The 115,343-nt window shown below is 44.6% G+C and carries 103 protein-coding genes, 1 tRNA gene, 1 other RNA gene and 2 pseudogenes (2 of these 107 only partly in view); 62 read left to right on the forward strand and 45 right to left on the reverse strand.

Annotated features, from left to right (window positions below; genetic code table 11):
• Positions 1-31: the beginning of a TetR/AcrR family transcriptional regulator gene (locus ACYRYY_RS11830; RefSeq protein ID WP_460215813.1), read on the reverse strand. It extends 569 nt beyond the left edge of the window; the window shows 31 of its 600 coding nt (coding positions 1-31); its start codon is at positions 29-31; its stop codon lies off the left edge, out of view.
• Between the two features lie 292 nt (positions 32-323).
• On the opposite strand from ACYRYY_RS11830, the gene ACYRYY_RS11835 reads away from it, so the two are divergent.
• The 5 genes from ACYRYY_RS11835 to ACYRYY_RS11855 are packed head-to-tail and all read left to right on the forward strand — an operon-like array spanning position 324 to position 6,804.
• Positions 324-1,763 carry a hypothetical protein gene (locus tag ACYRYY_RS11835; RefSeq protein ID WP_460215814.1) on the forward strand — a complete coding sequence of 480 codons (1,440 nt, stop codon included), beginning with the start codon at positions 324-326 and terminating at the stop codon, positions 1,761-1,763.
• Between the two features lie 11 nt (positions 1,764-1,774).
• Positions 1,775-2,239, forward strand: a complete 465-nt coding sequence (locus tag ACYRYY_RS11840) for a hypothetical protein (RefSeq protein ID WP_460215815.1) — start codon at positions 1,775-1,777, stop codon at positions 2,237-2,239.
• Positions 2,240-2,252: 13 nt separating this feature from the next.
• Entirely contained in the window at positions 2,253-5,372 is a 3,120-nt protein-coding gene (locus ACYRYY_RS11845; RefSeq protein WP_460215816.1) for a molybdopterin-containing oxidoreductase family protein, read from the forward strand.
• On the forward strand, positions 5,369-6,103 hold the full coding sequence (locus ACYRYY_RS11850; RefSeq protein ID WP_460215817.1) for a 4Fe-4S dicluster domain-containing protein: 735 nt from the start codon (positions 5,369-5,371) through the stop codon (positions 6,101-6,103). The genes ACYRYY_RS11845 and ACYRYY_RS11850 overlap by 4 nt, the downstream gene beginning before the upstream one ends.
• Positions 6,104-6,114: 11 nt before the next feature.
• Positions 6,115-6,804, forward strand: a complete 690-nt coding sequence (locus ACYRYY_RS11855; RefSeq protein ID WP_460215818.1) for a TorD/DmsD family molecular chaperone — start codon at positions 6,115-6,117, stop codon at positions 6,802-6,804.
• Between the two features lie 6 nt (positions 6,805-6,810).
• Here ACYRYY_RS11855 and ACYRYY_RS11860 read toward each other — a convergent pair whose 3' ends face one another.
• The gene (locus tag ACYRYY_RS11860) at positions 6,811-6,969 is read right to left on the reverse strand and encodes a hypothetical protein (protein WP_460216512.1); all 159 of its coding nucleotides are present in this window, start codon (positions 6,967-6,969) and stop codon (positions 6,811-6,813) included.
• On the opposite strand from ACYRYY_RS11860, the pseudogene ACYRYY_RS11865 reads away from it, so the two are divergent.
• The 8 genes and pseudogenes from ACYRYY_RS11865 to ACYRYY_RS11900 all read left to right on the forward strand — a co-directional run.
• Positions 6,929-7,078, forward strand: a pseudogene (locus ACYRYY_RS11865) (4Fe-4S dicluster domain-containing protein); the annotation flags it as partial. The gene ACYRYY_RS11860 and the pseudogene ACYRYY_RS11865 overlap by 41 nt on opposite strands.
• 153 nt (positions 7,079-7,231) lie before the next feature.
• On the forward strand, positions 7,232-7,873 hold the full coding sequence (locus ACYRYY_RS11870) for a 4Fe-4S dicluster domain-containing protein (protein WP_460216493.1): 642 nt from the start codon (positions 7,232-7,234) through the stop codon (positions 7,871-7,873).
• 737 nt (positions 7,874-8,610) lie between these two features.
• Entirely contained in the window at positions 8,611-9,498 is an 888-nt protein-coding gene (locus ACYRYY_RS11875) for an ABC transporter substrate-binding protein (protein ID WP_460215819.1), read from the forward strand.
• Positions 9,495-10,517: a FecCD family ABC transporter permease gene (locus tag ACYRYY_RS11880; RefSeq protein ID WP_460215820.1), complete on the forward strand. Its 1,023-nt coding sequence runs from the start codon at positions 9,495-9,497 to the stop codon at positions 10,515-10,517. The genes ACYRYY_RS11875 and ACYRYY_RS11880 overlap by 4 nt, the downstream gene beginning before the upstream one ends.
• Positions 10,514-11,275, forward strand: coding sequence for an ABC transporter ATP-binding protein (locus ACYRYY_RS11885; RefSeq protein ID WP_460215821.1), 762 nt, complete (start codon positions 10,514-10,516; stop codon positions 11,273-11,275). Before ACYRYY_RS11880 ends, ACYRYY_RS11885 begins: the two co-directional genes overlap by 4 nt.
• 24 nt (positions 11,276-11,299) lie before the next feature.
• Positions 11,300-13,492: a TonB-dependent receptor gene (locus ACYRYY_RS11890; protein WP_460215822.1), complete on the forward strand. Its 2,193-nt coding sequence runs from the start codon at positions 11,300-11,302 to the stop codon at positions 13,490-13,492.
• Between the two features lie 9 nt (positions 13,493-13,501).
• Positions 13,502-17,371, forward strand: a complete 3,870-nt coding sequence (gene cobN, locus ACYRYY_RS11895; RefSeq protein ID WP_460215823.1) for a cobaltochelatase subunit CobN — start codon at positions 13,502-13,504, stop codon at positions 17,369-17,371.
• Positions 17,368-18,900, forward strand: coding sequence for an ATP-binding protein (locus ACYRYY_RS11900; RefSeq protein ID WP_460215824.1), 1,533 nt, complete (start codon positions 17,368-17,370; stop codon positions 18,898-18,900). The genes cobN and ACYRYY_RS11900 overlap by 4 nt, the downstream gene beginning before the upstream one ends.
• A gap of 524 nt (positions 18,901-19,424) precedes the next feature.
• On the opposite strand, the pseudogene ACYRYY_RS11905 reads toward ACYRYY_RS11900, so the two are convergent.
• The 3 genes and pseudogenes from ACYRYY_RS11905 to ACYRYY_RS11915 form a co-directional block, all read right to left on the reverse strand.
• Positions 19,425-20,396, reverse strand: a pseudogene (locus tag ACYRYY_RS11905) (recombinase family protein); the annotation flags it as partial.
• Positions 20,393-20,563 carry a hypothetical protein gene (locus tag ACYRYY_RS11910; RefSeq protein WP_460215825.1) on the reverse strand — a complete coding sequence of 57 codons (171 nt, stop codon included), beginning with the start codon at positions 20,561-20,563 and terminating at the stop codon, positions 20,393-20,395. The pseudogene ACYRYY_RS11905 and the gene ACYRYY_RS11910, both read right to left, overlap by 4 nt.
• Positions 20,564-20,580: 17 nt before the next feature.
• Positions 20,581-20,865: a hypothetical protein gene (locus tag ACYRYY_RS11915; protein ID WP_460215826.1), complete on the reverse strand. Its 285-nt coding sequence runs from the start codon at positions 20,863-20,865 to the stop codon at positions 20,581-20,583.
• Positions 20,866-21,061: 196 nt separating this feature from the next.
• Between ACYRYY_RS11915 and ACYRYY_RS11920 the strand changes: the two genes are divergently transcribed.
• The 7 genes from ACYRYY_RS11920 (at position 21,062) to ACYRYY_RS11950 (ending at position 26,905) form a co-directional block, all read left to right on the forward strand.
• On the forward strand, positions 21,062-21,538 hold the full coding sequence (locus ACYRYY_RS11920) for a helix-turn-helix domain-containing protein (protein WP_460215827.1): 477 nt from the start codon (positions 21,062-21,064) through the stop codon (positions 21,536-21,538).
• A 2-nt stretch (positions 21,539-21,540) separates the two neighbouring features.
• Positions 21,541-21,897, forward strand: a complete 357-nt coding sequence (locus ACYRYY_RS11925; protein WP_460215828.1) for a hypothetical protein — start codon at positions 21,541-21,543, stop codon at positions 21,895-21,897.
• Positions 21,898-22,009: 112 nt separating this feature from the next.
• Entirely contained in the window at positions 22,010-22,831 is an 822-nt protein-coding gene (locus tag ACYRYY_RS11930) for a DUF488 domain-containing protein (RefSeq protein ID WP_460215829.1), read from the forward strand.
• Entirely contained in the window at positions 22,828-23,604 is a 777-nt protein-coding gene (locus ACYRYY_RS11935) for a hypothetical protein (RefSeq protein ID WP_460215830.1), read from the forward strand. The genes ACYRYY_RS11930 and ACYRYY_RS11935 overlap by 4 nt, the downstream gene beginning before the upstream one ends.
• Before the next feature lie 1,387 nt (positions 23,605-24,991).
• A complete protein-coding gene (locus tag ACYRYY_RS11940; protein ID WP_460215831.1) occupies positions 24,992-25,681 on the forward strand; it encodes a hypothetical protein in 690 nt (229 codons plus the stop codon).
• 186 nt (positions 25,682-25,867) lie between these two features.
• Positions 25,868-26,389 (forward strand): hypothetical protein, encoded by a 522-nt coding sequence (locus ACYRYY_RS11945; RefSeq protein WP_460215832.1) that lies wholly within the window; start codon positions 25,868-25,870, stop codon positions 26,387-26,389.
• A gap of 12 nt (positions 26,390-26,401) precedes the next feature.
• Positions 26,402-26,905: a hypothetical protein gene (locus ACYRYY_RS11950; protein ID WP_460215833.1), complete on the forward strand. Its 504-nt coding sequence runs from the start codon at positions 26,402-26,404 to the stop codon at positions 26,903-26,905.
• On the opposite strand, the gene ACYRYY_RS11955 is transcribed toward ACYRYY_RS11950, so the two are convergent.
• Both ACYRYY_RS11955 and ACYRYY_RS11960 read right to left on the reverse strand, forming a co-directional pair.
• The gene (locus ACYRYY_RS11955) at positions 26,897-27,547 is read right to left on the reverse strand and encodes a hypothetical protein (protein ID WP_460215834.1); all 651 of its coding nucleotides are present in this window, start codon (positions 27,545-27,547) and stop codon (positions 26,897-26,899) included. The two genes, ACYRYY_RS11950 and ACYRYY_RS11955, sit on opposite strands and share 9 nt — an antisense overlap.
• 210 nt (positions 27,548-27,757) lie before the next feature.
• Complete coding sequence (locus ACYRYY_RS11960; RefSeq protein WP_460215835.1) at positions 27,758-28,045, reverse strand: hypothetical protein; 288 nt, start codon at positions 28,043-28,045, stop codon at positions 27,758-27,760.
• 277 nt (positions 28,046-28,322) lie between these two features.
• On the opposite strand from ACYRYY_RS11960, the gene ACYRYY_RS11965 reads away from it, so the two are divergent.
• On the forward strand, positions 28,323-28,754 hold the full coding sequence (locus ACYRYY_RS11965) for a helix-turn-helix domain-containing protein (protein WP_460215836.1): 432 nt from the start codon (positions 28,323-28,325) through the stop codon (positions 28,752-28,754).
• Between the two features lie 136 nt (positions 28,755-28,890).
• Here the strand turns inward: ACYRYY_RS11965 and msrB are convergent, their stop codons facing one another.
• The 5 genes from msrB to ACYRYY_RS11990 are packed head-to-tail and all read right to left on the reverse strand — an operon-like array spanning position 28,891 to position 33,521.
• Positions 28,891-29,988 (reverse strand): peptide-methionine (R)-S-oxide reductase MsrB, encoded by a 1,098-nt coding sequence (gene msrB / locus ACYRYY_RS11970; protein WP_460215837.1) that lies wholly within the window; start codon positions 29,986-29,988, stop codon positions 28,891-28,893.
• Positions 29,989-29,991: 3 nt separating this feature from the next.
• A complete protein-coding gene (locus tag ACYRYY_RS11975; protein ID WP_460215838.1) occupies positions 29,992-31,134 on the reverse strand; it encodes a cytochrome c biogenesis protein CcdA in 1,143 nt (380 codons plus the stop codon).
• A gap of 59 nt (positions 31,135-31,193) precedes the next feature.
• On the reverse strand, positions 31,194-32,528 hold the full coding sequence (locus ACYRYY_RS11980) for an ATP-binding protein (RefSeq protein WP_460215839.1): 1,335 nt from the start codon (positions 32,526-32,528) through the stop codon (positions 31,194-31,196).
• Positions 32,525-33,196 (reverse strand): response regulator transcription factor, encoded by a 672-nt coding sequence (locus ACYRYY_RS11985; protein ID WP_460215840.1) that lies wholly within the window; start codon positions 33,194-33,196, stop codon positions 32,525-32,527. The genes ACYRYY_RS11980 and ACYRYY_RS11985 overlap by 4 nt, the downstream gene beginning before the upstream one ends.
• Positions 33,197-33,203: 7 nt before the next feature.
• Positions 33,204-33,521, reverse strand: a complete 318-nt coding sequence (locus ACYRYY_RS11990) for a pentapeptide MXKDX repeat protein (protein ID WP_460215841.1) — start codon at positions 33,519-33,521, stop codon at positions 33,204-33,206.
• A 213-nt stretch (positions 33,522-33,734) separates the two neighbouring features.
• Between ACYRYY_RS11990 and ACYRYY_RS11995 the strand changes: the two genes are divergently transcribed.
• From ACYRYY_RS11995 to ACYRYY_RS12015, 5 genes are read left to right on the forward strand one after another with little or no spacing between them, the layout of a single operon-like run.
• Positions 33,735-34,058: a vWA domain-containing protein gene (locus ACYRYY_RS11995; protein ID WP_460215842.1), complete on the forward strand. Its 324-nt coding sequence runs from the start codon at positions 33,735-33,737 to the stop codon at positions 34,056-34,058.
• Positions 34,051-35,040, forward strand: coding sequence for an ATP-binding protein (locus tag ACYRYY_RS12000; protein WP_460215843.1), 990 nt, complete (start codon positions 34,051-34,053; stop codon positions 35,038-35,040). The genes ACYRYY_RS11995 and ACYRYY_RS12000 overlap by 8 nt, the downstream gene beginning before the upstream one ends.
• Complete coding sequence (exbB, locus tag ACYRYY_RS12005; protein WP_460215844.1) at positions 35,037-35,471, forward strand: TonB-system energizer ExbB; 435 nt, start codon at positions 35,037-35,039, stop codon at positions 35,469-35,471. Before ACYRYY_RS12000 ends, exbB begins: the two co-directional genes overlap by 4 nt.
• Entirely contained in the window at positions 35,452-35,829 is a 378-nt protein-coding gene (locus ACYRYY_RS12010) for an ExbD/TolR family protein (RefSeq protein WP_460215845.1), read from the forward strand. The genes exbB and ACYRYY_RS12010 overlap by 20 nt, the downstream gene beginning before the upstream one ends.
• Position 35,830: 1 nt before the next feature.
• Positions 35,831-36,595 carry an energy transducer TonB gene (locus ACYRYY_RS12015; RefSeq protein ID WP_460215846.1) on the forward strand — a complete coding sequence of 255 codons (765 nt, stop codon included), beginning with the start codon at positions 35,831-35,833 and terminating at the stop codon, positions 36,593-36,595.
• A 10-nt stretch (positions 36,596-36,605) separates the two neighbouring features.
• Here ACYRYY_RS12015 and ACYRYY_RS12020 read toward each other — a convergent pair whose 3' ends face one another.
• Positions 36,606-37,154: a DNA-3-methyladenine glycosylase I gene (locus tag ACYRYY_RS12020; protein ID WP_460215847.1), complete on the reverse strand. Its 549-nt coding sequence runs from the start codon at positions 37,152-37,154 to the stop codon at positions 36,606-36,608.
• Positions 37,155-37,306: 152 nt separating this feature from the next.
• Here ACYRYY_RS12020 and ACYRYY_RS12025 point away from each other — a divergent pair, with 152 nt between their 5' ends.
• The gene (locus ACYRYY_RS12025; RefSeq protein WP_460215848.1) at positions 37,307-37,696 is read left to right on the forward strand and encodes a hemerythrin domain-containing protein; all 390 of its coding nucleotides are present in this window, start codon (positions 37,307-37,309) and stop codon (positions 37,694-37,696) included.
• 45 nt (positions 37,697-37,741) lie between these two features.
• Here the strand turns inward: ACYRYY_RS12025 and ACYRYY_RS12030 are convergent, their stop codons facing one another.
• Positions 37,742-38,389, reverse strand: coding sequence for a flavodoxin family protein (locus tag ACYRYY_RS12030; RefSeq protein WP_460215849.1), 648 nt, complete (start codon positions 38,387-38,389; stop codon positions 37,742-37,744).
• Positions 38,390-38,443: 54 nt separating this feature from the next.
• Positions 38,444-38,860, reverse strand: a complete 417-nt coding sequence (locus tag ACYRYY_RS12035; protein ID WP_460215850.1) for an Rrf2 family transcriptional regulator — start codon at positions 38,858-38,860, stop codon at positions 38,444-38,446.
• A 110-nt stretch (positions 38,861-38,970) separates the two neighbouring features.
• On the opposite strand from ACYRYY_RS12035, the gene ACYRYY_RS12040 reads away from it, so the two are divergent.
• From ACYRYY_RS12040 to ACYRYY_RS12060, 5 genes are read left to right on the forward strand one after another with little or no spacing between them, the layout of a single operon-like run.
• Positions 38,971-39,651, forward strand: coding sequence for a CerR family C-terminal domain-containing protein (locus ACYRYY_RS12040; RefSeq protein WP_460215851.1), 681 nt, complete (start codon positions 38,971-38,973; stop codon positions 39,649-39,651).
• Entirely contained in the window at positions 39,648-40,628 is a 981-nt protein-coding gene (gene hlyD / locus ACYRYY_RS12045; protein ID WP_460215852.1) for a secretion protein HlyD, read from the forward strand. The genes ACYRYY_RS12040 and hlyD overlap by 4 nt, the downstream gene beginning before the upstream one ends.
• A gap of 4 nt (positions 40,629-40,632) precedes the next feature.
• Positions 40,633-42,351, forward strand: a complete 1,719-nt coding sequence (locus ACYRYY_RS12050) for an ATP-binding cassette domain-containing protein (RefSeq protein WP_460215853.1) — start codon at positions 40,633-40,635, stop codon at positions 42,349-42,351.
• Positions 42,348-43,466: an ABC transporter permease gene (locus tag ACYRYY_RS12055; RefSeq protein WP_460215854.1), complete on the forward strand. Its 1,119-nt coding sequence runs from the start codon at positions 42,348-42,350 to the stop codon at positions 43,464-43,466. Before ACYRYY_RS12050 ends, ACYRYY_RS12055 begins: the two co-directional genes overlap by 4 nt.
• Before the next feature lie 15 nt (positions 43,467-43,481).
• Positions 43,482-44,597 (forward strand): ABC transporter permease, encoded by a 1,116-nt coding sequence (locus ACYRYY_RS12060; RefSeq protein WP_460215855.1) that lies wholly within the window; start codon positions 43,482-43,484, stop codon positions 44,595-44,597.
• A gap of 2 nt (positions 44,598-44,599) precedes the next feature.
• On the opposite strand, the gene ACYRYY_RS12065 is transcribed toward ACYRYY_RS12060, so the two are convergent.
• From ACYRYY_RS12065 to gdhA, 4 genes are all read right to left on the reverse strand, one after another.
• Complete coding sequence (locus ACYRYY_RS12065) at positions 44,600-45,721, reverse strand: PAS domain-containing sensor histidine kinase (protein WP_460215856.1); 1,122 nt, start codon at positions 45,719-45,721, stop codon at positions 44,600-44,602.
• Positions 45,722-46,013: 292 nt separating this feature from the next.
• The gene (locus ACYRYY_RS12070; RefSeq protein WP_460215857.1) at positions 46,014-46,481 is read right to left on the reverse strand and encodes a MarR family winged helix-turn-helix transcriptional regulator; all 468 of its coding nucleotides are present in this window, start codon (positions 46,479-46,481) and stop codon (positions 46,014-46,016) included.
• A 94-nt stretch (positions 46,482-46,575) separates the two neighbouring features.
• Positions 46,576-49,152, reverse strand: a complete 2,577-nt coding sequence (locus ACYRYY_RS12075) for a PEP/pyruvate-binding domain-containing protein (protein ID WP_460215858.1) — start codon at positions 49,150-49,152, stop codon at positions 46,576-46,578.
• A gap of 54 nt (positions 49,153-49,206) precedes the next feature.
• Complete coding sequence (gdhA, locus tag ACYRYY_RS12080) at positions 49,207-50,556, reverse strand: NADP-specific glutamate dehydrogenase (protein ID WP_460215859.1); 1,350 nt, start codon at positions 50,554-50,556, stop codon at positions 49,207-49,209.
• A 294-nt stretch (positions 50,557-50,850) separates the two neighbouring features.
• Here gdhA and ACYRYY_RS12085 point away from each other — a divergent pair, with 294 nt between their 5' ends.
• From ACYRYY_RS12085 to ACYRYY_RS12100, 4 genes are all read left to right on the forward strand, one after another.
• Entirely contained in the window at positions 50,851-53,322 is a 2,472-nt protein-coding gene (locus tag ACYRYY_RS12085) for an ATP-binding protein (RefSeq protein WP_460215860.1), read from the forward strand.
• A gap of 79 nt (positions 53,323-53,401) precedes the next feature.
• Positions 53,402-54,787, forward strand: coding sequence for a sigma-54-dependent transcriptional regulator (locus tag ACYRYY_RS12090; RefSeq protein ID WP_460215861.1), 1,386 nt, complete (start codon positions 53,402-53,404; stop codon positions 54,785-54,787).
• A gap of 382 nt (positions 54,788-55,169) precedes the next feature.
• Positions 55,170-56,924 (forward strand): SLC13 family permease, encoded by a 1,755-nt coding sequence (locus tag ACYRYY_RS12095; protein WP_460215862.1) that lies wholly within the window; start codon positions 55,170-55,172, stop codon positions 56,922-56,924.
• Positions 56,925-57,468: 544 nt separating this feature from the next.
• On the forward strand, positions 57,469-59,217 hold the full coding sequence (locus ACYRYY_RS12100; protein ID WP_460215863.1) for an SLC13 family permease: 1,749 nt from the start codon (positions 57,469-57,471) through the stop codon (positions 59,215-59,217).
• Positions 59,218-59,317: 100 nt separating this feature from the next.
• On the opposite strand, the gene ACYRYY_RS12105 is transcribed toward ACYRYY_RS12100, so the two are convergent.
• A tRNA-Gly gene (locus ACYRYY_RS12105) sits at positions 59,318-59,390 on the reverse strand.
• A gap of 175 nt (positions 59,391-59,565) precedes the next feature.
• Between ACYRYY_RS12105 and ACYRYY_RS12110 the strand changes: the two genes are divergently transcribed.
• A complete protein-coding gene (locus ACYRYY_RS12110) occupies positions 59,566-60,438 on the forward strand; it encodes a DMT family transporter (protein ID WP_460215864.1) in 873 nt (290 codons plus the stop codon).
• 36 nt (positions 60,439-60,474) lie between these two features.
• Here ACYRYY_RS12110 and modC read toward each other — a convergent pair whose 3' ends face one another.
• From modC to modA, 3 genes are read right to left on the reverse strand one after another with little or no spacing between them, the layout of a single operon-like run.
• Positions 60,475-61,557 (reverse strand): molybdenum ABC transporter ATP-binding protein, encoded by a 1,083-nt coding sequence (gene modC / locus ACYRYY_RS12115; RefSeq protein ID WP_460215865.1) that lies wholly within the window; start codon positions 61,555-61,557, stop codon positions 60,475-60,477.
• Positions 61,550-62,254, reverse strand: coding sequence for a molybdate ABC transporter permease subunit (gene modB / locus ACYRYY_RS12120; protein ID WP_460215866.1), 705 nt, complete (start codon positions 62,252-62,254; stop codon positions 61,550-61,552). Before modB ends, modC begins: the two co-directional genes overlap by 8 nt.
• A gap of 2 nt (positions 62,255-62,256) precedes the next feature.
• A complete protein-coding gene (gene modA, locus ACYRYY_RS12125) occupies positions 62,257-63,006 on the reverse strand; it encodes a molybdate ABC transporter substrate-binding protein (protein ID WP_460215867.1) in 750 nt (249 codons plus the stop codon).
• Between the two features lie 163 nt (positions 63,007-63,169).
• Between modA and ACYRYY_RS12130 the strand changes: the two genes are divergently transcribed.
• Entirely contained in the window at positions 63,170-64,351 is a 1,182-nt protein-coding gene (locus ACYRYY_RS12130) for a multidrug effflux MFS transporter (RefSeq protein ID WP_460215868.1), read from the forward strand.
• Here ACYRYY_RS12130 and extS read toward each other — a convergent pair.
• From extS to ACYRYY_RS12160, 6 genes are all read right to left on the reverse strand, one after another.
• Complete coding sequence (gene extS, locus ACYRYY_RS12135; protein WP_460215869.1) at positions 64,348-65,121, reverse strand: selenite/tellurite reduction operon c-type cytochrome lipoprotein ExtS; 774 nt, start codon at positions 65,119-65,121, stop codon at positions 64,348-64,350. The two genes, ACYRYY_RS12130 and extS, sit on opposite strands and share 4 nt — an antisense overlap.
• On the reverse strand, positions 65,094-66,119 hold the full coding sequence (locus ACYRYY_RS12140; RefSeq protein WP_460215870.1) for a cytochrome b N-terminal domain-containing protein: 1,026 nt from the start codon (positions 66,117-66,119) through the stop codon (positions 65,094-65,096). Before ACYRYY_RS12140 ends, extS begins: the two co-directional genes overlap by 28 nt.
• Entirely contained in the window at positions 66,116-66,532 is a 417-nt protein-coding gene (locus ACYRYY_RS12145) for a QcrA and Rieske domain-containing protein (protein WP_460215871.1), read from the reverse strand. Before ACYRYY_RS12145 ends, ACYRYY_RS12140 begins: the two co-directional genes overlap by 4 nt.
• 84 nt (positions 66,533-66,616) lie before the next feature.
• Positions 66,617-67,552: an NrfD/PsrC family molybdoenzyme membrane anchor subunit gene (nrfD, locus tag ACYRYY_RS12150; protein ID WP_460215872.1), complete on the reverse strand. Its 936-nt coding sequence runs from the start codon at positions 67,550-67,552 to the stop codon at positions 66,617-66,619.
• Positions 67,553-67,561: 9 nt separating this feature from the next.
• Entirely contained in the window at positions 67,562-68,137 is a 576-nt protein-coding gene (locus ACYRYY_RS12155; RefSeq protein ID WP_460215873.1) for a 4Fe-4S dicluster domain-containing protein, read from the reverse strand.
• A gap of 13 nt (positions 68,138-68,150) precedes the next feature.
• A complete protein-coding gene (locus ACYRYY_RS12160) occupies positions 68,151-70,355 on the reverse strand; it encodes a molybdopterin-containing oxidoreductase family protein (protein WP_460215874.1) in 2,205 nt (734 codons plus the stop codon).
• Positions 70,356-70,581: 226 nt separating this feature from the next.
• Between ACYRYY_RS12160 and ACYRYY_RS12165 the strand changes: the two genes are divergently transcribed.
• Together ACYRYY_RS12165 and ACYRYY_RS12170 are read left to right on the forward strand one after the other, a co-directional pair.
• Complete coding sequence (locus tag ACYRYY_RS12165; RefSeq protein WP_460215875.1) at positions 70,582-70,896, forward strand: ArsR/SmtB family transcription factor; 315 nt, start codon at positions 70,582-70,584, stop codon at positions 70,894-70,896.
• 601 nt (positions 70,897-71,497) lie between these two features.
• Positions 71,498-72,016 (forward strand): nitroreductase family protein, encoded by a 519-nt coding sequence (locus tag ACYRYY_RS12170; RefSeq protein WP_460215876.1) that lies wholly within the window; start codon positions 71,498-71,500, stop codon positions 72,014-72,016.
• 43 nt (positions 72,017-72,059) lie between these two features.
• Here ACYRYY_RS12170 and ACYRYY_RS12175 read toward each other — a convergent pair whose 3' ends face one another.
• Complete coding sequence (locus tag ACYRYY_RS12175; protein ID WP_460215877.1) at positions 72,060-72,260, reverse strand: 2-hydroxymuconate tautomerase family protein; 201 nt, start codon at positions 72,258-72,260, stop codon at positions 72,060-72,062.
• Positions 72,248-73,405 carry a YbfB/YjiJ family MFS transporter gene (locus ACYRYY_RS12180; RefSeq protein WP_460215878.1) on the reverse strand — a complete coding sequence of 386 codons (1,158 nt, stop codon included), beginning with the start codon at positions 73,403-73,405 and terminating at the stop codon, positions 72,248-72,250. Before ACYRYY_RS12180 ends, ACYRYY_RS12175 begins: the two co-directional genes overlap by 13 nt.
• 423 nt (positions 73,406-73,828) lie before the next feature.
• Between ACYRYY_RS12180 and ACYRYY_RS12185 the strand changes: the two genes are divergently transcribed.
• Positions 73,829-74,677: a LysR family transcriptional regulator gene (locus ACYRYY_RS12185; RefSeq protein WP_460215879.1), complete on the forward strand. Its 849-nt coding sequence runs from the start codon at positions 73,829-73,831 to the stop codon at positions 74,675-74,677.
• A 40-nt stretch (positions 74,678-74,717) separates the two neighbouring features.
• The gene (locus ACYRYY_RS12190) at positions 74,718-76,556 is read left to right on the forward strand and encodes a UbiD family decarboxylase (RefSeq protein WP_460215880.1); all 1,839 of its coding nucleotides are present in this window, start codon (positions 74,718-74,720) and stop codon (positions 76,554-76,556) included.
• 9 nt (positions 76,557-76,565) lie between these two features.
• Here ACYRYY_RS12190 and ACYRYY_RS12195 read toward each other — a convergent pair whose 3' ends face one another.
• The gene (locus ACYRYY_RS12195; RefSeq protein WP_460215881.1) at positions 76,566-77,606 is read right to left on the reverse strand and encodes an HD domain-containing phosphohydrolase; all 1,041 of its coding nucleotides are present in this window, start codon (positions 77,604-77,606) and stop codon (positions 76,566-76,568) included.
• A 124-nt stretch (positions 77,607-77,730) separates the two neighbouring features.
• On the opposite strand from ACYRYY_RS12195, the gene ACYRYY_RS12200 reads away from it, so the two are divergent.
• From ACYRYY_RS12200 to ACYRYY_RS12225, 6 genes are all read left to right on the forward strand, one after another.
• Positions 77,731-80,829 carry an FIST N-terminal domain-containing protein gene (locus ACYRYY_RS12200; RefSeq protein WP_460215882.1) on the forward strand — a complete coding sequence of 1,033 codons (3,099 nt, stop codon included), beginning with the start codon at positions 77,731-77,733 and terminating at the stop codon, positions 80,827-80,829.
• Between the two features lie 586 nt (positions 80,830-81,415).
• Positions 81,416-82,519, forward strand: a complete 1,104-nt coding sequence (locus ACYRYY_RS12205) for a hydrogenase small subunit (protein ID WP_460215883.1) — start codon at positions 81,416-81,418, stop codon at positions 82,517-82,519.
• Positions 82,497-83,426 carry a hydrogenase 2 operon protein HybA gene (hybA, locus tag ACYRYY_RS12210; RefSeq protein WP_460215884.1) on the forward strand — a complete coding sequence of 310 codons (930 nt, stop codon included), beginning with the start codon at positions 82,497-82,499 and terminating at the stop codon, positions 83,424-83,426. Before ACYRYY_RS12205 ends, hybA begins: the two co-directional genes overlap by 23 nt.
• Positions 83,410-84,609 carry a Ni/Fe-hydrogenase cytochrome b subunit gene (gene hybB, locus ACYRYY_RS12215; protein WP_460215885.1) on the forward strand — a complete coding sequence of 400 codons (1,200 nt, stop codon included), beginning with the start codon at positions 83,410-83,412 and terminating at the stop codon, positions 84,607-84,609. Before hybA ends, hybB begins: the two co-directional genes overlap by 17 nt.
• 20 nt (positions 84,610-84,629) lie before the next feature.
• Positions 84,630-86,312, forward strand: coding sequence for a nickel-dependent hydrogenase large subunit (locus ACYRYY_RS12220; protein WP_460215886.1), 1,683 nt, complete (start codon positions 84,630-84,632; stop codon positions 86,310-86,312).
• A gap of 83 nt (positions 86,313-86,395) precedes the next feature.
• The gene (locus tag ACYRYY_RS12225; protein WP_460215887.1) at positions 86,396-86,875 is read left to right on the forward strand and encodes a HyaD/HybD family hydrogenase maturation endopeptidase; all 480 of its coding nucleotides are present in this window, start codon (positions 86,396-86,398) and stop codon (positions 86,873-86,875) included.
• A gap of 64 nt (positions 86,876-86,939) precedes the next feature.
• Here the strand turns inward: ACYRYY_RS12225 and ACYRYY_RS12230 are convergent, their stop codons facing one another.
• Together ACYRYY_RS12230 and ACYRYY_RS12235 are read right to left on the reverse strand one after the other, a co-directional pair.
• The gene (locus ACYRYY_RS12230) at positions 86,940-87,680 is read right to left on the reverse strand and encodes a hypothetical protein (protein WP_460215888.1); all 741 of its coding nucleotides are present in this window, start codon (positions 87,678-87,680) and stop codon (positions 86,940-86,942) included.
• A 95-nt stretch (positions 87,681-87,775) separates the two neighbouring features.
• Positions 87,776-89,455 (reverse strand): type II secretion system protein, encoded by a 1,680-nt coding sequence (locus tag ACYRYY_RS12235; RefSeq protein ID WP_460215889.1) that lies wholly within the window; start codon positions 89,453-89,455, stop codon positions 87,776-87,778.
• An 88-nt stretch (positions 89,456-89,543) separates the two neighbouring features.
• Between ACYRYY_RS12235 and ACYRYY_RS12240 the strand changes: the two genes are divergently transcribed.
• Together ACYRYY_RS12240 and ACYRYY_RS12245 are read left to right on the forward strand one after the other, a co-directional pair.
• A complete protein-coding gene (locus ACYRYY_RS12240; protein WP_460215890.1) occupies positions 89,544-90,503 on the forward strand; it encodes a type II secretion system protein in 960 nt (319 codons plus the stop codon).
• A gap of 93 nt (positions 90,504-90,596) precedes the next feature.
• Positions 90,597-91,589 carry an NAD(P)H-quinone oxidoreductase gene (locus ACYRYY_RS12245; protein WP_460215891.1) on the forward strand — a complete coding sequence of 331 codons (993 nt, stop codon included), beginning with the start codon at positions 90,597-90,599 and terminating at the stop codon, positions 91,587-91,589.
• 264 nt (positions 91,590-91,853) lie between these two features.
• Here the strand turns inward: ACYRYY_RS12245 and ACYRYY_RS12250 are convergent, their stop codons facing one another.
• The 3 genes from ACYRYY_RS12250 to ACYRYY_RS12260 all read right to left on the reverse strand — a co-directional run bounded on the left by ACYRYY_RS12250 (position 91,854) and on the right by ACYRYY_RS12260 (position 95,927).
• Complete coding sequence (locus ACYRYY_RS12250) at positions 91,854-93,602, reverse strand: PAS domain-containing sensor histidine kinase (protein ID WP_460215892.1); 1,749 nt, start codon at positions 93,600-93,602, stop codon at positions 91,854-91,856.
• A gap of 121 nt (positions 93,603-93,723) precedes the next feature.
• Complete coding sequence (locus tag ACYRYY_RS12255; RefSeq protein WP_460215893.1) at positions 93,724-94,905, reverse strand: molybdopterin molybdotransferase MoeA; 1,182 nt, start codon at positions 94,903-94,905, stop codon at positions 93,724-93,726.
• A complete protein-coding gene (locus ACYRYY_RS12260; RefSeq protein WP_460215894.1) occupies positions 94,902-95,927 on the reverse strand; it encodes a molybdopterin-binding protein in 1,026 nt (341 codons plus the stop codon). Before ACYRYY_RS12260 ends, ACYRYY_RS12255 begins: the two co-directional genes overlap by 4 nt.
• 177 nt (positions 95,928-96,104) lie before the next feature.
• Here ACYRYY_RS12260 and ACYRYY_RS12265 point away from each other — a divergent pair, with 177 nt between their 5' ends.
• The gene (locus tag ACYRYY_RS12265) at positions 96,105-96,794 is read left to right on the forward strand and encodes a DUF2231 domain-containing protein (protein WP_460215895.1); all 690 of its coding nucleotides are present in this window, start codon (positions 96,105-96,107) and stop codon (positions 96,792-96,794) included.
• 42 nt (positions 96,795-96,836) lie between these two features.
• Here ACYRYY_RS12265 and ACYRYY_RS12270 read toward each other — a convergent pair whose 3' ends face one another.
• Positions 96,837-97,991 (reverse strand): DNA recombination protein RmuC, encoded by a 1,155-nt coding sequence (locus ACYRYY_RS12270; protein ID WP_460215896.1) that lies wholly within the window; start codon positions 97,989-97,991, stop codon positions 96,837-96,839.
• A gap of 95 nt (positions 97,992-98,086) precedes the next feature.
• On the opposite strand from ACYRYY_RS12270, the gene ACYRYY_RS12275 reads away from it, so the two are divergent.
• A complete protein-coding gene (locus ACYRYY_RS12275) occupies positions 98,087-99,277 on the forward strand; it encodes a type 1 glutamine amidotransferase family protein (RefSeq protein WP_460215897.1) in 1,191 nt (396 codons plus the stop codon).
• 21 nt (positions 99,278-99,298) lie between these two features.
• Positions 99,299-99,706 carry a precorrin-2 dehydrogenase/sirohydrochlorin ferrochelatase family protein gene (locus ACYRYY_RS12280; protein WP_460215898.1) on the forward strand — a complete coding sequence of 136 codons (408 nt, stop codon included), beginning with the start codon at positions 99,299-99,301 and terminating at the stop codon, positions 99,704-99,706.
• Here the strand turns inward: ACYRYY_RS12280 and ACYRYY_RS12285 are convergent.
• From ACYRYY_RS12285 to ACYRYY_RS12295, 3 genes are all read right to left on the reverse strand, one after another.
• Positions 99,703-100,062, reverse strand: coding sequence for a YbaN family protein (locus ACYRYY_RS12285; RefSeq protein WP_460215899.1), 360 nt, complete (start codon positions 100,060-100,062; stop codon positions 99,703-99,705). The two genes, ACYRYY_RS12280 and ACYRYY_RS12285, sit on opposite strands and share 4 nt — an antisense overlap.
• A gap of 93 nt (positions 100,063-100,155) precedes the next feature.
• Positions 100,156-102,120, reverse strand: a complete 1,965-nt coding sequence (locus ACYRYY_RS12290; RefSeq protein WP_460215900.1) for a methyl-accepting chemotaxis protein — start codon at positions 102,118-102,120, stop codon at positions 100,156-100,158.
• A gap of 385 nt (positions 102,121-102,505) precedes the next feature.
• Positions 102,506-103,810 (reverse strand): citrate (Si)-synthase, encoded by a 1,305-nt coding sequence (locus ACYRYY_RS12295; protein ID WP_460215901.1) that lies wholly within the window; start codon positions 103,808-103,810, stop codon positions 102,506-102,508.
• A 389-nt stretch (positions 103,811-104,199) separates the two neighbouring features.
• On the opposite strand from ACYRYY_RS12295, the gene ACYRYY_RS12300 reads away from it, so the two are divergent.
• Positions 104,200-105,084, forward strand: coding sequence for a DMT family transporter (locus ACYRYY_RS12300; RefSeq protein ID WP_460216494.1), 885 nt, complete (start codon positions 104,200-104,202; stop codon positions 105,082-105,084).
• A 241-nt stretch (positions 105,085-105,325) separates the two neighbouring features.
• On the opposite strand, the gene ACYRYY_RS12305 is transcribed toward ACYRYY_RS12300, so the two are convergent.
• Complete coding sequence (locus ACYRYY_RS12305; protein WP_460215902.1) at positions 105,326-105,679, reverse strand: hypothetical protein; 354 nt, start codon at positions 105,677-105,679, stop codon at positions 105,326-105,328.
• 93 nt (positions 105,680-105,772) lie between these two features.
• On the opposite strand from ACYRYY_RS12305, the gene rnpB reads away from it, so the two are divergent.
• Positions 105,773-106,149, forward strand: an RNA gene (gene rnpB, locus ACYRYY_RS12310) — RNase P RNA component class A.
• A 3-nt stretch (positions 106,150-106,152) separates the two neighbouring features.
• Here rnpB and ACYRYY_RS12315 read toward each other — a convergent pair.
• A complete protein-coding gene (locus ACYRYY_RS12315) occupies positions 106,153-106,842 on the reverse strand; it encodes an HAD family hydrolase (protein WP_460215903.1) in 690 nt (229 codons plus the stop codon).
• A 295-nt stretch (positions 106,843-107,137) separates the two neighbouring features.
• Between ACYRYY_RS12315 and ACYRYY_RS12320 the strand changes: the two genes are divergently transcribed.
• The 7 genes from ACYRYY_RS12320 to purF all read left to right on the forward strand — a co-directional run bounded on the left by ACYRYY_RS12320 (position 107,138) and on the right by purF (position 113,820).
• Entirely contained in the window at positions 107,138-107,803 is a 666-nt protein-coding gene (locus tag ACYRYY_RS12320; RefSeq protein WP_460215904.1) for a GntR family transcriptional regulator, read from the forward strand.
• 48 nt (positions 107,804-107,851) lie between these two features.
• On the forward strand, positions 107,852-108,502 hold the full coding sequence (locus ACYRYY_RS12325; RefSeq protein ID WP_460215905.1) for a GntR family transcriptional regulator: 651 nt from the start codon (positions 107,852-107,854) through the stop codon (positions 108,500-108,502).
• A gap of 20 nt (positions 108,503-108,522) precedes the next feature.
• Positions 108,523-109,107 (forward strand): YrbL family protein, encoded by a 585-nt coding sequence (locus tag ACYRYY_RS12330; RefSeq protein ID WP_460215906.1) that lies wholly within the window; start codon positions 108,523-108,525, stop codon positions 109,105-109,107.
• Between the two features lie 165 nt (positions 109,108-109,272).
• Positions 109,273-109,515 carry a phosphoribosylformylglycinamidine synthase subunit PurS gene (gene purS / locus ACYRYY_RS12335; protein WP_460215907.1) on the forward strand — a complete coding sequence of 81 codons (243 nt, stop codon included), beginning with the start codon at positions 109,273-109,275 and terminating at the stop codon, positions 109,513-109,515.
• Entirely contained in the window at positions 109,515-110,213 is a 699-nt protein-coding gene (purQ, locus tag ACYRYY_RS12340) for a phosphoribosylformylglycinamidine synthase subunit PurQ (protein WP_460215908.1), read from the forward strand. The genes purS and purQ overlap by 1 nt, the downstream gene beginning before the upstream one ends.
• Entirely contained in the window at positions 110,210-112,432 is a 2,223-nt protein-coding gene (gene purL, locus ACYRYY_RS12345; protein ID WP_460215909.1) for a phosphoribosylformylglycinamidine synthase subunit PurL, read from the forward strand. The genes purQ and purL overlap by 4 nt, the downstream gene beginning before the upstream one ends.
• Positions 112,429-113,820 carry an amidophosphoribosyltransferase gene (gene purF / locus ACYRYY_RS12350; protein ID WP_460215910.1) on the forward strand — a complete coding sequence of 464 codons (1,392 nt, stop codon included), beginning with the start codon at positions 112,429-112,431 and terminating at the stop codon, positions 113,818-113,820. Before purL ends, purF begins: the two co-directional genes overlap by 4 nt.
• A gap of 71 nt (positions 113,821-113,891) precedes the next feature.
• Here purF and ACYRYY_RS12355 read toward each other — a convergent pair whose 3' ends face one another.
• On the reverse strand, positions 113,892-114,521 hold the full coding sequence (locus ACYRYY_RS12355) for a LysE family translocator (protein WP_460215911.1): 630 nt from the start codon (positions 114,519-114,521) through the stop codon (positions 113,892-113,894).
• Between the two features lie 117 nt (positions 114,522-114,638).
• Positions 114,639-115,343 carry the 3' portion of a SurA N-terminal domain-containing protein gene (locus ACYRYY_RS12360; RefSeq protein ID WP_460215912.1) on the reverse strand. 1,191 nt of this gene lie beyond the right edge of the window, so 705 of the gene's 1,896 nt are visible here — the last part of the coding sequence; the start codon falls outside the window, past its right edge — the gene reads right to left on this strand; the stop codon is at positions 114,639-114,641.

Genomic DNA, 115,343 nt, shown 5'->3' on the forward strand with positions numbered 1-115,343 from the left:
TGATTTCTGACTTTGTTTTGCTCTTTTTCATTCTTCTAACTAACACATATTTTCTGTTTAGTCGATTGGATTTCTTTTTGATGAATAATAAACCGACCATTCGGTTTATTATTGACATCCGGCAGAGGTGGCAGTAATGTTGCCTAATAAACCGAACGGTCGGTTTATTGCTTGTGAGAATTTTTTAATAAACAAATTTTATTAATCTGATTTTTTTTGTTTAAGTGCCATGTACTTATACAAAAAAAATTGGTGGATACAGCAGAACGTAAGTTTTTCTGTTCTATCAGCATATAACAATTTATTTCCACAAAGGAGGAAGTATGCGCTACCTGTCGGTTATGTGTATGCTCTTCTGTTTTTTATTGTCCACGCTGACAATGAAGGCGGAAGCATTTGAGAACGGCGCGTCAAACACGCCGGACAGCTGGACGCAGCAGGTCTCTCCCGGACAGTTTAAGGAGAGCTACGAAGGTATAGGTCTTACAGATGACACTAAGGTCTACCTCACGCTGACGTCACGCTACAGACTGCGTACGAATGACTACGCAGACGATCAGGACTTTTATCAGTATCTGAGAGTCCACACAGATTCAGTTAAGCTTGGAGACGGAACGGTAAGATTTGCCGCTTTTGCAAGATTCGCTGATGACATTGACGGAGACCACAAGAAGAGCTGGGGCGATGATTACTACTATTATCACCGTGACGCTCTTGATACCCAGCTTGGTTACGATGACTGGGCTCCGAGACTTTACCACGGCTACGCTCAGTTCGACGGCGTAATCAAGAACACAGTCCTCAACGTAGGACGCTTCTATCTTTCCCACCAGAACACCTTCCAGCTTGACGGAGCAGATGCTTCAGTGAAACTCGGTGATATGGTTGAGGTCTATGCCTTCGGAGGCAAGCCCGTAAGCTACTATTACGATATTGATGACGACACTGTTTTCGGCGGCGGAATCAATGTAAAGGTGATGGAAACAACTAAGATAGGCGCCGAGTATGTCCGTCTTGATGTAACAGACATAGAAGACGACTACACTAAGCTGAGAGTTGATCAGGCTATCCCTAACGGTAATGTTGTTCTTGAGTACACACTTCTGAACGATGCAGCCACAGTGAACGCCGAAGGCGTGTATGAAGTAGCTGCCACAGGCACTATCGTCACCCTGAAGTATGAGGGTCTTCTTGACGAGGTTGACTATGATAACTCTTACGTAGTGAACCCTCTGACGAACACACTTCTTGCTGCAAGCAAGTACAACAAGTATGAAGCGGCAGTTTATCAGTCATTTCTTCAGAACTTCGCAGCGGGTCTGGCCTATGAGGCTAAGGCAGTGGGCGGTAAAGAGAACTTCGACAACCGTGATTATTCGAGAATCAAAGGTAAATTCGACATTTTCGGACTCCCCTCAGAGAACACTTACATATCGTTCAGTGTAGACTACTGGGACATCAAGAACACAGCGGACTCAGACGACAACGAGCGTCTTCAGTACGGTGTGCAGATAAGCCAGAAAGTAGGACGCACTATGGATGTCTGGGCAGGAACCTCCTTCAACCGTTACGAGTATGACTACGTAAACGACAAGAGGAAGGATTCCGTGAGAAGCTACTATGTCGGCGGACAGTATCAGCCTGTGCAGTACTTAAGCCTTATGGCTGACTTGAGCATGGAAGACACAGAGTTCTATGATGATGTTGATTCCAGCCTTGACAAGAACTACACGGCAGAGCTGTGGGCTAACATTATTTTCTAGGGAGGAGATTTATGAAAGCGAAGATAACTGTACTCTCTATGGTAATGGGTATGCTGCTTATAGCGATGTATGCCTTTGCCGTGGAATCCAATAAACCCTCCAGCCATGACATGTCCTGGATGAACAGACACGGTTCAGCGAGTAAGGTAAACAAGCAGGAATGCCTTGAATGCCATACAGATCAGGTGAGCTGTATCCAGTGTCATCAGGAGGTATCTCCGAGAAACCATACGCCTTCGTGGACGAAGAAAGGTCACGGACTTGAGGCGAGATGGGACAGAAGTTCATGTACGACCTGTCATAAGGAAGACAGCTGTATAGAGTGTCACAGCGTAACTCCCCCTGCGGATCACAGACCCGGCTGGGGCGGTTCGGGAGCGGGCCTTCAGAGACACTGTAACAACTGCCACTACCCTGTGCAGGACAACACATGCTTTGTATGCCACAAAACGGCGCATGCGCCCAATGCATACTAGTAAGGAGGATAATATGAGTCTTAAAGATAAATTAACAGAACAGAAACTGACAAGGCGAAGCGTACTCAAGGCGATGAGCGCTACTGTTGCTGCGGCCACTCTTGCAGGTTGCGGAGGAAGTGGTGATGGAGGGGAATCGTATCAGGTAGTTAGCCCTTCTGATGAGCTTGTGTATGATAAAGATGTAAAAATATACCACACCACTGGTGCATATAACTGCGGTTCACGCTGCCAGCATTATGCACATGTGAAAAACGGCAAAGTTGTCAAAATGACTTCTATTGGGGATAAAAAACGTGGAGCAGCAGCCGATGCAGAAGCTGAGTATGACAGTTCCGAGCTCGGAAAACAGATGGAACTTAGAGCATGTGTGCGCTGTTATGGCGGTTATCAGGGGATATTATATCAGCCTGACAGACTGAAATATCCATTGATGAGGATTGATCCCAATAAACCGAAAGGGGACATAAACAACTTCAAACGAGTGTCATGGGATGAAGCTTTGAGTGCAGTTGCTGAAAAGATAAAAGCAGCTTACGACAGAGCAGCTCAGGACAATCTTTCATATGTTCCGATTATGACAAGATATTGGTTCTGGCTTATGATGTCATATTATATGGGGCAGCAACCGTGCGTACGAATGAACGGAAACGAATCCACAGGGGGAGCTGACCTCGGTAGCTTTGACACAGTCGGTTCCACTGTTTATGTCAACAGCCGAACAGACAGATATAACACGAAGTTTATGATTACTTGGGCGATGGATGTTACCAGAGGAACGTACTGGAATGTACACACTCATTTTATGAACACAAAAATGAAAGAAAAAGTCCACGGCGATATCCCGATGGTGGTGATTTCTTCAACTTATTCAGACGCCGCTGCGATGCTTACCACAGGAATACAGGGGTACCAGTATACAGTGGACGGTCACTCAAAAGTTGTTGATATCCCCGGCTGGATAGCATGTCGCCCGACAACTGATGCAGCTTTAGCTATAGGTATGATGTATGTCATATACAAAAACGGTAGAATGGATACTGATTTCATGCAGCAGACTGCACCTACAACCGTGGCTCAGGCTGATAGAAAATGCTTCGGATTCTGGAAAGGAGACACAGTCAAAAGTCAGGCTTCTTCAACGGGAGTAAGCCGAAGCGGTTATAAGATGATTGCTTATGCTGACATTCCTTCAGATGCTCCTTATAACGCAAGCGGAACAGCCATACCAAAAGGAACTTTCCTTAGTGGTTATGATTTTCAGGTTCCTGACGGAGAATCATTCGAGGAATATCTTTTGAGCAGAGAAGTTGAGTGGGGCGGAGCTGCTTCGTCACTTTCAACAGATATTAAATTCCGTGTACCGGATACTTCAGCCACACCGGGTGATGAGATCTATTATAAGGTTCTTGATTATATCGGAGCCTTAACAGGTGTTAATCCTGATGTTATCGAAGCACTTGCAATGAAATATTCTGAATATGCCGGACACCCGACAGATGCTGCGTTTATTGAAACGGGCGGCGGAGCACAGAGGGCATGGAATGCCGATGAATGGGTTTGGTCACTTGTCGGTTTGTCTGCTATGTGCGGTTACGTAAATAAAAAAGGCGGCGGTACAGCCGGCTTGTCCATGAGCCGTTTCTCTGAAAACTTATCATTCAATACCACAGGAAGCACTGATGCTCCTATTAGCGGAAGTAACGCTGCCGAGCCTACTTCATCATTTGGAATTGATGTCGAAGTAAGCGGATGGCAGAATACGATTTTAACGGGAAAAGATCACCGTAAAAGAGCAAACCTTATTGATGATATTAAGTATCAGACAGGCGGAAGAGTAGATTTATCAACTGCCGGAGAAAAACTTATTGATGTTGATGTTATCATCCATACGAACCTGAACAACATCAACACTCACCCGAATACTAATAAAAATATTCTGGCTGCACGTAAAGTTCCAACATTAATTGTTATGGATCAGGTGATGACACCCACAGCGCTGATGGCAGATATAATTCTTCCTGCTGCAACTCACTTTGAGAGTGAATCTTTTGCTGTGCCAGCTTATACCTCAATAAGCCACTTCTTCCATAGAGAAAAGGCAATAGACGTTATGTACGACACTCTTCCAGAGCACGAGCTTCAGCAGCGTCTCGGTGAAAAACTTACTGAAAATGGGCTCATTGGTACTCCATATGTATTTGCTCCTTTTGATACTTTCACTGAAGACGCATACAATAATGTCAAAATAACTGATTACTACAAACAGAAAGTTAGTTCTGATACCGCTTTGCCCTCTGCTGATGAGATGAGAGAAATCGGAGCTTTTACTCTTGAAGTGCCGAAAGACACACCTCTTGTTCCCATGATGGGAGATCTTATCCCTTCCGGTACACTTGACACCAGCACAGGGTTCCTGAACTTCTATTCTCTATTCAGAGCTATGCGCCCTGCGGAAAAGGTAACTGATCCGTATATCAGCGGAGATATTGATCCTCTTAATCCTGTACCTGCTGTTTACTACCCCGGCGGCTGGAGAAACGCTACTCTCTGCTATCAGCCTAACCTGCACGGGAGAGAAACATATTTTGACAACAGAAACCCGCTTACAGGAAAATACACCGGCTTCGTATCACCGCTTAGCGGACGTACTTACAAAATGACTTATATGACCAATAAGTCTCGTAACCGTGGTCATACAGTTTTTGACAGTGTTGCATCTATTAAAGATATGTTCCCGCAGGTAGCAAAGATGAACCCTGCAACAGCCGCAGAAAGAGGCATAACAGAGGGGGCTATGGTTTATGTATACAATGACCGTGGCTGCATGAAGATTCCTGCCCACCTTACACATGAAATCTTACCAGGAATCGTGAGCATAGAGCACGGTGCATGGTACAGGGCGCATCCCACTGAAAGAGTGAAAGTATGGATACAGGACGGTAGCGACCTTGCGAATCTTGAGGCATACCATGAAAGATCTGTTCCTGTGGATGTGGGCGGAGCTGACAATATTCTCACAAATGACTTTTTTGGAGAGGATACGATGATGTGTACAGGCGCTGTTCCTGCACAGTCAGGACCGTGTGAGGTAAGTCTTGTTAAACCTGAGAATGGAGGTACTGAAATATGAGCCAGTGGGGTTTTTATTTTAATCAGGACAGGTGTGTCGGTTGCCAGACATGCTCTTCAGCATGCAAAAACTGGAATGAGGAACGTCGCGGTGATGCAAAGATAAACGTAAGAGAAAACGCCGAAGAATATATGTCTGCAGTGGGCGAACAGGACAATGGAGAAAATTATATTAATCCCGATACCGGTGCTAATAATTACGAACTTTTCCGTAAATATTACATGAAAGAAAACTGGAGAAGAGTCAGCACTATTCTGGATGGTTCTGTTTCCGAAAGCAATACTGGTATTTTTGAATATAACGTGGATAAGCGTTTTCTCTCCATAAGCTGTAATCATTGTGAAGAACCCGCTTGTATCAAAGCCTGCCCTATGGGGATCATCACTAAAGATTCTGAAACTGGTTTGGTTCTTGTGGACAATTCAACATGTATTTCATGCGGAAGATGCCAGGGAGCCTGCCCGTGGGGAGCACCTCAGTTCTATGATTCCAAGTACAAGGAATATGCCATAGATAATCCTGCTAGACCAAAGATGACAAAATGTACGGGCTGTCTTGACAGGATAAAAGAGGGGTTACGCCCGGCTTGTGTAGCTGCTTGCTGGAACAGGGCACTTGATTTCGGTCCCATAGAGGAACTTAAGGCAAAGTATCCTTCGGCGCTGGAAAGTATCGTTGATTTTGATCGCAGCGGAATAGGCCCTAACATAATTTTTAAAGCAAAAAGCTGAAAGGTTATCATATGAAGACACTCTCGCAATATATGAGATTGAGGGCAGATCTGTATAATATTCTTTCTGCTCCTTTTAATGTGGAGTTCAAAGAATCAGACTTTGCCAGATTAAAAAAGTATGTCGCTGTAATGTCAGAAATGGCAAAGGAAAACGGTGATTCTTCTTTTGCAGCAGATGTTTCGGGACTAGGTAGATGTATTGAAAACCGAGTGGATGAGGACGTAATAGCTGGAGAGTTTGCGAAGCTCTTTTTAGGTGTGAACAAAGCTTCTTACACCGGCCACACTATCACTCCGCACGAGTCCGTTTATATGTCCGAGTCTCGGCTGGTTATGCAGGAACCGTGGGAGAATATATATGAAATATATTATAAACACGGCATTGGTAAGAATAAGGAGTTTAAAGAGCCTGAAGACCATATTACTGCAGAAATGAGCTTTATGGCTTTTTTGTCCCGTCAATGTATTGAATTTGCGGAGATAGGCAAATCTGAGGAGCTTACTGAGAATTTAGAAACGCAAGAGCTATTCCTTGATAAACACTTATGCAAATGGATACCTAAATTGGCTGAAGATGTTGTAAAGAACACATCGCTTGAATTTTACAAGTATCTTTCACTTGTTGTTCAGGGATTCATTAAGGCTGATTTTAAGTATATCTGCCAACTCAAGGAAGAACTCTCTGAAACTACTTGTTAACTCATTTTAACTGGCGGTGGGGTTATCCCCACCGCTTTCATTCTTTTTAACGGAGTCAATAATGCAGTATGGAATCAGTCTTTCTTCTGTACCGGTGAAAGTAGGCTCGGTGTTCTGCATTAATATGTACCACAAGAATGCCGGATGCCGTGACTGTCTCGACATATGCCCTGCGGCGGCAGTGCGCATAGGTAGACCGGGCACTGCATTGAGCATAGATCCTGAATTATGCATAGGGTGTGAAAGATGTGTTTCGGCCTGTCGTTACGGAGCCTTTCAATACAAAGGTTTATCTGAAATACAGTGGCTTGATTCACTCGCAGAAAAAGCAGAGAAAGGGAAACTTATCCTGTCGTGCGGTAAATCATCATACGGCGCAATAAGGCTGAACTGCCTGAGTCAGCTTAATGCAGTCGGTTTGCTGTATTTGGGTATAAAAGATGTCAGAGAAGTGATGCTGTACAGCGGGAATTGTACCGAATGTGCTTTTGGAGACGGAAAGAATTTTCTGCGTCTTCAGCTAAAGAGTTTAAAAAGGTTCAGCGGCAGCCTTAAGGGTTGCACTATTTCAACAGGCAGCAGTGAACATATTGTAATTAGATTTAGTTCCTTTCCACGTTTAAGCAGTATAGAAAAAAAGCAGATCAATGTCAGCAGACGAGGTTTTTTCAGTCTTTTCGGCCGGGAACTGGCTTCGGGTGCGTTTTCTGCTGTTGACGTACTGGTGGAGCAGAGCAGAGAGAGTGTGAATATTGGTGATTCAAAAAAGAAATCACAGAGAAAAGTATTATTTGAAAAAACAATTTCAATGCTTTCACCTTATATCAAAAAGCCGCTTCTTTTTGACAGAAATATCCCTTTCGGGACTATTCGCTATTCTGAAGAAAATTGTGATAAATGTAAACTTTGCATAACTCTTTGTCCTTCAACAGCTTTAACAAAGACAGAGGATGGAGTTATTGTACATGATTCTTTAAGTTGTACAGGATGCGGCGTTTGTATTAAAGCCTGCACCAACGGATGTTTACAAATTGAGCCGGAATCTGAATATCCGCAAAAATTAAAGTAAATAAAACAAGCAATCATCCTCCGGTTGTTTGTTTTAATGGGGGCACAGCGGATAAGTGTAAAAACATGTCCGCTGTGTTAATAGAATAATTAATGTCGTATTTTGACACAGAAGGCAGTATGTTGCCTCCGTAAGTCACTAATATGATTTGCTGAACAGATAGAATCTTTAAAAGGCGGGCACAAATGGAAATTAAGTTGAAAGGCATTAAACGAAAGAGATTCTCCAGTAATTTAATGCCTTTTTTATCGTGCCAAAATCGTGCCATTTTTTAATGAACATGAGTGATTATGGGTGATGAACAAGTTTTGCAAAACTTTGATTTTAAGCGTCTTTTATCACCTGTTGACATATTCCGAAAGCGGTTCGAAACCGCCCGTGCCTATTTAAAATCACCAGAAAAGCCAGTGGGTTAACCACTGGCTTTTTTATTCCGTGCCAAAATAAAAAAGTCAGCAGTTGGTTTTTCTAAACATAAGCAGCGGTCAATTTTTTAATTATCTATTCATATGTTTATATCAGTATTGCAGTAACACATAATCATGTTTTCGTGTGATAAAAACCTTGCATATTGTTTTTCGTGATGCTAGTGTTACGAAAATTTAATGTCGTGGCATGCTCCGTGCTTTATTTTGGGTAATACTGTGAGATTTGATAAGTATCTTAAGATTCTTGTATTAATAAGTTTTTTGGTTAATTTACACAGCGCGGCATATGCCAGGCAGCTGCGGATTGTTGTGCTTAACAGTGATGGATTTGAGATTATCCGTGCCCTTGGTGCAGAGGATATGGTCGTTGGTGTGGGTGATGTTATTGCCGAGGAGCCGGATTTCTGGGGGGAATATTCCAGACTTCCCGTTGCCGGCGGATGGCGGATGCCTGATTATGAAATGATTGTGAAACTAAGACCTGATGCGGTTTTGGGTTACAGGCGTTCACCTGATGATGAATCAGAAAAGAGACTGGCAAAGCTTGGTGTAAAGCTGTTTCGCTATGATTTCTACCGCATATCAAATTTTGAAAAAGAGGTCAGGGAGTTTGCGGCTTTTATAGGTAAAAGCAAAGAGGCGGAAGAGCTTCTTTCGTGGTGGAAGCCCCTTTACAGCCTTATAGAGAAGCTATCTTCAACAGTTAACAAACCTAAAGTATATATAGAAGGGTTCGGTAAATACAGGAGTGCAGGACCCGGTTCAGGCATTCATGAGATGGTAACTCTGGCAGGGGGAGATAACCTCGCCAAGGGCGCTTCTATTCCTTATCTTGAGGTCAATTCCGAATGGGTATTCAGCGGAAACCCTGACTTTATTGTAAAAACCGTTTCCCTGAGAGACTGCTATGGAGGAGGCTGTGAAAATTATCTGAAACAGGCTGTGGATGAGTTTGAAAACCGTCCGGGTATGAAAAGCCTTAAAGCTGTCAGAAACAAAGCAATACTCTCCATGTCTCCTGATATAGGTCCCGGTCCCAGAGGTATTATCGGTGTTATCGAGATAGCAAAGCGTCTGCATCCTGAACAGTTTGCAGATATTGATCCTATTAGAATTCATTCGGATTATCTGAAAAAATTTCATAACCTGGATTATAAAGGCATATATATTTATGAGCCACTGAGTGTCAGCCAATGAGCAGCGGACTGATTACTGCATATATCAAATACGAACGAAGAAGAGCAGCATATGTGGTGTTGCTTTTTATGCTGTGTATTCTTGCTTTTACAATTTCTCTTTCTTTCGGCTCATCAGGGTTGAGCTTAAAAGACTCGTACTCTGCTGTCTTCGGCGGAGATGAAACCAGCAGGCTGATAATATGGGAACTGCGGATACCAAGGCTCCTTATGGCTGTTTTGGTCGGCTGGGGGCTTGCCGTAGGTGGAACCGCCAGTCAGGTTGCGCTTAGAAATCCCCTTGCATCACCTTTTACACTTGGTGTGTCATCAGGTGCTGCGTTCGGTGCGGTTGTGGTCATAATGTCCGGCATGACATCATCATGGCTAATTGCGGCTGCTGCATTCAGCGGTGCAATTATAACCACGCTCATAGTCCTCGGAATAGGCAGGCTGAAAGGAGCATCTCCCGAATCTCTTGTTTTGGCAGGTGTTGCGCTGATGTTTCTTTTTTCCGCAATGACTTCACTCCTGCAATATACGGCTACCATGCAGCAGGTTCAGGCTGTTGTGTTCTGGATGTTCGGGAGTCTGGCAAATTCGGGGTGGCATCAGCTTGCTGTTACGTTCCCTCTCACGATTCTGCCGACATTGTGGCTGATTAAACATTCTCTCGATTTCAATCTCATGACTGACAGCGATGAAACAGCGAAGGCTTTCGGTATAAATACAGGCAGGCTGAGGATAACCGCTATGCTCTGCGCTGCGCTCATGTGTGCATCGTCAATATGTTTTACAGGGGTTATAGGTTTTATCGGGCTTGTTTCTCCGCATATAGCAAGGCTGCTTCTCGGCAGCGACCACCGATGTATTTTCCCTGCTTCGGCTCTTATCGGAGCATCAATAGTTACAGCAGCAGACACCTTCGGGAGGACTCTCTGGCAGCCGCAGGTTATACCTCTGGGTATAATGACCTCTTTCATAGGTGTTCCGTTTTTTATATGGCTTCTTCTCCGTAAAAAGATAGGAGGCCATCCGTGATACAGGCCGATTCATTGTCTTTTTCATACGGCAGGACAGCGATACTGAAGGATATTTCCTTTCATGTGGCAAAGGGCGAAACAGTGGCCCTGCTTGGTCCTAACGGTTCCGGCAAGACCACGCTGCAAAGGCTTGTGTTGAACATACTTAAGCCGTCATCAGGCAGTGTTTCCATAAACGGTGAAAGTGTCCCCAGCATAAAAAGGGAGCTTTTCTCCCGTTATGCTGCCTATGTTCCCCAGCATATTTCAAACAGGTTTCCCATGAAAGTTTTCGATGCCGTGCTTATGGGGCGGAGATCATATATGTACTGGTCAGCATCAGAAAACGATCTTGCCGTTGCTGAAAAAGTTATTACGGAGCTTGGGCTTGGGGATATAGCCATGCGTGATTTGACAACTCTCAGCGGAGGGCAGAGGCAGAAAGCAGCTCTTGCCCGTGCGGTGGCGCAGGAAGCTGATTTTATAATAATGGACGAACCTACAAGCAGTCTGGATCTGAGGCATCAGCTTGAGACAATGGAAACAGTGAAAAGGCTGCGGAATGAAGGTAAGGGCATACTGATAGCTATGCACGATCTCCAGCTTGCGGCACGCAATGCAGACAGGGTGTATGTGATAAACGGCGGTGCGCTTTATTCACAGGGCTGTCCCGCAGAAGTAATAAATGAAACCATGCTCCGTGATGTTTACGGGGTATGTGCAGAGATAGAAAACACCGGATGTTTTACTATAAATGTAAAGGGATTAAGCGCTTGATCCGTTTATCGGGAGGAAGTTTTAATGAAATTCTGTAAAGGATTTGCGGTTATATCAGCCGCTGTTCTCCTTGCTTTCGGTGCGGAAGCACAGGAGAAGGATATTTTTACCCTTGAGGAGACTGCCATAACAGCCACAAGAACGGAAATTGCGGTGGAAGATGCACCTGCAAGCGTTAGTGTTGTTACGCAGGAAGAGATAAAAAGTCTTGGTGCTACCACCCTTGATGAAGTGCTTCGGCATGAAGCAGGTGTTATTCTCCGCCGTGACAAGGGGATTGCAATGGCAACACCCCGTGTGAGTCTCAGAGGACTCGGAGGAGACAGCAGAACGCTCGTGATGCTTGACGGTATGCCTCTTAATGACGGCTACAGCTCAGGAGTTACATGGACTCAACTCGGTATAGAAAACGTTGAACGCATAGAGATAACAAGAGGTCCGGGTTCTGCCCTTTACGGAGGCAATGCTCTGGGCGGAGTTATCAACATTATTACCAAAAAACCTTCCGGAAGGGAGATAAAAGCCACAGTGGGCGCAGGCAGCGATAATACTCGTAAATACAGCGCCTCATACGGCGATATGTTTACAGATAAATTCGGAATGCGTATAGGCTTTGAACACGAAAAGAGTGACGGATATCCCGCCACAACCACAAGACGCTCGATTACCACTACTCAGCCGTCCACAGATGAACTCACCGGAGGATATCCGGGCAAGAGCGCATCCGGTTCAGACACTTATATTGTCGGTGATGCAGGCGATAACTGGGGTGAACGCAACAATGTAAACCTTCAGTCATATTTCACTCCGGACGCATCAAGTATGATAACTTTTAATGCCCAGTGGGGAAGGCATGAATATGGATATGACAGACCCCATACTTATCTGACAGATTCTAACGGAAATCCTTCATACAGCGGTTACGTTGATCTTGGTAACGGCAGATACGCTTCCGTCAGTCCTAATAATTTTATCTATTATATGGGTAACGGAGATGAGGAATACACAAGCCTTGCCCTTATGTATGACAAAGAGTTTGAAAACATTGTACTGAATGCTAAGGTCGGTTACAGCTATAAAACAAAATGGTACACAACTGCCGGCAGCTCAGGCACTTATGATAATGCTGCTGGTTCCCTTACGGATTCTGATCTCTACACATGGTATACTGATGTTCAGCTTTCAGGTAATATCGGGCAAAAACACAAGCTCACAGGCGGGATGACATACCGTACAAACGATTTTGAACAGGCAGGATACAGCCTTTCATTTTATCGTGATGAAGACAGCAAAACTTCCAAAAATGAAATAACCGAAGGAAAAGATCAGTACTACGGGGTGTATATTCAGGATGAATGGACACTTCCCGCCTCTTTTACCCTTTTCACAGGAATACGCTATGACTACTGGAGCGCATCTGACGGCAAGGCAGGACAGATAGGCAGTGAGGAAACTTTCTCCGAACCCCATGACGATGCCTTCAGCCCCAAGGTTGCTCTTGTATGGAACCCCATTGAGGATACTGTGCTTAGAACCTCATACGGAACTGCCTTTCGTGCGCCTAACATCTACGATATGTACCGTTCATGGAGATCAGGCACAACAAATTATCACTCAAACCCCAACCTGAAGCCTGAAAAACTGGAAAGCTGGGAAATAGGTGCTGATCAGTTTTTCTTTAATAAAAAGCTTAAAGTATCTGCAACTTACTACAACAGTGAAATAAAGGATGCAATAGAGAGAACCAACAGCGGATCTGACAGATATACTGATAACGTGGGTAAGGCAAGTATAGACGGTTTTGAACTTGCCCTTGAAGCACAGCCTGTAAAAGGGCTCAAGCTCTGGGCTAACGGCTCATGGGTTAACAGCGAAGTTCTTGAAAACAAAAACAAACCGGAAATTGAAGGCAAGGAACTTACTGATGTACCTGATGTTATGTATAACATCGGCGGAATTTATAAGTGGAAATTCCTGAGCATTGCTCTGGACGGAAACTATCAGGGACGCATTTATACCAGCGATATGAATGATGACATTAACGGTGTTTATGCTTCATATGACGAACGCTGGATATGGAATACAAGGATAACTGCGGAAGTCGGAAAACATGTTGAGGTTTCCGGTGCGGTTACCAACATCTTTGATAAGGAATATTTTGATTATTATGTGGGGCGTGAACGCTCATACATGTTGGAACTTACTGCCAAATTTTAGGGAGAGCAAATGCGGATAACAGCAATAGTATGGAGCAGTCATGCTCAGGCAATAGAAAAAGGCGCATCTTCGCTGCCGTTTATAGAAATGACTATGTTTGCCTCAAAAGAGATAGCACGTAATGAAGACCTGCTCAAAGAGGCGTTCAGGGATGCGGAAGGAGCAGACCTTGTTCTGCTTTACCGCTCTGCGGATGTTTTCTGGAACGAGGTTGAGGCGCACTTTAAAGAGAACAGACCCGAAAATATAGTCTGCCTGAGTCATGATCCTTCATACTGGACGCTTTCTTCCGTTTCGCCGTCTGTTCTGCAAAGGTGCATGGACTATCTGAGGATGGGCGGAGAGGAAAATGCAGGGCGTATGCTCCGCTTCCTCGCAAGTGAGACCAAAAAGGCGGACTGCGAAGTTCTTCCTCCTTACGAATACCCGTGGCAGGGGATTTATCACCCCGCTGCCCCTGTATCATACTACGAATCAAACCTAACTTACCTCGGCTGGTACGGCAGCTATGCGGAAAACAAAGGCATAGCCGCCGCACCGGCGGTGGGTGTTCTCTTCAGCAGACACTACTGGGTAAACGGACAGGCAGAACTTGAAAACAAACTTATATATGCACTTGAGGATGCAGGCATGCGGGTCATACCTGTTTTTTCAAACGGCACAAAGGACAGTGAAACCGGCTCAATAGGAAGCGGAGCCGCCTCCGAGCTTTTTTTTACCGAAGGCGGTAAAGTGCTGATTGATGCCTTTGTAAAGCTCCAGACCTTTTATCTTAACTACACACGGGGTTCTCAGCTTGCTGATACGGGTAACGCAAAAGGGGGCGTTGAGCTTCTGAAAATGCTGAATGTACCTGTATTTCAGCCTTTTGTGTCGTCATACAAAACAACAGACGAATGGATGAACGACCCTCTCGGTGCAGGTTCTGATGTAGCATGGTCTGTTGCCATGCCGGAGTTTGAGGGAGTTATAGAGCCCTTTATTATAGGAGCGCTCAAAAAGGATGAAAGCGGAATCATAAATGACCGTGAGCCCATTCCTTCCCGGTGTGCTGAACTGGCTGCACGGGTTGCGGAGCGTGTGAAGCTTAGAAATGTTCCCGCCGGGGAGAAAAAGATCGTGTTCATGCTCCATAATGCTCCTTGTTCGTCTGTGGAGGCAACAGTCGGTTCCGGTGCCGGGCTTGACTGCCCGGAAAGCGTGGTTCGTCTCATGAGGCTTATGAGTGAGCATGGCTACAATATAAACCGCATACCTGAAAGCGGAGAGGAACTCGCTCAGGAGATCCTTGCAAAAAAAGCGATCAGTGAATTCCGCTGGACGACAGTGAATGAAATAGTTAACAAAGGGGGCACGCTTGCCCTTGTTGAAAATGATAAATACCTTGAATGGTGGGATGAACTGCCGGAAAAGGTGAAAAACAGAATGGCTGAGAGCTGGGGGAATCCTCCCGGTGAAGCTGTCGGCGGAATGCCCCCCGCAATGGTTTATGACGGAAAAATTGCCGTGACAGGGCTGGATTTCGGCAATGTCCTTGTTTGTGTTCAGCCTAAGAGAGGCTGTGCAGGTGCAAGGTGCGATGGTGAGGTCTGTAAAATACTCCATGATCCCGATGTTCCGCCTCCGCACCAGTATCTTGCGACTTACAGATGGATAGAGAAAGTCTACGGCGCACATGCCGTAATCCATGTGGGAACCCACGGAACCTTAGAATTTCTGCCCGGAAAGGGTGTCGGTCTTTCCGGTGAATGTCTTCCAGAAATAGTGATAAATAAGCTTCCTCATCTATATATCTACAATGCGGACAATTCACCGGAAGGAATAATAGCCAAAAGACGCAGCTATGCTACGCTGGTGAACCATATGCAGTCTCCGATGATGCAGGGCGGACTGTACGGCGATTATGAAGAGCTGGACCGAACCATAGGGGAATGGGAACAGGCAAAAAACAATGACCCGGGCAGGGCGCACATGATTGAGCATCTCATAACGGGTCTGCTGGAAAAAATGAAAATGCAGGATGAGCTTGGCTTTGAGGATTTCAACTCAGCACCGTTCGCCGAAGTCAAGGAAGCTGCACATAATATGCTCAGTCGTATGCGCAATACATGGGTTCAGGACGGCATGCACATATACGGGTTTCTTCCTGAAACAGAGGAAAAAGAAGCCGGTTATGTTTACGGTATCCTCCGCTATGACAGCGGGGATGATATAAATCCAAGAAGACTTGCGGCATCACTTCTGGGATTTGAACTGGAACATATGCTTGCTAATCAGAAGCTTACAGATACTGAAAGCGGAAAAAGCTTTGGCGCACTCCTTGAAAAAGTTGAACAGAAGGCTCTGGAACTTGTTGAGCTGCACCTTTCAGGAGGCAGTGAACCGGAGCTTGCGGGAGATTTGAGCGCAAGATTCCGCAGCAGAGTGACCGATTTAAGAAACAGGCTGCGGGAATCAAGGGAAGACCTTGCATTAATGAACGCCGCTGACGGCGGTTACACTCCCGCAGGTGCATCAGGGCTCATTTACAGAGGAAAGGACGATGTTCTCCCCACCGGTCGGAATATGTTTTCTCTCGATCCAGAAAGCGTGCCCACAAAGGCGGCTGCGGTTCTGGGCAATGCTCTTGCTGTGAAGCTTGTGGAAAAATATCTGAATGAGGAAGGACGCCTGCCGGAAAATGTGGCAATTTACTGGATGTGTGCAGACATTATGTGGTCTGACGGTGAAGGCATGGCACAGATAATGTCCCTTCTTGGTGTACGCCCTGTATGGAAAAGAAACGGCAGAGTACATGACTTTGAGATAATTCCCATCAATGAACTGGGAAGACCGAGAATAGATGTAATCATAAGGGTATCAGGAATAACAAGGGATAATTTCCCTGACCGTATAGCCCTTGTGGACAGAGCCGTTCAGGCGGTGGCGGCGCTGGATGAGCCTGTGGAGCTTAACTATGTTCGCAAGCATACTCTGGCGTCCCTTGCTTCGGACGGCATCGAAAAACAGGACAAAGATGCTTTCCGCAAAGCGGCAAGGCGTGTCTTTTCCGCCGCTCCGGGTTCATACAGAGCAGGGGTAAATCTTGCTGTTTACGCTTCGGCTTGGAAAGAGGCAGGAGATCTGGCAGACATATTTGTAGCATGGAACGGTTTTGCCTACGGAGACGGATACGGCGGAGAGCCCGCATTTAAAGAGCTTGCACGTTCTCTTGCAACTGTTGATGTAACATTCAATAAAATCATGGATGACTCTCACGACCTTTTGGGCTGCTGCGGGTACTTTGGCAGCCATGGCGGTCTGAGCGTTGCCTCAAGCCACATCAGGGGTGAAAAGGTACGCAACTATTACGGCGATACAAGGGAAAAGAGTTCTGTCGAAGTCCGCACCCTTGCCGATGAACTCCGCCGCATTGCCCGCACGAAACTCCTCAACCCCAAATGGATAGAAGGGATGAAACGTCACGGCTACAAAGGCGCAGGCGATATTTCAAAAAGGGTAGGAAGGCTCTACGGATGGGAGGCTTCCACCGGAGAGGTTGACGATAAAATATTTGACGACATCACAAGAGCCTTTGTGGAGGACAGGGAAAACCGTGACTTTTTCGAGAAACATAATCCGTGGGCTCTTGAGGAAATGGCAAGAAGACTTCTTGAGGCGGAGAAAAGAGGGCTCTGGAATGCTGAACCTGAACTCCTTGAAACACTTAAGGATACTTACCTTGACATAGAAGGCTGGCTAGAAGAACGCACCGGAGACATAGAAGGCGAGTTTCAGGGCGGAACAATAGATATAATAGGTGCTGACGATGTTCAGGGCTGGAAGGACAAAATAGACGGAATCCGTAAAACTGTTGCATCAATCAGGGAAGGCAGATGAAAACGGTTCATCAGCCGGTTTTTCCTTTTACAGCGATAACAGGGCAGGAGGATATGAAGCTTGCCCTTATTATAAATGCAGTCAATCCCAGAGCGGGCGGCGTTCTTCTCCGTGGAGAGAAAGGAACTGCAAAATCCAGCGCTGTGAGGGCTCTGGGTGCGCTGCTGGATAAGCCGTTTGTTGAGCTGCCGCTGAATATCAGCGAGGACAGATTCCTTGGCGGGATAGATATTCAGGCGGCAGTAAAGCACGGCAGAAATTCCGTGAAAAAAGGTATAGCCGCCGATGCCCACAGAGGGTTTCTGTATGTGGATGAGGTGAATCTTCTGGATGATCATATAGTTGACCTCCTCCTTCATACGGCATCAAACGGCCTTGTTCAGCTCCAGAGAGAAGGTGTTTCCGCTGAATATCCGGCAGAGTTTGTTCTCTGCGGTTCCATGAACCCTGAAGAGGGTGAGCTTCGTCCGCAGTTTCTGGACAGGTTCGGTCTTGCGGTGCAGGTTTCCTCTTCCGGCTCTGTTGCAGACAGAGTGATGCTGATGGAGAATAGAGAGCTTTTTGATAATGAACCGGAATCTTTCATAAAAGCACATGAAGACAAAGAAAACAGCCTTAAAAAAAGGATAGCTGATGCCGGAGAGCTTCTGCCCTTTGTTTCTGTCAGTCAGGAAATAAAAACTCATATTGCCGAAACAGTGCTGGCTGCAAACGCCGCAGGACACAGGGCGGACATCATAATAACAGAGGCGGCAAAAGCCATAGCCGCATTTGACAAAAGAACGGAAGTTACAAAAGAAGATGCTGACAAAGCAGCAGAATTTGCCCTTCTGCATAGACGAAACGAAATGCAGGGTTCATCGCCCGAAGGCGGGGAAAATTCTGACAGCGGCGAAGATAAAGACAAAAAAGAACAGAGTGAACACAACGAACAGAAGAGTAAAGGCTCAAAAAACGAAAACAGCAGTGAGGCGGATGCCTCTCCCGAACAGAAACAAAACGAAGGCTCTGAAACCGAAACCGTTTTTGCTGCCGGTGAGCCTTTCAGGGTGCGCCGCATAGAAGCTCCAAAAGACAGAAGAATCAGACGCGGCAGCGGGCGCCGTACAAGATCCAGAACATCACTCAAACACGGGCGCTACGTACGCTCAAGTGATAACAGACGCTCAGATGACATCGCAATAGATGCCACACTGCGTGCCGCCGCACCTTTTCAGAGATTCAGAACAGCTCCGGACGGCATGGCGTGGGCATTAAAACCGGAAGATATAAGAGAAAAAGTGCGGGAAAAACGGACAGGCAGCTTTATCCTGTTTGTGGTGGATTCCAGCGGTTCAATGGGGGCTAAAAGCCGCATGAGCGCCGCCAAAGGTGCTGTGCTTTCCCTTCTCCTTGATGCCTACCAGAAGAGAGATAAGGTTGCGATGATAACCTTTAGGGACAAAAAGGCGGAAACCGCACTCAGCCCGACTTCATCTGTTGAACTTGCGGAAAGGAAGCTGCGTGAACTTCCCACCGGAGCGGCATAGCTCAAACTCGAACCCACTCGATAGTTTAATCCCGTGTTGGAGTTAAAAACTCCCTTGTTAATTGTAGTGAGAAGTTCGGAATCTAATTCAACTGGACGTTCGCCTGTATTGAAGATGATAATCATTTTCCCGTCGTAAAGATAGATCCTGTTAACAAAAGTGTTTATAAGGCTCCGGCGGTATTTGACAGTGTCGGTATTGCCTTTCTTGAGCTGAGAGAGAAAGAATTTTATCTGTGGAATTGAGAGATCCAGAAGCTGGGATTCTTCAATGGCGATCTGTGCCTCTATTTCAGACTTTTCTGTTTCCATCCGGGCGAGTTCATCAAAGATTGTCCGCCTGACGCTGTCAACTTCGCATAATTTCAGGGAATTGAGCAGATTGAGCTTTTGTTTGCCGCTATCAGTCAGAAGTTTTTGCAGTCTATCCAGGTTTGTTGCCTCTCTTTCCTGATCGCAGATAGCGACAACCTCATTGGCTATTGTATCAATATTCCTGTCAGTCAAGAGCTTACGACATTCGCTTACAACCAGATCTTCAAGCAGATCTCTTTTAACATACTTTTTGGCACAGGTTTTCTTCTTTGTATTGGAGCAGACATAGTAATAATGCAGTGATTTAGTTTTAGATGTGGCGGAAACTCCTGTAATCGTGTCTTTGCAGTAGCCACAGAATAACTTGCCGGATAGAAGGTACTCCGCTTTACGTCCCCTTGCGGGCGCAAGGCTTGTCATATAGAGCTTCTCTTGAACGCTGTTAAATAAAGCGTCAGAAACGATACGAGGCACAGCGTTCGGTGTCTCCTTGCCTTTGAAGGTATAAATACCTATATATTTCTTGTTCCGCAGAATCACCTTGAGGGAGCTTTTGTTGAAGTTAACCCCTCTGGAGGTTTTGAGCTGCTGGCTGTTCATGAACTCATTAATTTTGGCAATACTGTCGCCGTTTGCGTACATTTCAAAGATTTTCTTTACAAGAGGCGCTTTGTCGGGATCGATCAGATATTTTCTGTTCTCGTCAACCTTATAGCCAAGCGGTGGAATACCACCGGGGCTGAGAAACTTGCTGGCGCTTATTTCCCGGCCCCGTTTGATTTTCTGGCTTAATTCCACACTGTAATATTCTGCCATTGCTTCAAGCAAACCTTCGACAAGGATGCCGCTGGCATCATCAGTTATGTTTTCCCTTGCAGACAGGACACGGACGCCGTTCTTTTTCAATTTGGCCTTGTATGTGGCGCTGTCGTAACGATTGCGGGCAAAACGGTCAAGCTGATAAACCAGAACGAAGCTGAAATGCTTTTTTGCACTATCAGCAACCATCTTAAGGAATTGAGGACGGTTGTCAGTCGTCCCGGACAATGCACGGTCAATATACTCCCCAATCACAGTATAACCGCTTCTTTGAGCGAAATCATAACAGACCTTTAGCTGTCCCTCGATTGATTCCTCTCTTTGGCTATGCGAGCTGTAACGGGCGTATATTACGACATTCATTTGCTTTCCTTATCCAAATATTTCAAGTATTCTTCCTGATTATTTTTTATATAATCAATTATGTCAAATACAATATTAAAGGCTATATGGTGGGCCTGTTCCTTGTTCAGTTCCGTTTTGAGGTCTGATTCGACAATTACAGTGTCACTTACAGCTTTTTCTTCCATGCTCACCTCTCAGACGATCATTGCTTGCTTTGATCGCCAAAAAGCCTGATGGTAGCTTTTGAAGGCTGCAAGGTTTTTAAGATCTCAGGCATATAATACATCGTGCGCCCTTTCTTTTTGTGCTGTGTTGTATGCCTGTCGAATTCAAGCACACCTTCGTCAAGCAGCCTATCAAGAGATACCGGCGACATCCCCAATATCTTTGCACAATCTTCTCTGTTCGCAAATACAGGTATCGGGTGAATGTACCTGTCGGCCAGTGCTGCCGAAACAGCATTAGTAATACTTTTCTCAAGATCCATAATCTTATTCCTTTTTTAATTAGTTGGCACATAGACAGCCGAAGCTGAGGGTCGATAATAGGATCTTATTTACTATATATTTTTAAAGCAGTCAATATATATTTTAGATAAGTTTAAAATATATTTGAACTATTCGTATATAATTTAGTCTTGCATTTGTTCTGTTAATATAGTAAGAGATATGGTGAGGTAACTAATGTCAACAACGATAGGCTCCCGGATCAAGTCGATCCGGCTGAAAAATGGCGCAAACCAGACTGTTTTTGCCACTAAGCTTGGAACAACCCAAAGCTATCTTTCCGCCGTGGAAAAGGGCAAAAATGAACCCACAGAGTCAATAATAAACCTCTTATCACTCAATTTTGGCGTTAACAAAGAATGGTTGCTGACTGGAGCTGGTGAACCGTACAATGAAGGGTATTTAAACGAAGTAGATCCTGAAACACCTTTAAATGTAAGAATATCTGATTATGAGCTATTAGAGCTTATTATCATGAATATTGAAAGCTACCTTGTTGAAAAGAAAAAAGTGGTGACGCCCGCTGCGAAAGCCCGCTTTATCATGTATTTTTATAAGCATTTTACAAAAGACAACCCAAACTATGACGCCAAAGAGATTAAGAAGCGCATAGAGAACTCTATAGATGTGCTGGCAACAGTTATTGGTGATTAAGTATGGATATAACCAAAGGGCAAGCCCAAAACTTAAAGGAAGAAAAATTACACGATGAGCTGGTTCAGGTGGTCAATAAGTATTCAAAGTTAACGATATACTATATGATTGTGGCTTTTGTCGTTGGAGTGGTACTCAACTTCTTTATACACATTGGATTTGTATTTCTGGCAATATGCCTTATCTTTATCCCTCTGTATGTTATCGCATACAGGCATTCAAAAGATGAGATAATAGATAAGATTATAGCACTAGAGGATTTTGATACCTCATCTAATAAAGCTTTCACAGAGGAACTACGAAAGCGCAATGTTCTTTTTGCATATTTCTGGGGACTTCGTAGACGTCAGCAGCGCTAATCTTTAGCCCGCCAAAGTTCCTCTTTGGTGGGTCGTGGGGTTCAAGGGGCGGCGTTAGCCCCTTGGTAAGGGAAAGGTATAATAATTGCTAAAGTAAATTCAGGAGTGTGTAATGCTTTATCATAGACAAAAAAACTTACTAGAGTTGCTTCATGCAAGTGGTCCTGTAGGTAAGACTAAACTAATGAAACTTGCGTTTTATGCAAAAGAAAAGCTTATCAAGTCAAATCAGGCATTTTATGATTTTTCTCCCTATAAATATGGGGCTTATTCTTTCCAATTAGAAAAGGATCTGAGTACCCTCATTGATATGGAATATATTTCCAAAGATGATGATTTGTATTCAACAAGGGGAATTAATAGTGATACTTCCTTTATTAAAAGGCAAATGTCAAAATATTTTGAAATGAATGCAAATGACTTAATGTTTAGCGTTTATAATGAATATCCTTATTATACCATCAATAGCATAAAAACATCCAACCAATATGAATTTCCTGAAACACAATACAACAATTTTTACACTATTGGTTATGAAGGGCATTCGATAGACTCATTTGTTAATTTGTTAATAAAGAATCAGATCGATAGCATCATGGATGTGCGCGGCAATCCTATATCTCGTAAATTTGGCTTTTCAAAGAATATACTTGAAGACGTTTTGAGTAAGTTGAAAATCAAATATGTATCTGCAAGATCGCTTGGTGTGCCATCACATATCAGAACTCTGCTTGATACACATGGTCTAGAAAGATATTTTACAATGTATGAGGACTATTTAAAGGATAAAGCCGACGATATTGAACATTTTTCAAATATAATTAATGAAAGTAGAAATGTAGCGTTACTTTGCTTTGAACATAATGCAAATGAATGCCATAGAAGTGTATTAGCAAGTAACCTCTTAACAGATAAGGGAACTGTCAATTTATGAGTGAATGGGAAGAGCAAGAAGTTCTATTTACAGTAAAAACCTATCCTAGTCCTTCGACAAGCTATAATGAGACTGTATGTACAGCAGGTATCACTAGAGATGGCAGATTTATCCGTGTTTATCCTATTCCATTTCGATATCTAAATGAAATGCAGCAATTTAAAAAATATGAATGGGTAAGAGTTAAGGTTAGAAAAAGTGACACAGACCACCGTTTGGAAAGTTACAAGGTGGATTATGACTCTATAAAGCCTACTGGTGAATTTGTAAAGGAATGGAGTGAAAGATTGCATTACCTTAAACCATTTATAAGAAAATCTACAAATGCACTCGACAATGAGAATATGACACTAGGACTCATAAAGCCAGTCAAAATACATGATTTGATTTGTTCAGAAGACGATGGCGAGTGGTCAGCAAGGCAGCAGGCGTGTCTTTCACGATTAACGATAGATAATATATTAAACGAGCGGAAGCTATTACCACTGGAAAAAATACCTCATAAGTTTCAATTCCGTTTTGACGATCATGAGGAAAATCACACAATTATTGTGAAGGATTGGGAACTATATGCACTTTATTTAAGGTATAAAGGCAGAAATCCAACAGATATTGTATATGATAAGTTTTTTAACCAGATTTGTAGTGATAAAAATGATGTATACTTCATCATGGGAACAATGCACCGGTTCAAGAGTTGGCTAATTCTTGGAATTTTATATCCTCCAAAAGGTACAGATGCCATCAAAAAATATACAATAGAGGATTTTTAAAAGCTACTACACGTCCTTGATATAAATTAAAACCCCACAATCTACCATCACCATAATGTTACATCAAACTCTACCCTGTCCATATTGATTATCAGCGAATTTCCCTCATAATAACCTCATGTTTTCTTCGCGTATGCGAACTCTTTCCATCAGGTGGAAAGATCCAGCCACTACATTTTGCTTTTGGAGCACTGTGTGAAAGTGGGCAATCATTAATGAACGAGTAACCGGAAAAGGATGAAGGACGAACCTGGCACGTGTAGAGCGTGGTGAAATCCCAAGTAAGGCGAAAGTTACTACTATTTTAACGAGCTGATTTATTCGGCGGAAATCATTTTATCATTGTACATCAGCGGTTTATTTATAAACCGCGAACATTAATAACGAATTTGGTTCGGAAAAATTAATCACTTCATACAGCCTTTGCAAAAGGCTGTTCCGCTAGTATTTTTAGCGGATTCATTATTTAAAAGTCTGTGCAGACGCTGAGCCGTCAGCAGATGCATAGATGTAACCCTTTATTACCATGCAATGCATGATTACATAGATAGGACATAATCTAATTATTAAGTCCCGGCTCTGTGCCCGTAAGGGTGGCAGGGTGTTATGGCGCAAAATGATGAACTCACCACTCATCGACAGTAGCCATAACGGGCGTCGCCGGATGCAATGAGAGTTGCTCGTCCGGTGGCAACGAGGGCTGGAGCGTAAGAACTCCTTCTACTCAATGGGATAAAGACTTTGGGCGACAAGGAAATTGTTGGCGAAAGCCAGCACGATATATTTGAAGTGGTGAGGCTTGATATCCTTTCATTTTGGAGAAAAGCGTAATCCACCCGGTGGGATGGCAGTAATGCCATAACACTCGGCGCGGCTGGGGACGGTAGCGCGCAAGCGTTCATATACAGTAATGTATAACCGAAATAGCTCAACCAGTAGAGGCCCGTAGACCACGGTTTACGACCAAAGCGTCCTTTTGCGGAAGGATGCGACCGCGTGAGAGATAACAGAGAGGCGAGGCCAAACCGCTTTGAAGGCAATGTGTACTGAAATCCTCATTTGGAAAGTAAGACAGCGCTTCCAGATTCGGCTGTGGGCAACCGCAAGCATTGTCGGAGCAACCTGACTGCTATCTCGACGACTATATCTAACTTGGAAAGACCCGAACGGCACTCGAATGAGTGTGCGAGGGAGGATTAGCGGAATTGAATACCGTCAAGGTTCTTGGCAGGGCAGTCAAGAGCCGTTGTGTAGCTGGAGTGGTGTCCGGCGCTTTACACACGGGAAAGATTCCACCCTATGAGACTTAATAATTAGATTGAGATCCCCTTCGCGGGGGATCTTGTACCCAGAAGGTAGATTCTACCGTTCACTCGCGAGGTGACCTATGAATTATGGCTATTATCTATGCACATGCTGGCAAGCCTTTATCCAACAGATAGTACACAACGTATCGCATGGATACTATTACTATCATTACCACACATTAACCGAGAACCGGCGGCCCAAGCTCCCGGAGATAGACAAGAAGATTGAAACCCGCTTTGCAACCGATAGAGCAAAGGATAAGCGTTACCGCGCAAAGAAAAACGGCGAATGTAATTATTTTTACCTTCGCTATGGGCTACAGCTCATCATCATGCGGACGGACGGTAACGAAAGGCATGCAGCACGGCAGGAACAACGCTTTGACGACATCAGGGAAGTGCCGCTCGAAATACGCATTGAGGGCGACGGCAATCTGGTGTTGAAGCTGCATCGCAAGGCGGTCAACGGGATCTCGGTATGCTTAAGTAAGGCCTGTTACAGAGATAAGAAAGTAGAATTACTGGAGCTGGTGGAACACCGGCGTACTATGCAGGTAATATATCTATTTAATATGTTAAACGGTATTCCGGCCTACTCGGGAGTGACGGAACACAAGAAATTATTGCTGAAAGAGGTACTCAATGCGGCAAAGAAACATGGTGTCAAGCTTAGTAAGGATGATTTCCGCCTAAAGACTAAGCTGGTGAAGTATAAAGTATTTGTAAATGAAAAACCTCTGATTAAGCAGAGGAGGCGTCGGGCAAGCTGACCGCTAAGCGGCTGCGGGCATTGACGTCAAAGTGCCGGATGGCGGAAACGCTTATTTATTTGGAGGCGTTCCGGCACTTATACTCCACCGTTCCGTCAGTGTACGTCTTGGACTGCACTGGCGGGCGGCGGGGTTTTTAAAAACTGGTATCTTGATTTATATTGACTAATATGTCACGATTATTTTATGAAGTATGGATTAACCTCGATAGATAATATCCCTTATCTGAATAAAACCCAGCTTGAAGGTAGATTTGTCAATACAGTTTTCTATGATGATGACCAATGGCATATGTACACTAATACATCGAGCGGTCTTATAAAAATGCATGTTATTGATGCAAAAGAAACAATATATTTTGCTAAAGAACCTGCACTTGATACTGACTTTTACTACTACACGCTTGACTTTTTATCACAGCATGCAAACTACATGTTTATTCGTAAATCTTTTAAAGGACTTACAGATGATATTTACAACTTGAGTACATCACTTTATAAAATACGCTTTTTTGAAAATAGCGATGCTCTGGTAGGCTATCAGCAAGTAATTATAACCGAATTAGAATATTTTTTCATTGTGTGTCGTAGTCTTTTTGACTTAATGCAAGATGTGATTTCCCAGTTATGGCATAACATCAGCCTAAGTGATACGACAATAAGGAAATCAGAAATACCTAAATCTTTTAATAGTATGCTGAAATGTTAAACAATAGAAGAAATGATGTTAAAATATGGCTTACCTCTTGATTTAGCGCAATGTTATTTCAAACATAAAAGTTTTTTTCATAACTTAAAAACCCTGCGCGATAATATAGTCCATAATGGAAGCAGGCTTGATGTTATTTACAAAGAAGATACAAAAGGATTTTTTGTGTCAAAACAGTTCAAGCCCTTTGATAAATATCCAATATGGCTAAGTGACGAGGTCAAACCTAATGAGTTAGTTCCATTAATCCCTGCATTGGAATATTTTATTTACAAAATATTAGCTGCATTTGATAGTTTTTCTATAATATTAGGACGCGTTATCAAATGGCCAGCCAAAGTGACTAAAGATATGTATTTGTTTATGCGAGGTGATCACACCTATTGCTTAAACGAGTCTATACAAAGTACTACTTGTCGAATTAAAAAACAGGATATTATAATAGATATGGCTATTTCAAACTATTTGAAAAAATCCAAACCAAACCTTCACTACAATAACCCTAGATTAATATAACAGCTTCTTCTCGCTATCAATGCACTCTTGGCAGCGCTGGTAGATGCCATCTTTTAATTCCAGTTTCTTGGCAAAAGACGAACATTTTCCTGTAAATATTGGACAGCCGTAGCACTCTGTATCAGATGCCAGGATTTCTTCAATATGAAGTTCTGACGGCATATTAAAAATATCGCCTTCGTACCTGAACACTGCAATTTCTATATTGCGCGGACGAATACCCCTTGCTGCCAGCCATTCATCATAGGTCGGCAAAGCATTATACGCCTGTTCGCCCATTCTGGCTCTTGCCATATCATACAGAACATGAAGATGACCGCCGTCTACACGGATAACCTGTCTCAGACAGTAAGCGCAATAAGCGTTATCCCAATCGGGTGCATAGATGTTTTTAGTCTCATAGCACCCGCAATATGGGCAGAACGACTCTTCATCAAAGCCGTAACCGCTACGTCTTTTTTCAATGCGGTACTTCAACCTTACTAAAGCAATCTTTGCCGGAATCTCTATCTTTGGTACAAAAGACAAATGATTCTTCAAGTATTTCTTGAATTTGCGAGGAACACGCTTAAAAATGCGTGTGTTATATTTAGAGTTGTAGGTCATAAATCTGTCGTAATACTTATTATAGTCAAATAGCATAGATACATCCTCTCATCGTTCAGACCGCCACACCAGAGGCAAAGAGCGTCAGGCACGCTTAACAGCATTGCATAGTGCGGCAATCCATAATACTCAAGGGGGAGGCTCGCCCCTATAGTCCAATCCAAAACAAAAAGTTATTTACTTCACATTTTTTCCATATTTTTAGTCTTTTTATTGTTGCTGTCTTTGTTCAATCCTCCTTGCCATTTAATCTACAACCCTTCTACCCTGATCGTGCTGCAGCACAAGCAACCGCCGAGCCTCCAGCGGCTTTCTATCTCTTTTAATCATTTGTTCATCCGGTGTAAGCGTTACTATAACGCCGCCAGCTACTAAGAATAGTAGACCATCGTAAAAGTAAAGGCATTTCGAGCTTCTTTTAAAGCGTTTAACGGATTCATAATTCTGAAAGCCCTCAATAGTAATTCGCATTTCATATTTATTCTTATTTTCATCAATCGGAACAAGGAAAGCTCTCCCTTTAAGTCTTTGCATTATATTCTCCTAATGCTTTTTTGAATTTTAAAATCATAGATATTCTTTAAATACAGTACTTACAAACTTTTTAATAAAGAAGTTACACCTATTTTAAATTCATTTTTCATTTTGTGAATATTCATTTTTTCTTTATATAATTGATTTAATCAAGTGTCAATATTTTTAATACCGTAATCTGAAATATGTATAATTTGATATAGGTATAACTTGTTATAGCGGTTGTCTTTTAAGGCGTACGGTGTGTTAATCCTTCTAGTAAATAAAGGGGTTACACATGGCAAATAAAACCTTACGTGAGATTTATGCAAAGAATATGCGAACAATCAGAAGCAAATTAAGCTTGTCGCAAGAAGCGTTAGCCGAACGAGCAAAGATGCACCGAAACTATCCCGGCAAGATTGAGCGCTGTGAGCTAAATATAAGAGTGGAAATGATGAATAAGATCGCCAAAGCGCTGAATACAAGCATATGTGTGTTGCTAGGCGGCTCTGTTATCCCGACAAGACGTGTGAAAATCACAACAATTCTCGCTGAGAATACCAAAAAGATTAGACTTGAACAGGGTTTGTCGCAGGATATGATTCATAAACGTGGATTTCAAAGAACTTATATCAGTTCAATCGAGCAAGGACGCAATGTTTCAATAGATACAATCGAGAAACTGGCAAAAGTCTTGAAAGTAAAGCCGTACAAGCTGTTTGAATAAAAAACCCCCAACCTGAAAAGTTGAGGGTCTTTTCACCCTGTTCTATAAAACCTGCAACCCTACCACAAATTGCAGGTTTCTATGAGGAATAGGAGTATATCTTTGTTAACACTTAGTTGTTAAGAAAGTATTAAGATCATTTAACAAATCCCTTTAAATCGCCATATCCTTGTGCTTCCATATCGTCATAGGAAACAAAACGGATTGAGACACTATTGATACAATACCTCAAGCCGCCTCTGTCCTTTGGGCCGTCATCAAACACATGTCCCAGATGGGAGTTCCCGACACGGCTCCTTACTTCGATACGCTTCATGCCAAAGCTTTTATCTTCGTATTCCAGAACAGTTTCAGGATCAATGGGCTTGGTAAAGCTCGGCCAGCCGCAGCCGGAATCAAACTTATCGGCGGATGAAAACAGAGGCTCCCCGGTGACAACATCCACATAGATCCCCGCCTCTTTGTGATCCCAGTATTTACCTGAAAAGGCTCTTTCCGTCCCGGCTTTTTGCGTGACATTATATTCTTCTTTGGTCAGCATTTTTTTCAATTCCGCATCACTTGGCTTTTTATACTTTTGCGGGTCCACAATCCCTTTGTGCTCGACCTGCACCTCATCCAGGCTGTCAAAGCTGATATGGCAGTAGCCGTTCGGATTCTTTTTCAGATAGTCCTGATGGTATTCTTCTGCAAGATAGTAATTTTGCAGCGGCATCAGCTCAACTGCCAGCGGCTTGGAATACTTTTTCTGCACTTCTGCCATAACCGCCTCCAAAACAGGTTTATCAACAGGATCAACAAAATACATCCCAGTCCGGTACTGACTGCCGACATCATTTCCCTGCCGGTTGACGCTGGTAGGGTTGATTATCTTAAAAAGCTGCTCTGCAAGTGTTTTTAAGCTGATAATTTTAGGGTCATACTGAATGTGTACTGTTTCCGTATGCCCTGTCTTGCCGGAGCAGACTTCTCTGTAAGTCGGATTAACCGTTGTGCCGTTTGCATAACCGACGGTGACGTCATAAACACCGGGAACACGCGCAAAATATTCCTCAACGCCCCAGAAACAGCCGCCTGCAAAATAGATATCCTTTAAATTTTTTGTATCAATCATTGCTTTATACCTTTCGTTCATTCCGTCAGCCGTATTTGAACGCTTGTCTGCTCCTCCGGCCATAACGGCCACGGCGGCAAGAATCCCTGCAAGGATTATCAATATAATAATTTTTTTCATAATTTAACTCCTTTTATAAGATGTAAGATTTTTGTTTATCTGCTCGTTCATTTCATCACCGATTGTTGTTTTAATAGGGTTACCCGTTTTATCAAGGTAAACCGCTGTCGGGTAAGCCCTGACACCAAATTCTTTTGTTATTCTGCCTGATTCGTCAAAATAGACGGGAAAGGAAAGCTCCTGAGCGTTTGCCCATTCGATAAAATCCGTCTTGCTGACCTCGCCGTTCAGCCCCGGCGTCACAATCGAGATGACTGCCACATCTGTGGAGGCATTATATTGCTGCGCCAGCTTTGAAAAATCCTCCAGCCCCGCAAGGCAAAGGGGGCACCATGTTGTCCAGAATTTAATGTAGACCGTTTTTCCCTGAAGCTCCACAAGGGTCAATTCATCCCCCTGCAGACTGGTTAAACTAAGTTCATACGCCGGATTAGCTGAATACGAAACAGCTTGCGGCTGCACATGCTCTGCCTTCATGAGGTTCACCTGATTCGACAACATCCACACGCCCATCGCCATAATCAGAATGCCTCCCGCAATGCGAATTTTGCCGAAATGAGGATAGATTCCTTTCACCTTTGTCATAAGCTTGTGTGAGCCGAAAGCAAGGATAAAGAAGGGTATACTCAATCCCAATGAATAGACAAGCAACAATCCGCCGCCTGTCAGAGCGTTTCCCTGCTGTGAGGACAGGCCCAGAACCGCTCCCAACACAGGGCCGACACAGGGCGTCCATCCGAAAGAAAAGAGGAAGCCCAGCGCAAAAGCGCCTATCAGCCCATTATTCGGGTTAAAACGCACCGATAATTTCTTTTCTCTGTAAAGAAAAGGTATTTTTATCAGGCCTGTCTGATGAATACCAAACAGAATAACGATCACAGCACACACAATAAAGAAGGTATGGCTGTTGATAACATGTCCCAAGGCCCCCGCCGCAACGCCCAGAATGAAGAACGAGGCAGAAAGACCTGCTGTAAAAGCCGCAGCTTTTATAAAACTGGTTTTCACCGAAGCCTGACCTGCACTCTGCCCACCGGAGAGATACCCGATATAGACAGGCAGCAGAGGTAAAACACAGGGTGAAAAAAAAGATAAAAGACCCGCTCCGAAAACAGCAAGAACAAAGCCTATTGTGATTATTTCCATACTTACACTCCAAAACATATAATTTGCTGAGTCTACTTTACAATAGAATTGTTAAGAAATTATTTAGACAGAATTATTTCGAAAGTTGTGCCAATCCCTTCGTGGCTTGCTATATTCATCATCCACCCATGCTTGTCCACAATGAGTTTCACAAGATATAGGCCAACACCGCGGCTTGTTTTATAGGTGTCGGAATGATAGAAGCGATCAAATACACTGTTGATGGCATCCTGACTGATCCCTTCCCCGGTGTCGGCTATTGTGAGGGTTATTTTGCTTCCTGACCGTTTCAGAGAGATGGAAACCGATCCGCGAGCCGTATATTTTAGAGAATTGGAAAGAATATTTATGATCATTTGGGAATATCTGACCTTATCAAGCTTAAGGGTAATGCTGTCCTCGATATCACAGTGCATTTGAAGCCCTTTCTTCGCCATACTCCCCTGATAACCAATACAAAGCTTCTTTGTTATCTCAGAAATATCGGCAGGGCTTACCATAATATCAAAATTCTCGTTATCATACATCAGCCGGTCTTCAAGCTCGTCCAGCAGTTGCGCCAGCCGCGTAATTTCTGCGTGCATGGACTCCATGCGCTCGCTGTCCGCCGTATAAATCCCGTCAATAATGGCTTCCACCTGATTGAGAAGGATTTGAAGCGGCGTGCGCAGCTCATGGGAAAGCTCTGTGGTCAGGTCTCGGCGAAAACGCTCCTGATTGAGAAGTGATTCCCCCAAGGCGTTTATGGATGTGGCAATTTGGTTCATCTCCCTGACTGTGCTTTTTATTTCGATCCGGCTTGTGAGATCCCCTTTTGAGATGTCACCGGCAGTTTTTGCTATGGAATTGATCGGCTTAGACAGACGGTAAAAGAACAACAGCGAAATAAAGGCCCCGATCACACTGATAGCGAAAACAGAGAGAACGATCAAGAATGCGCCGCTCTTTCTAAAGGCTTCTTCTTCCGGCGAGGTGATATGGTTTGTAAAATAGCCTGCGGTAAGCGTTCCCACGGTTTTGCCGTCCACTGTCACGGGCAGGGTCATGTTGGTATAGACGTGGTTTTCATTGGCGCAGCACCGCTCGACATTGTCCTCGGTGGTGTAGACGACATGCCCGTCGTTATCCTTTAAGGTAAAGTAATCACCGGAAATTTTCGCGGATTCCCCCGTTTCTGTACCATCGTAGTCGTTCCATGTGTGATACATCATATAGTGCATGCTGACTTTGGTGGCGAGCATTTGTTGAGTTTCGGCATGGATCATATCCACATAGTGGGAGAAAAAGCGATCCATTATCTTAAGCCCCGCAAAAACAAAAACGATGACTGTTGCCAGCGTCACCACAATGAAGTAAGACATGAACAGCTTGATAAAAGGCTTGCCCTTGCTCATTCACGCTCCACGCCGAGTATATACCCGCTCCCATGAACTGTTTTCACAATTTCAGGGTTTTTCGGGTCCTCTTCGATTTTCTGCCGCAAATGCCTGATATGCACATCAATCGTGCGATCAGATGACTCAACGGATTTTATGTTCTCAATAAGCTTATCCCTGCTGACAATTATTTTTGGATTGCTGGCAAGGCACAGTAAAATGCTGTACTCATTGGGAGTCAGCTTGATATCCTCGCTGTTTTTCTGAACGGTGCGGCTGTCGGTGTTCATAATGATATGACTGCCGAGCCGGATTGTGTTTTCAGCAGGTTTGCTGCGTCTTAAGACTGCTTTGACACGGGCGGCAAGCTCACGGGGGCTGAAAGGTTTCGTCAAGTAATCATCCGCGCCGCATGAAAATCCGTTAATTCTTGATTGTTCAGTCTTTTTGGAGGTCAGCATGATCACAGGCGCAGAGAAATTTGCCACAACATATTCGCAAAAATCCTCTCCGTTGCCGTCCGGAAGCATCAGGTCGAGAATAATAAGGTCAACCCTGTCTGAAACGCTTTCCATCGCTTCTGTGACGGTTGTAACATGCGTGACGGTATACCCGTCACGCTTAAGGTATTCCATAACTGTTTCCGCAATTTTTACTTCATCTTCCACAATCAGGATATGATACATTGATGGCCTACATACCTTTTTTCATTGAGCCGCTGTCCATGCTGTCTTTCATGTTGCCGTCCGGCATATCTTTGTCCATCATATCATCTTTCTTCATCATGTCACCATCTTTTGACATATCGTCCATGCCGCCGGACATAGATTTATCCTTATTCATGGACATATCATCGTTCATCATGCCTTTATCCCCAGACATATCTTTTTTCATGGTATCTTCCGTCATGGGTTTGTCTTTAGACATATTGTCCTGAGACATTTTTTTGTCGTTGGCGCAAGCCAGGCAAAAGGAACATAACACGCAAAACACGACTAATGCTTTTTTCATAAAAAGCCTCCTAAATTTGATATTCAGGTTTATAAAGGAGAATTGTTAAGAAAATATTATGGAAATTACCATAATCTAAAAAGCAGACTCTGAGCGAGAAGCAAGTGATATTATTTTAGATAGATTGAAACCGCAAAGCCGCCTCTAAAGTAGATTACTTTAGAGTTCGACTTTGCGCCTACGGATGGAGGGCGAACCCCTCTTACTTCTGCTTTGAACGAGGGGAAAAAGCTTACGGACAGATATCTCCGCCATAACCCTGATGCAAAGCCCATCGTCATACTGCTTACGGACGGACGGGCAAACTTGCCCTTTGAAGAGGGGCAGAACCCCAGAAAAGAGGCGGCACAGGCAGCTGAACTCTGGGCGAAAGATCAGCGCATTCATTTTATAGTGATAGATGCGGAAAAGAAAGGGCTTGTGGATTTCGCCCTTGCCGGAGCGCTTGCGGAACAGCTTGGTGCGGACTTTTTTGAAATAAACGAACTAAGGGCAGACACTTTGCTGAATGCCGTTAAAAGGAGCATAAATGAATAGAAAAATTTACCCGTTTCCTGCCATCGTGGGTCAGGATGAGCTTAAAAAAGCACTGGTGCTTAATGTCATAAATCCATCTGTGTCAGGGGTTCTGATACGTGGAGAAAAAGGAACTGCCAAATCAACCGCTGTGCGCTCTCTGGCGGAGATACTGCCTGAAATTGATATTGTTCCTGAGTGTCCGTATAATCTTTCCCCGGAGGATTCAGCCCGTGTCTGTCAGATTTGCGGGCGTGAGGAATGTTCAGAGAATAAGAGTTCTGTAAGAAGGCGTGTTCCTGTTGTGGAGCTGCCTGTGGGAGCGACGGAGGACAGGGTAGTGGGCGCTCTGAACCTGGAGCATGCTCTTAAAGGCGGTGAAAGACGGTTTGAACCGGGACTTCTTGCCTGGGCAAACAGAGGAATTCTGTATGTGGATGAGGTGAACCTTCTGGAGGATCATATAGTTGATGTTCTTCTTGATTCTGCCGCTATGGGCGTGAACACTGTGGAGCGTGAGGGTATCTCCTTCTCTCACCCTGCCAGATTCACACTTGTGGGAACAATGAACCCGGAAGAGGGAGAGCTTCGTCCTCAGCTTCTGGACAGGTTTGGTCTGTGCGTGACAGTGAGCGGCATGAAGGATGCCGAAAAACGTGTGGAAGTGATCGAGCGCAGGCTTGCATTTGAAGAAAATCCGGAGAAGTTTATGGAAAACTGGCAGGCGGAATGTGACCTGCTGCGTGATAAGATAACAGCGGCAAAGGCTCTTCTGCCTCTCGTGGAGGCGGACAGAACATCTATGATGCGTATAGCGGTGATCTGCATGGAAGCCGAGGTGGATGGTCACAGGGCGGATATAATAATGCTCAAAACAGCCAAAACATTAGCTGCATGGAACGGAAGAAAAGCTGTTTCGGATGAGGATATCCTTGAAGCAGCAAAGTTCGTACTTCCGCACAGAATGAGGAGACAGCCGCTCCAGCAGGTAGGCAGAGCATGAATAATCTTACGCAGCTTATCGACTACGGCGTTATAGGGGTCTTGGGTTTAATGAGTGTTGCTGCTGTTGCGGTGGCTATAGAACGTTTCCGCTTTTTTGCAAAAGTTGAGCCTGATTGCTACAAAACAGTTCAGGAATACGAGGCTGTGCTGACCAGAAGACTTTATATAGTTGCGACCATAGGTACTAATGCGCCTTATGTGGGGCTTCTGGGAACGGTTCTCGGCATAATGCAGACATTTTACGCTATGGGGCTCACTGGCTCTGCGGATGTAACAGCTATCATGACCGGACTGGCACTTGCGCTCAAAGCTACTGCGGCAGGGCTTGTGACGGCTATTCCCGCTATTGTGCTGTATAACATTCTGCACAGAAAAGTAAACGAGCTGATACTCATGAAGGAGGCATCCCTTGCGGGAGAAAAGCTTTGACTCTATAAATGTTGTACCCTTCATTGACATCATGCTGGTTTTGCTCACCATAGTTCTTGCAACTGCAACCTTCATAAAAACGGGGGTTATACCTGTGAAACTGCCCGAAGTCAGCCATGCGGAAGCCTTCAGAGAAACTCCTGCTGTTGATGTGACAAAGGACGGTGTCTATCTGTTTGATGGGAAAGAGATCAATGCTGAGGAACTTAAGAGTATGCTTAGTACAATGAGTAATGAAACTGTTATTACTGTCCGTGCTGACAAAGAATCGCATATTCAGCCTTTTGCTTTGCTTATGAGTATTCTGAACGAAAAGGGTTTTGAGAAAATAAACCTCCAGACGGAGATTGAGAACTGAAATGCTTCGTTCTATTATGGAATCTGCTGTTCTGCATATTTGTATTATAGCTGCTTTTATTCTGATGTCTCAAAATCAGCTTTTTAAAGCCGGAGCTGAAAACAAACAGACTGAAAATATAATTATGTCCACATCTATTCTTGAGACTGTTAAGCCGGAGCCTCCCGCTTCGCCTGCTCAACCTGTTCAGCCTGTTCAATCTGTTAAGCCGAAACCTGCCGAAAACAAAAAGCCTGTAACAAAGCCGGTTAAAGCTAAAAAGGAAACTGTGAAACCAAAACCGGAAGCAAAGCCTATAAAAGAGACTGTGATAAAAGAACTTGTAAAGTCTGAGCCTGTTTCCTCTGCTCCGGCGGATACTGTTGCTGAAGCACATAAGGCATCTGAATCAGGGGGACACACACACGGAACAGCTTCCGTAAAATCGTCATCAAACTCACAATCCGGAGAAGCCTCAAAAGCAGCGCCGACCGATGCGGAGCTTACTGAAACCTACAGAACAGAACATTTCAGGTATATCCTTTCATCTATCCGCTCTAACCTTAGATACCCGATGATAGCCCGTAGAAACGGCTGGGAAGGCAGAGTGGATGTCTCTTTCCTGATAAAGAAAAACGGGCATATAGATGACCTCTCCATAAACCGATCCTGCGGCTTTAACGCACTTGATGAATCTGCTATGCAGGCTGTTCGTAAATCTGCCCCTTTTCCGCCTCCTCCTGTGGAAGCATATATTGTTGTTCCGCTTGTTTTTGGGTTGAATTAAGTCTGTGATTCTATTCTTCCGCCCACTTCGGCTTTGATTTTAAAATTCTCTGATATATCGGGCAATGTTCTGCATGCGCTCCCTTGAGATAGCCCGTACTCATGAGGAATTCGTTAACAATCTCACCGCCGGTAAATTTGAATGTTTTTTTAAACAGCTTGGTCCATTCCTCTTTTGAGAGAGGGTGGTTTTTATCCAGCCAGTTTTTGAATGAGCCGTGTTCATTCTGTATGTTGAGAATAGTTCTGGCGTTTTCAACAGCAGCATTGACTTTCAGTTTGTTGCGGATTATGCCTGCATCGGAGAGAAGTCTTTCCCTGTCTTTTTCTGTGTAGGCAGCAACCGTTTTTATATCAAAATTATCATAGGCTTTCCTGAACGCCTTCTCTTTTTTAAGTATTGTCTCCCAGCTTAGACCCGCCTGATTTATTTCAAGTACGAGTCGGCAGAAAAGCTCATTGTCATCATGGAGAGGAAAACCGTAGTGGTTGTCGTGGTAGTTGCCGTGGAGAGCTGCCCTCTCTTCGTTCATGGTTTTAATTGCGTCGCAGTAAGACATCCATCACCTGTTGCAGTATAGCAGTTTTGCATTATTCAGCACAGAATAGCCTTATGAAAGGCAGGCTGTAAAGAAATATAGCCATTATTGATCAGGATCAAAACAAAATATTCATTTTGTACTATTTTAGTATAAAAGATGGAGGAAAAATCATGAACGCATTTATAACTGAGCTAAAAAACGATCACATTCAGCTTCTCAAACTTCTTCAGGAAGTGCAGATAACAGGACTTGGCAATGAGGCAGGGCGCAGAAAACTCCTTGAAGGGAAAAGGCTGCTTTCTGCACACTTGCAGAAGGAGGACACAAGGCTTTATCCTTCCTTAAAAAATAACCCGGCTGCCAAAAGCATCAGCGAGCAGTTTGCAGGTGAGATGAAAAAGCTTACATCTGAAATACTTGACTTCATGAACCGTATAGAGAAAGCGGAGCTTAATATGGAGTACGCCAAAGAATTGGGCAGAATTATTACGACTCTCAGGCTCCGCATAAACAGAGAAGAAATACAGCTTTACCCACTTTATGATAAAGCAACAGTGTAGTTAAAAGGCATCGGACATTTTATTGTGCCCGATGCCTGATTCTTTTCAGGCTTTCACAGCGAGCCTTCTGCCAGTTTCAAACGCATTCTTCAGGTCGTTCTCAAAATGTTCTCTGCGGTATTGCATTTTTTCTTCTATTGTTCCCCGGAGTCCGAATCTTTTATAATCATTTTCCGTGCCCTGTAAAGTATTAAAACTGCACATTGTTTCGCATGAGCCGAAAGTTCTTTTCATGAAATTCTCGTTTGTTCGGAAATGGGTGTCATATTCGTACTCATTTTTTTCCTGTTCGGTTACGTTCATAGTATAAATCATTGCAGTCGAAGATTTCTTTGGAGCCAGACTGCTGTAGTCAGGATAGGATACAAACGGGAAAATAAGACGCTCCATAAATGCTGCAGTTTCTGCGCTGATTCTGCCCAGATAGATAGGAGCGCCGATTATAATTGCATCTGCTTCTGATGCTTTTTCCAGAAAGGGGAGTATGCCGTCTTTGTATGTGCATTTACCGTAGGTTTTGCTGTTACTCACCTTGCAGGCAAAACAGCTTGTACAGCCTTTGAAATCGATGTCGTAAAGATGAACCAGCTCCGTATCTGCCCCTACAGACTGTGCGCCTTCCAAGCTTTTCTGAAGCAGAAGAGAAGTGTTGAACTTTTTTCTGGGACTTCCGTTGAATGCTATAACTTTCATTTGTTCCTCCTTCTATTTGTGCCTTTTATAGTAACAATTATATGCAAAAAAAAATCAGGTTACTTTGTTTACGAGGTCAGCAAGGCTGGTTTCTTTTAACTTAGACTCAAAAGATTCCTGTGCATTGCTGAGAATATCTTCAAGAGCGGGCTTCATCTTACAGCTTACAGAGCATGATTCCTGAACCGGATAAGTGTGAAGGGCAAAGGTCCTCGGCGCTTCCACTGCTTTGTATATGTCAAGAAGGGTTATTGATTCAGGATCTTTAGCAAGGGAGCATGAACCGTTTTTGCCCCTTTCGGTATGCACAAGCCCTGCCTTTGACAATTTTGATATTATGCGTCTGACGAAGCTGGGGCAGGCATTAACACTTTCGGCAAGGTCGCATGAACACATATATTCACCTGCGTGGAAACCAAGCCCTGTCATAACATGAATGGCTATTGAAAACTGAGTATTTCGTGATGTCATAATTGTTATTTAAATCGTAACAAAATAAAATGCAAGAAAAATATTGATCGGCTTGAATAAATCAATCGATTGATTTATTATTGGAATATAAACATCCGGAGAAGATACCTATGAACAAAATATCTGATAAAACCAAAGGGGACAAAACAAAGCAGAACCTTATAGATGCAGGAATGGAGCTTTTCGGAGAGCATGGATTCACAGCAACCGGAACAAGAATGATAGTTCAGAAAGCCGGAGTTAACATTTCCGCTATTCAATATTATTTCGGCGGGAAAGAGGGGCTGTATCGTGCTGTGATTGAGCATATAGCAGAGAGGATCGGTTCGCATATAAATCCTTTGGCAGAAGAAATAAAAGTGGAATTTGAAAAAGGCGGCAAAAGCAGAGAGACTGCTGCTGTGTGCATTGGAAAAGCTGTGAGGGGTCTTTTAAACATGATGATTAAATCCCGTGAAGCAAGGAAGTGGTCGTTGATTGTTATGCGTGAACAGGCAATCCCGACGCCTGCTTTTGATATATTGTATGACTCTGTAATGGCTAAGGCACACGGACTTCTTAGCCGTATTATCGCCGCAGGAGCCTGCATAGAACCTGACAGTGATGAGGCATGTCTTCGTGCCCATGCTGTTATTGGAAGTGTTCTCGGCTTTCTTTCAGCAAAAGAAACAGTATTTCGCAGACTCGGCACTGCTGAATACACTAAGGAGCATTTCCGTATACTGGATGTGCTTCTTCCTGCCATGGCAGTATCATCTTTTAATGCAGAAGCAGATGGAGCAGCAAAATGAAAAAGAAAGTTATCATATTAATATTGTTTATCACAGCAGTCTGCTCCGCTTTTTTTCTGTACAGTTCAAAAAAGAACGGCAGTGAAAATGCGCTGACAATGTACGGAAACGTGGATATACGTGATGTCACCCTTGGTTTTCGTGTTTCAGGGCGTCTTGAAAAGTTAATGTTTGAGGAAGGCGACCGGGTGAAGGAGGGCGACCTTCTGGCTGTTTTGGATAAAAAGCCTTATGAAGATCAGCTTGCCGTGGCTGAAGCCCGTCTTGAATCTGCTGAATCGGTTTTTTCAAAAATGTTAAGCGGCTTGCGCCCGCAGGAAATAGAGGAAGCAAGGGCGCAGGTTCACGAGCGTGAAGCGACTCTTATTAATCTGGAACGCACATATAAAAGACAGGCGGAGCTTTTTAAGCTGAATGCTGTGTCAGCTCAGGCGCACGATGAGGCTCTCGCCGCAAGGGACGAGGCAAGAGCAAGGCTGAAAATGGCACGCAAATCACTTGAACTTGCCCTCGCAGGCTACAGAGATGAGGATATAAGGGCTGCCGGAGCGGAATATAAAGCTGCTGCCGCATTTGTTGAATCTGCAAAGACTTCTCTGGCGGATACTGAAATAATCTCTCCTTCCGATGGGGTTATACTTACCAGAGTGCGTGAGAAGGGTTCGATTATTGCTTCAGGAGCAGCAGTCTACACCATAGCTCTGGACAGCCCTGTCTGGATACGCACATACGCTGCTGAACCTGATCTCGGGCGCATTTATCCCGGTCAGAAGGCTGAAATATACACCGATACAAACCCCGGTAAACCATATGTCGGGCAGGTGGGTTTTATTTCTCCTCAGGCGGAGTTTACTCCAAAAAATGTTGAGACTACGGCACTGCGCACTGATCTGGTCTACAGGCTGCGTATAATTGTGGATAATCCGGATAAGTTTCTCCGCCAGGGTATGCCTGTTACTGTTAAGCTGTCTGAGTAAAAGAATGCTGACTCCACTGGCGGAGGTTACAAACCTCACTAAACGCTTTTCGCCTGATTCCCCGCCTGCTCTTGATAATATTTCGCTCAAAATCAGCAGCGGGCAGATAACGGGACTTGTCGGTCCTGACGGTGCAGGCAAAACAACTCTTATGCGTCATTTGGTGGGGCTTCTGCATTCCGATTCCGGCGCAGTCTCCGTATTGGGCATGGACACTGTGTCAAGCGCACCTGCCATAAGAGAACATGTCGGATACATGCCCCAGAAATTTGGTCTTTATGAAGATCTTACCGTGCAGGAGAACCTTAATCTGTACGCTGATTTATGCGGACTTACAAAAGAAAAACGCATCGGCAGTTTCCGGAGACTGTTGGAATTTACCTCCCTCAGCGAGTTTACATCAAGACTTGCCGGCAGATTATCCGGCGGGATGAAGCAAAAGCTTGGGCTTGCCTGCGCACTGTTGGGCGAGCCACGTCTTCTTCTTCTGGATGAACCCAGTGTCGGTGTTGATCCTATTTCCCGAAGGGAGCTATGGAAAATGGTGCAGGAACTTCTGGATGGAGGCATGGGGGTTGTCTGGTCAACCTCTTATCTGGATGAAGCGGAAAAGTGTGACAGGGTAATCCTTCTGAATGAAGGGAAAACTCTTTTTGAAGGAAAGCCTGCGGAGTTGCTGACTGAAATGAAAAACCGTGTGTTTGTTCTGTACGGTGCTGATGCCGGGGATAAACGTTCAGTGCTTACGGATCTCCTTAACAGGGCAGAAGTATCAGACGGTATAATTCAGGGAAGCGGAATAAGGATAGCCCTCCGTAAAGGTGCGCATATGCCTGACATGGCTGACTGTCTGCGTGCGGAACCTGTTTCTCCGTGTTTTGAGGACGGTTTTATAGACAAGCTCGGAGGCGGTCCGGGCGGGCACTCTCCGTTAGCGGACATAATAAATGAAAAACCGGATAGTGATGGCTCTGTTATAGAGGCAAAAGGGCTTACCAAGCAGTTCGGAGATTTTACGGCTGTCAAGGACAACAGCTTCAGTATAAAACGAGGGGAGATTTTTGGTCTGCTGGGGCCTAACGGAGCGGGGAAATCCACAACTTTCAAAATGATGTGCGGTCTTCTTCAGCCCACTTCGGGCAGTGCAGAGATTATGGGTCTTGATCTTAAAACAGCCGGGTCGGAAGCAAGATCTAAAATAGGCTATATGGCGCAGAAATTCTCCCTTTACGGTAATTTAAGTGTCCGCCAGAACCTGAGCTTTTTCGCAGAGGTTTACTGTTTGAACAAGGCGGAAGCGGGAAGAGCAGCGGATGAAATGACAAATGTGTTCGACCTGGGCAGTTATATTGACACAAATGCCGACACTCTTCCGCTGGGTTTCAAGCAGAGGCTTGCCCTTGCCTGTTCAGTTATGCACTCACCCGATGTGCTGTTTCTGGATGAGCCGACCTCGGGGGTAGACCCGGTTACACGGCGGGAATTCTGGAACCATATTAACAGTATGGTGAAAAAAGGCGTTACCGTTATGGTTACAACCCATTTTATGGATGAGGCGGAATACTGCGACAGAATAGGACTGATTTACAGGGGTGAAAACATCGCCTCCGGTACTCCGGATCAGCTTAAAGCTTCCGCAGTGACAGAATCGCTGCCTTCGCCTTCCCTTGAAGATGCGTTTATTGAACTGATAAACCGCTCTGAAGCAGGGAGGACACAGTGAACTTCCGCAGAATAACAGCCCTTGTGAAGAAAGAGAGCCGTCAGGTGGTGAGAGACCCAAGCTCTATCCTTATTGCCTTTGTTCTTCCTGTAATACTGCTGTTTGTCTTCGGTTACGGAATCAATCTGGATGCAGCAAAAATAAACATTGGTCTTGCCCTTGAGGAAAGAGGAGCTGACGGAGACCGCCTTGCCGCAGCCTTTATAAACTCTGAATTTCTCAATGTACGAACAGCGGCAGACAGACGTGAACTTATACCCGAAATGGACGCAGGGCACATCAGAGGCATTGTTGTTATCCCTGTGGGATTCAGCACCAGAGCGGCTTTTGAGTCTGACAGTGCAGTTATTCAGGTTATAACGGACGGCAGCGAGCCTAATACCGCTTCGTTTGTTTATAACTATTCGATGGGGATATGGCGGGCGTGGTTGTCTCAGTATGCCGTTGAAAAAGGTATTGAAATAAAGATGCCCATAGAAACCGAGCCCCGTTTTTTGTTTAATCCGGAGCTTAAAAGCCGCTATTTTCTGCTTCCCGGCTCAATTGCCATCATCATGACCCTTATAGGCACAATGCTGACCTCGCTTGTTGTGGCAAGGGAATGGGAGCGTGGAACTATGGAAGCCATGATGGCAAAACCGGTTACAGTTACAGAGATAATACTTGGCAAACTGATGCCTTATTTTCTTCTGGGAATGGGATCTATGACTATGTGTGTGGCTGTATCAGTATATTTTTATGATGTTCCTTTCAGGGGTTCGTTTGTTATTCTTGCTGTAGTATCAGCAGTTTTTCTTATTGCTTCACTTGGGCAGGGGCTTCTCATATCCACACTGGCGAGGAATCAGTTTGTTGCAGCTCAGATAGCTCTTATTACTGCATTTCTTCCTGCTTTTATGCTCTCTGGTTTCATATTTGAGATAAGCTCCATGCCGCCTTTGATCAGAGGGCTGACGTATGTTTTTGCTGCAAGATACTTCGTGGCTGACCTGCAAACTCTTTTCCTCGCCGGAAATGTATGGGGGCTGCTTATTACAAATACAGCCGCCATCGGTTTGATTGCTGCGGTTTTTTTCATCATAATCAGAATTAAAACAAAAAAGACTCTGGATTGAGAAGGATTTGAAGATATGAAGAGGCTGTTGCGGATAAAAGCACTGATGATAAAAGAAATACATGCGATATGGCGTGACCCGAAAAGCCGCATAATTCTCATTGCGCCTCTTACTGTTCAGCTCTTTCTGTTCTCTTTTGCGGCAACGCTTGAGGTAAAAAATGTAGCTCTGGGAGTGTACAGCCTTGACAGAGGGAAGCATGGTTATGAACTTGTTCAGCGTTTTGCAGGTTCAGAAACGTTCAGCAGGACTATTTTTTTCAATAATCCCGCAGAAGCGAAAAGAGCGGTAAACGAACAGAAGATTATAGCTGTAATAAGCATACCGCAGGATTTTTCAAGGGATATTGAGTCAGGAAAACAAGGAAAAATTCAGGTTCTTCTGGACGGCAGAAAGTCCAATGCCTCGCAGATTGTAATGGGATACATCACAACCGTGGTGAATACATACTCAGAGGAGATTACCTCAAAAGCAGGGGGAGCTGTGCTTCTTGCTGTTGTAAGCGGGAGAAATTTTTATAATGAAAACTTAATCTATATGTGGTTTAACGTGCCTTCTCTCATGGGTATTCTCACAATGGTGGGCACTCTTATCCTTACTTCTTTGTCTGTAGCAAGAGAAAGGGAGCAGGGCACATTTGATCAGCTTCTTGTTTCTCCTTTGATGCCGTGGGAGATTCTCGTCGGAAAAACAGTACCACCCATGGCAGTGGGTATGGCGCAGGGAAGTGTGATTCTGTTTTTTTCCTATTTTGTATTCGGCATACCCTTCAGGGGCTCGCTTGTTATGCTCTATGCAGCTCTCTTCATGTTTGCTCTTTCTGTCACTGGAATAGGTCTTTTTATCTCATCCCTTGCGAAAACCCAGCAGCAGGCGATTCTCGGAGCATTCGTATTCATGGTTCCGGCTATTGCGCTTTCCGGCTTTGCAGCTCCCTTTGAGAATATGCCCCAGTGGCTTCAGGGGTGCATGCAGGTCAACCCTGTTAAGCATTTTATGATAATTCTCAAAGGAATTTATCTTAAGGACATGAGTCCGGCGAATATTTTATCGAACACTATACCTCTTGTTGTGATAGCCGCAGTGAACCTTATTTCAGCCGGAGCCCTGTTCAGACGCCGGCTTGAATAAAGTCATATAATTGTTATGGTAAAAGTTGTGGTGTTTTTATCGGAAGTGCAGCGCAGTGTTCCGCCTAAAGATTTTTCCACAAGGGTCTTTGCCAGATACAGCCCAAGACCTTTATTTTGTCCCACCTCTGCTGTGGTGAAGTAGGGTTCAAAAATCCTTTCCCTTATTTCATCGCTGATTCCGCCGCCATTATTTGTTATTTCTATTATTTTACCGCTTTTGTAGTTGGCTATGCTGATTGTTATCTTGCCGTATATCTGTCCGGAGCGCTTTATGGCACTGACAGCATTGCTCAAAAGGTGCATCAGCACCTGTTTGAAGTTTATCTCGCTTCCTGATGCGAGTTTGCAGAATCCTCTGCACATGGGTTTGTAGTCGGGTGTAAAAGTCGTCTGTCCGTTCTCACAATTGCAGGTGACAAAGGTTGTAATGCCGGATTCCTTAAGCAGCGAGTCATACATGCCCATTGTCTGTTCAACAGCTTTAACTATGGTAAACCAGCCGTCCTCTTTGACTTTGAAAAAATCCCTGAAGGAGTCAATAGTTGCGGACATTTCCAGTATTATAGCCATACTGATTTTTTCAAATTCCCTAAACATCTCTTCATGCTCGGATGCGGAAAATGTTTCGGTGAGATTCTGTATATTAAGTCCCAAAGCATTAAGGGGTTGACGCCAGTGATGGGATATGGCAGCGAGAAGTTCGCTTACAAATTCGTTTTTGACATCAGCAGGGGAAGGAACAGTATATGCTGACATTTCTGCCGCAGGTGTTTTGCTGGGTTCAAGAAAAGCGTATGAGTGGCTGAAAGTGCCGTTCTCATTGTAAACAGCGAAGGACTGTATTGAAGTTTTCAGCTCTTCGCCGCTTTTTCTTATAAACTTCATCTGAAGGGCTTCCAGTTCTCCCTTTTCAGCGAATACGGAGAATACATTTTTTGCTTTGTTTTTATAATCAGGGTGAATAAACTCGCCGATGCACTTTCCCAGAACATCCGCTTCCATGTAACCGAAGAGGTTCAGCCATTTTGTGTTTACATATTCCAGTTTTCCTTCTGAGTCTATGGAGTGAACAGCTATCGGAACATCGTCAAATACTTTCCGGAGGTCAGCTTTAATAAACATTTTTCCCCTTCTCAAATTTAAGATAGATAGTTAATGTTGGTCGTCAGTTCCAATTTATACATATTAATAGTGATTATGACTCACTATTTATAATGATGCAATAAAACTAACATACTTGTTGCTTTGAGGCAACTGATAACAAAGCGTGGAGAAAAATATGTTTGAGAGAATAAAAAAAACGCCGCTTAAATTGCGGCGTTGTAAGTGCATTTTGCTCCGGCTGTAATTAGTGTAATGCCGGGCTTTACTGCTTCATCACGGTCAGAACCGGATTATAACGGAAATTTTTGTTTCAGGAGGACAAGACAGATTCAGTGTAGTCTGCTTCCTGCTCTTCTGTAGTGCCTCCGAGACCAAACTTGATTCTTTCAAGAATCCTGTTGAGGGACTCCAAATCAGCTTCCGGCATAAGAGTTCTTATATAGCTGTCAATATTTTCCCAGACTTCAATGACTTTCTCCGCCGACCTGTTCCCCTCTTTAGTGAGGTGAACACGGATAACTCTGTCATCGTGTTTGTCGCTGTAGCGTTTAACAAGTCCGCCTGTTTCCATTCTTTTGACCATATTAGTGACTGTGGCGGGGGATATGCCTAGGGTTTTAGCTATGCTTATCTGGATCATGCCGTCGTTTTTGTAAAGTTCGGCAAGAACTTTCCCCTGTCCGTGGAAGATACCCATAGGGTCAAGATCTTCACGGATACGGTCTTCAAGAAGCTTTGAAATGTTTAAAAAATGATGCAGAAAAAGTTTTCGCTCCATAGGTACCACCTTCCCTTTGCTTGCTAAAGAATAATATTGCACATTTATTAATACATGATTGTTAAGAAGTGCAAAGAGGGGTGTATGAGCGGGTTCAGGCGAGGATAACCGCCTTCTGTGTTTCGATATCCGAGTTGAGGAAGGCTCTTCCGCCAGTATCGTAAATCTTTATTGCATCAAGGATATGAGCATCTGCTTCTATTATTGTTTCTGAGATTTCCTTGAAGCGCCATATTTCATTAAAATTTATGCTGCTTTCATTTTTTTCGCTGAAGAGTGCCATGTAGAAGGTGCCGTTTTCCACAAGATCCTGAAAAAAGTGAGATCCGAATGACAGCTCAGGATAAAGCCCGCCTGCGTCGTATTCCATCTCGCAGATTGCGGCAAAACTGCTTATATCTGCAAAAACTATAGGTACTCCGAGTGAAGGGGTGCTGGTCCCCCATCTGCCCGGACCGAAAAGTACAGCATTTTTGCCCAGCGCACGGACACTTTTGTTCACCATTGATATTGCTTTTGCAGTGTTATATTTATCGTTTAGGCTCAGTGCGGAATATTTCTCCGCGTCAACAAAAACAAGCCAGTGAACGGGCATATGAACATTGCCGCCCATGAAGTGACCGTTTGATTCCAGTATTATGCGGTTGTGCTGGGTGTCCAGAAGCTTATACTCCGCCCCTTTTCGTGCGCTTTTCTGAACAGGACGGCACTGTAGGAGATTTATCACATAATCTGAACCTTCTGTGAAATTGAGAGTGAACTCTATCTCAACTGGGTTTTTGTATTCGGCTTCGATGCAGTTCATCATATTCTTCATTACTTCGGGAAATGTTCCACGGAGAAGCTTCTGGAATGTGAGTATCCAGATATGCTGTTTCAGCCGTCCACGCTCTTCAAGCCTTCTTTCTGTCTCAAAATCCCTTAGAGCAAATTCGTTAAGGTCAAACCCCAGCTCTCCTTTTGTTATCTGCATCAGGGATACGCAGTGTTTTCCCTCTGTTCGCACGTCAAGAACGTCTATATCTCTCTGTGAGTAGCGCATTTTGTTATGAATATCGGAAAGAGGGATCAGTTCAGGATCAGAGAGGGAAACAATTCTGGGGTAGTCACCCTCCACACGGTTGACAGCCCTTGTACCAAGCCCCATTACTATGCGGAGCATTCCCGCTTCAGGGTCAATATTTCTGTTCCACACATAAGTATTGTACGAAAGTCCGACCCCTGCTGCATGGGGGTAATAGTAATGATCCTGATAGCTGCCCGAAACTCTCTGCACCAGAAGAGACATCTGCTCATCCGCTTCCTCAAGCCCTCTGTTGCGTCTGTATTCAAGGGCGTCTCTGCTCATGGCACTGGCATATACCAGCTTCATGCAGCGGAAGAAATCTTCATATCTTTCCTCCGGTGAGCCCATCACAGAGCAGAAGAAGCTTTCGTATTTTCCGGCGAAGGCATTGCCGTATCCGTCTTCGAGAAGGCTGCTGGAGCGTATTACGATCGGATACTGACCGAAGTAGTCCAGCATTTCCTTTATTTTTGACTTTATCTCCGGTGGAAGCTTCCCTTCCGGAAAAAGTTTTTCCAGTTTCCTTCCCGCCTTGAAATAACCATGCGGGGTTTTCTGCTCCATAAAGTGATCCCACCAGCCGTTGTGGACTATGAAGGAATGGAAAACATCAGAGCCTATATAAAAAGAATCGTGCGGTTCAATATAATTATCAAAGGGTTTACCCCTTTTGTTGTCTAAAATTTTTCTTGCCAGAAGAAAGCCCACTGCCTTGCCGCCGATAAAGCCTGTGCCGATCATGCGGTTTTTTATCTCCAGAAGGTCAGCTAAGGTGAAGTGGCGGCTCACCATGAGGAGAATACGGTGATCCCTGCCCATCAGCATAAGGGCAAGCTTTTCCTTCATTGCGTATTTTTCTGTCTCTTTATTTGTACCGAGAAGAGCTTCCGCCTTTATGAACTCTCTGTCCCATGCATCCACCGCACGCCTTATCCCTGCGCCTGGTGCTGTGCAGAGAGTACGGAAAAGGCTTGTCGCCTCCAGGCTGTTTTTCACAGGGGTGAAGCTTTCTGCGCTTTCATATTTGTGGGGCAGAAACATGGTGGGGCTGGTGCGCTCAAATACTTTCTGCGGGTGAACATAAAGGCTTACGCCGTCATTGTACGCTTCCAGCATAACCTGCGTGGTTTCCCTGATTCTGTTGATTGTTTCAAAGGAGTGATGGTTTTTGTACACAGCAAAACATGCCACTGTGTCCAGCCTGTATAAAAAAGGGCAGATTATACGGAAGAAGTTTGCCACGGAATTATCCGAAGCCCATGAAGAAAGAAGGTAAGAGAGACAGTCAAAGATGTAGAAAACACCCTTGCCTTGTTCCTTGACTATTCTGTATGCGTGTTCGGCAAACTGACCGAAGCCTATGTCAGCTTCGAGGTTGAATACCTTTGCTTCTGTTTCCTCAACTATGGGGGGATGATCTGCAAAGCGGATATAGCAGAGTTTTCTGCCGTCTTCAACAGCCTGACGGGCAAATGGACGCACAAATGCCGCATATTCCGCAAATGACGGAACATTCCAGACTACATTGTCCCCCATGCGGAGACAGTCGATAACTGAGTCCAGACCGCTCAGACCGGTTTTGACCTTATCTTTTTCCGAGTGCATGTTTATTTATAAAGGAAAGGGGAAGCCTGTCAAGACTTCCCCGTGGGTGATTTGTTATATAACTCCCAGTGAGAGCATTGCGTTGGCAACTTTTTTGAAGCCTGCAATGTTTGCTCCGGTTACATAGTTTCCGGGTGAGCCGTATTCATCAGCAGCGGTCATAACATCTGCGTGAATGTTTTTCATGATGTGCTGGAGTCTCTCTTCAGTGTATTTGAAGCTCCATGAATCACGGCTTGCGTTCTGCTGCATTTCAAGAGCAGAAGTTGCTACGCCGCCTGCGTTTGCAGCCTTGCCTGGTCCGTAAAGCACTCCTGAGTCTAAGAATACTTTGACGCCTTCGGGTGTTGTGGGCATATTGGCGCCTTCGCCTATTGCCAGCAGACCGTTTTTAACGAGTATCTGTGCATCCTTTCCGTTAAGCTCGTTCTGAGTGGCGGAGGGCATAGCAACCTGACAGGGAATTTCCCATATATTGCCTTTATCACGGTAAACTGCATCTTTATGATAGGTGCAGTAATCTTTAATTCTGCGTCTTTCAACCTCTTTAAGCTGCTGAACAAGTTCAAGGTCTATGCCTTTTTCGTGGTAAACAACCCCGGCAGAGTCAGAAAGAGCCACAACTTTACCGCCGAGCTGGTGAATTTTTTCTATGGTGTAGATGGCAACATTTCCGGAACCTGAAACAACACAGGTTTTCCCTTCAAAGGTTTCTTTTCTGGTTTTGAGCATTTCATCAACGAAGAAAACCGCTCCGTAGCCTGTGGCTTCAGTGCGTACTTTTGAACCGCCGTAGTGAAGTCCTTTTCCAGTGAGAACACCTGATTCATAGCGGTTAGTGAGTCTTTTGTACTGACCGAAGATGTAGCCTATCTCACGTCCGCCCACGCCTATATCTCCGGCGGGAACGTCTGTGTATTCACCGAGGTGACGGTAAAGTTCGGTCATAAAGCTCTGGCAGAAACGCATGATTTCATTGTCCGATTTGCCTTTGGGGTTGAAATCGGAGCCGCCTTTGCCGCCGCCAATGGGAAGACCGGTAAGTGCATTTTTGAATATCTGCTCAAATCCGAGGAACTTGATTATTCCGAGATATACAGATTCGTGGAATCTGAGTCCGCCTTTATAGGGTCCGAGAGCGCTGTTAAACTGAACACGGAAGCCCCTGTTTATCTGCACTTCGTTTTTATCGTCGATCCACGGAACTCGGAAGATAATCTGACGCTCCGGTTCGCATATTCTTTCAATTATTTTCTGTTCGGCGTATTCGGGGTGCTTAACAAGCACGGGTCCGAGGGTATCCAGAACTTCTTTTACCGCCTGATGAAATTCAGATTCACCGGGGTTTCTGGCTATAACCTGCTTGTAAATAGATTCGATTTTTTCATGCATAACTATAGTCATTCAAATACTCCTGTATCCGTTACATTTGTTTTTAGGAAAACAATCAATCAATTTCCTCATAAAGTCATTATACATTAAATCCTGAAAATTGTAAGAATAATTACAAAAAATATTCATCTTAATTATCAATAGTTTACCTTTGCAGCCTAATTTGTAGGGAGAAAAGCAGTATTAAAAACTAAGGTCAATTAGAGATATTGCAATATAAAGTAACGTTCATTTGCCTGTAGCCTAATTAAGTAATTAATTCTTTTTTGGTTTATTTCTTTTCTCTTAAGTTATATTCTGTAGCCCATGAGATTTTACAGTCTGCATAAAAAAGTTCTTATAGCCTTTCTGGCTTTGTCTTTGCTTCCTCTGGGGGTTCTGGGCTTTTACGCCGCACGGAATCTCAGCTCTGTTGAGCAGTATCTACGCAAGAGCGCATCATCAGCACTGGAGGCGCAGGCTACCCGTTCCCTTGTTCTCAGTGCCCAGACTGTTGCGGACACTGTATCCATATTCCTGCGCAGTATAGAAAACGATCTTAACAGCTTTGTGCTGCTGGAAGCCGAAGAGGCAGAGTATATGGATTTCTATAACAGACACAGAGGCACGATGCGCATATGGGAAAACGGCAGTGAAAAGCTCAGTGACGTTCCCCTTTACAGCGAACTTGCTTTCATTGATCCTGACGGAACGGAGCGGATACGTATTGTTGACGGTGTTCCGGTTGATGAACTGAGAAATGTTTCTGTTCCTGCCAATACAACTTATAAGACGGAAGACTATTTTCGCCGCACTCTTGAGCTTCCCGACGGAATGGTTTACGTTTCGAGGGTAAGCGGGTGGTTTATCCATAGAAACGAAGTCGAGGAAAAGGGGCACGATACCCAATATAAGGGAGTTGTCCGTTTTGCCAGAGCTGTTTACAATTCAGACGGAAGCCTCCGGGGTGTGGCTGTCATTTCTCTTGATCACCTTCACCTCATGGAGTTTACCCGCCATATTTCCCCTGACGGAAAAGACAGCAGTAAAAAAGCCTCCTATGAAAGCGCTGACTACTCATTTATGTTTGATGATGAAGGCTGGATTATTACTCACCCTAAGCAGTGGGATATAAGAGGTTATAATAAGGACGGCACTCTCACCGGAACCAGAGGCGAATATAACGCCCGCAGGCTTCAGGAAGGGGACATTCCTTTTAACCTTTTCAAAACAGGGTTCATTCACCCCAATTATCCTGTTGCTGCCTCTGATGTACTGAGAAAAGGAAACGGTGTTGTGGATGTCACCAACGTAGGCGGTTCACGTAAGATCATGGCGTATGCGCCCATACGTTTTTCATCCGGTGTTTATGCAAAGCACGGTGTTTTCGGGGGCGTTACTATCGGTGCGGAAATAAGCCGCTTTCATATGCCCGCAGTTAAAATATCTGATGTGATAAGAGGCGAGCTTGATAAATTCATCAGCAGTATGGCTATATTTGTGTCTCTTATGGCGGTTGCTGTCCTTGCCGTTGCGTACAGGCTTTCATGGAGCATCACAAACCCCATCGGCAGGCTTAATCTCGCAATAAAAAGTGTAACGAGGGACGGAGCTGTCCCCAATGTTGATGTATCCGGCGGGGATGAGGTGGCGCAGCTCACAAGATCATTCAATGATATGGCTAGGGAGCTTGAACACAGACGGGTAAGCCTTATGGAATCAATGCAGAAGCTTGAGGCATCCAGAGAGGCTGTTATAAGGGAACAAAACTTCAAAACCACAGTTTTTGAAAATATAGAGACGGGCATCCTCACTCTGGACAAGGATAACCGCATAACATTCATAAACAAACCGGCGATGAACATCCTTCGGCTTGCTAAGGCGGCAGAGGGGGAACTTCTGGACGAGGCACTTGCCCATAAACCGGAGGTTATTGAAGTAATAAAAGAATTTCAGTCGGAAGGACGCACGAAGCGCTGGAGCAGGTATATCGACTCTGAAGAAAGCGGACGAAACATGCACCTGAGGATTGCCGGTCTGCCTATGGTAATGGAACATGCTGACGGCAACATTATTACTGTGGAAGACCTTACCGAAAGGGTAGGGCTTCGCAAGCAGATGGCGAGGATGGACAGATTTGCATCAATGGGAAGACTTTCTGCCGGTCTGGCGCATGAGATCCGCAACCCGCTGACGGGAATCAGCCTTATGCTGGACGATCTGCACGACAGACTGCTGAAAAATGATGCCGACAGACAGCTTATCCAGCGTTCGCTTAAAGAGATAGAGAGGCTTGAAGGACTTGTGGACGGGCTTCTGAACTTCGCTTCCGCTGTGCCTCCTAAACTGCGGATGGCAAACATCGCCGATGTGCTTTCGGATACTCTTTTCTTTGTTAAAAAACAGTGCGAGCGGCAGAAGATAGTCCTTGAAACTGACTTTGAGCCTGATTTGCCCATGATCAGCCTTGATCCGGATAAGATCAAACAGGCGCTTCTGAACCTCCTTACAAACGCTCTGGACGCCATGAAGAACGGCGGCAAGCTGCGTATTTCGGCAAAAAACACCAACGGCGGCATAGAACTTATATTCAGCGATACGGGAGTGGGGATAAGCCCTGCGGATCTGCCGAATATATTTGAACCGTTTTATACCACAAAAGCAGAAGGAACAGGGCTGGGACTCGCAATCACACATAACATAGTCTCCGAACACGGAGGGAAAATAGAGGCCGAAAGCAGACAGGGGACAGGCAGCCGCTTTATTCTGTTTTTCCCTTTTGAAGGAAACGGGAGATAATATATTATATATGGCGTAATTTCTCACCCTGCTGTATAGAAATTCTTTAAAGCTTTTCAGGGGAGAGAGGCATAGGGTAATGGAAAAAATACTGATAGTTGATGATGAGGTTTTTATCTGTGAAAACCTCCAGAGAGTTCTCAGCGCAGACGGGTATAAGGTTTTTATAACCCACAGCGGAGAGGATGCTCTTGATATAGTTGTTGAAGAGGAGATAGACCTTGTTCTTCTTGATCTTAACCTCGGTTCGACAAGCGGGCTTGATGTTCTTAAAGCTCTCAGAGATATAGACCCCGAACTTCTTGTAATAATAATAACCGGATACGGAACGGTGGAAAGCGCCGTGGAATCCCTTAAAATGGGCGCATATGACTACATCAAAAAGCCTTTTAAGGCGGACGCCATACATCTTATTGTCCGGCTTGCCCTCGAAACTCAGGAATTGAGGCGAGAGGTCCGCCACCTGAAAAGGGGAAGCGGCGTTTTGTCTGCATCCATGCAGATTGTGGGCGTCAGCGAAGAGATGAAGCGCATCTACTCCCAGATACAGGAGGTCTCAAAGCATGAGGCGGCAACTGTTCTGATCACCGGTGAGTCAGGCACCGGTAAAGAGCTTGTGGCAAAGGCGATTCATAACCTTTCCCCCAGAAACGACAAGCCGTTTGTTGAGATAAACTGCGGGTCTCTTCCTTATAATCTTCTTGAATCAGAGCTTTTCGGCTATGAAAAAGGTGCGTTTACCGATGCCAAAACCCGTAAAATAGGTCTCCTGGAGGAGGCGTCCGGCGGAACTCTGTTTCTGGATGAAATAGGGGAGATGGATATAAGCCTTCAGGTTAAGCTGCTCCGTGTTCTGGAAGACAGAAAGTTCCGCAGACTAGGCAATACCAGAAGTATAGATATAGATGTGCGTGTTATCGCCGCAACCAACAGAAACCTTAAAAAAGCAATAGATGACAAAGAATTCAGAGAAGACCTTTACTACAGGCTGAACGTTTTCCCCATACGCCTGCCTGCACTCAGGGAAAGAAAGGACGATATACCGAATCTTCTGGACTTCTTCATAAAAAAATTCAGCGCTGATTTTAAGAAAAAAGTCAAGGATGTGGCTCGTCCGGCACTCAATCTGCTTACGGAGTACCCTTGGCCGGGAAATGTCCGTGAGCTTAAAAATGTTGTGGAGCGTATCTGCATAATGACAGATGCGGAGGTTATAACAGAGGATGTTCTCCCGCAGGAAATAAGGGGGAGCCGTGTTAAAAAAGAGGCTCCCGCTGATGTGGCTATCCCTCCGGAGGGGTTGGTGCTTGAGGACGCAGTGTCAGGATATGAGGAAGGGATAATACGCAAAGCCCTTGTTATGACAGATGGAAACGTTGCTCAGGCCTCCAAGCTTCTTAATACTCCGAGAGGAACACTCCGTTATAAACTGGAGAAATATAAAATAGAGCATAACGATCATTAAAGCAGACATTATTATGTATATTCCGGAGTTTATAGGTCTTTAATGTAAATCATTTTACAACATATATCTTTATTTGTTCTATTGTTTTGAAAAGGCGAAAATTTGCCACTGGGGTTCGGAAAATCTGTTTTCCTTTATATTTCATGGATATGTGCAGTTTACCCGTAGATTATATGGCAGTTTTTCGCCCTTTATTGCGTCTATAATATGTCCGTATTATATAACAGAATTATAACTGAAACATGTCAGAATATCTCCAACCCCTTTTATAATAAGGGCTTCAAGCACGGATTCATAATATTGTCAGATAAATTTCATGAATTGGTATGATAGTTGCTCTTAATATGATGGTTTTATAACATTCATTTTAGGAGTGGCTTTTATGATGGCAGCATTCTGGAACAAACTCTGGGACATGCACGACGATACCAAAGCTCTCGTGCTTTACAGTCCTAAAGCAATGCTCAAAAAATTTATCAACACTCACTTCTCGTCTGCAACCGAGAAGGAGGAAAAAAGTGTTGATCTTGCGGATGAAATGTCCGATGCCCCTGCGGAGCATGCCCGCAGGCTCAAGTCCGGTCCCGGAGGGATAGAGGAGGGAGAACCGAGATCATACTCCAAGCGTCAGAAAATAGGCTTGTTTCTCGGACCTATCCTTTTCATCCTTATGCTTGTCATTCCCACACCTGCGGGAATGAGCCCCGAAGCGCAGAAAATGGCTGCGATAACTTTTCTTATGGCTACATGGTGGATGTGTGAATCTCTTCCCATACCAGCAACAAGCCTTTTGCCTATTCCGCTTTTTCCGATTATGGGTCTTATGTCCACCGGCAAGGCAACAGCGCCCTATGCCAATGATATAATATTTCTTTTTATGGGCGGTTTTATCATCGCTCTTTCCATGCAGAAATGGAATCTTCACCGTAGAATAGCAATGAACATTGTAAAGGTTGTTGGTTTCTCGCCAAACAGGCTTATCCTTGGATTTATGGTCTCCACAGGCGTAATCTCAGCTTTTGTTTCAAATACAGCCACAGCAGTAATGATGATGCCCATAGGTCTTGCCATTATCGCTCACGTTGTGGATGAAGGCAGAAAAGAAGGGCTTGATAAAGTCATAGACTTTTCGCCCGAAAAATTCGCTTTCGGTCTCAACCTGATGCTTGGTATCGCCTATGCTGCTTCCATCGGCGGTATCGCAACACTCATCGGAACTCCTCCCAACACTGTTCTTGCCGGTTATCTTTCAAAAACTTTCGGTTATGAAATAACCTTTGCGGAATGGCTTGTTGTCGGTGTGCCTTTTGTACTTGTTGCTCTTCCCCTCTGCTGGCTTTGGCTTATAAAAGTCGCTAACCCTATGAAGCTTAAAAAAGTTCCCGGCGGTAAAGATCTTATCGAAGCGGAACTCAGTAAAATGGGTAAAATGAACACCGGTGAGCGCTGGACACTGCTTGTTTTCACTCTTACAGCCCTTGCATGGATGTTCAGATCCAAACTTGCTTTTCTTTTCCCTGACCCGAAAATGGTTACAGATGCAGCCATCGGCATGGTGGGCGGGTGTATCCTTTTCCTTATTCCCATTAACCTTAAAAAGAGCGAGTTTGTAATGGACTGGCATTGGGCGTCTAAAATGCCTTGGGGTGTTCTTATCCTTTTCGGCGGCGGTTTGTGTCTTTCTGATGGTTTTAAAACCACAAAGCTTGCAGACTGGATCGGTCTTCAGGTTGGTTTGCTTGAGAACGCACCTATACTTGTGCTTATCATAGCGGTAACTGCTCTTATCATCTTCCTTACGGAGCTTACCTCAAACACTGCAACAGCGGCTATGGTTATGCCCATTCTTTCAGCCATTGCCATTGGTCTGGGTCAGAACCCTCTTCTGCTGGTTGTTCCCGCAGCGATTGCAGCGTCATGCGCTTTCATGCTTCCGGTTGCCACTCCCCCCAACGCAATTGTGTTCGGTTCGGGGTACGTAACAATCCCGCAGATGGCAAGAAGCGGCTTCGGGCTGAATATTCTTTGTATAATAATAACAGTTATAGCAACTTACATTCTTGTAATACCTTTCTTCGGTGTAGAGATAGGTGTTCTGCCTGACTGGGCAGTTATTGCTGAAGCTGTTACAAAATAGGACTTTTCCACATCACCTTGTTCCGGAGCTGTTCTTGCGCAGCTCCGGAACACCTCTTTTTGAGGTGGCGAAAATCTGCACCTCCGTAAAATAATAAGCATGATAAAAACAGATCAGACACTCCGTTATAAAATCTGACATGTTAAAATAAAACAAATAGATTTATTTTAGGCAAAATTCCTTAATTTTGGATTTATTTCTTAGTTTGAAAGTTAAATTCTCATGTTAAATGTGCCTGCTAATGTTCTATTTGTGATTTTAGGCGAATTTCCGCCATTTAATTGCATTTTGCATTTTTTATTGTTTATTAGTGTCTTGTTGTTATCAAAGTGCTGTGAATGGCGAATTTTCGCCGTATTTATTAACTTTAAACATGCTAAAAATTATAACAAGATTATAGTCCGTTATTTTTTTTAAATTTTCTATCCCTTTTTTATAAGGTATTTAGGGTGATTATCAATAAAATATCATATAATTATCAATTAATTGGTATGTTTGTTGCTTTATAGCCACTGTTCATTAAGTTTTGTTTCAGGAGTGGTTTATGATGACAGCTATTTGGAGCAGGCTTTGGGACTGGCACGACGAGACAAAGGCACTCGTGCTTTATAGTCCCAAAGCATTACTCAAAAAAATTCACAATCAGCACTTTTCATCCGCAGATGAAAAAGAAGAAAGAAGTATTGACCTTGCTGATGAAATGGAAGAAGCGCCTGCCGAGCATGTCCGCAGACTTAAATCCGGTCCGGGCGGGGTCGAAGAAGATGAACCCCGTGAATATACCAAACGTCAGCTTATAGGGCTCATCCTCGGACCTGTTCTGTTTGTTCTTATGCTCGTTGTTCCCACACCTGCCGGTATGGAGCCTTCTGCACAGAAAATGGCTGCGGTTGCATTTCTTATGGCGTGTTGGTGGATGTGTGAATCAATCCCGATTCCGGCTACAAGTCTTCTTCCCATACCGCTTTTTCCCATACTTGGGATTATGCCCACAGGCAAGGCAACAGCTCCTTATGCCAGTGATCTTATATTTCTTTTTATGGGCGGTTTTATCATTGCCCTTGCCATGCAGCGTTGGAACCTTCACCGCAGAATCGCTATGAATATCGTAAAAACTGTCGGCTTTTCGCCCAGCAGACTTATTTTCGGCTTCATGACAGCTACTGCTGTTCTTTCTGCCTTTGTTTCCAATACTGCCACAGCGGTAATGATGATGCCTATTGGTCTTGCTATTATATATCACGTTGTCGAGGAAGGAAAAAAAGAGGGGCTCGACAAGGTAATAGATTTTTCTCCTGAAAAATTCGCTTTCGGTCTTAACCTCATGCTGGGTATCGCATACGCCGCTTCCATCGGAGGTATCGCAACACTTATAGGAACTCCGCCCAATACAGTTCTTGCCGGTTATCTTTCAAAAACTTTTGGTTATGAAATAACTTTTGCTAAATGGCTTTATGTAGGCGTGCCCCTTGTTCTGGTTACGCTTCCCCTTTGCTGGCTTTGGCTTATCAAAGTTGCAAACCCTATGAAGCTTAAAAAAGTCCCCGGCGGAAAAGAGCTTATCGAAGCTGAACTCACCAAGATGGGGAAAATGAGTACGGGGGAACGCTGGACTCTTTTTGTTTTCACCCTTACTGCTCTTGCCTGGATTTTCAGAAAACAGCTCGGTTTTCTTTTTCCTGATCCAAAAATGGTTTCTGATGCAGCAATCGGAATGATCGGCGGTCTTATTCTTTTTGTTATTCCTATTAATATGAAGAAAAATGAATTTGTAATGGACTGGCATTGGGCAGCTAAAATGCCTTGGGGTGTTCTTATCCTTTTCGGCGGCGGTCTTTCTCTTTCAGCCGGTTTCAAAGTGACCAAGCTTGCAGATTGGATAGGCGGTCAGGTTGGTCTTCTTGAGCATGCACCAATTTTTGTATTGATAATTGCTGTCACAGCACTTATTATCTTTCTCACTGAGCTTACTTCCAATACCGCCACAGCGGCGATGGTTATGCCTATTCTTGCCGCAGTTGCTGTTGGTTTGGGGCAGAGTCCGCTTTTGCTTACTGTTCCTGCTGCAATCGCAGCATCATGCGCATTTATGCTGCCTGTCGCCACACCGCCGAACGCTATTGTGTTTGGCTCGGGTTATGTTACAATCCCGCAGATGGTAAAAAGCGGCTTCGGGCTTAATATTATAGGAATAATTATTACAGTTGCAGTCACGTATCTGCTTGTGGTACCTGTGTTCGGTGTTGAGCTGGGTATAGTCCCTGAGTGGGCTAAAGTTATCGCCGGACAGTAAATTTTAGCGCAACGCCGGAAGGTTTTTCTAACGGCTTTGACCTCTATAAAGAAAGGGCGCCCTGAAGGGAGGGCGCCCTTTTCTATGTGATATTACAGGAAGCGGGCGACGGGGATCGAACCCGCTGCCTACAGCTTGGGAAGCTGTCGCTCTACCGGTTGAGCTACACCCGCAAATGATATACTGATCTTTATACCTTTCTTTGGAAAAAATCATCAGAAAATTAAATAAATTTCATGGAATATGAAATGATTTGCAAGGGTGAAAGGGCGGTGATATAAAAGAGATTGTAAGAAAATTTACATTATCTGCCTTCGGGCTTATTGTTGATCCTTTCCGGAGTTATTTATGAAACAGGCATTTATAGCCCTTCATCTTTCCATATTTGTCGCAGGCTTTACTGGTCTGTTCGGGCGTCTGATAACTCTGGATGCCGGAGCCCTTGTATGGTGGCGTGTTTTTGTCGCTGCGTTATGCTTTTACATTATTCTTCAGGTAAGTGGAAAATTCAGACAGTACACCATTCAGGAGATGCTTCAGGCAGCACTGGTAGGTTCTGTGCTGTGTTTGCATTGGGTGCTGTTTTACGGAAGCATAAAAGCATCAAATGTCAGTGTCGGAGTGGTCTGCTTCTCCCTCATCGGATTTTTTACTGCGCTCATTGAGCCGCTCCTGCTGAAAATACGCATTAATTACAGGGAGCTTTTCTACGGTTGTTTTGCAGTGGCTGGAATATTGCTGATATTTCACTTTGACAGCCGCTTCAGGCTCGGTATCGGGCTTGGAATAGCCTCTTCATTGGTATGTGCTTTTGCCATCACGCTAAACAAGGTAGTGATACCAAAGTTTTCGTATATGCCCCTGCTGACGTTTTATGAAATAGCAGGCGGTTTTGTATTTCTTTCCATTCTTGCTCCGTTTTATCTGCATTTTACAGATACTGCGGTGCTTATACCGGATGCACGCAACTTGTTTTATATATTCATACTTGCTGTATTCTGCACAATAGGTTTGCAGCTTTTGCAGATTTATGCCCTTAAGCGTATCTCAGCTTTTACAGTGAATCTTTCTTACAACCTTGAACCGGTTTATACGATTATTCTCGCAGCTCTTATTTTCAGGGAAATGAGTGAGGTTAACGCATCTTTCTTTGCGGGACTGGGAATTATAATTCTTTCTGTTCTGCTTCAGATGAGAGATGTTGTAAGAAAAGGGACATAAACTGAAGCCCTGCAAAACAGGGCCTGAACCGGTGTATTAATGTAAGAACGGAACGCTTAGTCTTGAAAGCGCTATTGTTTTCATAATTATATAAACATCCATACCTGTTCTGATTCCCAGTTCGGATGCCGCTGAACGGGTGATTGTCGCATAAACCGGAACGCCTACATTCACAGTAACCGCAACTGCACCGTCGTCACTGTTTTCCACTGACGTTATAGTTCCTTTCATTATATTACGTGCGCTTATTCCGACAGGTTTACTCAAAGCAAGTGTCACGTCATCAGAATGGACTGCAACACGAAGTTCCGTGCCTGTAGCATATTTTGAGGTGGGTATTCGCAGCCGTCCGTCCTCAAACTGAATGCTTGAAGGTTCTTTTTCTGAAACAGCAGATGCACGAAGAACGCTTACTCTTCCGCTTAAGCCCAGAATTTCTCTGTTACCTGGTCGTGAAACAACCTCTTCAACGCTGCCTGAGTCGGTGCATTTGCCGTCATTCATAAGCACCACATTATCACATAAACTGAAAAGCTCATCCAGTGAGTGAGTTACGTAAAGTACCGGCAGTTTGAAGGTTTGCACCATTTTTCCTATGAAAGGGATAAGCTCTTCTTTTCTGTGAGAATCAAGGGCTGAGAGCGGCTCATCCATAAGAAGAAAGTCCGGTGAAGATAAAAGCGCTCTGCCGATTGCCACCCTCTGTTTTTCCCCGCCGGAAAGCCTGTGAGGTCTTCTTTTAAGGAGATCACCAATGCCCAGAAGTTCCACAACATCGTCAAAGCTTGCTTTATGTCCATTGTGGGCGCTCCTTTTCATTCCATAGCGCAGGTTAGCTTCCACAGTCATATGCGGGAAAAGCCTGCCGTCCTGAAAAATGTATCCTGAATTGCGCTCCGGAGAGGAAATGTTAATTTTCTTTCTGCTGTCGTATAAAACTTTTCCGCCAAGGGAAATGTAGCCCTCGTCAGGCTTAATCAATCCGGCCGTCAAGTTTATTATGCTGGTTTTGCCTGAACCGGAACGTCCGAATAGCCCTGTAACCATGCCTTCATTCATTTTGAATGATACATCCAGAGTAAAAGCCGGGTAGCGTTTTATTGCTGTAAATTCAAGCATTGGACGCTCCTTTAAGTTTCAGTGCCGCTCTTCTGGAGAGGTATTCGGATGCTGCTATTGCTGCAATTGAAAGCCCTATTGAGATAATACAGAGCCTTAAAGCCGCCGCTTCCGTTCCGGGAGTCTGAGTAAGGTTGTAAAGGGCAACGGGAAGCGTCCGTGTTTCACCGGGAATATTTGAAACAAAGGTTATTGTTGCTCCGAATTCTCCAAGGCTTCTTGCGAAAGCAAGGACAGTTCCCGTAATAATGCCCGGAACAGAGAGTGGAAGAGTGACAGTGAAGAAAACTCTCCATCTTTTCGCTCCGAGTGTTTTCGCTGCTTCCTCAAGCCCTCTGTCTATGCCTTCGATGGAAAGGCGGACACTGCGGACCAGAAGAGGCATTGACATCACAACCGAAGCCACGACGGCTCCCCGCCATGAAAAGGCTATCCCTGCTCCGAATAAGCTGTTAAGCAGCCTGCCCACGGGGGCATTGTCATTAAAAGTGATAAGAAGCAGGTAGCCTGTTACAACAGGAGGTATGACCAGCGGAACGTGGATAAGCCCGTCAAAAAGGAGTTTGCCCGGAAAGTTCTTACGTGCCAGCAAATAAGCGGCGGCAATGCCGGGGATTAGCCCGGCAAGTACCGCCCAAAGAGAAATTTTCATACTGAGATAAATCGCCTCAATCTCTATCGGCGAGAGTTCAAACATTCTTATTTCACCGCTATGAATCCGTATTTAAGGAAAACTCCAGCAGCATAATCTGTTTTGAGGAAATTGTAAAATGCTTCTACTTCGGATGTGCGTTTGTCTTTCACAATTGCCATAGGGTAGGTGATTTTACCTGTGAGAGAATCATCAACAAGGGCGAGAACCTTTACTTTGTCGCTTATTGCAGAGTCTGAGAAATATACAAAACCATAAGGTACTGCACGTTCAACCATCGCAAGAGTAGCTCTTACATCCTGCATTCTGGCTGCCTGTCCTTCGATATCGGTCCAGATTCCCATACCTTCAAGAGCTTTCTTCGTATATTTTCCTGCGGGGACATGTTCGGGGTCGCCCATTGCGAACTTACCGCTGCCGATGAGTTTCTTCACTGTAGCGCCGTCAAGGTGTTCTATTTTATCTGTTTTTGATGAAACAGGTGCAATGAATGCGAGTTTATTGGCAAGGTACGGGGCGTTTGTGCCTTCTTCGATTTTGCCTTTTTCAACAAGATAATCCATCCAGCTCATGTTTGCTGAAATAAAAATATCAGCCGGAGCGCCGTTTTCTATCTGTTTTGCAAGGGGTCCTGATGATGCGTAGGATACTATAACATTTTTGCCGGTTTCTTTTTTGTAAGTTGCAATAAGTTCATTCATAGCGTTTGTTACGGAAGCTGCACCGAAAACAGTGACATCTTTGGCGAAGGCTGAAACACTGATAAGCAAACACAATGCGATCAAAAGAATTCTCATAAGCTATACCTCTTTCATGTCGTTATGTATCAATGTATATAGCGAAGACGGGGTGAAAGTCAATATTTTTTGATTTGCATATCTTATAGCCAATGTAAAAAAATGTAATAGGCATTGAAAATATAACACAAATGTGCATAGTTATAATTTCTCAGGTGATTGAATGATAGCATTATTAGACATAAGCAAACACAAAGGACTCTACATAATTTTTCTGGCTATGATTGGTGCCACACCGCCTCTGGCAACTGATATGTATCTGGCGGCTATTCCGGTAATCGCAAAGGAATGGCATGTGGGGGAGCATCTCGTAAATCTCTCCTTAGTATTGTGGTTCGCCAGTTTCAGCACTTCGCTGCTGTTTTACGGACCTCTTTCAGATAAATACGGGCGGCGTCCTATTTTACTGACGGGACTCTTTTTCTTTGTAGTTTCATCTATACTCTGTACATTGAGTACAAATGTGTGGCAGCTCATTATTTTCCGTGTGATTCAGGGTATGGGTGCTGCTGCTCCCTCAGCCATGGTTATGGCAATATGCAGGGATAAATATGAGGGTGAAGAACGCAGGAAGGCTCTTGCATATCTGGGTACTGTGCTTGCTGTTGCGCCTATGGTTGCGCCGATGATAGGCACTTTTCTCCTTGGATTGGGCTCATGGAGGTACATTTTCCTCACTCAGGCGGCAATGGTGGCATGTACTTTCGTTGTTTCATTTCTTTTCAGGGAGACAATTGAGGATAGATTTACAGGAGACTGGTACAAGGTATTTTTCCGTTACAGGAATGTTTTTTCCAACCGGAAATTCATGCGGACCAATCTGACCCTTAGTCTTTCAGCCGGACCATTATACGCATTTATAGCTTTTTCTCCCATATATTACATAGGCATAAACGGTTTTGGTGAAACAAAGTTCAGTATTTTGTTTGCGTTCAACGCATTCGGTGCCATGTTCGGAGCCTTCGTCTGCACCAGACTCCTCAGACATTTTAAACCCAACAGCCTTATAACTTTCTGTCTTTCCGGTGCTGCCGTGGCTGCTGCCGGTCTGTGGCTGTTAAGCTTTTCCGCATGGTACTTTTTCACCTGCTTTACGTTTCTGACAACCTTCTTTATATGTATGAACAGACCTCTCAGCAATAATCTGATTATTGAACAGGTAAACACGGATATCGGATCTGCATCATCATTTATGGTTTTTTGCCAGCTTATGTTTGGTGCTTTATGCATGCTTATCGTATCAGGAACACATGGACACCAGCTTGCGGTGTTTAATCTGCTTGCGGCAGTTATAGCTGTTTTTGTTATTTTAAGCTGGCTTTTTCTGAGAAAGAAGCTTGTTTAGTTATTGAATTCTTCTGTTATCCTGTTTTCCTCGTCCTCTGTCAGAACTACCGGAGGCATGAGGGATGCGGGTTTAATCCGGCGGGGGTTTTTAACCCATTTTAACAGCATTTCCCTGTTCCACTTTTTCGCCTCTGACTTGATTGTGTCCGTCGGGTAAAACTCGGTAAAAAGCCCTGAAAGATTAGGTGCGGTATCTCCGTGACCTATGCCGCCTCTCTTGCGGGTGAGCAGTCTGTGGCAGCCGCCGCATTTATCTTCAAAAGCGCTTTTTTTGCCTTGGGTTATAAAAACCACGTACGGAGCGGTTTTTGAAGTGCTTTTCATCGAACCGCCTGAATTAAGCAGGTATTTTACTGTTTCATCAGAGACAGTATCGCTCATACGGAAGTCAGGCATGTAGTCAGTGGGTTCAGTGAGTTTTTCCTTAAGGGTTTCTGCTGTTTTCCGTCTGCTTTCCGTGTCCAGATCAGGGGCAATGTTGTTGCCCTTGCCCGCTGTTATATGGCATCTTCTGCAGTGGGCGTTTTCAATTGTTTTTCCGCCTCTTTCCACAGCTTTTTTATTTATTATGAAGTCAGCATATTTTTTGGTTATCATGCCGCTGTGGGCAATGTTTTTTCTGGATGTTTCCTCATTTCCCCTGTGGCAGACAGAGCATGAACCGGTTTTTTCATAATGAGGTTCGTGGCATTTTATACACATCGAAGCAAAAGCCGGAAAAGCGGGAACTGTAAGAAATATCAGAAGTAAAAGGGTACGAGAGACCAATTCTCACCTCTGAAAAACATTGCCACAGCCGTAAGGGCAATCACTGCCGCACACATAAAAAGCGTTATGCCCCAGACAGGAATGTCTTTTTTTGAAAACCATTCAGTTCTTTCCGGTTTATAGTTTCTGCGGAAATCAGGCAGAAAGAAAAAGAGTATGAACAATACGGCAAAAGGGTTGAACAGCCAGGCTTTCCAGCTCACTATCTCCTGAATCCACAGCAGGAACCATGCACTTTTCGCAGGGTTAGGAGGCAGTACCGGATCTGCGGGTTCTTCCAGCGGCGCACCGGAGAAAACTGCAAAAGCAGCGGGGATAAGTACAGCCGCAGCAGCTATGACCCATGTGAGATTAAAAAGATACGGATCGCTTTTTGTTTTTATGCTGTTCATCGGCGGATGAAGCCCGCCGTCTCTGCGTACATTATAGAGGTGCGCCGACATCAGAAACACGCACAAAAGCGGTATGAGGGCTATGTGCATGGCAAAGAAACGGATAAGAGTCAGCCTGCCGCCAACATCGTCAGGTGTGAGCAGTCTGCGGATAAACTCGCCGAAGGGGATAACATTCACAAGCTCCATTCCTGTTTTGGTTGCCCAGTAGGAGAGCTGATCCATAGGGAGCAGAACCCCTGTATAGGCTTCAAATACCAGAAGCCCGAAAAGGATGTAGCCCAGTTTCCAGTTGGAAGCTCTCACAGCGTAAGTCCCTGTGAATATTGTCCGTATCATATGCAGAGCAAGTGTAATGAGCAGAATATGGGAACTCCATAGGTGCATCGCCCTGATGAAGCGCCCTCCGAAGACCTTTTCCTCCAGATAAATTATGGAGCTGTAAGCTGATGAGCTTTCCGGAGAATAGTAAAAAAGCAGGAGAACTCCCGTTATACATAAGCTGATGAACAAAGCGGTTATCAGCCCGCCCATAAGGAGAGTTCCATGCACCGCCGGCTTACTGAAGGTTTTGGGATAAAGATGAACCAGATAACGCTTAATCACGCATTCACCTGTTTGAAAACGGTTATCAGCCCGTCTTTAGTTTCTGTTCTGTATGTGTCAAGCCTGCGTTCCGCCGGTCCTTTAATCACTGTTCCGTCAAGGGCGAAGATGCTGCCGTGGCAGGGGCAGGCGAACTTATCGCCGTCAAGCGCTATGGTGCATCCCAGGTGAGTGCATACGAGGGACATCGCAGTGAGAGCGCCGTCCATCCGCATCAAAGCTATGTGCTTATCAGGGAAAATAACTGCTCCGCCTTCCGGTATGTCCGCTTCTGAGGCTTGTATGAGAATATCCCCGCCTGAATCTCCCGGTGTGAGAAATCTGTAAATAAACCAGAAGGAAAAGACAGAAGCCGCAATTCCTGCGATTCTGCCGAGAAAACCCCTTCTGGAGAGGTTGTTCTTTTTTGTCATTAAAACAGTCCTGATTGATGATTCTGTGCCGAGACAGTGAAAAAAAACCGCAGGCGGGGGATGCCCGCCCGCAGTTTTCAGTTTTTAGTAATGAATCATAATATAGTCGGTAAATTTCTGAGTGTAAACACCTGCGTGAAGTATCAGATAACGCAGGAAGTATCCGCCCACGAGAACAAGCAGCTCAAAAAATACCAGCTTGCCGCCGCTTACGTGCATTTTGCCCGCCTCAACAAAGGCGAATACGAAAGCAGGTACAACCAGTCCGAGAAGAACAAGGAACACCCAGAACTCAACCGCAAACTCGCCAGTAAGGAGAGTAAGAGCGGAGAATTTCATTTCGGGCACGCCCTGAAGCGCTATGAGAAGCATACCTATAAGGAGGAGAATCTCAAGCATTATAAGGTAGAAGTGCGTAGTCTCAATCTTTTCGAGATGAGCCTCTTCTTTGAAGAAAAGTTCTTTCACCACCATTGCTCCTGAAATGCCCGTTGATGAGGCGGAGATGATGAAGAGAATAGGCAGTGATGTTTGGTGCCAGAAAGGAATAGCCTTCAAAACACCGAGAAGAACTGCCGTATAGCCCGCTGTGAGTATACCTGTGATAATCAGAGACCAGTTCATGAAGCGGCTTGCCGCAATGGGTTTGAAGATTTTTACAAATCCCATTTTTTTGATGAACCAGTCAAGTATGCCGAGGTTATACACACCGTACAGGAGTGAAAGCACTGTGAAAATAGTAAGTATCAGCGTACCCCACATGATGGCCGAAGTTGGGTTTACAAACAGCAGCAGAAGAAGCCACGGCTTGTACATACCCTGACCGAGGTCAATGTAGAGGAATAATATACCTATAGTGACAAGCGGCATGCCTATTACGCTTGCCGCTTTTATGAATGATATGTATTTCTGTCTGTCATAAATGTCGGCAAGGGACGCAACAACTATTGAACCGGCGCCGACACCCGCTAGGAACAGATAAACCGCTATGTACCAATGGAAACCTGTTTGAAATTCCATTTTGTCCTCCTACTTCTGGATGTAATAAATATTCGGCTCTGTGCCCAGATCCTTACGGAGTGTCCAGACCCTGTACCTGTTATCGGCAGCGTCTTTGAGAGCCTTTGAAATTTCGCTTTCAGGATCATTTATATCGCCGAAAACCCTTGCCTTACCGGGGCATGTGGTAACGCATGCAGGCATGAGACCGTCATAGATCCTCGGAAGACAGAATGTGCATTTGTCCGCAACGCCGAGTTCATTGTTGAAGAACCTTGCGTTGTAAGGGCATGAGGGGATGCAGTAGCGGCAGCCGACACACTTGCGGTTGTCTATGTCAACAACACCGTCCTCTCTCTTGTGACTTGCCTTTGTGGGGCATACGGTAACGCAGGGAGCATCGTCACAGTGGTTGCACTGATGGGGAAGAAAGTGCATGCTGAGTCTGTCTGTTGCTGCCGGAGCTATACCTGTATCGATATGAGTACGGAAATCGTTGTCCGGAATCTGCCATTCTGCCTTGCATGCCACCATGCATGCTTTGCAGTCCACGCATCTGTCCACAATATATGCCATTGCGAATTTTTTAGTTTTAGTTGCATTCATCTCTGCTGCCTCCTTAAGCGATCTCAACTTTCACAAAGCCGTTGTGAAAGCCTGCCGCACCGCTTATAGGGTCTGTCAGGTTGGATGTGAAGTCGGATGTTCTGGCTCCTTTACCTGTAATCCTTGTGAGACCTTTGGTTTCATGACCGAATCCGTAGGGAAGGAAAACCGCCTGAGGATGTATGTAGTCAACAACTCTTGCGGTACATGGGTTGCTTTTGAACCCTTCCTTTACGAGACGTACGGACATGCCGTCTTTTATTCCGAGTGCTTTCGCCTTTTCGGTGTGGATCCACAGGGGTACTTCCGATTTATGAAGAGCAAGCAGCCATGCGTTGTTCTGTGTACGTGCGTGGGTATGGAAGCTTAATCTGCCGAAGAGAAGCCTGAACTCACCTTCCGGCGGAACCGGGTTTTCCTCGTAGGAGGGCATTGGCGGATATGAGAAATGCTCACATATATTGCTGTAGAATTCGGCCTTTCCTGAAGGTGTTCTGAATGAAGGTTCTTCGCCTTCATCCTCAACAGGGTAGGGGGTGTTCTCATTGGCAACCCATACGCCATGCTTTTTCATGTATTCTTCTGTGATGCCGAGCGTTTCAAACGCCTGCCTGTTGTACTCCTGCACATCAAGGAATTCATTTTCATGTCCCATGGCGCCGGAGAGAATTTTTGCTATTTCCCATCCGCCTTTTGTATCAAACACGGGAGAAACGGCCGGCTCTCTGAACTGGATGTAGCCTTTCCTGCGTCCTGTGCTGATTACGGGGTCATACCGCTCAAGGTATGTTGATTCCGGAAAAATGACATCTGAGAGCCATGCGGTATCTGTCATATAAATTTCACATGTGACAAGAAGTTCAGTGTTCTCCAAAGCCTTTTTCACCATTTCTGTGCTGCCGTGGTGGTGAAGGGGGTTACATCCGTAAACGAACATTCCCTTAAGGGGGTAAACATCCTGATTTGCTATATGTTCCATGAGTTTATTGGCGAAGCCAAGGTTTTTGGGTCCGAGAGGAAATTCCTCAGAACCTGCACCGTCTGCTCTGTCTGCATAGGGTTTGTCAAAATGAACCATGTGCGGAGCATCGTATTTAAAGCCGATGGTGCGGTAGATTCCGCCTCTGACTTCCCAGTTCCCCATGAGCATGTTGAGACATGCAACTATTCTGGTGAACTGTGTGTCGTTGCCGTATCTTGTGAGCCTTCTGCCGGGGTGGATATAACAGTGGGGTGCAGCTTCACAAAGCTTTTCCGCAGCCTTGATTATTTCTTCCTGCGGTATTTCAGTTTCCTTAGATGCCCACTCAATAGTGTAGCCTGCTACATGTTCCTTAAACTGGTCAAAGCCGTAGGTGTAGTTTTCTACAAACTCTTTATTGTAGATCTCTTTCTCTATTATATAGTTAATCATTCCGAGAAGCAGAGCTGAATCTGTTCCGGGTTTAATCATCATGTACTGGTTTGCCTTTGCCGCTGTTTTTGTGAAGCGGGGGTCAACATAGATTACATGTGCGCCTTTTGCCACACCTTCCACAAAATCCTGCATTTCGCCGACGTGGAGTGCCTCAACTATGTTTCTGCCGAGAAGCATCATGCATTTTGAGTTCTGGGAGTCAACAGGTTCTTTACCGCCGACAGGTTTGCCGTAAGAAAGTGCCCAGCCGATGTCACGGCTGCCCGTACACTGTGCGTATGACGGGATGCAGTAGTTGGGTGAACCGATGATTTCAACAAGCTCAACAAATGAATGCTCGCCTGAACCGTGAGCGAATATGCTGAAGGTTTCAGGTCCATATTTTTCCTTAAGCTCGTTAACTTTTTGTGCCACATAAGCTGCCGCTTCTTCCCATGTGGCTTTTCTGAATTTGCCTGACCCTCTCTCTCCGTCTCTGATGAGAGGAGTTTTCAGCCTGTCAGGATCATAAAGCTGAAATACGCCTGCGTTTCCTTTGGCGCAGAGTTTGCCGTAGTTGCTGGGGCAGTCGGGCTGTCCCTCAAGTTTTCTCACTTTTCCGTTTACCACTTTTGCGGTGAGACCGCACTTCCAGAAGCACATTTCACACCAGTTCTGGGCAAATGTCACTCCCTGCTGCGGTTCAGCAACTGCTGATGAACCGCCGGTAAGCAGACGGAAAGATGACATGGACGCAAGCGCTGCGCCCACTGAGGCCGTTCCCTGAATAAAACGTCTCCGGGAGATTCTGCATTTTGTCATGGATTCCCTCGTTTGAAGTTTATATGCGAATTAACGCATGTTTGAACTGTAAATAAACATTAAAAGTAGATTAGTTCCGTGAGTAAAAAGTGTCAATAAAAAGTGACAAAATAATCACGATTACGGCAGGTAATAACTAAAATTGAACATGTCTATCAAATATTCTTATATTTTGAGGCATAACAAAATAATTGACTCTCCTATATATATATTATATAGAAAATACATGGCATTAAGAGACCTTAACGATAAAGAACTTGAAGAAGTGCTGGGTATATTCAAAGCGCTGGCAAATCCTGTCCGCTTACGCATAGCCAGAATGGTTTGCGAGAGACCCCGCTACGGATACGAAATCGAAGAGGCCTTCGATTGTGAAAGAACCAACATTACAAAGCATGTTAATCTGATGAAAGATGCCGGGCTGCTGAAAGCTTATAAGGAAGGCAGAAAAACGCTTTTTGTGCTTCAGACCGGGTACATCAAAAACAGTCTTCTGGGATGCGTTGAGCATGACAGAGTGGCTGAAAACTCAAAAGCTTAGTGATTTTATAGGTTTTTTTACTTCTTTGGCATTCTGATTCCCAATAACTGAACAACAGTTTATGCACTGAAAGAACACCCAGATTTAAAACAAGTATTATTAATTAATCTAATCCGCTGTTTCCCAATACTTTATCACTAAAAACAACTATGCTGCAGTATGTGTTATATACTTCGGTTTCTCTCCTGTTCGGAACTAGTTCTCATTAATATTATATTTTATGTGATATAAAGCTCACATATTATTTGCTGTTATTATTCCTGTTTCGTATGGTTGTTCAGCGGTTAGGTTTTATCTGTTTTCTATGTTGCGGGGAAGACGTGTGAACATTTTATGACCTATTCATAGACTATGTTTTAATTATTATATTTAGCTTCGTTTCCGTGTGTATATATTTGTCTATTGGTATTAGTAATTAACTACTTATTAGATATGAATTGAATATTTGACTTTTACTGTGTTCATTTTTTTCCAGAAATATAACCAGATTAACAGATGATGAAATGAATGCTGTGCTGTTGAGCGTTTTTTTCATTATCTTGTGTTGCGTATTAGTGCAATCCCATGATAATCATCATATAACACCTATGGAGGAAAGAACATGATTGAACTGCTGAGAAAGAGAAGAAGCGTCAGAAAATATACAGATAAACCAGTGGAGAAAGAGAAAGTTGAACTTCTTTCCGAGGCTCTATTAAGATCTCCCAGCTCCAGGGGCAGGAATCCGTGGGAATTTATTCTTGTGGATGATAAAAAAACCATTATCAAACTTGCAGAGGCAAAAAAGCACGGCTCGTCCTTCGCTGCGGAAGCAACGCTCGTTTATGTTATCACCGGAGACAGGGATGTGAGTGATATGTGCATTGAGGACTGTTCAATAGCTGCAGCCACTCTGCATTATGCGGCAGCGTCTCTCGACCTTGGAAGCTGCTGGATTCAGCTCAGGGGCAGGGAAAAGGATGATGCGACATTATCGGAGGATTACGTCCGCAGGCTGCTTGGCATACCGGACAGTTATCTTGTTCTTGCTATGATTGCAATAGGCTACCCCGCTGATGCTCCGGAACCTCACCCTGAAAATTATCTCCGTAAGAGTAAGATACGCCTCAACCGGTTTTGATAGTACGCCGGAGCATACATAAGAGTATGCTCCGTTAATCTGCTTATTGTTTTTTGCGAAGTTCAGTTATAGATTCTCCGCCCACTCCCCAGTTATCGGTTTCCACTTCGTCTATGATTACAAAAGTGGTTTTAGGATTCTTTCCCAGCACATCCACAAGCAGGTCTGTCACTCCCTGAATAAGTTTTTCTTTCTGTTCCTTGGTTGCTCCTTCCTTTGTGATTCTGATGTTTACGAACGGCATTTTTTCCTCCTTGTTATATATGCTGCTCCCGCAAGGGCTGTGAGAGCTGCCCCGGCGGCTACATTTACAGATGAAAAGATGAGCGGTTCGGCGAAGCTGCCGGATTTATATGCCATCAGTCCGCCGATCCATGGGCTGATTATCTGTCCGACTCCGTAAAAAACAGTGAGGTACGGAGCAGTATTTGCTTTCGGGAGCATTTGTCTTCCGCATGCGAATGCCAGTGCAACAGCACCGAGGAATGTTCCGCCGAAAATGACAGCGAAAATATAAGCTGCCCAGACTGAATTACTGAATGCAGGCAGAAGCATACCGGCCGCCTGAAGTATATAAAGAATCACAAGCACTCTGAACAGACCGAACCTGTGACCTGCCCATGACCAGATAAAGTTTGAGAAAACTGCGGCAAGCCCTGCCAGAGCCCACCCCGTGAATCCGGCAGAAACGGAGCCGGATGAAGACTTAATTATATCCACAAGGAAGGTTCCTGCAATTATATATCCCGAACCTTCAAAAAGATAAGCAGCAGCAAGCAGAAGAACCGGCAGGCTCCATATGCCTTTATTGTCTATATCTGCTTTACCTCTTGTGGCGGCTGATGTGCCTCCGGCAAGAAGGTATGAGACTGTGGCGGTTATAACGCTGACAGCGCCGATGAAATACCACGGTGTCTGCCAGCTTCCGTATGACGCAGCGAAGGGCACTGACCATGAGGAAAATGCTATGCCTGCGCCGACGCCGCTGAAGAGAAGACCTCCAAGGTTCTGTTTGTGGTTTGCATAAAGCGAGGTGTAAACTTTTTCTGCTGCGCATATAAAAACCGCAGCACTGTAAAAGCCGGAGAGCAGACGGATTATGCTCCACCATATCATTGTTTCTGAAACAGGCATGAGAGCCGTAGTCAGAACGCTTAAAACAAGCGATATTTCAAAAGTATGCTTATTTGGTGTTTTTAATGTGTAAAACAGCGCACCAAGCAGATAACCGGCGTAATTTGCCGATGCAATAAAACCTGCCTGTGCTGTGTTCATAACACCTGCTTCGAGCATGAATGTGATTGCAGGTGTATAGGCGAATCTGCCGATACCCATTGCGGTGAACATTGCAGCAGCACCGCCTAAAAGAACAGCTCCGTAATGCTTCATTCCCCGTTCCTCCCCTTTGTGTTGAGATATTATCATATACTGAAATCAAAACAACCTTTAAGAGTCTGAAAATCGTTTTCACCGGTTTCAGACTCTATGGAAGTATTTTTATTCTGTGCAGAAAAAAGAAAACATGTATGCCCTTTTTTGAAAAAACGGAGCTATACTTGTTCGGCTGCTAACAAATTATGCTGATATTCGGAAATATGAGATAAATACCGGATAGTCTTTCCCGTGTAAACGCTTGCCGTTGTGTTTGTATCTTTTTTGGTATGTTTTTTATTCGTTAATACAGCTTGCAAGGCTTTGCATAAAGTTCATTTTTAGCGATATTATCATATGTTTACATCAATACAAGTGATAACAATTATTACGCCATAGATATATCATATGTCACAAAATATGCTTATTTCATGGTGGTGTATGGACTTAAACGAGTTAAGGATTTTTCTGGAGGTTTACAGGACAGGAACAATTTCATCTGCAGCGGAGAAGCTGAATACTGTTCAGTCAAACGTTACTGCACGTCTCAAAAAGCTTGAGGATGAGCTTAATGTTTGTCTGTTTTACCGCAAGAGCAGAGGGGTGGAAATAACATCTGACGGCAAAAGGCTTTTGCCGTTCGCTAAAAAAATAATGTCTGCAGCAGCGGATATAAGCAGTGAATTCAAACTGAAAACAGCCGCCAAGGGTGAGATCAGAATAGGGCTGACAGATACAACATTTTCCGAGTGTCTTCCTGCTGCTATGTCTGCATACAAAAAAAAATATCCTGAAGTGGAATTGACAATCAAGACAGATTCTTCCGCAGCGCTTGTGGAGGATATAATGGCATACAGGCTGGATGGAGCATTTACAGGCGGTGTGGGTTTTAATGAGAATATTGAGTCGGTCAGGCTGGGTGAGGTTAATGCTGCTTTAGGCGGGATTAGAAAGGAGATAAGAGATCCTTCCGCTCTTATTGTTTTCCGTAAAGGCTGCTCATACAGAGATGTTCTGGAGAAGTGGGCGGCTTCTGCTGATTTGCAGAACGTCAAGGTAATAGAATTAAGCACTCTTGAGGGGATACTTGGCTGCGTTCGTGCCGGACTGGGAGTGACTTGCATGCCTGAGAGGTTACTGAAAAAATATGATGTTCCGTATGAAGAACTTGAGGATAACTACAGACTGGTGGAAACAAATTATATATACAGGAGAGACATAAAACAGCCAGCGGCGGCTGATGCTTTTGCTGCGCTGATCAGGAAAAACTTTTTGACTCAGACTGAGTGAATGTTGTTAAATAGGGCATAAAAAATTATACGGTGATGGCATGGGTTACAGAAATCTTAATGAATGCGCTTCAGACCTTGAAAAGAAAGGAATGCTTGTCAGGATAAACACTGAGCTTGATCCTCATCTTGAAATAGGGTGTGTTCAGAGAAGAGTATATGAAAACGGCGGTCCGGCACTTTTGTTCACTAATGTAAAAGGAAGCCGTTTTCCCATGCTGGGAAATCTTTTTGGTACCATGGAGCGGACGAGATATATTTTCCGGGACAGCCTCAGGATAATCGAGGCGATGGTTAAAATGAAAATAAATCCGAAGGAAGCCCTGCTTGATCTGCCCTCATTATTTAAGGCTTTTGCAGGTGCATACAGGCTGCTCCCCGCCGGGAAAAGTAACCCCGCCGTAATGAAAAACAGATGCTCTTTAAGAGAGCTGCCCCAGCTTGTATCATGGCCAATGGACGGCGGAGCTTTTGTTACTCTTCCCCTTGTTTACACAGAAAACCCCTCTTCAAAAGGTTTTCGCTCGTCTAATCTCGGCATGTACAGAGTACAGATTTCCGGCAATGACTATTTGGAAAACGAAGCAGGGCTTCACTACCAGATTCACAGAGGAATAGGAGTTCACCACAGAGAGGCTCTGCAAAAGGATGAGCCTCTTCCTGTGAATATCTTCATAGGGGGTGCGCCTGCACTTACTGTGGCGGCGGTAATGCCCCTGCCGGAGGGTATGCCGGAGCTTGCTTTTGCAGGTGTATTAGGCGGAAGACGGATAAGCTACGGCAGAACGCCGAACGGACTTCCTGTCCCTGCGGAGGCTGATTTCTGTATTTCAGGGTACATTTACGGAAATGAAACCAAGCCGGAGGGTCCATTCGGTGATCACATAGGCTATTACAGTTTGAAGCATGATTTCCCTGTGATGAAGGTTGACGCCGTTTACCACAGAGACGGAGCAATATACCCCTTTACCACTGTGGGCAGACCCCCGCAGGAGGATACGAGTTTCGGCGAATTTATTCACGAACTCACAGGAGGGCTGATTCCGGAGGTTTTGCCGGGGATAAAGGCTGTTCATGCTGTGGATGCTGCTGGTGTTCATCCGCTTCTGCTTGCAGTGGGCAGTGAAAGATATGCCCCCTACGAAGATAACCCACGCCCGAAGGAACTGCTCACACAGGCAAATGCAGTGCTTGGTCAGGGTCAGCTTTCTCTGGCTAAATATCTTTTTATATCAAATTATTATGACAACGAAGAACTTGATGTGCATGATGCTGAGGCTTTTTTGGCTCATATGCTTGAAAGGGTTGACTGGCGGAGAGACCTGCATTTTCAGACATCGACAACAATAGACACTCTGGATTATTCCGGCAGCGGGCTTAATGAGGGCTCCAAAGTTATTATTGCCGCCTGCGGAGCAAAGGTCCGTGAACTGTCTGCTGAGATAAAAGGCGGGCTCAGTCTTCCGGAGGGGTTCAGCGAACCCAGAGTTGCGATGCCCGGAATCCTTGTTGTTCAAGGTAAAAAAGCTGATTCTCCGAGGGGTGCGGAGGATGAGGCAATTCACTCGTTTGTTCGCTCGTTTAATGCAGAGCATCCTATAAACCGTTTTCCGCTTATTATAATTGCTGATGACAGCGAGTTTACTGCGAGAAATTTGTCAAATTTTCTGTGGGTTACATTTACCAGATCTAATCCTGCAAGTGATATTTACGGTATAGGTGCCGAGACCGTCAGCAAGCATTTCGGGTGCAGTGGTTCATTGGTGATAGATGCACGCATTAAACCCCACCACGCTCCGCCGCTCATAATGGACAGTGAAGTGGAAAAGAGGGTTGATGTGCTTTTCTCCGGAAACGGAGTATTAGCTGGGCTGGGTTGATAGGCAGTGTTATATGTGATTATGGTTGTTGTATATTTCAACTATCCGGTCTATGCCTTCCATAAATGAGTCAACCGCTTTGGGGTCAAAGTGTGTGCCTTTTGCATCTAATATATAGGCTACCGCATCCTCAAATGCCCATGCTTTTTTATAAGGGCGCTTTGACGTGAGGGCATCAAAAACGTCAGCCAAAGCAACTATACGGGCATCCAGGGGTATGTCTTCCCCTTTGAGCCCTTCGGGGTAGCCTGTGCCGTCATATTTCTCATGGTGGTAACGTGCAATTGCCGCCCCTCCTCTGATGTACGGGGAATCAGCGTTCTTCAGTATGTCGCATCCGAAGACGGTGTGCTTTTTCATTATTACAAATTCTTCGTCTGTAAGTTTTCCGGGTTTGTTCAGTATAGTATCGCTTACTGCTATTTTGCCTATATCATGCAGGGGTGCGGTGTGAAGTACCTGCTCACAGAAATCCGGTTCGCATCCCATGCCTTCTGCTATGATCCGTGCATAATTGCCGACACGGAGTATATGTTCGCCTGTTTCCTCATCTCTGTATTCCGCCACACGTCCGAGAAGGGCTAACGCCTCAAACTCTCTGGCACGGATAACTTCTGTGGCTTTTTCAACTTCAGACTGAAGATGAAGCGCCCGTTCACTGAGCATTTTCCTGTATTTTCTTATGGTGAGAATATTATTCAGGCGTGCTTTGAATTCTGTGGTGTCAATGGGTTTAGTGAGAAATTCCGTAGCGCCGGATTCAAAGGCACCTATTTTCACTGTATTGTCGTCATTAACCGCTGTTATCATGATAATGGGAACATCCGGCTGAATGCTTTTTATGGTTTTGGTAAGTTCAATTCCGTTCATGCCGGGCATCATGTAATCAACAAGAGCCACATCTATTTCATTGTTTCGGGTATATTCCAGAGCTTCCAAGGGGCTTGAGAAGCTTTTAACCTTGTGCCCTATTGCCCCTGCAAGGTGTTCTATGAGCATCAGGTTAACTTTATTGTCGTCAACAGCAATAATATTGAAGATAAAATCCATCCAAGATCCCTAGTATTAATGACTATTACACAGTATAATCTATGTATTGTTACATTAGAACTAGTCTTTTACAATGATTTTATGCTTGTGCGCCACTAAAAAGCGGACAGCCTCAGGGGAAAGTATGAGGATTTTCAATTTCAGCTGTACCGATGCCGTTGAACTTAATAAAAAGCTTAAAGATATTTCTTTTTATGAAAATGGAAACCGCCTTGTCCAGATTTTTGGCGGAAGCGGGAATACGAAACAGATAATGAGCATCGCCGCCGCAGCCGGGGAAATAGAAAACTCCTGTGTAATCGGCTGCACCAGCGCAGGTGAAATTCTCGAAGGTGAAATACTCGAAGGTTCTGTTGTTGTTTCCATAGCCGATTTTGAATTTTCCCATGTAAAATCTTTTTTCTTTTCAGGCAATGACATGGTACACGCAGCAGATGAGATAATAAAAAATATTATAACTGAAGATACAAAAGGACTGATTATTTTCTCCGACGGGCTCAAAAGTGATGGACAGGCTCTGATTACACGGCTGGGTGAGGCTGCTCCTCATGTTTTGATTGCCGGTGGTAAAGCAGCGGATGATTATTCATACTCTAAAACTTTTGTTTTTACTGATAAAGAGCTTGCAGACTGCGGTGTTGTCTGTGCCGCACTCAGCGGTGAGGAGCTGATACTCCACACTGATTATCTTTTCAACTGGGAAGCCGTGGGGGAAATGATGACTGTTACCCGCTCCGAAAGGGGAAGGGTTTACACAATTAACAATACCCCCGCAGTTGAAATCTACCGCAGGTATCTGGGACATGAAGTTGCTGAAAGTCTGCCGGATGCGGGGATGGAGTTTCCTCTTATCTTCTTCCGCAGAGGCATAGATGTCGCCAGAAGCCCTTTGGCAAAGTTTGATGACGGTTCAGTGCTTTTCGCAGGCGATATTGAAGAAGGGTGCAAGGTTCGCTTCGGCTTCGGTAATCTTGAGTTTGCAGACTCAGGCTCGCATATTAATTATGACGCCATGAACGGCGTTCCTGTGGAATGTATTTTTGTATACACTTGTTCAGGTAGACGTTTTTTTATCCGTTACGGTATGGAAACCGAAATACGCCTTTTGGCATCTATGGGAAGCTCTGCGGGTTTTTTTACATACGGCGAGTATTTTCACAAAAACCGATGCAATGAACTGCTTAACATAACCACAACATTTATGACCTTAAGCGAATCCAAAGATGCTGTCAGAATACACGAAATTAGAAGCAGACGAAAACCGAACAGATCACTGAAAGCCCTTACCAATCTGGTACGTACCACCTCTGCCGAGCTGAATTTTGAAAAAGAACTCACCACTGTGATACTGGATAATCAGGAAAGCATAGTTGTTCTCAGATCTGATGCTGAAGGCGATGTTAAAATCAACCGTACTTTCTTTGACCTGTTCGGATTTGAAAACCTTGAAGACTTCAAAAAACAGCATAAGTGTATAAGTGAACTGTTTATTTCGCAGGAAGGCTATCTGGATCAAGGCTGTTTTGATAATGTTGATATTATAATAAATGAGAAATGCAAGCTCCGTGATCCCAAAGGGCTCGTGCGTGTTTATAAGGTGCGTGCATCAAAGCTGGATTTTGTGGAAACACCCTATATGCTGATCACGTTGAATGACGTTACCGATCTTGAGAACGCTGTGAATACTGCGGTATTCGCCGAAAAGGCAAAGTCTGACTTTCTGACTAACATCAGCCATGAGATCAAAACACCTCTCGGCGGTATGCTTGGTTTTCTGGATATATTGGGACAAATGGAGACCACACCCGAAAAAAAAGAGCTGATTGCAGTGGTAAGGGAAAACGGTGCAAGCCTTCTTTCTGTTATCAACGACATCCTCGATTATTCAAAGATAGATAACGGGCGCATGGAAATACGCTATATGCCATTTAAGCTTGAGTATGAGCTTAAGGCGGTGATTTCCACATTTAAAACCAAAGCCAGAGAGAAGGATATCGAACTTACTCTCCATAGGGATGAGGATATTCCTGTTTATATGGTGTCTGATCCTCTGCGCCTTAAGCAGATCTTGTGCAATCTCATAAGCAATGCGCTTAAATTTACTCCCAAGGGTGGCAGGACGGAACTGAGGGCTGATTATCTTCCTGAAGAAAAAAAAATACGTTTCAGCATAACTGATAACGGTATAGGGATTCCTAAGGACAGCCAGAAGAAGATATTCCGGTTTTATGTTGATATTAATTCGGATATTTCCACAAAACCACAGGGCGGCACAGGCTTGGGGCTTGCTATCTCATCCAGCCTTGTAGATATGATGGGCGGCAGGCTTGAGGTAGAAAGCGATGAAGGAAAAGGGAGCAGGTTCTTTTTCTCTCTTGATGTGAATGATTTTCTTCTTCCGGAAGGATACGGCGGAACAAGGGGAGCAGAGCAGCCGGAAAGACTTACCGGAAGCTTTAAGGGCAGGATTCTGATAGCCGATGATAATGAAACCACTGCCAAGCTTGTGCAGCTTATTCTGGACTCCTACGGTCTGGAGCATGTCTGGGCAAAGGATGGAAGGGAGGCTGTAAAAGAATTCAGTGAGGATAGGTTCGATTTGATTCTCATTGATGAAAACATGCCTGTGATGAGCGGATGTGAGGCTGTGGCAGAGATAAGAAAGCTTGAGGCACGCCGCAATGCGGAGAGAACTCCTATAGCTGCCTTTACTGCTAATATAGGGCTTTTTGTTGATGAAAATTTCCGTAAATACGGTATGGATGAATTTTTGCCAAAGCCACTTGACTTTGCGGAACTGCACGGTTTGCTTCACAAATATCTTAGCGAGTCGGCTGACGGACTTGAGACCATGCGTCAGAAGCGTGCCTATCCCACAGCGGGGATGGGAGCAGGCACAGAGCTTATTGCAGACGTTATCGATGGTTTGAGGCTCAAAAAAGAAGACGTTATTATACTTCTGAGCAATTTTATAGAACAGTTCAAAGAACAGTATGAAAACCTTGAGCATGCGTTTACTGAAAAGGATTTCAACAAGATAGCAGCAACTTCTCACAGCATATACGGAGCAGCAAGTAACCTGCGTCTGAGGCGGATTGCAGAGAAAGCCAGAGAAATTTCAGAGTGTGCAAAAAGCAGTCAGGAGTGCGAATATCCCTTCATGTTTGAATATCTGGCTCTTCAGGTAAAGTATCTTGAAGCTGCACTTGGCTCAATTAAATAATTTGTTGATTTTATAAACCTAGTGTTTCTGTCGGGTTGTATCGTAATACAGATAAGAGGTATCGTGTTATTAACCTCTTGCTGAAATGAACGTAATATGACAATCGATTGACAATTATCTTATGTTTTAATCTCCGAGCCGAAAAAAATCATGTTATAAGAAATTGTTCTGATAATTTTTCTTCAATAAATTTACACACCTTTGTTCGCATCAAAAATTGGTCAGATGACTTAGAGGACTTGATAATTATTATTATCCATTTTCTGTTTTCCTGTTCATAATTTATTTCGTAACTCCCTTAGAAACATGATCTGTTTAGCTGGAATACTGGTGCTGCTCTTGCATGAGTCTGCTCATAATATGGGATCAAATGTTCAAAACAGGCAGGCTGCTTTTATGCCTGCTTTCCTATGGAAAAAAATTAAAACAGAATTTTGAGAAGCTATAGGGTTACTCTATGGCTTGCATCAAAAAAATTAGTATGCAACTATAGCGCGTTTTAATTCATTTATTGGGTATTCTGTTAAGCACTAGTAATTTGTACAGTGCTAACTTTTAGGTTAGGTTTAAAGAATAGAGGTGTAGTATGAGCAGAAACAGCCTTTTCGGGGCTAATGTCTCAAGACGTGACGTGCTGAAATTCAGCGTAGGGGTTACGGCTTTGATGGGACTTCCTTATTCAATGCATACGGCAATAGCAGATGCGGCAACGTCCGATAACCGTCCGCCCGTCATCTGGCTCCATTTTCAGGAGTGTACAGGTTGTTCAGAGTCGCTTTTAAGGTCTGACCATCCGACCCCTGCGGCACTTATTCTCGATATGATATCCCTTGACTACCATGAAACTCTTATGGTGGGCTCCGGACATCAGGCAGAGAAATCTCTCCATGATTCAATGGAAGCAAACAAAGGCAAGTACATTCTTATAGTTGAAGGCGCAGTGCCTCTTGCCGAAAACGGTATCTACTGCAAAGTCGGCGGTAAAACAGCGAAGGATTCTCTCCTTGAAGCTGCAGCAGGCGCCGCTGCGGTAATTAATATCGGAACCTGTTCATCATTCGGCGGTGTTCAGGCAGCTGCCCCCAACCCCACACAGGCGGTTTCAGCAGCAAGTCTTGTAAAGGACAAACCTGTAATCAATGTTCCCGGCTGCCCGCCCAGCCCTTACAACCTGCTTGCTACAGTTCTTTATATTCTCACTCTCGGCAAACTTCCCGAGCTTGATGACAAACAGAGACCTGTTTTTGCATACGGAAGAAAGATACACGAACACTGCGAAAGAAGACCCCATTTCGATGCCGGCAGATTTGCTGAAAACTTTGACGACGAAGGTCACAGAAATGGCTACTGCCTCTACAAACTCGGCTGCAAAGGTCCTGCAACTTTCGCTAACTGCTCCGTTCAGAGATTCAATGATATGGGTGTATGGCCTGTCTCTATGGGTCACCCCTGCATAGGCTGTACTGAGCCCGATGTTATGTTCCACCTTTCCATATTCGACAAGGTACAGGTACATAACCCCACTCCTCCTGATTTCTACCCCAATGCCAATCCTGAAACCAGAGGCAAGGGCGCTGACCCGCTCACTACAGGTATAGTCGGTCTTATTGGCGGTGCTGCTATAGGTGCAAGCGCTATGGTCGCTGCTAACCTTCCCAAGGAGGAGAATGATGAAGAAGACGAGGCGTGAGTTTATTAAGCTCGCGGCTCTCGGCGGCGCAGGCATTGCTGCCGCTCCGCTTGCGGCGGAAGCTTCTGCTCCCATAGCCGCTCATGAAGATGCCGTGGGTATGCTTTATGACGCCACGCTTTGCGTGGGCTGTAAAGCATGCGTAGCGAGTTGTAAAAACGTCAACGACATGGATGCGGCTCCCGCTCCCAATGACGCTGACAGACTTTGGGATGCTCCCGAAGACCTCGACTACAGAACAAGAAACATCATAAAACTCTATAAAGACGGAGAGGGCGATTTCTCCTACGTGAAGTATCAGTGCATGCACTGCATAAAACCTTCATGCGTTTCTGCCTGCCCGGTTGCGGCAATGCAGCAGGAACCTGACAGAGGAATCGTTTTCTACGATAAAGACATATGTATCGGCTGCCGTTACTGCCAGGTTGCCTGCCCGTTCAACATTCCCAAGTTTGAATGGCCCAAGGCTTTCCCTAAGATAGTAAAATGCGATCTTTGCAAGTTTACTAACCTTAAGGAAAAAGGCATTCCCGCATGCTGTGAGGTTTGCCCCACTAAAGCGGTGATTTACGGTAAGAGAGAATTCCTCCTTGCTGAAGCAAAGAAGAGACTCGCAGAGCATCCTGAAAAATATCAGAAGGAAATTTACGGCGAGTTTGAAGTCGGCGGAACAAACGTTATCTATATTGCCGGCGAAAGCTTCGACAACCTCGGTTTCAGAGAGCTTGAGTTTGACTCAAACGCTGCTTTCTCCGAGAACATTCAGCACACGATTTACAAAGGCTTCGTAGCGCCTGTGGCTCTTTACGGTTTCCTTGCTTTCGTAGCTCTTAAAAACCGCAAAAACCATGGTCACGGTCATGGACACGATGCCAAACATGAGGGTAAAGATGGTTCCGAAAAGTAATGAATATATGGCTCTGCACCGTGAGAAGATTCTCACCCCTTCGTTTTGGGTGCTTCTCACGTTTACGGTAATCGGCTTTTACTGCATTGGTCTCCGTTATGTAATGGGTATCGGTGCGGTGAGTAACCTTTCGGACGGTTTCCCATGGGGTATCTGGATTGCTTACGACGTTGCCACCGGTACGGCTCTTGCCTGCGGCGGTTATGCTCTTGCGATCGTGATCTATATTATGAACGGCTGGAAATACCACCCCCTTATCCGTTCTGCGATTGTTACCTCTCTTTTCGGTTATGCCCTTGCAGGCTTCTCCGTTATGGTTGACCTTGGAAGGTACTGGAACGCTTACAGCTTTTTCATACCTTCACGCTGGCAGGTAAACTCGGTAATGTTCGAGGTTGCAGTCTGCGTCATGGCTTATAACGTGGTTCTTGCGATTGAACTTCTTCCTGCAATTCTGGAAAGATTTGTTCATTCCACAAATCCACGTTTTCCGAAACTGAAAGAGTTTGCCAGAAAAATATACCCGAAACTTGATAAGGTGCTTATTTTCTTCATCATTCTGGGTATTACTCTTCCCACAATGCACCAGTCTTCGCTGGGCTCTATGATGATAATTGCAGGTTCTAAGCTGAACCCTATATGGCAGACGGGCTTCCTCCCGATCCTTTTCCTCATTAACGCCATGTACATAGGCTATTCTGTAATTATTTTCGAGTCTACCCTTTCGTCTGTTGCGTTCGGAAGACCCTTTGAGAAAGAAGTAAGGATAATCGCCAAAGTTATCCCCTACCTTACTGCTGCATGGCTCATAATTCGCTTTGCAGATCTCTACTACAGAGGTCATCTTTCAACAGCATTTTCAGGGGACTACTATTCCAAGATGTTCCTTGCCGAAACCCTGCTCATAGCAGGCGGTGCTTACATGCTGACATGGAAACATTTCAGAATGTCACCCAGATGGGTTTTTGTTTCCGCTGTAATGCTCTGTGTGGGCGGTTCATGGTACAGGTTCAGTGTTTACATCATCGGCTTCAACCCCGATAAGGGATGGGCTTACTTCCCCTCACTGCCTGAGTTTTTCATCACCCTCGGTCTCGTGGCTTTTGAAATTCTCGGCTACATGGTGCTGGTAAAAATGTTCCCGATCATGCCCAACCTTGAAGGGCACAAAAAGAGCGCTTAAATTTTTCAGGAGATTAAATAATGGGAAAAAGAATAACGATTGACCCTATTACCCGTATAGAAGGACACCTCAGAATTGATGTAGAGGTTGACGGCGGAAAAGTTACTAAGGCATGGTCCTCTGCACAGATGTGGAGAGGAATCGAAAAAATTCTTCAGGGACGTGACCCCAGAGACGCATGGGTTTTTTCTCAGAGATTCTGCGGCGTTTGCACAACTGTTCACGCAATAAGCTCAATCCGCTCACTTGAGGCGGCTATGAATGTTGATGTTCCTGTTAACGGTCAGCTTATAAGAAACATGATGATTGCACAGCACTCTGTACAGGATCATATTGTGCATTTCTATCACCTTTCAGCTCTTGACTGGGTTGATATAGTTTCTGCTCTTTCTGCAGATCCTAAGAAAACAGCTGCGATCGCTCAGAGCCTTTCTGACTGGCCCGGAAACAGTGTAACTGAATTTGCTGCTGTTAAGGAAAAACTTAAAAGCTTCGTAGCAACAGGTAAACTGGGAATCTTCGGCTCAGGATACTGGGGACACCCCGCAATGAAACTCAGCCCCGAAGTAAACCTTCTGGCTGTGGCTCACTACCTCAAAGCACTTGACTACCAGCGCAAAGCTTCTCAGGTTGTTGCTATCCTCGGCGGTAAAGACCCGCATATCCAGAATCTCTGCCTCGGTGGCGTTGCTACTGCTATCAACCCTGACGGTATGGCTGCACTTAATATGGAAAGGTTTGCCCAGCTTCGTGCGCTTATGGTTGAAACAAGAGACTTCGTTAAAAAAGTTCTCTACCCTGATGTTGTTGCAATCGGTTCCATGTACAAAGACTGGTTTAAATACGGTAAAGGCGTTAACAACTACCTTGCTGTACCCGAATTCCCTGTCGATGAAAAAATGACTCAGTTTGACATGAACGGCGGTATAGTCTTCAACAGTGATTTCAGTAAAATGAGAGTGATGAAAGATCACAAAGACTCTTACCTGCTTGAAAATACTACAGAGTCTGTTGCCCGTGCATGGTATAAAGACGACAAACCCAGAAATCCTTTTGATGGCGGAGATGAACCTCATTACACTGATTTCGATGAAAACGGTAAATACTCATGGTCAAAAGCTCCGAGATTGTCAGATCTTCCTGTTCAGGTCGGACCTATTGCGCAGATCCTTACATCATACTATAATAAAGATAAAGAAGTTGTTGACCTTGTTAACTCAACAATTAAGACCCTTGGCATCAGCCTAGGCGATCTTGAGTCAACTATGGGAAGACATGTTACAAGAGCTATACGCTCAGTAATAATGGCTGAAAAGTCACTTAAATATCTTGATATGCTCATAGACAACCTTGCAAAAGGTGAAACAGCATATGCTAACCACGTTGAAATGCCTATGGGTGAATACAGAGGCGTTGGCTTCCACGAGGCTCCCAGAGGAACACTTTCACACTGGATAGTGATTAAAGATAAGAAAATCGCCAACTATCAGGCGGTTGTTCCTTCAACATGGAACGCAGGTCCCAGAGATGAAAAAGGACAGGCCGGACCCTATGAGGCAAGCCTTGTTGGTAACCCTGTTGCTGATGCTCATCAGCCCCTTGAAGTTATCAGGACTATTCACTCATTCGACCCCTGCATTGCGTGCGCAGTTCATTCTGTTGACCCTGAAGGAAAAGAACTTACCAGCATAAAAGTTAGATAATACAAATAAAACAGGGCAGGCGGGTTCACCTGCCCTGTTTTTTCAGTTGCGGTTTATTCCGCAATGATTAATACGGAGCAGTTATGAACGTACTTGTATTCGGCGCAGGAAACATTTTGCTTGGTGACGAAGGTTTCGGAGTGCATATGATCCGCCACATGGAAGATAATTTCGAGGCATCGGAAAACGTGGAACTCTATGATGGCGGTACGATGGGTATTTTTGCCACTCATAAGCTGGAAGAAGCCGAGCATATAATTATTATAGACACTCTGGACACTGACGGTGAACCGGGGGAGATACGTACCTACGAGCTTGATGACATCAGGCTCAACAGGATTCCCGCCAAGATGTCTCCCCATCAGATAGGTTTGCAGGAAGTGTTGCTGATAAGCGAAGTGCGCGGTAAAGTGCCCGAAAGTGTTAAGTTTCTGGGCATAATCCCCAAATCGCTTGAAGGGAGTGTTGATCTCAGCCCTGAATTACAGGAAAAAGTTGCGGTCGTTGAAAAGCTCCTGCTTGATGAACTTGCCACTTTCGGCATCACCCTGAAAAGAAAATAGTCTCTTTTCAGAGCAATATAAGAACATAAAACGGGCATTCCTGAGGGGATGCCCGTTTTTGCGTTTACTGGTTTATAATCTGGCTCATCAGGTCTTTCATCTTCACCATATTAAGACCTGACGGAAGCTGAAATTTTTCTGAAGGTATGTTTCCTTTTTTTACGGAAGTGACTTCGCTCACATCATCTTTATTCCCTCCGCCAAAGTCAGGCAGGCGGCTCTTCTCAAATAAAGCGAACCCTTTGGAAGCGTATGAGGAGACCTCGTTTTCCACAACCTCTTCCGGATTCATAAAAAACGGGGGAGTGTTATTAACAATACTCAGAAATGATGTGATATCCACCTCTTTGGCTATTTCATCCAGAAGCTGCTTTGAGTAGCAAAGTTCTGTTGAAATATTCATTCCGGAGAGGGAGAGAAAAACACGTTCACAAGGGTAGCCCGCATAAATTCCTTTTCCTTTCTGCTCTGTCTTAACTTTGAGTTTTTTGATCTCTTCATTCTGCTTTTTGTAATAATCGTCCTTAGTTATGTCCAGAATTTGTGCGGCAGCCATTTTCTGCATCTCTTTCATGTCATCAAATGTGCCGAACATTACCATTTCACTTTCATAGTCTACTGTGTAGACGATTTTTTTTCTGATATCTATCAGCGTGTCCAGTTTTCCGTCAGAAAAAGAGGCGATAAGTCCGTTCTGGAAATAACTTACAGATTCTCCATCCGTGAGCTTTTCTGTTATAGTTATGCCTGCATGAGCCTGAAAAGTGTACAAAAGCAGGAAAACAAGGAGCAGCGTTTTTTTCATATATTCCTCCGCAAATGAGCGCAATATTTCATCATATACTGCGTATTTTTCAGGTGCAAGGGGATTAAGAGGGATTTTTTACGTTTCTTGCAGGTTTATTGACTGTAAAATAGAAAATTTTCAATTCTCAAAGCATCATCACTTCTTCCACCGAAAGTGAAGCCAAAACGGAAATTGTTCATCCTTTCGTCATCATTGTCCATGCAGTAAAATGCAGACGGCTGCTCCTTTGTGTAGCTTTTAGTGGTGTCCGAGCAGTTCTCACAGTCAACCCAGAGCTTCATAAGCATATAATTCCCATCTGCGGACTTTGATGTACAGGAACCCTCTGAGTAGCCGGGATGAATTTCAAGACGCACAGGATGCGATTCTGTATCTTCAAGCCAGTTGATTTTGCGGGGTGCAGGAAAAGCACAGCCCGGATCATCGGGGCATGATGGAATCGCCGTATCAAGGTGTCTCCCCAGACAGATCTTTTTGCCGCCTGAGGGGAAAATGCAAGGGACAAAAGCTATATGGTTTGGTGAAGGGGCAAGCATGTAATCCATAATTCTGTTCGGGAACAGATCCGTTTCCAGTATAATTCCGCTTCCGCCGAAACTTAAACCTCCATAACCCAGATCTGAGGAGCCGGACTGACCGCAGCCTGCATCCTCCGGCTTGTATTCGGCAGGAATAAAAGCCATGCCGAAGCCGGGAAAGGACGAGCCGAGGCTGTGGGGATCATTGTCAGTATAGAGCGTCCGTACCTCGTAGTAGAAGCTTATAATGCCATTTACAGCAAACTCCAATCCGTACCATACACATTCTGATTCGGAACTGAGTGTCGAGTTGACCTGAAAGCTTGTAACTTCATCGTCATCGTTGGTTTCCAGACTGATATTTTCGCCTATTCCGCCCGATTTGGTAAGCACAATCACATCGTTAATGTTCATTTTGGAGGCTTCTGCTGTTTCCTCTATTATAGCTTCAGGGTTGAATGGTACTGCAAAAACGGCGGTTGTCCGTCTGTCCCTCCTGAGTGCATGAACCTTGATTTCTCTGACTGACGGCGAGCTTATGTTCTGTGCAAAAGATGAGATGATAAATGATGGCGACTCCGTGAAATCAGATTCAGCGGAGCAGCTTGTGCTTATATTGAGTATTGCTGAAGTTTCCTGATCAGCTTCGGCACACCATTTCTCCGCAGGAGGCAGGGAATGGATTTCTGCTGTGTACATGCTTCCGCCGTTCACCGGAGGAATGTTCTCGGTTATAATTTTCAGCGGGCTGCCGCACCCTGCATAATTAATTACCTCATTAACAGATGTCCATGCGGCTTTGTCATCATTGGAACCGGGGAAAAACCTTACTGATGTCAAATCAGCAGACAGGGAAAATACTCCGTCCTGTCCGGCACTTATTGCAACAACTGCCGCATTGGTTAATATTTCACTGTCCGAGCAGTCTTCATTCTTACACAGTATAAGCGGTATGCCTTCAATGTTTGAGCAGATATCTGCTGAATCAGCGGTGACTATCTTTAGATTCCTGCCGTAACCATCCGTTGTGTCAGCAAAAAAGGATGCAGGGGGGATAATGCTGCCTGATGCCGCCTGTGCTGATGTTTTAAGAAGAATCTCACTGATAACTGCTTCGGTTTTTCTTTCCGCTTCAAAATGCCGTGCGCTGTTTATCATTGCGTAGCCAAAGGATGACAATGCTCCTATAACCGCAAGGACGAAAACCAGCTCTATAAGCGAAAAACCTCTGGCTGAAAAATGGTCGGCATTCATGTGAGCCTCATAGTGGATGACAGGAAATAAGAATTATTATAAAATTAAACATTATCAGTCAATTAACGTTACGGGATACTGGTTTTCAATGCGTTCAGAAACAAAAGGCTTCACGCTGATTGAGCTTGCGATAGTTTTGGTAATTATAGGTTTTGCCCTTGCTTCGGGGAGCAGTCTTCTTGCGCTCGCAGTTAAAAAGAAATCAGCAGAAACTGATTCTGCAAGACTGGTTTCCGCAAAAAATTCCCTTTTTTCCCACAGTGCCCTGAATGGAACACTGCCGGAAAAGGAAGGTTTCGCTCCGGCTGTTTCCTATTCATCCGACTTCGGCGGACGGGCAGTGGCATATATTTATGATGATACATTGACAGAGGAATCAGGCAGTGCAGAAGCCGTTTGCCGAAGAAGAACCTCAAAACTGGAACTAAGAAAATGCCGTGATGCCGGCTGCACAGATTACTCAGTTGTCCGCAATATCGCTTTTGTAACAGTAAGCGGCGGGGCGAATGCAAATATACAAACCGGTGCTGATGAAGCAGGAATAGTCCGTATTTATGTTCAGGGAGACACAGTGGACGATTATCCTGCTGACGGTGTGAAGAAGCAGGCTTATGATGATATTGCCGAATGGGTTACTCTGGGTGAGCTTCAGGCAAGGAGCGGGTGCGCCGGGTACAGGCTTAGGATTCTTAACAGCGAGCTTCCCGCTGCATATACCGCAAGAGCCTACAGGGCAAATTTTTTTGCTGACGGAGGTGTTCCCGCAAACGGACGCAAATACAAATGGTGTCTGGATGATTCAGGGCTTATGAGCGCCGGTGTTCTTAAATTTACATCTGCAAATCTGGACATAAAAATCTCCTCCGACTGCCGGAATGAAACTGAAGTCTCATGGACTTCAGGAGATAATGTCAGTATCACAGGGACTCCGCCCTCCGGCAGCGGCGGTTCATATTATATCAGCGTCTGGGTAAGAGATAATAATGACCAGAGCGGCAACGATGACAGCATCGCTAATAAAAGATTTGTCCTCACCATATCCGAATAAATCCTGACTTTTCACACAAGATTTCTGTTTATAAAATTTCCCTTACATGTTAAAAATCAAACAATAATTTAAATAATTGCTGGAGGAGATAGTATGAAAGCCGTACTCTTAAGTGGATTTGGCGGAGTTGATGTTCTTAAGGTGGGTGAAGCCGAGAAACCTGTTCCGAAAGAGAACGAGGTGTTGATAAAGGTGGCTGCCACTTCGATAAACAGACCTGATCTTGTACAGAGAGAAGGCAAGTACCCGCCTCCTCCCGGAGATTCTGAAATTCTCGGACTTGAAGTTGCCGGTGTTATAGAACAGCTCGGTTCTCAGGTCACTAGCTGGAAGGTTGGAGACAGGGTAATGACCCTTGTGGGCGGAGGCGGTTACGCCGAATATGCCGTTGCTTATGCCGAACACCTTATGCCTATTCCTGATAACATGAGCTATGAGCAGGCTGCTTGCGTCTGCGAATCATACATTACCGCTTTTCTTAATGTATTTATGATAGGCGGGTTTCAGGATGGTGAAACCGCAATTTTTCACGGAGGCGGAGGCGGTGTGAATACTGCTGCGATTCAGCTTTCCAATGCGCTTACTCCCAATTCAAAATACATAGTAACTGTTGCTCCTGATAAAGAGGCAAAGGTTAAAGAACTCGGTGCATCTCTCACGGTAAATTTCCGTGAAGTGTCTGATTTTTCAGATATGGTAAAGGAGTTTACGAATAAAAAGGGCGTTAATCTTATCCTCGATCATGTTGGGGCAAAGTATCTTTCTCCCAATATGAATTCACTCGCCTATGCAGGCAGGCTGGTTATAATCGGCGTTACCAGCGGCATCAAGGCTGAACTGAACCTTGCTCTTATGATGGTTAAGCGTCAGCAGATCATAGGTTCAGTCCTCCGCTCCAGACCGGTATGGGAGAAGGGTGATATAGTGAAGGAATTCACAAGAAGGGCTCTTCCCAAGTTCGCCGACGGTAGCATCGTTCCCATCATCTATAAGGTTTTCCCCATAGAAGATATTGTGGAAGCACATAAAACCATGGAAGAGGACAAGCATTTCGGTAAAATCGTCCTTAAAATAGCTGACTTATAAGGTGCTTAGCGTTATACATACAGCCCCATGGATGGGGCTGCGCCGTGCGTAGCGAAGCCCTGCTTTGCAGGGTGCGAGCGTGTGGTTAAAACCGACAGGATGTGCGGTTTTAACTGATAATACAGACAGGCATTTCGGTAAAATCGTCCTCAAAATAGCTGACTTATAAGGTGTTTAGCATTGTATATACAGCCCCATGGATGGGGCGGTCTGAACTAAAGCAATAAATAGAAGATTTTAACCCTCCTTTTTAAGGAGGTTTTTCTATATCACAATGGTGAATTCAGCGCCTTCAAAGGTGTTTTTCGCTGTAATTGTTCCTTTAATATTCTTTTCTATTATTATCTTGGACATATAAAGTCCTATCCCTTGTCCGTCTGGTCTGGTGGTAAAGTATGGCTCGAATATCCGTTCCATGGCGTTGTGGTCTATTCCGCCACCGTTGTCTGATATGCGGATCACTGTTTTTTCTCTGCCCGCCGTAATCCGTATTTCTATTTTAGGATCCGTTATCCGGCGGATGGAAAGCACATCTTTGGCATTCTGGATAATGTTCAGCAGAACCTGACAGAACTCATTCCTGTATGTTTTAAGACATATATTTTCCTGAACCTTCATTAGCACACGTATCCCGTGAAAACGGAGATTTGGTTCAATAATTGAAATAACTTCTTTAAGGGCGGCGTTTATACAAAATTCCTCAACCGGTTTTGAAGGGCTGAAGAAATTTTTAAAATCATCAATGGTGCGTGACATAAACTTGAGGGTGGAGAAAGCTTCATGGATAAGTGTTTCAGCTTCTTTTTTATCAATGAAACCCTGAAGAGTGCCCATTTCAAGATTTGTGAGGATGCCGGTTATCTTGCTTAAGGGCTGCCGCCATTGGTGTGCTATATTTGAGATCATCTCACCCATGGCAGCCATTTTTGACTGATGGATAAGCATTTGTTCCTGTTCACGCTGTTTTTTTTCGGTGGCGAGTCTTTGCGAAATATCCCGGGCGACATCAATTGAAAACTTTCTGTTGTCTTCAGTTATAACCGAAGCGGTAATTTCTGCCGGAACTATATCGCCCTGCTTGGTCATGAAATCCAGGCGTACAGTTTCTTTCAACCCGAATCCTTCACGCTTGCGGACTATGTAATCCTTGATTTTTTCGTACTCATATCTTGGATGGAGCTGTTCAGGCATTAACTCCCGAAGCTCGTCCAGACTATAACCTGTCATTTTTCTGGCTGCTGCATTGGCATCGACTATGCTTTTTGTTCTCAGATCAAAGATGAAAATGGAATCAGTTGCGGACTCAAAGAGTGCCTTGTACCTTGTTTCGATACCTTTTACCAGTTTTTCCTGACCTTCCTTATAGTCTGTGATGTCACGGGCGATTCCCTCAACTCCGATAACCGTTCCGTAGCTGTTTTTGATGAAATGTGCCGATGTGGATACCCACCATATGCTCCCGTCTTTTCTGTAAAGCGGTGCGTCAAAGGCAGTGACTCTGCCTTGTGTGCCCATAAGCTCTTTAAACTTAATTCTTAATTCAGGGTTTACATAAAGGTCATTGCCCAGATTTTTTCCGATCAACTCCTCCGGTGTGAAGCCGGAATATATAAAAATAGAAGGGGAAACTGCGGTTATATTGCCATAAATATCTGATGTATAGTATATATCGAACATGTTTTCAATGAATTCGGCAAAGCTGCTGAATGAGCTGCCGCCATCGGAGAGCAGGTTCAGATTCTTTATTTTTATTCCTGTTCTTCCTGCTGGCAGGGGTGCGGGGTTTATTTCTGTGAATATCCACTTGTTCCTTTCTGTAGGAATAAAACAGAAATCTTTTTCGCAGTTTTTAAGTGCTGCTGCAGCTCTACTTCTATATTCGGGTTTGAGGAGTTCAAGGAAAGATTTTGCCTGATCACTATTACCGCTGTATTGCAGTTTTTCTGCATATTCTGCGGAAATACTCAGGATATTGTAATCAGCATCCAGAATAAGGTCATATCCGCTTATCATCTCATACTTCCCGCCCTGTTATTCAAATTATTTATTTTTAATTTTACCGTAAAAATAACAATAAGTCTTTGTTGTTTTATAAAAATAAAAAAAACCGCCCCGTAATGAGGCGGTTTAAATATCAGGGAATTATTATAGTATCGGCTTCTGTTCCTGCCGGAAGCGAGCCTGTGTTTTCATCAATCAGCACAAGTGCGTTTACCTGTGCGAAGTTGATAAAATGAGATGTAAGCTGTGAACCGGGATCCGCTGCTGTGTAGCGGCCGTTCTCCACCGTTACGACAGCTCTGTCCAGATCCATGCGGCCTTTTCTGGCCTTCATTTCTGTTTTAAGAATAGCTTTATGAACCTTGTTTTCAAAGTCTATGATTCCAAGCGCCTTACGGAAAAGAGGAACTGCATAAAAAACAAAGTTTGTGAGAAAAGCAGCCGGATATCCGGGCATGCCCAGAAAAAGTTTATTGTCTCTTTTTGCAACCATAAGCGGACTGCCGGGCTTGATGCAGGTTTTTTCGATAAAGAGTTCAAAGTCATGCTCTTTAAAGACTTTTTTTACAAAGTCATATTTGCCCATAGACACTCCGCCGGAGGAGATGATAATGTCATGGTCTTTGCACATCTCTTTGAAAGCGTTTGCAACTTCCGCCTCTGTATCGCCTATGGGACCGAAGAAATCAGGCTTAATTCCCAAAGAGTTAAGGCAACTCTCCAGAATACGTCTGTTGGTGTCAAACACCATTCCTTCTGCGAATTTTTCTTCAACTTCAAGTATTTCGTCTCCGGTTACAAAAGCCGCAACACGGGGTTTTTTATAGACTTCGACTTCTGATTTGCCCAGATAAAACAGAGCAGGGTAGAGCCCCTTGTCTATAACAACACCTTTGCTGATAACGTGTTCACCTTTTTTAGCCTCTTCACCTGAAAGGTTTACAGAGTCACCTGCACCGACACTTTCAGGAATGGTGATCATGCCGTCATTATCTTCGCAGTCCTCAACTCTTGCTACAGTGTCTGCACCGTAGGGAACAGTTCCGCCTGTCATTACAAAGATTGTTTCATCATCTTTAACTGATGCACCGCTTTTATCACCGGCGGCAACTTCCCCTGTGAGTTTGTAGGTTTTGCGTCCGTGCTTAAAAGCATAACCGTCCACAGCGGATTTATGTACATCGGGATAATCTCTCGGTACTGTGATGTCTTCTGCCAGAGTTCTGCCCCAGCTGTCTCTCACTGAGACTTTTTCTGTTCCGTAGGTTGTTGTAAGGCTGTTGAGAATCGCTTTTGCTTCCTGCCAGCTTATCATAAGCCGCCCCTCCCGAACGGACAGACGGGAAAGTGACATTTCTCACAGAAATGACACAGACCGCCGTGACCTGAATTTGCTATGTATTCTTTGGTAATTTTCTCTTTTGCCAGTATTCTGGGCAGGTATATATCAAGGGCAGTGGCGTGGAAGAACAAGGCCGCCGCCGGTACGCATACCACAGTTTTTTCGCCTATATAGCCTATGGAGCAGTTATTGCCGGGCTGAATAGGATTGCCCTTGCATACAATTTCCACTCCTGCGTCTTTGATGGCGTCTGTGGTGACATCATCAGGGTCAACGCTTGTTCCGCCTGTTGTCAGAACTAAATCTGCCTTTTCCAGCATAGTTTTTAGTTCACGGGTTATGTGTTCTCTGTCATCAGGGGCTATTGCCGTTGCTGTCACTTCAACTCCGAGTGCTTTCAGCTTTGCTGAAAGTTTCGGGATAAAGCCTTCTTTTATGCGCCCTTCGTAGACTTCGTTACCTGTAACAAGGATGCAGGCAGTCTTTATTTTATATGGATTTACACTGAGTATAGGTTTGTCTAGGATCTGCTTAACCGAGTTCATCAGCTCTTCGCTGCAGACAAGCGGTATTATTCTGAAGGCTGCAACCTGTGCCCCTTTTTTAACAGGGAAACCGTCATGCAGTGTGGGCATAGAAGGAATTTCGAGGCTGTTTACTGCGAGCAGTTTTTCTTTATCAACATGGAAAATTCCGTCTGTTTCGGCGTAAAAGGATACTTTGCCTTCGCTGGTTTCCTTGTCGTACGTGATGTTTTCTCCTGCTGCAAGAGGTGCTGTCATCCTTGCTGCATCATCTTCATGGACATCCGTATCCTGACCGTCCATTACAAAAATATTTCTGCGTCCGAGATTTTTCATGTACTCTATGTCATTCGCACATATGACATGTCCCCGTTTGAATGCCCTGTTTTTAATTTTCTTTTCCAGACTTACTTCTGTGATGTCATATGCAAGAACCTGACCTTCTGCATTGTCAATACTGATTTTTTTCATTGCGACTCCGCTGTGTGTTCAATAAAATTTAGACGCTGGGGATGTTTTTGTCAAGCAGACCGATTGCGGTGGAACTTGGCATGGCATTCTGGTATATTTTTTTATAAAATAAATGATAATTGCCGTAAGGTAAATCTGAGGTAAAGGTCTATAATCCCGTTTTTGGAGGTACTGGCTTTGGATAGGGAAGAACTGAGCAAGTTTGACGGAAAAGAAGGACGACGAGCTTACATAGGCTACAAGGGGCAGGTTTACGATGTTACGGACAGCAGGCTGTGGAAAAACGGACAGCATGTTAAAAGACACTTCGCAGGCAGAGACCTGACGGACGATCTGGAAAAAGCACCTCATACGGATGAGGTTTTTTCCCGCATTACACCTGTGGACGCACTGACAGAATCCGTCCCTCAGGTGCCGTCAGCAGCGGAAGCCAGAAAAGATATGCTGAGAGAACTTTACCGGAAGCTCCATCCGCATCCGATGTTTATACATTTTCCAATGGGGCTTTTAAGCTTTGCCGTTTTTATGCAGGCATTGTTTCTGATTACCGGAGAACCAAGCTTTGAAACCACCGCCTTTCACTGCATGGCGGCTGGCGGTGTTGCTCTTATCCCCACTATTGCTTCCGGTTTTTTCAGCTGGTGGGTAAACTACCATTATGCAACATCCAACGTTTTTATAACGAAGATATCTTTTTCTGTCCTTCTGTTTTTGATGTGTGCTGCTGAAATGTGGCTTAGATTCAGCGAACCGGGTATATCGTCCGCAGGAACAGGCGTGGCGAATCTTTATAACGGTCTCTTGTTTTTAAACCTGCCGGTTATGGCTGTAATTGGTTTTAACGGCGGAAAGATTACATGGGGATGATACAGCGCATGTAGGGGCATTAAATGCCCCGGCTGTTTAGGCTTATTCTTCCGTGTCGTCTGTTTTGATATTTTCAAGCCCCAGAGAATCAAGTTTTTCAAGGGGTTTATCCAGCATTCTGCGGCGGGTTCCGCTTAATAACTCATACTCCTTGGCGGTGTCTTCAATCCTTTTGCCCAGAGTGTCCATTTTACCAGTAAAAAGATCCCACTGTTTGCGGAAAGTGCCCATGATTGTGAGAATTTCCGATGATGTCTGCTCCAGACGGAAGTTTTCTGCTGCCTGTCTGATTACTGCAAGCACTGAAAAAAGAGATACCGGAGAGGTCAGGGCGACCTTTTTCTCGAAGGCAAAATCCAGAACATCGGGGCATTTTTCCATCATAAACCCGAAAATCTGCTCATTGGGTATGAAAAGCATGGCAAAATCCAGGGTGTTTTCGGCAGGGTCGATATAGTCCCTCCCTGAGACTTCCTTAATACGTTCCTTGACGTCCTTGGAGAAGGCGTTTGTTCTTGCCTTTGCCGCTGCTTCTTCTGTTTCCTCTAAATATTTCAGATAGTTTTCCAGAGGAAACTTGACATCCATATTAAGAATGGCGCCGTTAGGCATTATGAAGGTATAGTCCGGTCTGCTTCCTGAGGTTTTCAGGGTTTTCTGCCTGTAGTAGTTGACATTCTCCATGAATCCGGCAGCTTTGAGGATATCTTCTGCCATGCGCTCACCCCAGCGCCCCCTTCTGCCTGTGGAGGAAAGAGCCTCTTTGAGGGATGAGGTGACTCTGAAAAGCTCTTCGGCGTTTCTGGAGGTGTGCCGTATCTGTTCGGAAAGGGCCGAAAACTTTGATTCACGGTCTTTTTCAAACTCTTTAACAAGCTTTTCAACCTCGGTGAGTTCCTTGGTCATTTTATCGAGCTGTGCGTCTATCAGGGCTTTTTTGCCGTCAAGCTGTGCTGCGCCCGCCTTGCGTTCGCTTTCGATATGCTTCATAAGCTCTGCGGTGGTCTTTGAAAGAGCTTCAAGGGAAAGACCGGAAAAACTCAGCTTGAGTTGTTCGGCAATCCCTGCCACAGTTTTTTCCGCTTCAAGCTTCAGCCCAGCCTGCCTACGGGCAAGGAGACTGAAAAAAACAGCACATACGCCTGCGCCTGCTGCGAATCCGAGAAGAAATATTATAATAACAGATGAATTTTCCATGATCTGAATTTATCAGAAAGAGGATATACGGGCAATATGGTTTGTTCTTTTACGGATTATGTTTTAAATTATATTCATCTTACAGGAGTGTTCCATTGGTTTATAAGGGTTTTACTTTTCTCATATGTGATGAGAGCGGGCTTGTTCCCCTGACAGCCGTTCTCAGAAGACTGACTGTCGGCGGGGAGAGTATTTTTCCGTTTGTCCCTGTTCCTTTTTCACCCAGAATGTCCCATTCTCTTTGCGGAACAGGGGTTCCCGCAGATGCTTTTATGTTATCCCTTGCCTGCGGTGTTAATGCGTCTCACCTTATGTCGCTGCGTATAAAAGCGGGTACAATACCCGATTCGGATAGCTATGAAGAGGCGGTATGCCGTCTGGAAGATATAGCAGGAAGTGCGGAGTATGACCGTATTGCTCTTGTTCTGGATGCCGACTGCGGAGAATGGGGTGAAGAGCTTGCGGGAATGATATGCGGCGGTATTTTTCTTTGCGGCGGTAGTGCGGCTGTAAAAACAGTGTGGGATGAAGCCTCAAACGAGCTTAAAGCTATTATGAAAGGCGCTTTGCTGTCGGAGAAAAACTGGAGCTTTCTTTCCAAACCCCCTCTGCCTGTGATTGCATCAGTTCCTGACAATATGCCTGAGGCGGAGATTTTGCCTGATCTGTGCATTTTCGGAAACTCCGACGGTCTGAAAACAGGTGTTATTAACCTTCCTTCAATGGCAGACTGCAACGATGCTGTGCCTTTTCTTATGTCAATGGACTTCAGCACCTCTCTGATATATGAACCTCATGAGGCTGATAACTGCGGAATAATTATTGTTCCTTCCAGCGAAAACCCGAAAAGCGATCTTTTGTTTCTGGAAAAGAGGGGCTTTGATAAGAAGCTGCGTGAACTTTTCGGTAAAACTCCAATTGTTGCTTTCGGCACGGGCTTTTCTATGATGGGCACCAGGTTCAGCTTTGAAAGCGGCACGGAATCGGGCATTTTTTCCGGTCTGGGGCTTAGTGATTATGAATCAGTTGTGCGTGGCGGCAAACGGCTTGCCTGTTCAAAGTTTCGCTTCAGCGGAGAAAAATGGCTTTATCATCCGATCAGCATAAGCGAGGAGTTTCTCTACGCCGGAATCCCTTTCCACGGGGAGACAGCCAGCGAGCCAGTGCGCAATTTACTTCATATGGCGCTAAAGATTAAGCCTGATTTCTCCGAATATATCATAGCTGACAGAGCGCTCAGTGTTCTGGCAGAAAGGTGTATGGTAAAAAACAATAATATGTTCTGACGATAAACCGGAGGTTGATGAGTGGTTCCGTTTATTTTTAATCTTACCGATAAAAAAATCCTTGTGGCAGGAGGAGGGGCAGAAGCGGAGGCTCTTCTTGTTTCGCTCCTTGGTCATGATCCGGAGATTGTGGTTATTTCTCCGTCATGCACTGAAAACATCAAGCTTTTCAAAAAGTTCGGACGCATAAAATATGAAGAGAGATGGATAGAGGAAAGCGATGTGGATTCCTCATATTATTTCATATTTGCACTTACCGGAGATACAGAGGTGAACACCGAAGTTGCATCCTATGCGGCAAGGGTTCATGTCCCTGTTTTTGTGCAGGATAATCCTGCTCTTTCAGATTTCTGTCTGGAAAAGGAAGAGGAGAGGGAAGAAAGCGATTTTGACAGAATAAAGGACCTGCTCCGCACAAGGCGAGGCTAGTCATGCAGAGTGGGCAGGCGGAGAAGGTAGAAGCTGACGCCTGCGCCCACGGCGGTGAGAATCATAAATACAGCGGCGCTGCCTGATATTACTGATGAAAATATCAGCGAAAACCACAGAAGGAAAAGGGCACGCATTTTAATTCTGCGGCTTATGCCCAGCCCTTTTTCATAGTTTCTTACTATATCGCCGAAATATTTGTTATTTAAGAGCATTTGGTGAAATTTATCCGAGCTGCGGGCAAAGCACGCCGCCGCAAGCAGAATGAACGGCGTTGTGGGCATTACAGGCAGAAAAACACCTATAATGCCAAGAAAAAGTGATATGAAACCAAAAAAAATAAGGATTATCTTCATCCGTCTCCCCAATGTTTACACTATAAAGAAAACAGATAAAAAAACAATATAAGTTTATTTGATATAACCAACTCTTGAGTTTATATCAATTTATCAGTATTTAAATTTTTCAACCGCCTGTCTCAGGGATTCCGCAGTGATTTCGAGGCTGTTAAGCGTTTCTGCTATTTCATCAACCGCTGCAGCACTTTGCTCAATTCCTGCGGATATTCCTGCAGTGCTTTGTCCTGTGTGCTGAATCGCTTCTGATTGTTCATTAACTGAAACAGTAATGACCGTGTTTTTATCAGAAGCGTCCATTACCGCTTTGTTTATACGGCTGAATGAGTTTTTGGTATTTTCAGATTGGCTGACACATCTGTCTATGTTAGCAGAGGTTTTTTCTGCACCCTTTGCTGCGTTCTCCGTCTCTGTGCGGAAAAGAGTGACAATGCTGATAATTTCACCTGTAGCCGACTGAGTTTTCTCTGCCAGCTTGCGTACCTCATCCGCCACCACTGCAAAGCCTCTGCCTGCTTCGCCTGCCCTTGCTGCTTCTATTGCCGCATTGAGGGCAAGGAGGTTTGTCTGGTCTGCTATTTCATTAATGACTTTGACTATATCGCCTATCTCGTGAGATGTTTCGCCGAGCTTTTTAATAGTCTGCGCCAGACTGTCGCTGTCGTATTTGACATCGGTTATGAGCTTAACAATACTGTCGAGTTCCTTGCGTCCATCGTCAATACTTTCTGCGGCAGATTCTGCTGCCTTTTCCACGTCTCTGATATTATCCTCAATGGAAACAGCAGTTGCGCTCATTTCATTCATCGCAGCAGCTATGCCGCTTATCTCTTTTGACTGTTCCCCGAAGGTTACAGACAATTCTTCAACCGAAGCAGCAAGCTGTGTGGTACCGGATGCCACTACGGATACTGATTTTGCAGCACCGCCGACTAAAACCTGAATATTTTCAATAAAGCAGTTGACATTATCGGCGAGTTTGCCTATCTCATCCCTGTTTGTAACTTTTATACGCCTTGTCAGGTCTCCGTCGCCTTCATTAAGCTGTGCTGTGAGGTTTATCAACATGCGTATATTTCCTATTACAGAAAGCAGAAGAACGTAAATAAGAGATGCAAAAGCTATGAATCCCACAACAGCGGCTGCGCCTGTGAGAATGAGCTGCCTTTTGGCGGAGCTGATCTGCCCGTTCATATATGACGTCATTGTAGCAGCAATGAGATCCTCTGTGTTTTTCATGGAATCAATTTTTTCTGTCATCAAACTGAACCACTTTCCGGCATCTTCATTCAAATCAGTTAACTTCTCTGCTGCTGTTTGCTCCATTTTTGCCGCTTCAATGCTGTACGGGGCATTTTCAGCAGTTTCGGCGCTTTCTCTGTATTGCTTGCGTGCAGTCCACACAAATGAGTCCATGTATGTTTTACGTTCGCTTGTGAGACGAAGATATTTTTCATACATACCATCGGTGAATTTGCCGTCCGCAAATACAGACGCCATAACAGCGCGCATCTGCCCTGTCAGTTCCTTTGCATTCATGAAGTTAGTGTAGGAAATTATATCTTTAACTAGCTGTTGGTCGTCCATATCAGAAGAAATTTCCGAGACCGAGTTTATGAACAACTTATTTATTTCCGTATAATAGTTTATAATATCAGGAGAATTTGCTGTTCTATCCATTGTACTCAACCGTATGGAGTCGAGGTTTTTCAGGCTGTTCATCGCTTTTACCGTATTTGAAGAACCGGAAAGCTTGTTGTTTAAAATATCTCTGACCTGAAGCAATGCTTTATCTGTGGATTCAAACTGAATTTCAAGATTATCTTTAAAAAGTGTTTCACCGCCGGACATATATCCGGCAGAAAGTCCCCGTTCCTTCTGGAGTTCATGCACAAGGGCATTGACGGACACGGAAAAATCCACGAATTTTTGCAGAGATACTGCCTTCCTGAGCAACCCGGAATCCCTTACAACATTTGATACAGTGTAAAAGGTAAGCATAATGAATGGTATCAGGAGTGCTGACAGCACTTTTGTTTTGATTGAAAAATTTTTCACCGCATCACCTTTATCAGAAAATAGTTTTTTGTAATATATATTACAAAAAATTAAAAGCAATTGATCAGTATCAATTTATTTAATGTGAGTCAACGGCGTATTTGGGGTTATTAGTTTTTCTTCATGATGCTGATATCTCAAATTCATGCCGTTTGAAGCGGTGTTTATCTCAGCGTGAGCGTGTAACCAAAATTTCTATGGAGAGCAAATTTTGGATTATCGGATAGATGGGAAGTCGCCGTGCGGAGCGAAGCGGTGTTGATCAAGGCGTGAGCGTGTATCTCAATACAGCAGGATGCACGGGTTGAGATGGTTAAAAAAGAAACAGGAAGCCCGAAGGCTTCCTGTTAACATATTATAGGTATTGCGTGAAGGATTGCAGTAATTATTTTTTGATTCCTGCTGCAGCTTCCAGCATGTCTGTGGTAACAGATTTCGGACGCTCAATGGGGTACCCGAGAGCCCTGTCCCAAGTGATGTTTGCAAGAACGCCGATCGCTCTGCCCACACCGAAAAGAACAGTGTAGAAATCGTACTCTCTGAGACCGTAGTACCACTGGATAACACCGGACTGTGCATCCACGTTGGGCCATGGGTTTTTAGCTTTTCCGTGTTCCATAAGGATATCGGGAGCAACTTCGTAAATCATTGAAACAACTTTGAAGAGTTCATCTTCAGGAAGGTATTTCTGGCAGTATTCACGCTGAGAAGTATATCTGGGGTCAGTTTTTCTGAGAACTGCGTGTCCGTACCCGGGGATAACCTGACCGCTGTTAAGAGTATCCCAGAGGAATTTTTTGAGATCTTCTTTAGTGGGAACTTTTCCGCCGAGTTTAGCGTAAACGTCCTGAATCCATCCGAGAACTTCCTGGTTAGCAAGACCGTGAAGAGGACCTGCAAGACCGTTGATACCTGCTGAAAGTGAGTAGTAAGCATCACTGAGAGCGGAAGCCACAAGGTGAGTAGTGTGAGCGGAAACGTTTCCTGACTCGTGGTCGGAGTGGAGGATGAAGTACATTCTCGCAACATCATCATAAGGAGCATCGATGCCCATCATGTGAGCAAAGTTGCCGCCGAAGTCGAGGTTTTTATCAGAAGCGATGGGAGTGTCGCTTTTGTATTTCATTCTGTAGATGTAAGCCGCTATTTCGGGAAGTCTGGCGAGGAGGTCACATGAATCTTCATACATGGGTTCCCATGCAGTCATTTTATTGAAGCCTTCTGCGTAGAATTTAGCGAATTTTGACTCACGCTGCATAGCAACTATAGCTGCGGAGAACATAGTCATGGGGTGAGAGTCTCTGGGCATAGCTCTGAGTATATCTATAACATACTGGGGAACCTGCGCTCTTTTTTTGAAGTCTTCAACAACTTCTTCGGCCTGAGCCTGAGTGGGTATTTCGCCTGTGAGAAGGAAGTACCAGAAACCTTCTACATAAGGATAGTCTTTTCCTTTGGGTCTGGGGAGTTTTTCCATAACTTCGGGTATTGTAAGACCGCGGAAACGGATACCTTCCATGGGGTCGAGATATGATATGTCAGTAACAAGGCACTTAACGCTTCTTGCACCGCCTATAGCCTGACCGATTGTAACTTCACCAAGTTTTACATCGCCGAACTCTTTTGTGAGTCTGGCTGTTCTGGGGCGATGCTCATCAATTTTCTTCTTAAGAACGTCCTTAAGTCCCATTAGTATGCCTCCTTGTTATTATAATAATCTTCAATTTTATACCGCTGTTTATTTTCTATCACTAAGACTATTCGATGTCAATAGGTAAATTGTATACAATGTACATTAAAAAAAATTAAAAAGTGTCATAATAAAATAAGTGTTTTAAGAGTTTAAAGCCTTTTGTATCAGTATTTAGAGGCAGATTAAAAGGGTCGGCGCCTGCATGATCCTGTCAGGATTAAATTATCTTTAGTTCAATTGTAAAAAATAAACAGAGATTTGATCACGGGTAATAAAAGAGGATTATCAGTATAGTTTATAGATGTGAGGAGCATGGTGCTAAAACCTATTAACAATATCGGGTTTTAAAGATAGATTCTATTTCAGATGCTTGAATATTTTTGAAAGTGCTGATAGAAATGGATTTCACAGGCTATGACGGGGAGGAGTTTTTGACAGGTTTTATTTTCATTGTTTTCAGCGCACTGTGCCACTCCATATGGAATGTGCTGTTGAAGCGTTCTTCTGATAAGTATGCATTTAATTTTTTCATGCACTTTATAAATCTGATATTCTTCACTGCGCTTTTCCCTATATTCTTCAGAGAATATATGTATTTTGACAGGAACGCCGTAATATACGGATTGATTGGCGGAACATTTTTTACACTATATCATCTTTTTCTATCAACAGCTTACCGTTACAGCGATGTTTCATCCATATACCCTATCACCACATCTTCACCTTTTTTTATATTAATATGGGCAACTCTTTTTCTTGGGGAAAAACTTACTTTTTTCGGTATAACAGGAATCATTATCACCGTTCTCGGCGGAATAACCCTGAATGGAACCAAGGGGCACCGCCTGAGGCTCACAAAAGGAACGGTGTTTGCATTGCTGGCAGCTTTCTCTTATTCCTTCGGAGCCCTTGCGGATAAAGGAGGAGTAGGCGGCGGGAATATGATCTTCTATACTTACTGCCTCTGTTTTTTTATGACATCATATCTTGCTGTTTACTCAATAAAACACAGACCATTCAGAAAAGAGTTTGTGAGAGCAGAAAAAAAATATTTCATAACGGCAGGGGTGATCGTTTTTCTCTCGTTTACCTCCTACAGATACGGACTTACTTTTATGGAGGTTTCCTACGCTGCCGCCTTAAGGCAGGTGAATGCTGTGTTTGCCCTTGCTCTTGGGGTTTTTGTGTTTAAAGAGGCATTCTCGCTGAGTAAGCTCACCGGAACTCTTGTTATTGTTGCGGGTATTATACTGATCAGATTTGGCATGTAATTTGTTAGTATAACTGCAGGTAGTGGAACAACCACGCTCACTGAGAAGGATCTCGCAAGGGCCGGCGTAACAGCCGGCTTCCTTGATCATGGGTACATATTATTCGCAGAAGCCTCTGACAGCCGTTTTCAATAAGATCGTTTTGCATTGTATAATATTTTCAGTCGGCTGATCGCAAACTGCTGATCAGGAAAAATTTTCTGATCTGTGCGATCATTTCCGACCGGAATAATATGCCGGTCTAAAGATTTTTTATGAATCCGTTTATGAAGGTGTGGTCAGAGAGTCCGAGGATTTCACGCTGCTCTTTATAATCTTTTACAGCCTTTTCCTTGGCTTTTTTTATCATATCTATCTTTTCTGCCGATTTCGAGAATTTCTCTTTGAGGCGTTCGAGGATGCACATGAGCTGTCTGCGCTTCCTGCGTTTCAGATTGCCGCTGAGTTCATGCTCAGTTCTTTCAATCATGTTTTCCAGCCGTTCATGAAATCTTTCTTCACTGCCCAGCATTTCACAGGCAATTTCAACCTTTCTGCCCAACCTGCTCAGGGTGTCTGACTTCATCTCAGCTATGTCATGCTCAAAACAGTTCATTCCGCTCATAGCGGAACTATACATTGTTCATATATTAAATTGAAGCGAAATGTGTTGCGTTTTGGTGCGTATGATATTAGGTTTCCAACTCGGTAAGGCGGTCGGGCAGTCGCCGGCGCAGCAATGTGCGGGAGGAAAGTCCGGACACCGCAGGGCAGAACGGTCGGTAACGCTGACGTGCCGTGAGGCAGGGAAAGTGCCGCAGAAAACAGACCGCCTGTTTCTTTAGGGGAGCAGGTAAGGGTGAAACGGTGGTGTAAGAGACCACCGCTCCGCCGGGTGACCGGAGGAGGCATGGTAAACCCCGTTCGGTGCAAGGTTAAATAGGTGATCGTTTAAGGGCTGCCCGCCCGACTATGCGTTCACGGGTGAACCGCTTGAGCATGCAGGCAACTGTATGCCTAGATTAATGACTGCCTCGGCTTTTAAAAAAGCTCAGACAGAATCCGGCTTACAGACCGCCTTACCGTTATCTAAAACCGTTGTAAAAACGGCGCAAGGGATGCAATATCCTCCACACAGTGACTTGCTGCTTCCTTAAGCTTAGTGTTTCCGCCAATGCAGACAGAATTTCCGGCTGTTCTGAACATTTCAAGGTCGTTTTCACCGTCACCGAAAACCCATGTGTTATCAGTTGAAAAACCGGTTTCTTTCAGAAGAGTTTTTAGTCCCTCTCCTTTGTTAATATGAGAAGGGGTGAAATCCAGACAATCAGAATGATAATACGCCTTGATAAAATCAGTCTCAAACTGCGGGGCAAAGGCATGGAGCGCACATATATCCTCCGGATTCACCGGATAAAATGTTACATTGAGGTGATTCAGCTGAATCCATATTCTGCTGCCGAATTCATTTCTGTAGGCTGCTTTTATGCTCTCAATATCATTTTCATGACCGTGAGGAACAGCCGCAAGGCGGAAACCGGAAGGTGGAAAAGATGCGTCCATGCTCACGGCGCCTCCGTTTTCGCCTATTACTGAGGCAGAAGTCAGCTCAAGCTGTCTGCAAAGACCTGTGATATAAGTAAAAGGTTTGCCGGAGGCGATGGCAACTTTATGCGAAGAAGAGAGCCTTTTAAGCTCGTTTGCCAGCTCCGGAGCCACAGGCTTGCCGATTTCGCATATGGTTCCGTCAATATCAAATACAAAAAGCATTTTTTTCATGGGATATATTATTACACAAAGTTCCGAAGGGATAAAGAGTAATGATTACTGTAACTCTCTGAAATCAAAGATTTAACGACATTTTGACACGGATTGCATTTTGTATACAATGTTCTGTTTGACGAAAAAGAAAAAATAGTTTAAATTGAATACAGTATACAGAATACAAAATGTTACCATTAGTAAAAAATATCTTCAAGATATTTATAGCATTCTGTTTATGTTACATCCATTTAATTGGACAGGAAATTAATTTCTTTAAATATACGGCAAAAGATGATTAGGGAGCCGGTTTTTGAAGCAGGAAAACGTATTGGAAAGCAAACCCCTGAGAGAGAAAATCGCCGATAAAATACGGGCAGATATCATAAAAGGCATTCACGCCGACGGCGAAAGGCTTGTTGAACCGAAACTTGCCAAAAGTCTGGGAATCAGCCGTACACCCATAAGGGAAGCTTTGCGGCAGCTTGAGACTGAAGGGTTTATTGAGATTGTTCCCCGTAAGGGTGCTGTTGTTAAAGCCCTTACTATTAAAGATATAGACGATCTTTACGCAGTAAAAGCAAGCCTTGAAGGTCTGGCTGCGAGGCAGGCGACTCCTAATCTTAATGAAAAGGACATTGACCGCCTCCGGAAGATAAATGAAAAATTCCGTGATATAGCATACGAAAATCCAAATGTTATGGATGAATACCTTAAGTATAATGTAGACTTCCATAATGTCTTCATAACTGCTTCGGATAACAAGAAAATTCTTGAAATTCTCGACAGTCTGGCAAAAAATTTCCAGAGGCTTAAAACTGTCCTGGTCTCAAACCGTGAGCGTGCGAAGCATGCCGTAGCGGAGCATCAGGAGATTATTGAGGCGTTTGCTTCCGGCGATCCTGATCTTGTTGAGAAAAAAGTGCGCTGGCACATACAGAACGCATGGGAATATCTGAAGCACAATATCAGAAAATAAAAACGCCCAATGAAGAAGCCTTTTGGGCGATAAAAGCAGAGGTTCAGGATGGGAGTCAGGGACATTAACATCGACAATACCCCATTAAGTGAAAGAATAGCCGAAACAATAAGAACAAACATCCTCAAAGGAGTTATAAAAGCTGGTGAAAGGCTTGTTGAACCGAAGCTTTCAGAACAGCTTGGAATCAGCCGGACTCCAATCAGAGAGGCTTTGCGTCACCTTGAGACAGAGGGTTTTATTGAGATAATCCCCCGCAGAGGTGCGGTGGTTACAGAAATTACCGATAAGGATGTCGATGAGATCTTTGTCATTAAAATAAGGCTGGAAGCACTTGCTGCAAGGCTCTCTACAGAAAGGCTCACCAAAGATGATGTAGAGAAAATGAAAGAGCTTGCCTCTAAGGTGAGGGAAGGTTCATCAAAAGTCGGTCACATGGTGAACTGGAATTCGGAATTTCATGATATTTTCATAAAAAACTGCGGAAACGAACGCCTTATAAAAATTCTGGCGGGACTTCAGCAGCAGTTTAAGCGTGCCACAGTTTTTTCTTTCTCTGAAACAGGCAGAACTCAGGAAGTTGCAAAGGAACACCAGAGCATTATTGAAGCTTTGGAGCTGCGGGATAAGGACAGGGTGGAAAAACTTGTTGAAACACATATCCGCAACGGTTGGGAGTTTATTAAGTCAAGATTATGATTACTTTCTGAATACTGTAAATGAACAGAAATAAGATAATACTGAATGATTCTCTGAAGATCGGTTCTGGTTCGGAGAGGGACTGCTACCGGCATCCCTCGGAATCGAAATTATGTATAAAAATCAAACATATCAACAGACCTAATAAGATGCCTCAGAACGAGGCAGACTTCGACTATTACGGTTTTCTTGAAAAAAAGAATATTTCATGGAGCAACCTTGCCCGCTGTTACGGCTGGGTTGAAACAAATATGGGACCCGGTCTGGTGTTTGATCTGGTTACAGACGCTCATGGAGAACCATGTAAATCATTGCAGTCCCTTGTTGACAGCGGGATACCTCTTTCAAAATTCAAACGGCAGATCGAGCTGCTTTACGGCTATCTTCTTGCTAACAACATAATCCCTGCGGAGCTTCAGCTTGACAATATCCTGTATAAGCCCGACTTAGACGGTGAGTGCTGTCTTGTTATAGTTGACGGGCTGGGGAACAGGAACTTTTTCTCATGGGCGGTAAACAGTATCAGCCTGTTAGCCAAATTGCGGATACGTAAGAAATACAGACGTTTCTTATTTAAGCTAAAAAGAGCCGGAATACACCTTTGAAACACTTATTCACTTAATCATTTTATTCTCAAGTTTTCCAATGACAATACGTTGCAAGTTTGGTATAACGGCTTAAAATTTCCGCCTTCCCCGTTTATTCTTAGCGGGGAGGCTGTTTTCGCCTCAGAAAATATCACGATATTCATAAATGAGCGGGGTTGTTTTATGAAAGCACAAGTATTTGTAAAGTTTAAGAACGGGGTTCTCGACCCTCAGGGACAGACTATCCTCGGAGCTGTGAACCGCATGGGACACGACTTTGTGAAGGATGTGAAGGTCGGAAAGTTTTTCGAGATAGAAATCGAAAAATGCGAAAATGTTGAGGAAAAACTCAAAGAGATAGCCAATAAGGTTCTTGCAAACCCAATCATTGAAGAATTCAGAATCGAAATAGACGGAGATAATTAATGAAAGCGGGAGTTGTTGTTTTTCCGGGCTCCAACTGCGATCACGACTGTTATCACGTTTTAAAGCATGTCCTCGGAATGGATACTGTTTTCCTTTGGCATAAGGATGCAGATCTCAAAGGAGTTGATCTGGTTGTTCTTCCCGGCGGTTTCTCCTATGGAGATTACCTTCGCTGCGGCGCTATCGCCAAACATTCACCCATAATGCAGGAAGTAACAGAATTTGCTGATAAGGGCGGTTATGTTCTTGGTATCTGCAACGGTTTTCAGGTGCTTACCGAATCAGGGCTTCTTCCCGGCGCTCTGCTTCGTAACAGAGAGCTGAAGTTTATATGCAAATATGTAAACCTCCGTGTGGATAACGCCGGAACAGCATTCACAAGCAGATATGCTGACGGTGAGATAGTGAGAATCCCCATTGCCCACGCCGAAGGAAACTACTTCGCATCAGAAGACGTGATAAAAGAACTTGAAGACAATAACCGTGTTGTTTTCCGCTACTGCGATGAATACGGCGAAACATCCGAAGGTTCAAACCCCAACGGCAGCATAAACGGCATAGCCGGAATCATAAACAAAAGCGGAAACGTTCTGGGAATGATGCCGCACCCTGAAAGATGCGCTGAAGAGATCATGCAGACTAAAGACGGTTTTCATATTTTTGAATCCCTCCGTAAAGTAATTAAAGGTGTTCTATGAGCATGTACGATACATTCAGATATCCCGAAGTGACCGCAGAGGCCGCCAGAGGCATGGGGCTCAAACCGGAGGAATTTGAACACGCCAAAAAGATTATCGGCAGAACCCCTAACTATATAGAACTGGGCATATTTTCCGCTATGTGGAGCGAACATTGCAGCTATAAAAGCAGCCGTATCCACCTTGCCAAGCTTCCCACAAAGGCTCCGTGGGTTGTACAGGGACCGGGGGAAAATGCCGGAATCATAGAAGTTGACGGCGATATATGTGCATGCTTCAAAGTGGAGAGCCACAACCACCCGTCATACATTGAACCCTTTCAGGGTGCTGCCACAGGCGTAGGCGGAATCATGAGAGACGTGTTTACCATGGGCGCAAGACCCGTAGCCTCCATGAACTCATTGCGTTTCGGTAAAATAGACAATGAAAAAACAAGGTCAATTTTTGAAGGCGTAGTCGCCGGAATTTCCTTTTACGGCAACTGCTTCGGTGTTCCCACGGTGGGCGGCGAAGTATTTTTCAATGACTGCTACGCCGGAAACCCCTTGGTAAACGCATTCAGCCTCGGTCTTGTTAATAAAGATAAAATTTTCCTCGCAAAAGCGGAAGGGGAAGGAAACCCCGTGATATATGTCGGCGCTAAAACCGGCAGAGACGGAATCCACGGCGCCACAATGGCGAGTGAAGAATTCTCCGCAGAAAGTGAATCCAAGCGTCCCAATGTACAGATAGGCGACCCATTCAAAGAAAAACTTCTTCTTGAGGCATGCCTTGAGCTTATGAAGGAAGACTGGGTTGTGGGCATTCAGGATATGGGTGCAGCAGGGCTTACAAGCTCCTCATTTGAAATGGGCGCCCAGTCAGGTGTTGTGCTGGATCTTGATAAAGTCCCCACCCGTGAAAAGGGCATGACTCCCTATGAGATAATGCTTTCCGAATCACAGGAAAGGATGCTCATGGTTGTACGCAAAGGCTGTGAAGACAAGGTTAAGGCTATTTTTGATAAATGGGATCTGGACGCTGAGGTTATAGGTCATGTTGCCACAGACGGTTATGTCCGCCTGCGCTGGCAGGGTGAAGAGGTTGCGGCTCTCCCTGCTGCTCCTCTCTCAAGCGAAGCTCCCAAATATGACAGACCATACGCCAGAGGCGAATACATGGACGAGCTGAACAAGCCTGTGGATGTTAAAGAACCCGACCACCTCAAGGGTGTTCTTCTTAAGCTTCTTGCAGCTCCGAACATCGCCTCTAAGAGATGGGTATATACGCAGTATGATCATATGGTGAGGGTCGGAACAACGGTTCTCCCCGGCTCTGATGCCTCTGTGATACGTATTCCTGACTCTAAGAAGGGCATTGCTCTCTCCGCAGACTGCAACAGCCGTATCTGCCGCCTTGACCCCAGAACAGGGGGAATGGCAGCGGTGGCTGAATCTGCCAGAAACGTTGCCGTAAGCGGCGCACGCCCAAGGGCATTCACCAACTGTCTCAACTTCGGCAACCCTGAAAAAGCTGATATTATGTGGCAGTTTGTAGAAGCTGTGGAAGGAATGGCTGATGCGGGCAAAGCACTCGATACTCCTGTTGTCAGCGGAAATGTGAGCCTCTATAACGAAACCGAAGGAAAAGGAATTTACCCCACACCCACCATAGTTATGGTCGGTGTTATAGATGATGTGGAAAAAGCTGTAACAAGCACTTTCAAGCTTGAAGGAAGCAATATTTTCCTTCTCGGTGAAAACACTGATGAAATAGGCGGAAGCGAGTATTTAAGTATTATTCATGGTATTGAAAAAGGTACTCCGCCTAAAATAGACCTTGCGAAAGAGAAGTCTCTTATCAATCTTCTTGTGGAAGCGGCAGAAAAAAGCCTGATGCTTTCAGCTCATGACACCGCCGAAGGCGGTCTGGCTGTTGCACTTGCTGAAATGTGCTTCGGCGAGAAACAAATGGGCGTCAGGATCAACCTTGAGGATGACATGCGTACTGATCATCTTCTCTTTGCTGAAACACAGGGAAGGGTGATTGTGGAAGTGGGCGGGCTTAACTCAGCAGCATTTGAAAAGCTCGCTGAAAAGCACGGTGTTAAATGCACGCCGATAGGAACAGTGGAAGGTGCCCACATCGTTATCAAGCATCAGGGCAGAACCGTTATCAAGGCGGAAGTTCAGGAGGCAGCAGACAAATTCCTGAACACTATCGGAGAGTGGATGAAATGATATTAGATAAATTTCACGAGGAGTGCGGCGTTGCAGGCGTATTCGGATGCAAGGAAGCCGCAAACCTCGTGTATCTCTCGCTTTACTCCCTTCAGCACAGGGGGCAGGAAGGAGCGGGCATTGCCGTCTCTGACCGTGACAAAATTGTATATGAAAAAGGGCAGGGGCTTGTGGCGGATATTTTCTGTGCAGACAAGATCGATGCCCTTGAAGGCGATATGGCTATCGGACATAACCGCTACTCAACAGCTGGAGAAAGCCATATCCGCAATATTCAGCCCTTTTGTGTGGAGATAAACGCCGGACCGGTGGCAATAGCCCACAACGGAAACATAGTTAATGCAGATGATGTAAAAAAGCAGCTTGTCAAAAACGGAGCTATCTTCAATTCAAGCTCTGATTCCGAAGTTGTGGTTCACCTCATTGCAAAAAGCGGCATAGACAACCTGATCGAATCGATTATAGCCTCTCTGAAAAAACTTCAGGGAGCCTATTCGCTTCTCCTTATGACAAAAGATAAACTCATAGGCGTGCGTGATCCTCTGGGTGTACGTCCGCTTATTCTCGGTAAGCTTGTAAACGGTTATATTCTTGTTTCGGAAACAGTTGCCCTTGACCTCATTGGTGCAGAATTCATAAGAGAGATAGAGCCCGGTGAAATGGTTATAATAAGCGACTCCGGCATAGAATCTCTCCACCCGTTTGAGAAAAAGACTCCGAAACCTTGTATTTTCGAGCATATATACTTCGCAAGACCGGACTCAATGATATTCGGCGAGAATGTTTACGATGTCCGCAAAAGAATGGGCAGAATGCTTGCAATACAGCAGCCGGCAGACGCCGACATTGTGGTTCCTGTGCCTGACTCCGGCATAATAGCCACAATGGGCTATTCCGAACAGAGCGGCACACCCCTTGAAATGGGGCTTATCAGGAATCACTACGTTGGCAGGACATTCATTGAGCCTTCACAGTCGATAAGGCACTTCGGTGTTAAGATTAAACTGAACCCTGTAAAGAGCGTGATCAGCGGTAAAAAAGTTGTGGTTGTTGATGATTCAATTGTCAGGGGAACTACAAGCCGCAAGATTGTTAAAATGCTCCGTGAGGCAGGTGCCAGGGAAGTACATTTCAGAGTATGTTCACCACCCACAAAGTTCCCGTGCTTCTACGGAATCGACACTCCCACCAGAAAAGAGCTTATTGCCTCAAGCCATAATATTGAGGAGATACGCAAGTTCATCACTGCGGATACTTTGGGTTATCTTGATATAAACTGCCTTGAAGAGTGTGCCGGCGGCGGCGAATTCTGTAAGGCGTGTTTTAATGGAGAATACCCCATGATGTCCCTTGACGGCGGCGGAGATAACCCAAAGTCAGGATGTTAGAAAAAGGTTAAAGTGTTTTAAGATTTCGGATATTACGGGGGAAGCTCTTTGGAAGAGGAGTTTCCCCTTTTTTATGCACGCTTATACAGTGCGAGACTAAGACCAAGCCCCATCAGAACCAGTCCGGCAATTCTGTTCATGAGCGTACCCGCTTTCTCATGACGTTTAAGATAATCGCCTATAAAACCTGCGAGGATGCCGCATATTCCGAACACAATGAACGTACACACTATAAACACCAGCCCGAACACTGCCATTTGTGATGCAGCTGAACCGTTTTCCGCTCTTACAAACTGGGGCAGAAAAGCGATGAAAAACAGTGCAACCTTGGGGTTGACTATGTTAGCAGTGATGCTCTGTATAAAAATTGCTTTAGGAGAAAGGATCTTTGCATCTTTTCCGTCTAATGAGGTGCTTTTAGCTGTAAAAGTCTTCCAGCCGATATAAATAAGATACGCTGCACCCAGAAGCTTTATGGCGGTGAAGATGGTTGCCGATGACATTACCACGGCAGAAAGACCAATCACAGCAAAAACAGTATGGGTTATGTTTCCCAGAGAAAATCCTGCTGCGGCTGCCATGGCTGACTTGCGTCCCTGTGTCATTCCCCGTGTGATTACGTAAAGAATATCCGGACCCGGAGTGACCGCAAGAATGGCAGAAGTTACTGCAAAAAGAAGAACCTGTTGAATATCCGGCATGCTGCACCTTTGTGATTTTTTTGCGATAGTGGAACAAAAGCGGGGCAGTGTCAAGAAAAAAGCCCCCGTGGAGATTACTCCGCAGGGGCTTGGTGAGTTATTTCAGTTTAATACAGACTAGAAAAGGTTCTGGTAAAAAGGGCTGACTTCGATTTTCGCATCAGCTTTTGCTGTATCAAGGTATGATTTAAGAGCCTCGTCAGACTTTGTGACTAAAAGCTCATTTTTAATCATATCAGCATAGTCCTTAAGCTCATCCATTGAAGGCTCAATGATTTCATTCACGTAGACAGCATATACTGTGCTTCCGTTAATGAAGGGTCTTGCTATAAACTTTTCAGCGCCTGCTGCGAAGATCATGTCATTAAGCTCAAGGTTCATGCCGATTCCGGGAATCTGCTGAACTCTTATGAACTGGGGTGTTGTGGTGTATGTTATTCCGGTTTTTTCCGAAGCGGCTTTAATATTAGCTTCTGCCATGGCTTCGGTTGCTTTTTCAGAGGCAATCTTAACTGCTTCTGCATTTACATAGTCTGTTGTCACAGCCTGACGGGCTTCGTTAAATTCAGGTATTCTTGACTCCTGAACATCTGCGACTTCAAATATGTAGCTTACGCCGTTTATCGTTTCAACCTGACTTACTTCGGACTTGGAAAGCCTGAAGAGCTTGGTCATTACATCAGGGTTGGCAGATATGGGCTCAACAATGTCTTCTGCGGAGAAAAAGCCTGTTTCTCTTACCGGAAGCTGTTTTTCTGCTGTGCTGTTGTATGCTGTGATATTTGCTGCCTTAACGATTTCAGTGTATTTGCCGAAAACATA

The sequence above is a fragment of the Geovibrio sp. ADMFC3 genome, from assembly GCF_054687035.1.

Coding starts and splice junctions, on each gene's coding strand:
- ACYRYY_RS11835 (WP_460215814.1), top strand. CDS start 324: ATGCGCTACCTGTCGGTTATGTGTATGCTCTTCTGTTTTTTATTGTCC.
- ACYRYY_RS11840 (WP_460215815.1), top strand. CDS start 1,775: ATGAAAGCGAAGATAACTGTACTCTCTATGGTAATGGGTATGCTGCTT.
- ACYRYY_RS11845 (WP_460215816.1), top strand. CDS start 2,253: ATGAGTCTTAAAGATAAATTAACAGAACAGAAACTGACAAGGCGAAGC.
- ACYRYY_RS11850 (WP_460215817.1), top strand. CDS start 5,369: ATGAGCCAGTGGGGTTTTTATTTTAATCAGGACAGGTGTGTCGGTTGC.
- ACYRYY_RS11855 (WP_460215818.1), top strand. CDS start 6,115: ATGAAGACACTCTCGCAATATATGAGATTGAGGGCAGATCTGTATAAT.
- ACYRYY_RS11860 (WP_460216512.1), bottom strand. CDS start 6,969: ATGTCGAGACAGTCACGGCATCCGGCATTCTTGTGGTACATATTAATG.
- ACYRYY_RS11880 (WP_460215820.1), top strand. CDS start 9,495: ATGAGCAGCGGACTGATTACTGCATATATCAAATACGAACGAAGAAGA.
- ACYRYY_RS11890 (WP_460215822.1), top strand. CDS start 11,300: ATGAAATTCTGTAAAGGATTTGCGGTTATATCAGCCGCTGTTCTCCTT.
- cobN (WP_460215823.1), top strand. CDS start 13,502: ATGCGGATAACAGCAATAGTATGGAGCAGTCATGCTCAGGCAATAGAA.
- ACYRYY_RS11900 (WP_460215824.1), top strand. CDS start 17,368: ATGAAAACGGTTCATCAGCCGGTTTTTCCTTTTACAGCGATAACAGGG.
- ACYRYY_RS11910 (WP_460215825.1), bottom strand. CDS start 20,563: ATGGAAGAAAAAGCTGTAAGTGACACTGTAATTGTCGAATCAGACCTC.
- ACYRYY_RS11915 (WP_460215826.1), bottom strand. CDS start 20,865: ATGGATCTTGAGAAAAGTATTACTAATGCTGTTTCGGCAGCACTGGCC.
- ACYRYY_RS11920 (WP_460215827.1), top strand. CDS start 21,062: ATGTCAACAACGATAGGCTCCCGGATCAAGTCGATCCGGCTGAAAAAT.
- ACYRYY_RS11925 (WP_460215828.1), top strand. CDS start 21,541: ATGGATATAACCAAAGGGCAAGCCCAAAACTTAAAGGAAGAAAAATTA.
- ACYRYY_RS11930 (WP_460215829.1), top strand. CDS start 22,010: ATGCTTTATCATAGACAAAAAAACTTACTAGAGTTGCTTCATGCAAGT.
- ACYRYY_RS11935 (WP_460215830.1), top strand. CDS start 22,828: ATGAGTGAATGGGAAGAGCAAGAAGTTCTATTTACAGTAAAAACCTAT.
- ACYRYY_RS11940 (WP_460215831.1), top strand. CDS start 24,992: ATGAATTATGGCTATTATCTATGCACATGCTGGCAAGCCTTTATCCAA.
- ACYRYY_RS11945 (WP_460215832.1), top strand. CDS start 25,868: ATGAAGTATGGATTAACCTCGATAGATAATATCCCTTATCTGAATAAA.
- ACYRYY_RS11950 (WP_460215833.1), top strand. CDS start 26,402: ATGATGTTAAAATATGGCTTACCTCTTGATTTAGCGCAATGTTATTTC.
- ACYRYY_RS11955 (WP_460215834.1), bottom strand. CDS start 27,547: ATGCTATTTGACTATAATAAGTATTACGACAGATTTATGACCTACAAC.
- ACYRYY_RS11960 (WP_460215835.1), bottom strand. CDS start 28,045: ATGCAAAGACTTAAAGGGAGAGCTTTCCTTGTTCCGATTGATGAAAAT.
- ACYRYY_RS11965 (WP_460215836.1), top strand. CDS start 28,323: ATGGCAAATAAAACCTTACGTGAGATTTATGCAAAGAATATGCGAACA.
- msrB (WP_460215837.1), bottom strand. CDS start 29,988: ATGAAAAAAATTATTATATTGATAATCCTTGCAGGGATTCTTGCCGCC.
- ACYRYY_RS11975 (WP_460215838.1), bottom strand. CDS start 31,134: ATGGAAATAATCACAATAGGCTTTGTTCTTGCTGTTTTCGGAGCGGGT.
- ACYRYY_RS11980 (WP_460215839.1), bottom strand. CDS start 32,528: ATGAGCAAGGGCAAGCCTTTTATCAAGCTGTTCATGTCTTACTTCATT.
- ACYRYY_RS11985 (WP_460215840.1), bottom strand. CDS start 33,196: ATGTATCATATCCTGATTGTGGAAGATGAAGTAAAAATTGCGGAAACA.
- ACYRYY_RS11990 (WP_460215841.1), bottom strand. CDS start 33,521: ATGAAAAAAGCATTAGTCGTGTTTTGCGTGTTATGTTCCTTTTGCCTG.
- ACYRYY_RS12000 (WP_460215843.1), top strand. CDS start 34,051: ATGAATAGAAAAATTTACCCGTTTCCTGCCATCGTGGGTCAGGATGAG.
- exbB (WP_460215844.1), top strand. CDS start 35,037: ATGAATAATCTTACGCAGCTTATCGACTACGGCGTTATAGGGGTCTTG.
- ACYRYY_RS12015 (WP_460215846.1), top strand. CDS start 35,831: ATGCTTCGTTCTATTATGGAATCTGCTGTTCTGCATATTTGTATTATA.
- ACYRYY_RS12020 (WP_460215847.1), bottom strand. CDS start 37,154: ATGTCTTACTGCGACGCAATTAAAACCATGAACGAAGAGAGGGCAGCT.
- ACYRYY_RS12025 (WP_460215848.1), top strand. CDS start 37,307: ATGAACGCATTTATAACTGAGCTAAAAAACGATCACATTCAGCTTCTC.
- ACYRYY_RS12030 (WP_460215849.1), bottom strand. CDS start 38,389: ATGAAAGTTATAGCATTCAACGGAAGTCCCAGAAAAAAGTTCAACACT.
- ACYRYY_RS12035 (WP_460215850.1), bottom strand. CDS start 38,860: ATGACATCACGAAATACTCAGTTTTCAATAGCCATTCATGTTATGACA.
- ACYRYY_RS12040 (WP_460215851.1), top strand. CDS start 38,971: ATGAACAAAATATCTGATAAAACCAAAGGGGACAAAACAAAGCAGAAC.
- hlyD (WP_460215852.1), top strand. CDS start 39,648: ATGAAAAAGAAAGTTATCATATTAATATTGTTTATCACAGCAGTCTGC.
- ACYRYY_RS12050 (WP_460215853.1), top strand. CDS start 40,633: ATGCTGACTCCACTGGCGGAGGTTACAAACCTCACTAAACGCTTTTCG.
- ACYRYY_RS12060 (WP_460215855.1), top strand. CDS start 43,482: ATGAAGAGGCTGTTGCGGATAAAAGCACTGATGATAAAAGAAATACAT.
- ACYRYY_RS12065 (WP_460215856.1), bottom strand. CDS start 45,721: ATGTTTATTAAAGCTGACCTCCGGAAAGTATTTGACGATGTTCCGATA.
- ACYRYY_RS12070 (WP_460215857.1), bottom strand. CDS start 46,481: ATGGAGCGAAAACTTTTTCTGCATCATTTTTTAAACATTTCAAAGCTT.
- ACYRYY_RS12075 (WP_460215858.1), bottom strand. CDS start 49,152: ATGCACTCGGAAAAAGATAAGGTCAAAACCGGTCTGAGCGGTCTGGAC.
- gdhA (WP_460215859.1), bottom strand. CDS start 50,556: ATGACTATAGTTATGCATGAAAAAATCGAATCTATTTACAAGCAGGTT.
- ACYRYY_RS12085 (WP_460215860.1), top strand. CDS start 50,851: ATGAGATTTTACAGTCTGCATAAAAAAGTTCTTATAGCCTTTCTGGCT.
- ACYRYY_RS12090 (WP_460215861.1), top strand. CDS start 53,402: ATGGAAAAAATACTGATAGTTGATGATGAGGTTTTTATCTGTGAAAAC.
- ACYRYY_RS12095 (WP_460215862.1), top strand. CDS start 55,170: ATGATGGCAGCATTCTGGAACAAACTCTGGGACATGCACGACGATACC.
- ACYRYY_RS12100 (WP_460215863.1), top strand. CDS start 57,469: ATGATGACAGCTATTTGGAGCAGGCTTTGGGACTGGCACGACGAGACA.
- ACYRYY_RS12110 (WP_460215864.1), top strand. CDS start 59,566: ATGAAACAGGCATTTATAGCCCTTCATCTTTCCATATTTGTCGCAGGC.
- modC (WP_460215865.1), bottom strand. CDS start 61,557: ATGCTTGAATTTACAGCAATAAAACGCTACCCGGCTTTTACTCTGGAT.
- modB (WP_460215866.1), bottom strand. CDS start 62,254: ATGTTTGAACTCTCGCCGATAGAGATTGAGGCGATTTATCTCAGTATG.
- modA (WP_460215867.1), bottom strand. CDS start 63,006: ATGAGAATTCTTTTGATCGCATTGTGTTTGCTTATCAGTGTTTCAGCC.
- ACYRYY_RS12130 (WP_460215868.1), top strand. CDS start 63,170: ATGATAGCATTATTAGACATAAGCAAACACAAAGGACTCTACATAATT.
- ACYRYY_RS12145 (WP_460215871.1), bottom strand. CDS start 66,532: ATGACAAAAAAGAACAACCTCTCCAGAAGGGGTTTTCTCGGCAGAATC.
- nrfD (WP_460215872.1), bottom strand. CDS start 67,552: ATGGAATTTCAAACAGGTTTCCATTGGTACATAGCGGTTTATCTGTTC.
- ACYRYY_RS12155 (WP_460215873.1), bottom strand. CDS start 68,137: ATGAATGCAACTAAAACTAAAAAATTCGCAATGGCATATATTGTGGAC.
- ACYRYY_RS12160 (WP_460215874.1), bottom strand. CDS start 70,355: ATGACAAAATGCAGAATCTCCCGGAGACGTTTTATTCAGGGAACGGCC.
- ACYRYY_RS12165 (WP_460215875.1), top strand. CDS start 70,582: ATGGCATTAAGAGACCTTAACGATAAAGAACTTGAAGAAGTGCTGGGT.
- ACYRYY_RS12170 (WP_460215876.1), top strand. CDS start 71,498: ATGATTGAACTGCTGAGAAAGAGAAGAAGCGTCAGAAAATATACAGAT.
- ACYRYY_RS12175 (WP_460215877.1), bottom strand. CDS start 72,260: ATGCCGTTCGTAAACATCAGAATCACAAAGGAAGGAGCAACCAAGGAA.
- ACYRYY_RS12180 (WP_460215878.1), bottom strand. CDS start 73,405: ATGAAGCATTACGGAGCTGTTCTTTTAGGCGGTGCTGCTGCAATGTTC.
- ACYRYY_RS12185 (WP_460215879.1), top strand. CDS start 73,829: ATGGACTTAAACGAGTTAAGGATTTTTCTGGAGGTTTACAGGACAGGA.
- ACYRYY_RS12190 (WP_460215880.1), top strand. CDS start 74,718: ATGGGTTACAGAAATCTTAATGAATGCGCTTCAGACCTTGAAAAGAAA.
- ACYRYY_RS12195 (WP_460215881.1), bottom strand. CDS start 77,606: ATGGATTTTATCTTCAATATTATTGCTGTTGACGACAATAAAGTTAAC.
- ACYRYY_RS12200 (WP_460215882.1), top strand. CDS start 77,731: ATGAGGATTTTCAATTTCAGCTGTACCGATGCCGTTGAACTTAATAAA.
- ACYRYY_RS12205 (WP_460215883.1), top strand. CDS start 81,416: ATGAGCAGAAACAGCCTTTTCGGGGCTAATGTCTCAAGACGTGACGTG.
- hybA (WP_460215884.1), top strand. CDS start 82,497: ATGATGAAGAAGACGAGGCGTGAGTTTATTAAGCTCGCGGCTCTCGGC.
- hybB (WP_460215885.1), top strand. CDS start 83,410: ATGGTTCCGAAAAGTAATGAATATATGGCTCTGCACCGTGAGAAGATT.
- ACYRYY_RS12220 (WP_460215886.1), top strand. CDS start 84,630: ATGGGAAAAAGAATAACGATTGACCCTATTACCCGTATAGAAGGACAC.
- ACYRYY_RS12225 (WP_460215887.1), top strand. CDS start 86,396: ATGAACGTACTTGTATTCGGCGCAGGAAACATTTTGCTTGGTGACGAA.
- ACYRYY_RS12230 (WP_460215888.1), bottom strand. CDS start 87,680: ATGAAAAAAACGCTGCTCCTTGTTTTCCTGCTTTTGTACACTTTTCAG.
- ACYRYY_RS12235 (WP_460215889.1), bottom strand. CDS start 89,455: ATGAATGCCGACCATTTTTCAGCCAGAGGTTTTTCGCTTATAGAGCTG.
- ACYRYY_RS12240 (WP_460215890.1), top strand. CDS start 89,544: ATGCGTTCAGAAACAAAAGGCTTCACGCTGATTGAGCTTGCGATAGTT.
- ACYRYY_RS12245 (WP_460215891.1), top strand. CDS start 90,597: ATGAAAGCCGTACTCTTAAGTGGATTTGGCGGAGTTGATGTTCTTAAG.
- ACYRYY_RS12250 (WP_460215892.1), bottom strand. CDS start 93,602: ATGATAAGCGGATATGACCTTATTCTGGATGCTGATTACAATATCCTG.
- ACYRYY_RS12255 (WP_460215893.1), bottom strand. CDS start 94,905: ATGATAAGCTGGCAGGAAGCAAAAGCGATTCTCAACAGCCTTACAACA.
- ACYRYY_RS12260 (WP_460215894.1), bottom strand. CDS start 95,927: ATGAAAAAAATCAGTATTGACAATGCAGAAGGTCAGGTTCTTGCATAT.
- ACYRYY_RS12270 (WP_460215896.1), bottom strand. CDS start 97,991: ATGGAAAATTCATCTGTTATTATAATATTTCTTCTCGGATTCGCAGCA.
- ACYRYY_RS12285 (WP_460215899.1), bottom strand. CDS start 100,062: ATGAAGATAATCCTTATTTTTTTTGGTTTCATATCACTTTTTCTTGGC.
- ACYRYY_RS12295 (WP_460215901.1), bottom strand. CDS start 103,810: ATGGGACTTAAGGACGTTCTTAAGAAGAAAATTGATGAGCATCGCCCC.
- ACYRYY_RS12305 (WP_460215902.1), bottom strand. CDS start 105,679: ATGAACTGTTTTGAGCATGACATAGCTGAGATGAAGTCAGACACCCTG.
- ACYRYY_RS12315 (WP_460215903.1), bottom strand. CDS start 106,842: ATGAAAAAAATGCTTTTTGTATTTGATATTGACGGAACCATATGCGAA.
- ACYRYY_RS12325 (WP_460215905.1), top strand. CDS start 107,852: ATGGGAGTCAGGGACATTAACATCGACAATACCCCATTAAGTGAAAGA.
- ACYRYY_RS12330 (WP_460215906.1), top strand. CDS start 108,523: ATGAACAGAAATAAGATAATACTGAATGATTCTCTGAAGATCGGTTCT.
- purS (WP_460215907.1), top strand. CDS start 109,273: ATGAAAGCACAAGTATTTGTAAAGTTTAAGAACGGGGTTCTCGACCCT.
- purQ (WP_460215908.1), top strand. CDS start 109,515: ATGAAAGCGGGAGTTGTTGTTTTTCCGGGCTCCAACTGCGATCACGAC.
- purL (WP_460215909.1), top strand. CDS start 110,210: ATGAGCATGTACGATACATTCAGATATCCCGAAGTGACCGCAGAGGCC.
- purF (WP_460215910.1), top strand. CDS start 112,429: ATGATATTAGATAAATTTCACGAGGAGTGCGGCGTTGCAGGCGTATTC.
- ACYRYY_RS12355 (WP_460215911.1), bottom strand. CDS start 114,521: ATGCCGGATATTCAACAGGTTCTTCTTTTTGCAGTAACTTCTGCCATT.